At 44.4% G+C, this 115,343-nt stretch carries 102 protein-coding genes and 1 pseudogene; 46 read left to right on the top strand and 57 right to left on the bottom strand.

Annotation, left to right across the window (positions count from 1 at the left end; translation table 11 throughout):
- Positions 1-94 precede the first annotated feature (94 nt).
- Positions 95-997 (top strand): hypothetical protein, encoded by a 903-nt coding sequence (locus tag EQU50_RS02895; protein ID WP_130153651.1) that lies wholly within the window; start codon positions 95-97, stop codon positions 995-997.
- A 163-nt stretch (positions 998-1,160) separates the two neighbouring features.
- On the opposite strand, the gene EQU50_RS02890 is transcribed toward EQU50_RS02895, so the two are convergent.
- The gene (locus EQU50_RS02890) at positions 1,161-2,309 is read right to left on the bottom strand and encodes an ISAs1 family transposase (RefSeq protein ID WP_130153184.1); all 1,149 of its coding nucleotides are present in this window, start codon (positions 2,307-2,309) and stop codon (positions 1,161-1,163) included.
- A 123-nt stretch (positions 2,310-2,432) separates the two neighbouring features.
- Here EQU50_RS02890 and EQU50_RS02885 point away from each other — a divergent pair, with 123 nt between their 5' ends.
- A complete protein-coding gene (locus EQU50_RS02885; protein ID WP_130153650.1) occupies positions 2,433-2,858 on the top strand; it encodes a hypothetical protein in 426 nt (141 codons plus the stop codon).
- A gap of 94 nt (positions 2,859-2,952) precedes the next feature.
- On the opposite strand, the gene EQU50_RS02880 is transcribed toward EQU50_RS02885, so the two are convergent.
- Together EQU50_RS02880 and EQU50_RS02875 are read right to left on the bottom strand one after the other, a co-directional pair.
- The gene (locus EQU50_RS02880) at positions 2,953-4,125 is read right to left on the bottom strand and encodes a BaiN/RdsA family NAD(P)/FAD-dependent oxidoreductase (RefSeq protein WP_130153649.1); all 1,173 of its coding nucleotides are present in this window, start codon (positions 4,123-4,125) and stop codon (positions 2,953-2,955) included.
- Between the two features lie 284 nt (positions 4,126-4,409).
- Entirely contained in the window at positions 4,410-5,981 is a 1,572-nt protein-coding gene (locus EQU50_RS02875; RefSeq protein ID WP_130153648.1) for a hypothetical protein, read from the bottom strand.
- Positions 5,982-6,183: 202 nt separating this feature from the next.
- On the opposite strand from EQU50_RS02875, the gene hisS reads away from it, so the two are divergent.
- From hisS to EQU50_RS02855, 4 genes are all read left to right on the top strand, one after another.
- Positions 6,184-7,449 carry a histidine--tRNA ligase gene (gene hisS, locus EQU50_RS02870; protein ID WP_130153647.1) on the top strand — a complete coding sequence of 422 codons (1,266 nt, stop codon included), beginning with the start codon at positions 6,184-6,186 and terminating at the stop codon, positions 7,447-7,449.
- Between the two features lie 6 nt (positions 7,450-7,455).
- Positions 7,456-8,535, top strand: coding sequence for a peptide chain release factor 1 (prfA, locus tag EQU50_RS02865; RefSeq protein ID WP_130153646.1), 1,080 nt, complete (start codon positions 7,456-7,458; stop codon positions 8,533-8,535).
- Positions 8,536-8,538: 3 nt separating this feature from the next.
- Positions 8,539-9,537, top strand: a complete 999-nt coding sequence (locus EQU50_RS02860; RefSeq protein ID WP_130153645.1) for an SDR family NAD(P)-dependent oxidoreductase — start codon at positions 8,539-8,541, stop codon at positions 9,535-9,537.
- Positions 9,538-9,604: 67 nt separating this feature from the next.
- Positions 9,605-10,972, top strand: coding sequence for a hypothetical protein (locus EQU50_RS02855; RefSeq protein WP_130153644.1), 1,368 nt, complete (start codon positions 9,605-9,607; stop codon positions 10,970-10,972).
- 63 nt (positions 10,973-11,035) lie between these two features.
- On the opposite strand, the gene EQU50_RS02850 is transcribed toward EQU50_RS02855, so the two are convergent.
- From EQU50_RS02850 to atpH, 8 genes are all read right to left on the bottom strand, one after another.
- Positions 11,036-11,533 (bottom strand): Smr/MutS family protein, encoded by a 498-nt coding sequence (locus tag EQU50_RS02850; protein WP_130153643.1) that lies wholly within the window; start codon positions 11,531-11,533, stop codon positions 11,036-11,038.
- 8 nt (positions 11,534-11,541) lie between these two features.
- Positions 11,542-12,459, bottom strand: coding sequence for a murein transglycosylase A (gene mltA, locus EQU50_RS02845; protein ID WP_130153642.1), 918 nt, complete (start codon positions 12,457-12,459; stop codon positions 11,542-11,544).
- Complete coding sequence (locus EQU50_RS02840; protein ID WP_130153641.1) at positions 12,443-13,090, bottom strand: Tim44/TimA family putative adaptor protein; 648 nt, start codon at positions 13,088-13,090, stop codon at positions 12,443-12,445. The genes mltA and EQU50_RS02840 overlap by 17 nt, the downstream gene beginning before the upstream one ends.
- A gap of 274 nt (positions 13,091-13,364) precedes the next feature.
- Entirely contained in the window at positions 13,365-13,613 is a 249-nt protein-coding gene (locus EQU50_RS02835; RefSeq protein ID WP_130153640.1) for a FoF1 ATP synthase subunit delta/epsilon, read from the bottom strand.
- Positions 13,613-15,067, bottom strand: a complete 1,455-nt coding sequence (atpD, locus tag EQU50_RS02830; RefSeq protein WP_130153639.1) for a F0F1 ATP synthase subunit beta — start codon at positions 15,065-15,067, stop codon at positions 13,613-13,615. Before atpD ends, EQU50_RS02835 begins: the two co-directional genes overlap by 1 nt.
- A 22-nt stretch (positions 15,068-15,089) precedes the next feature.
- Positions 15,090-15,944 carry an ATP synthase F1 subunit gamma gene (gene atpG / locus EQU50_RS02825; protein ID WP_130153638.1) on the bottom strand — a complete coding sequence of 285 codons (855 nt, stop codon included), beginning with the start codon at positions 15,942-15,944 and terminating at the stop codon, positions 15,090-15,092.
- Positions 15,945-16,095: 151 nt separating this feature from the next.
- Entirely contained in the window at positions 16,096-17,646 is a 1,551-nt protein-coding gene (gene atpA / locus EQU50_RS02820; protein WP_130153637.1) for a F0F1 ATP synthase subunit alpha, read from the bottom strand.
- Positions 17,647-17,653: 7 nt separating this feature from the next.
- A complete protein-coding gene (atpH, locus tag EQU50_RS02815; protein ID WP_130153636.1) occupies positions 17,654-18,226 on the bottom strand; it encodes an ATP synthase F1 subunit delta in 573 nt (190 codons plus the stop codon).
- Between the two features lie 151 nt (positions 18,227-18,377).
- Between atpH and EQU50_RS02810 the strand changes: the two genes are divergently transcribed.
- Complete coding sequence (locus EQU50_RS02810; protein WP_130153635.1) at positions 18,378-18,575, top strand: cold-shock protein; 198 nt, start codon at positions 18,378-18,380, stop codon at positions 18,573-18,575.
- A gap of 78 nt (positions 18,576-18,653) precedes the next feature.
- Here the strand turns inward: EQU50_RS02810 and EQU50_RS02805 are convergent, their stop codons facing one another.
- From EQU50_RS02805 to EQU50_RS02780, 6 genes are all read right to left on the bottom strand, one after another.
- Positions 18,654-19,388 (bottom strand): competence/damage-inducible protein A, encoded by a 735-nt coding sequence (locus tag EQU50_RS02805; protein ID WP_130153634.1) that lies wholly within the window; start codon positions 19,386-19,388, stop codon positions 18,654-18,656.
- Between the two features lie 10 nt (positions 19,389-19,398).
- Positions 19,399-20,805 carry an anion permease gene (locus EQU50_RS02800; RefSeq protein ID WP_130153633.1) on the bottom strand — a complete coding sequence of 469 codons (1,407 nt, stop codon included), beginning with the start codon at positions 20,803-20,805 and terminating at the stop codon, positions 19,399-19,401.
- A gap of 99 nt (positions 20,806-20,904) precedes the next feature.
- A complete protein-coding gene (locus EQU50_RS02795) occupies positions 20,905-22,080 on the bottom strand; it encodes a hypothetical protein (protein ID WP_130153632.1) in 1,176 nt (391 codons plus the stop codon).
- A 51-nt stretch (positions 22,081-22,131) separates the two neighbouring features.
- A complete protein-coding gene (radA, locus tag EQU50_RS02790; RefSeq protein ID WP_130153631.1) occupies positions 22,132-23,496 on the bottom strand; it encodes a DNA repair protein RadA in 1,365 nt (454 codons plus the stop codon).
- Between the two features lie 70 nt (positions 23,497-23,566).
- Complete coding sequence (locus EQU50_RS02785) at positions 23,567-23,800, bottom strand: hypothetical protein (RefSeq protein ID WP_130153630.1); 234 nt, start codon at positions 23,798-23,800, stop codon at positions 23,567-23,569.
- A 108-nt stretch (positions 23,801-23,908) separates the two neighbouring features.
- On the bottom strand, positions 23,909-25,180 hold the full coding sequence (locus EQU50_RS02780) for an MFS transporter (protein WP_130153629.1): 1,272 nt from the start codon (positions 25,178-25,180) through the stop codon (positions 23,909-23,911).
- A gap of 228 nt (positions 25,181-25,408) precedes the next feature.
- Between EQU50_RS02780 and EQU50_RS02775 the strand changes: the two genes are divergently transcribed.
- The 4 genes from EQU50_RS02775 (at position 25,409) to EQU50_RS02760 (ending at position 30,349) form a co-directional block, all read left to right on the top strand.
- Positions 25,409-26,659, top strand: coding sequence for a hypothetical protein (locus EQU50_RS02775; protein ID WP_130153628.1), 1,251 nt, complete (start codon positions 25,409-25,411; stop codon positions 26,657-26,659).
- Between the two features lie 232 nt (positions 26,660-26,891).
- Complete coding sequence (locus EQU50_RS02770) at positions 26,892-27,986, top strand: O-antigen ligase family protein (protein ID WP_165380311.1); 1,095 nt, start codon at positions 26,892-26,894, stop codon at positions 27,984-27,986.
- An 82-nt stretch (positions 27,987-28,068) separates the two neighbouring features.
- Entirely contained in the window at positions 28,069-29,022 is a 954-nt protein-coding gene (locus EQU50_RS02765) for a hypothetical protein (RefSeq protein WP_130153626.1), read from the top strand.
- A 7-nt stretch (positions 29,023-29,029) separates the two neighbouring features.
- Entirely contained in the window at positions 29,030-30,349 is a 1,320-nt protein-coding gene (locus EQU50_RS02760; protein ID WP_130153625.1) for a heme biosynthesis HemY N-terminal domain-containing protein, read from the top strand.
- A 13-nt stretch (positions 30,350-30,362) separates the two neighbouring features.
- Here EQU50_RS02760 and dprA read toward each other — a convergent pair whose 3' ends face one another.
- Positions 30,363-31,439: a DNA-processing protein DprA gene (gene dprA, locus EQU50_RS02755; RefSeq protein WP_130153624.1), complete on the bottom strand. Its 1,077-nt coding sequence runs from the start codon at positions 31,437-31,439 to the stop codon at positions 30,363-30,365.
- A 156-nt stretch (positions 31,440-31,595) separates the two neighbouring features.
- Between dprA and ctrA the strand changes: the two genes are divergently transcribed.
- Complete coding sequence (ctrA, locus tag EQU50_RS02750; RefSeq protein ID WP_130153623.1) at positions 31,596-32,405, top strand: response regulator transcription factor CtrA; 810 nt, start codon at positions 31,596-31,598, stop codon at positions 32,403-32,405.
- Positions 32,406-32,467: 62 nt separating this feature from the next.
- On the opposite strand, the gene EQU50_RS02745 is transcribed toward ctrA, so the two are convergent.
- Positions 32,468-33,907 carry a hypothetical protein gene (locus EQU50_RS02745; RefSeq protein ID WP_130153622.1) on the bottom strand — a complete coding sequence of 480 codons (1,440 nt, stop codon included), beginning with the start codon at positions 33,905-33,907 and terminating at the stop codon, positions 32,468-32,470.
- A 164-nt stretch (positions 33,908-34,071) separates the two neighbouring features.
- Here EQU50_RS02745 and ligA point away from each other — a divergent pair, with 164 nt between their 5' ends.
- Together ligA and EQU50_RS02735 are read left to right on the top strand one after the other, a co-directional pair.
- Complete coding sequence (gene ligA / locus EQU50_RS02740; RefSeq protein ID WP_207216298.1) at positions 34,072-36,114, top strand: NAD-dependent DNA ligase LigA; 2,043 nt, start codon at positions 34,072-34,074, stop codon at positions 36,112-36,114.
- Between the two features lie 3 nt (positions 36,115-36,117).
- Complete coding sequence (locus tag EQU50_RS02735) at positions 36,118-36,768, top strand: LysE family translocator (protein ID WP_130153620.1); 651 nt, start codon at positions 36,118-36,120, stop codon at positions 36,766-36,768.
- A gap of 535 nt (positions 36,769-37,303) precedes the next feature.
- On the opposite strand, the gene EQU50_RS02730 is transcribed toward EQU50_RS02735, so the two are convergent.
- The 8 genes from EQU50_RS02730 to EQU50_RS02695 form a co-directional block, all read right to left on the bottom strand.
- Complete coding sequence (locus EQU50_RS02730) at positions 37,304-37,672, bottom strand: SEL1-like repeat protein (protein ID WP_130153619.1); 369 nt, start codon at positions 37,670-37,672, stop codon at positions 37,304-37,306.
- A gap of 26 nt (positions 37,673-37,698) precedes the next feature.
- Positions 37,699-38,496, bottom strand: a complete 798-nt coding sequence (locus tag EQU50_RS02725; protein WP_130153618.1) for a hypothetical protein — start codon at positions 38,494-38,496, stop codon at positions 37,699-37,701.
- A gap of 20 nt (positions 38,497-38,516) precedes the next feature.
- Positions 38,517-39,338 carry a hypothetical protein gene (locus EQU50_RS02720; RefSeq protein ID WP_130153617.1) on the bottom strand — a complete coding sequence of 274 codons (822 nt, stop codon included), beginning with the start codon at positions 39,336-39,338 and terminating at the stop codon, positions 38,517-38,519.
- A gap of 114 nt (positions 39,339-39,452) precedes the next feature.
- Positions 39,453-40,514, bottom strand: coding sequence for a hypothetical protein (locus EQU50_RS02715; protein WP_130153616.1), 1,062 nt, complete (start codon positions 40,512-40,514; stop codon positions 39,453-39,455).
- Between the two features lie 115 nt (positions 40,515-40,629).
- Complete coding sequence (locus EQU50_RS02710; protein ID WP_130153615.1) at positions 40,630-40,992, bottom strand: FtsB family cell division protein; 363 nt, start codon at positions 40,990-40,992, stop codon at positions 40,630-40,632.
- The gene (gene eno, locus EQU50_RS02705; protein ID WP_130153614.1) at positions 40,989-42,248 is read right to left on the bottom strand and encodes a phosphopyruvate hydratase; all 1,260 of its coding nucleotides are present in this window, start codon (positions 42,246-42,248) and stop codon (positions 40,989-40,991) included. Before eno ends, EQU50_RS02710 begins: the two co-directional genes overlap by 4 nt.
- Before the next feature lie 12 nt (positions 42,249-42,260).
- Positions 42,261-43,097, bottom strand: a complete 837-nt coding sequence (gene kdsA / locus EQU50_RS02700; protein ID WP_130153613.1) for a 3-deoxy-8-phosphooctulonate synthase — start codon at positions 43,095-43,097, stop codon at positions 42,261-42,263.
- Positions 43,098-43,216: 119 nt separating this feature from the next.
- Positions 43,217-45,631: a hypothetical protein gene (locus EQU50_RS02695; protein ID WP_130153612.1), complete on the bottom strand. Its 2,415-nt coding sequence runs from the start codon at positions 45,629-45,631 to the stop codon at positions 43,217-43,219.
- A gap of 7 nt (positions 45,632-45,638) precedes the next feature.
- Here EQU50_RS02695 and EQU50_RS02690 point away from each other — a divergent pair, with 7 nt between their 5' ends.
- Positions 45,639-45,923 (top strand): hypothetical protein, encoded by a 285-nt coding sequence (locus EQU50_RS02690; protein WP_130153611.1) that lies wholly within the window; start codon positions 45,639-45,641, stop codon positions 45,921-45,923.
- A gap of 581 nt (positions 45,924-46,504) precedes the next feature.
- Here EQU50_RS02690 and EQU50_RS02685 read toward each other — a convergent pair.
- Genes EQU50_RS02685 through EQU50_RS02675 form a run of 3 tightly spaced genes read right to left on the bottom strand, consistent with a single transcriptional unit; the run spans position 46,505 to position 49,212 of the window.
- Entirely contained in the window at positions 46,505-47,356 is an 852-nt protein-coding gene (locus tag EQU50_RS02685) for an IS3 family transposase (RefSeq protein ID WP_130153610.1), read from the bottom strand.
- Positions 47,353-47,631 (bottom strand): helix-turn-helix domain-containing protein, encoded by a 279-nt coding sequence (locus EQU50_RS02680; protein WP_130153492.1) that lies wholly within the window; start codon positions 47,629-47,631, stop codon positions 47,353-47,355. Before EQU50_RS02680 ends, EQU50_RS02685 begins: the two co-directional genes overlap by 4 nt.
- Before the next feature lie 57 nt (positions 47,632-47,688).
- On the bottom strand, positions 47,689-49,212 hold the full coding sequence (locus EQU50_RS02675; RefSeq protein WP_130153609.1) for an NUDIX hydrolase: 1,524 nt from the start codon (positions 49,210-49,212) through the stop codon (positions 47,689-47,691).
- Between the two features lie 343 nt (positions 49,213-49,555).
- Between EQU50_RS02675 and EQU50_RS02670 the strand changes: the two genes are divergently transcribed.
- Positions 49,556-49,801, top strand: coding sequence for a hypothetical protein (locus tag EQU50_RS02670; RefSeq protein ID WP_130153608.1), 246 nt, complete (start codon positions 49,556-49,558; stop codon positions 49,799-49,801).
- 16 nt (positions 49,802-49,817) lie between these two features.
- Here the strand turns inward: EQU50_RS02670 and der are convergent, their stop codons facing one another.
- The 3 genes from der to EQU50_RS02655 are packed head-to-tail and all read right to left on the bottom strand — an operon-like array spanning position 49,818 to position 53,222.
- A complete protein-coding gene (gene der / locus EQU50_RS02665; protein ID WP_130153607.1) occupies positions 49,818-51,209 on the bottom strand; it encodes a ribosome biogenesis GTPase Der in 1,392 nt (463 codons plus the stop codon).
- Complete coding sequence (locus EQU50_RS02660; RefSeq protein WP_130153606.1) at positions 51,196-52,509, bottom strand: outer membrane protein assembly factor BamB family protein; 1,314 nt, start codon at positions 52,507-52,509, stop codon at positions 51,196-51,198. Before EQU50_RS02660 ends, der begins: the two co-directional genes overlap by 14 nt.
- A gap of 11 nt (positions 52,510-52,520) precedes the next feature.
- On the bottom strand, positions 52,521-53,222 hold the full coding sequence (locus EQU50_RS02655; RefSeq protein WP_130153605.1) for a tetratricopeptide repeat protein: 702 nt from the start codon (positions 53,220-53,222) through the stop codon (positions 52,521-52,523).
- A gap of 119 nt (positions 53,223-53,341) precedes the next feature.
- Here EQU50_RS02655 and apaG point away from each other — a divergent pair, with 119 nt between their 5' ends.
- Positions 53,342-53,740 (top strand): Co2+/Mg2+ efflux protein ApaG, encoded by a 399-nt coding sequence (gene apaG, locus EQU50_RS02650; protein WP_130153604.1) that lies wholly within the window; start codon positions 53,342-53,344, stop codon positions 53,738-53,740.
- 29 nt (positions 53,741-53,769) lie between these two features.
- On the opposite strand, the gene EQU50_RS02645 is transcribed toward apaG, so the two are convergent.
- Positions 53,770-55,116, bottom strand: coding sequence for a carbohydrate-binding module family 20 domain-containing protein (locus tag EQU50_RS02645; RefSeq protein WP_207216297.1), 1,347 nt, complete (start codon positions 55,114-55,116; stop codon positions 53,770-53,772).
- A 442-nt stretch (positions 55,117-55,558) separates the two neighbouring features.
- The gene (locus EQU50_RS02640) at positions 55,559-56,956 is read right to left on the bottom strand and encodes an NAD(P)H-dependent flavin oxidoreductase (protein WP_130153602.1); all 1,398 of its coding nucleotides are present in this window, start codon (positions 56,954-56,956) and stop codon (positions 55,559-55,561) included.
- A 162-nt stretch (positions 56,957-57,118) separates the two neighbouring features.
- Between EQU50_RS02640 and EQU50_RS02635 the strand changes: the two genes are divergently transcribed.
- From EQU50_RS02635 to EQU50_RS02615, 5 genes and pseudogenes are all read left to right on the top strand, one after another.
- A complete protein-coding gene (locus EQU50_RS02635; protein ID WP_130153601.1) occupies positions 57,119-58,120 on the top strand; it encodes an NAD(P)H-dependent glycerol-3-phosphate dehydrogenase in 1,002 nt (333 codons plus the stop codon).
- A 79-nt stretch (positions 58,121-58,199) separates the two neighbouring features.
- Positions 58,200-59,435 (top strand): D-alanyl-D-alanine carboxypeptidase family protein, encoded by a 1,236-nt coding sequence (locus tag EQU50_RS02630; protein WP_130153600.1) that lies wholly within the window; start codon positions 58,200-58,202, stop codon positions 59,433-59,435.
- 144 nt (positions 59,436-59,579) lie between these two features.
- Entirely contained in the window at positions 59,580-60,152 is a 573-nt protein-coding gene (locus tag EQU50_RS02625; RefSeq protein ID WP_165380310.1) for a hypothetical protein, read from the top strand.
- A gap of 42 nt (positions 60,153-60,194) precedes the next feature.
- A pseudogene (locus tag EQU50_RS02620) lies at positions 60,195-60,959 on the top strand (IS5 family transposase).
- Between the two features lie 26 nt (positions 60,960-60,985).
- Positions 60,986-61,576: a glycosyltransferase gene (locus EQU50_RS02615; RefSeq protein ID WP_165380309.1), complete on the top strand. Its 591-nt coding sequence runs from the start codon at positions 60,986-60,988 to the stop codon at positions 61,574-61,576.
- Positions 61,577-61,605: 29 nt separating this feature from the next.
- Here EQU50_RS02615 and hemW read toward each other — a convergent pair whose 3' ends face one another.
- Genes hemW through EQU50_RS02600 form a run of 3 tightly spaced genes read right to left on the bottom strand, consistent with a single transcriptional unit; the run spans position 61,606 to position 65,362 of the window.
- Entirely contained in the window at positions 61,606-62,790 is a 1,185-nt protein-coding gene (gene hemW / locus EQU50_RS02610) for a radical SAM family heme chaperone HemW (protein ID WP_242508810.1), read from the bottom strand.
- Positions 62,775-63,953, bottom strand: coding sequence for a tRNA guanosine(34) transglycosylase Tgt (tgt, locus tag EQU50_RS02605; protein WP_130153597.1), 1,179 nt, complete (start codon positions 63,951-63,953; stop codon positions 62,775-62,777). The genes hemW and tgt overlap by 16 nt, the downstream gene beginning before the upstream one ends.
- Positions 63,954-63,970: 17 nt before the next feature.
- Positions 63,971-65,362 carry a TrkH family potassium uptake protein gene (locus tag EQU50_RS02600; protein WP_130153596.1) on the bottom strand — a complete coding sequence of 464 codons (1,392 nt, stop codon included), beginning with the start codon at positions 65,360-65,362 and terminating at the stop codon, positions 63,971-63,973.
- Between the two features lie 196 nt (positions 65,363-65,558).
- Between EQU50_RS02600 and EQU50_RS02595 the strand changes: the two genes are divergently transcribed.
- A complete protein-coding gene (locus EQU50_RS02595) occupies positions 65,559-67,268 on the top strand; it encodes an SEL1-like repeat protein (RefSeq protein ID WP_165380308.1) in 1,710 nt (569 codons plus the stop codon).
- A 7-nt stretch (positions 67,269-67,275) separates the two neighbouring features.
- On the opposite strand, the gene EQU50_RS02590 is transcribed toward EQU50_RS02595, so the two are convergent.
- Complete coding sequence (locus EQU50_RS02590; protein WP_130153594.1) at positions 67,276-68,250, bottom strand: GGDEF domain-containing protein; 975 nt, start codon at positions 68,248-68,250, stop codon at positions 67,276-67,278.
- Positions 68,251-68,316: 66 nt separating this feature from the next.
- Positions 68,317-68,466, bottom strand: a complete 150-nt coding sequence (locus EQU50_RS08340; RefSeq protein ID WP_165380307.1) for a hypothetical protein — start codon at positions 68,464-68,466, stop codon at positions 68,317-68,319.
- Between the two features lie 141 nt (positions 68,467-68,607).
- Here EQU50_RS08340 and EQU50_RS02585 point away from each other — a divergent pair, with 141 nt between their 5' ends.
- From EQU50_RS02585 to EQU50_RS02565, 5 genes are read left to right on the top strand one after another with little or no spacing between them, the layout of a single operon-like run.
- Complete coding sequence (locus EQU50_RS02585) at positions 68,608-69,819, top strand: type II secretion system F family protein (RefSeq protein ID WP_130153593.1); 1,212 nt, start codon at positions 68,608-68,610, stop codon at positions 69,817-69,819.
- 1 nt (position 69,820) lies between these two features.
- Entirely contained in the window at positions 69,821-71,218 is a 1,398-nt protein-coding gene (locus EQU50_RS02580) for a hypothetical protein (RefSeq protein ID WP_130153592.1), read from the top strand.
- A complete protein-coding gene (locus EQU50_RS02575) occupies positions 71,215-71,865 on the top strand; it encodes a hypothetical protein (RefSeq protein ID WP_130153591.1) in 651 nt (216 codons plus the stop codon). Before EQU50_RS02580 ends, EQU50_RS02575 begins: the two co-directional genes overlap by 4 nt.
- Positions 71,862-72,365 (top strand): hypothetical protein, encoded by a 504-nt coding sequence (locus EQU50_RS02570; protein WP_130153590.1) that lies wholly within the window; start codon positions 71,862-71,864, stop codon positions 72,363-72,365. Before EQU50_RS02575 ends, EQU50_RS02570 begins: the two co-directional genes overlap by 4 nt.
- Positions 72,358-73,077: an SIMPL domain-containing protein gene (locus tag EQU50_RS02565; protein WP_130153589.1), complete on the top strand. Its 720-nt coding sequence runs from the start codon at positions 72,358-72,360 to the stop codon at positions 73,075-73,077. Before EQU50_RS02570 ends, EQU50_RS02565 begins: the two co-directional genes overlap by 8 nt.
- Here the strand turns inward: EQU50_RS02565 and sfsA are convergent.
- The 3 genes from sfsA to EQU50_RS02550 form a co-directional block, all read right to left on the bottom strand.
- Positions 73,061-73,759 (bottom strand): DNA/RNA nuclease SfsA, encoded by a 699-nt coding sequence (sfsA, locus tag EQU50_RS02560; protein WP_130153588.1) that lies wholly within the window; start codon positions 73,757-73,759, stop codon positions 73,061-73,063. The two genes, EQU50_RS02565 and sfsA, sit on opposite strands and share 17 nt — an antisense overlap.
- Entirely contained in the window at positions 73,756-75,900 is a 2,145-nt protein-coding gene (gene rnr / locus EQU50_RS02555) for a ribonuclease R (protein ID WP_130153587.1), read from the bottom strand. The genes sfsA and rnr overlap by 4 nt, the downstream gene beginning before the upstream one ends.
- Before the next feature lie 77 nt (positions 75,901-75,977).
- A complete protein-coding gene (locus EQU50_RS02550) occupies positions 75,978-76,238 on the bottom strand; it encodes a hypothetical protein (RefSeq protein ID WP_130153586.1) in 261 nt (86 codons plus the stop codon).
- Between the two features lie 154 nt (positions 76,239-76,392).
- Here EQU50_RS02550 and EQU50_RS02545 point away from each other — a divergent pair, with 154 nt between their 5' ends.
- From EQU50_RS02545 to hrcA, 5 genes are all read left to right on the top strand, one after another.
- Entirely contained in the window at positions 76,393-77,586 is a 1,194-nt protein-coding gene (locus tag EQU50_RS02545; protein ID WP_130153585.1) for an opioid growth factor receptor-related protein, read from the top strand.
- Positions 77,587-77,691: 105 nt separating this feature from the next.
- Entirely contained in the window at positions 77,692-80,571 is a 2,880-nt protein-coding gene (uvrA, locus tag EQU50_RS02540) for an excinuclease ABC subunit UvrA (RefSeq protein ID WP_130153584.1), read from the top strand.
- Between the two features lie 42 nt (positions 80,572-80,613).
- On the top strand, positions 80,614-81,258 hold the full coding sequence (nth, locus tag EQU50_RS02535; protein ID WP_130153583.1) for an endonuclease III: 645 nt from the start codon (positions 80,614-80,616) through the stop codon (positions 81,256-81,258).
- Positions 81,255-81,542: a GIY-YIG nuclease family protein gene (locus EQU50_RS02530; RefSeq protein WP_130153582.1), complete on the top strand. Its 288-nt coding sequence runs from the start codon at positions 81,255-81,257 to the stop codon at positions 81,540-81,542. The genes nth and EQU50_RS02530 overlap by 4 nt, the downstream gene beginning before the upstream one ends.
- A gap of 113 nt (positions 81,543-81,655) precedes the next feature.
- Entirely contained in the window at positions 81,656-82,753 is a 1,098-nt protein-coding gene (hrcA, locus tag EQU50_RS02525) for a heat-inducible transcriptional repressor HrcA (protein WP_242508809.1), read from the top strand.
- Positions 82,754-82,904: 151 nt separating this feature from the next.
- Here hrcA and EQU50_RS02520 read toward each other — a convergent pair whose 3' ends face one another.
- A complete protein-coding gene (locus EQU50_RS02520; protein WP_130153581.1) occupies positions 82,905-83,162 on the bottom strand; it encodes a SemiSWEET family sugar transporter in 258 nt (85 codons plus the stop codon).
- Between the two features lie 252 nt (positions 83,163-83,414).
- Between EQU50_RS02520 and EQU50_RS02515 the strand changes: the two genes are divergently transcribed.
- On the top strand, positions 83,415-84,608 hold the full coding sequence (locus EQU50_RS02515) for a multidrug effflux MFS transporter (protein WP_130153580.1): 1,194 nt from the start codon (positions 83,415-83,417) through the stop codon (positions 84,606-84,608).
- Between the two features lie 88 nt (positions 84,609-84,696).
- Positions 84,697-85,227 carry a nucleotide exchange factor GrpE gene (grpE, locus tag EQU50_RS02510; RefSeq protein WP_165380306.1) on the top strand — a complete coding sequence of 177 codons (531 nt, stop codon included), beginning with the start codon at positions 84,697-84,699 and terminating at the stop codon, positions 85,225-85,227.
- Between the two features lie 274 nt (positions 85,228-85,501).
- Here grpE and EQU50_RS02505 read toward each other — a convergent pair whose 3' ends face one another.
- The 4 genes from EQU50_RS02505 to EQU50_RS02495 form a co-directional block, all read right to left on the bottom strand.
- Positions 85,502-86,401, bottom strand: coding sequence for a hypothetical protein (locus EQU50_RS02505; protein WP_130153578.1), 900 nt, complete (start codon positions 86,399-86,401; stop codon positions 85,502-85,504).
- A 58-nt stretch (positions 86,402-86,459) separates the two neighbouring features.
- Positions 86,460-86,609: a hypothetical protein gene (locus EQU50_RS08335; protein ID WP_165380305.1), complete on the bottom strand. Its 150-nt coding sequence runs from the start codon at positions 86,607-86,609 to the stop codon at positions 86,460-86,462.
- A gap of 13 nt (positions 86,610-86,622) precedes the next feature.
- The gene (locus EQU50_RS02500) at positions 86,623-87,180 is read right to left on the bottom strand and encodes a hypothetical protein (RefSeq protein WP_165380304.1); all 558 of its coding nucleotides are present in this window, start codon (positions 87,178-87,180) and stop codon (positions 86,623-86,625) included.
- Positions 87,181-87,500: 320 nt separating this feature from the next.
- Complete coding sequence (locus EQU50_RS02495; protein ID WP_130153576.1) at positions 87,501-89,030, bottom strand: hypothetical protein; 1,530 nt, start codon at positions 89,028-89,030, stop codon at positions 87,501-87,503.
- A gap of 147 nt (positions 89,031-89,177) precedes the next feature.
- On the opposite strand from EQU50_RS02495, the gene uvrC reads away from it, so the two are divergent.
- Positions 89,178-91,052: an excinuclease ABC subunit UvrC gene (uvrC, locus tag EQU50_RS02490; RefSeq protein WP_130153575.1), complete on the top strand. Its 1,875-nt coding sequence runs from the start codon at positions 89,178-89,180 to the stop codon at positions 91,050-91,052.
- A gap of 6 nt (positions 91,053-91,058) precedes the next feature.
- Here the strand turns inward: uvrC and EQU50_RS02485 are convergent, their stop codons facing one another.
- Complete coding sequence (locus EQU50_RS02485; protein WP_130153574.1) at positions 91,059-92,132, bottom strand: patatin-like phospholipase family protein; 1,074 nt, start codon at positions 92,130-92,132, stop codon at positions 91,059-91,061.
- Positions 92,133-92,338: 206 nt separating this feature from the next.
- On the opposite strand from EQU50_RS02485, the gene dnaN reads away from it, so the two are divergent.
- The 5 genes from dnaN to EQU50_RS02460 all read left to right on the top strand — a co-directional run bounded on the left by dnaN (position 92,339) and on the right by EQU50_RS02460 (position 100,682).
- Complete coding sequence (dnaN, locus tag EQU50_RS02480; RefSeq protein ID WP_130153573.1) at positions 92,339-93,472, top strand: DNA polymerase III subunit beta; 1,134 nt, start codon at positions 92,339-92,341, stop codon at positions 93,470-93,472.
- Between the two features lie 134 nt (positions 93,473-93,606).
- Positions 93,607-95,949, top strand: coding sequence for a hypothetical protein (locus EQU50_RS02475; protein ID WP_130153572.1), 2,343 nt, complete (start codon positions 93,607-93,609; stop codon positions 95,947-95,949).
- Positions 95,950-95,995: 46 nt separating this feature from the next.
- Positions 95,996-97,177, top strand: coding sequence for a DNA replication/repair protein RecF (gene recF, locus EQU50_RS02470; protein WP_130153571.1), 1,182 nt, complete (start codon positions 95,996-95,998; stop codon positions 97,175-97,177).
- 43 nt (positions 97,178-97,220) lie between these two features.
- Positions 97,221-99,641 carry a DNA topoisomerase (ATP-hydrolyzing) subunit B gene (gene gyrB / locus EQU50_RS02465; RefSeq protein WP_130153570.1) on the top strand — a complete coding sequence of 807 codons (2,421 nt, stop codon included), beginning with the start codon at positions 97,221-97,223 and terminating at the stop codon, positions 99,639-99,641.
- A gap of 21 nt (positions 99,642-99,662) precedes the next feature.
- A complete protein-coding gene (locus EQU50_RS02460) occupies positions 99,663-100,682 on the top strand; it encodes a hypothetical protein (RefSeq protein WP_130153569.1) in 1,020 nt (339 codons plus the stop codon).
- Positions 100,683-100,685: 3 nt separating this feature from the next.
- On the opposite strand, the gene EQU50_RS02455 is transcribed toward EQU50_RS02460, so the two are convergent.
- Positions 100,686-100,898, bottom strand: a complete 213-nt coding sequence (locus EQU50_RS02455; RefSeq protein WP_130153568.1) for a ribbon-helix-helix domain-containing protein — start codon at positions 100,896-100,898, stop codon at positions 100,686-100,688.
- A 24-nt stretch (positions 100,899-100,922) separates the two neighbouring features.
- Between EQU50_RS02455 and EQU50_RS02450 the strand changes: the two genes are divergently transcribed.
- The 4 genes from EQU50_RS02450 to EQU50_RS02435 all read left to right on the top strand — a co-directional run bounded on the left by EQU50_RS02450 (position 100,923) and on the right by EQU50_RS02435 (position 105,674).
- A complete protein-coding gene (locus tag EQU50_RS02450) occupies positions 100,923-101,666 on the top strand; it encodes a uracil-DNA glycosylase (protein WP_242508808.1) in 744 nt (247 codons plus the stop codon).
- A 100-nt stretch (positions 101,667-101,766) separates the two neighbouring features.
- Positions 101,767-103,068 (top strand): MFS transporter, encoded by a 1,302-nt coding sequence (locus EQU50_RS02445; protein ID WP_130153567.1) that lies wholly within the window; start codon positions 101,767-101,769, stop codon positions 103,066-103,068.
- Between the two features lie 59 nt (positions 103,069-103,127).
- Positions 103,128-104,474, top strand: coding sequence for an MFS transporter (locus EQU50_RS02440; RefSeq protein WP_130153566.1), 1,347 nt, complete (start codon positions 103,128-103,130; stop codon positions 104,472-104,474).
- A 57-nt stretch (positions 104,475-104,531) separates the two neighbouring features.
- Positions 104,532-105,674: an MFS transporter gene (locus EQU50_RS02435; RefSeq protein ID WP_130153565.1), complete on the top strand. Its 1,143-nt coding sequence runs from the start codon at positions 104,532-104,534 to the stop codon at positions 105,672-105,674.
- 203 nt (positions 105,675-105,877) lie between these two features.
- On the opposite strand, the gene EQU50_RS02430 is transcribed toward EQU50_RS02435, so the two are convergent.
- The 7 genes from EQU50_RS02430 to EQU50_RS02400 all read right to left on the bottom strand — a co-directional run bounded on the left by EQU50_RS02430 (position 105,878) and on the right by EQU50_RS02400 (position 114,349).
- Positions 105,878-106,810, bottom strand: a complete 933-nt coding sequence (locus EQU50_RS02430) for an alpha/beta fold hydrolase (protein ID WP_130153564.1) — start codon at positions 106,808-106,810, stop codon at positions 105,878-105,880.
- A 160-nt stretch (positions 106,811-106,970) separates the two neighbouring features.
- Complete coding sequence (locus EQU50_RS02425; RefSeq protein ID WP_130153563.1) at positions 106,971-108,539, bottom strand: Npt1/Npt2 family nucleotide transporter; 1,569 nt, start codon at positions 108,537-108,539, stop codon at positions 106,971-106,973.
- A gap of 196 nt (positions 108,540-108,735) precedes the next feature.
- A complete protein-coding gene (gene nuoG, locus EQU50_RS02420; RefSeq protein ID WP_130153562.1) occupies positions 108,736-110,784 on the bottom strand; it encodes an NADH-quinone oxidoreductase subunit NuoG in 2,049 nt (682 codons plus the stop codon).
- A complete protein-coding gene (gene nuoF / locus EQU50_RS02415; RefSeq protein ID WP_130153561.1) occupies positions 110,781-112,064 on the bottom strand; it encodes an NADH-quinone oxidoreductase subunit NuoF in 1,284 nt (427 codons plus the stop codon). Before nuoF ends, nuoG begins: the two co-directional genes overlap by 4 nt.
- Positions 112,058-112,594, bottom strand: a complete 537-nt coding sequence (gene nuoE, locus EQU50_RS02410) for an NADH-quinone oxidoreductase subunit NuoE (RefSeq protein ID WP_130153560.1) — start codon at positions 112,592-112,594, stop codon at positions 112,058-112,060. The genes nuoF and nuoE overlap by 7 nt, the downstream gene beginning before the upstream one ends.
- Complete coding sequence (locus EQU50_RS02405; RefSeq protein ID WP_130153559.1) at positions 112,591-113,757, bottom strand: NADH-quinone oxidoreductase subunit D; 1,167 nt, start codon at positions 113,755-113,757, stop codon at positions 112,591-112,593. The genes nuoE and EQU50_RS02405 overlap by 4 nt, the downstream gene beginning before the upstream one ends.
- Positions 113,750-114,349: an NADH-quinone oxidoreductase subunit C gene (locus EQU50_RS02400; RefSeq protein ID WP_207216296.1), complete on the bottom strand. Its 600-nt coding sequence runs from the start codon at positions 114,347-114,349 to the stop codon at positions 113,750-113,752. The genes EQU50_RS02405 and EQU50_RS02400 overlap by 8 nt, the downstream gene beginning before the upstream one ends.
- A 279-nt stretch (positions 114,350-114,628) precedes the next feature.
- On the opposite strand from EQU50_RS02400, the gene EQU50_RS02395 reads away from it, so the two are divergent.
- The gene (locus EQU50_RS02395) at positions 114,629-115,051 is read left to right on the top strand and encodes a hypothetical protein (protein WP_130153558.1); all 423 of its coding nucleotides are present in this window, start codon (positions 114,629-114,631) and stop codon (positions 115,049-115,051) included.
- The last annotated feature ends 292 nt before the right edge of the window (positions 115,052-115,343 follow it).

Below are 115,343 nucleotides of genomic sequence, written 5' to 3'. Positions count from 1 at the left end.
TAGGCCAAGCATTCTGCTGCTCAAAATCACCACTTAGAGGCTTGCAGCGCAGGTTCAATAATAAAATCACACTCAACTATTCTGAAAGTTTTGTATGCGTTATTTTCTAATATATTTTTTATTAATATTAGTTCCTAATTTAAACGCTGTTGAATATATCTTTGAAAAAGATCAAAGGCGTATTTTGGCATTCGGGTCTTCTGGCCAGAAAGTAACCCCAGTTATTGAAGGATTGACAAAGGACATCAGCGACAAGTTAGCAGACCCTGAGGCAATTGATTACAGTAGGGCTGCAAACACTAAAGAAAAAGAAATCATTTTTAAAGCCATCATAGGCAGTGTGGTTATTGACGATCCTCGAGACTTGCCGAAACTTTCAACAATTGACCATTCAAATAAGCATTTTCTTGCTCACTACCGTGCTCTAAAAGCTGTAGAAAGCATTGCATGGGCCTTGTGGTACAGAGCTTCTTGGAAATATGACTCTGATTGCCAATTGTTAGAGACTACATTAAAAAAAATAAACGATCAGGAGGGGATCAATTATAATTTTCTTCTAACCCCTCATTTCATGGGGTGGTTTTATGAAACGGTGTCGTCCTATCGACCCAGAGTGCTGCCTGTTGAGAAAGCTAAAACTTTATCTCAAAATAATCTACTTCACCAAAGAAATTCGAGCATTCGTCAAAATTCAACTAACCAAGCTAATGGTTTCCATTATGAAAAATTCTCTGATGACCTGTTTATGGTAGCCGAAAAGCTATCCACAAAAAATTTTAAGACTTGGGATGAATTTGAGAAGAAGCAAAAGCCTAAAAGAGAAGAGCAAAAGAAAGAAATAGATGAAGATTTTTTTAGAGACTTGGGGATGGGATTCCAGGCTTTTCGGAATACCCTTAAAATGTTCGATACGTTATTAGAAACAGATAAAACTTCATTAGAGGTATGGATTATGTACGCCTATATTCCGCGCCTTGGTGCATGGCGATTGCACTGACATCTCCTCAGCCTAGTTTTTAAAATTACGGTTTCTGCTATTTCCCAAACTTTTGTAGATTGATTTGATTTTGTAGGTTTTGAGAGATCTACTTCCTGTTTTTTTTATTTTTAGACACTATCCTCCCCTTTAAAAGACTTACCGTTTATATCAGTCAATCCGCTCAAACGCGCTTTAAATTGTGGTCAGCGGTTAGAATTTTCAATAAGTATTTGTTGTCCCAGCCTGCTACCTTCCGTCGACAGCTCACCCCTCGTTTATTCGTTTTTTCTTGCTTGAGTAGATTCAAAGCAATACGTCTCATGACAGCCAAATTCTTGGCCGCGTGGCCAACATGCACCTGGTTATGGTCTTCCCTAAAACCTACATCCAAAGACCAGTGCAGGTTAATTTCTATGTTCCAGTGTTTTCTGACAGCAACCATAAACTGATCAATATTTTCATAGGCTAAACTTGTTAGAAAGTAGCGGGTACTACGCTCAACCTGATTATTAGTTGTGCGTGTTGTTTCAAGCATGCCAACACCCTTTAACCCAGGCCAACGAAGTTGAAATACTGCCGGATCGCGTGCTGATACTAATGTATAGCGACGTGTTTCTATGCGACCATGATCATGGATCTTCTCTACTTTCCGTCGATTAAGCATCTTCTTGTACTGACGTGATTCTCCTATATGGAAAATTGCCTTGACCATTTCATGAAGCTTCGGTTGATTATCTTTTAGAGCTAATACGTAGTCTGCACCTTGAATTAAGATCTCTTCAGCAATTGACTGCTGACAACCCATGGCGTCAATGGTGACTGTACTACCAGTAACATCAATCATCTTGAGTAATTTTGGAATGGCTGTAATTTCATTGGATTTTTCATCCGTTTTAACTTGCCCTAAAAGAAGACTTTGATTGCTTGCCCAGGCACTTACAATGTGTAGGGCTTTTTTCTCTTTTCTTCTGTTGCCAGAACCCCGTAGCGTTTTTCCATCAATAGCAATAATCTCAGAATTAACATCGATAGAGAGTGACTTGATCCATGCATAAAAGCAGGATTCAAATTGCTCTGGGTCAAGTATGGAAAACACACGGCCAAAAGTATCATGAGATGGCACACCATTAGGCAGCTCGAGAAATGTTGATAACCAATCGTATTTGGCTTTGCCAAATTCACTAATATCAACCCAGTTATCAGCGCCACAAATTGTGGCCAATATTGTTATTACCAAGATATCGTGCAATTTGTGAAGCTTGTTGTGGTTATCAATACGAGGATCGGCAAGAGGTTCAAAATGTTTGAGGAAAGTATCTGATAACTGCATCCCTGTTTCCTTTTTCTTTATTGAGAAAAAAGAATAATAACAACGGATAGAACAGCAGAAAAGCCGAATAAAAAATTAGGAAATAATTTTTAGAATACTAAACTAATTTTCAGTGCAATCGCCATGCGCCTTGGTGAAACACCTACTCCCTTTGATTTAGGAAAGATAGATAACCTTGAAATGAGCATGACGGTTTTAACAAGTCCCGGTTGTAACATGAGTGTTCATATGGGTATTGAGCGAAATATTTTTCACATAGCCAACAAAAACACATTACCGACTCATGAAAAACTTGCCCTCAAATTGCATCGTTTTGCAGCTAAAACAACGCAAAATGTAAATCCAATCGTTCAGTACTTTACCACTAAACCAACTTTTATGATGAAGCGTATTTTGAAAAAACAGTTACCAAATGATTCTTATGTTTTAGGCGAGGAGGATTTTAAGAGGCTTCTAAAAGAGGAACCACAAAAATTTAAAAATTTATCGCACAATGAATTAATAAACCAACCTCTTCCAAGGATTACGGTTGATATAGGCAGGTTATAACCTTAAGAATGATTTTGCTTGGTAACAGGCGCCAATTCGTCACATATGGCCGGTCTGCCGCGTCCATATATGCCGTATTCAGTTGTCGCGGGTATCAGCAATGCTGCCCGGCACAGTACCCCGATGACCAGGCCCACTGAAAATTATAGCCGCCAAGCCATCCGGTAACGTCGACTACTTCGCCTATGAAAAATAATTGGGGGACCTTTGTGCTCATCAATGTTTTTGATGACAATTCATCTGTATCGATTCCGCCGACGGTAACTTCAGCCTTTTGATACCCTTCGCTGCCATCAATGGTCACTTTAAACTGGTGAAAAGAGTCTGCGATTTCGAATAAACGGTTGTTTTTAAGTTCGGTGATGCGGACCCCATAATCTGGGGTTGCCATTGTCTCGACAAGACGATTGGGGAAGTGATTTTTCAAGAAATTGCCAACAGTTTGTTTGCTGTTTCGATTGAGTTTAAATTCATCTTTCAAATCAATGTCTGGCAGCAAGTTCAAGGTTATTTCCTCTTTAGAAAATTTCTGCATATAGGACGAGATTTGCAAAATGGCGGGTCCACTTAAACCCCGATGAGTAAATAAAATATTTTCGCGAAAGTGTACGTCGTGATATGAGGCGATTGCATCAACAGAAATGCCACTTAAACTTGTGAACATATGAAGGGTCGAGGGTGGAACTTTTAGGGGCACCAGGGCAGGTTGTGTCGCCAAAACTTTAAGGCCAAATTGTCGGGCAATTTTATAGCCAAAATCTGTGGCACCTATTGGGGGAATTGATAGGCCGCCGGTGGCAATAATAACTGATTCGGCTGAAAGAATGCCATCAGAGGTGCTGATCTTAAAGTGGTCACCTTTGGCAATATTTGTGACGGCGCAGTTAAGACGAACGTCAACTTGACCCTTTTGGCATTCACTGAGCAACATGTTAATAATCTGCTTGGACGATCCATCACAAAACAATTGGCCCAAGGTCTTTTCGTGATAGGCAATATTATATGATTCAACAAGCTTTATAAAATCGTGCTGCGTATAGCTTGCCAAGGCCGATTTCGCGAAATGCGGATTGCGACTGATATAGTTTTTAGGACTTGCAAAAAGGTTGGTGAAGTTGCTTCGACCCCCACCAGAAATGCGGATTTTTTCGCCAATTTTGTTTGTGTGCTCAATCAATATAACGCGTCGCCCACGTTTTGCGGCGGTGGCGGCTGCCATAAGACCAGCGGCGCCTGCGCCAATAACGATGACGTCGCATATATTCATTTCAAATCATTTCCCTGGTGTTTCTGTTTGATCTTTTTCCCATAAACAGCGGCTTAAAAGCCTTAAATAGAATGACTATTCGGGACTTTCTCGTCTTGTTTCTGGAAAAAACCTCTGTCATAAAAATCCCGCAAAATGATTTGAATGGGGTATATCAATTGCAGTAAAAAAAGAAAGCTACGGTTGACTTTGTGTGGGCAGATAGCACAACAGTTGGATTGCATCGTCATGGATCAGGGGCTTTAAAAAAAGTTGGTAAAATCGCTTCTACCCCTAAAATCATTTCAAAGGAGTATATCAAGAGGGAACTTAGGAACATATGTCGTCGAGACCTCGATTGTGCTTCTATCCAATTTCAACTCTCCTACGAAATTAGTAATCCTTTTTTCTGTAATACCACCATTACGTGCCCATATCTTAAGTTTTTTGAGCCTTTTGAACAGTTGAGATTGTTCCAAAGCCTCTTCCTTATCTTCACTTAATTTTACTTGTGTATCAATTAAAACCAATTCCTTCAATTCCTGTAGGTTTGCTTTGCCCAACGCGATCAGAACATCATCATCACAACTAAACAGATACAAGCAAGTGACGCTGTCCAATAGGCTTTTCGAACCCCCATACCCCAGATGCTCAATCATAACATAAGAATAATACGGCTCTTCCAATATAAGAGTTTTGGCTTTCACACCGAGGTCACTTATTCGCCCTACCTCAGATAAGGCAATGCTAGCGCCAAGTGATAACACTTCTAAATCAAGGTTCTTCGTTAGAATATTCTGAAAATCATTGGCGGGGTTAGAATTCGTCATAAAATCTGAAAAACTGAGGCCGCTTAAGCTTATATCGCCCTTCATGATGGATTTATACAAAGGAGAATGTTTAAAATTAGTTCTCCTCTCGTAACCGCTTTTAGGCACTTTTAAACTTAAATTAACACTTGTGCCTAGTGGGCCCTTTTGGGCTACCGAATCGTCAGTCAGAAACGGATGCTGTTTTGAATCAAAGTATTGAATCCAACTTTCGTCAGGTGCTGTTTTTTGGGCAGTCTTAGGCCCGAAGGAAATTATGCCGCCATTTTTGTTCCATTCCCATGGGTTAACAGGTCCCTTTTTTTCATATGCGCTCCAAAGACTTGCTTGCGACGGGGTCAAAGCACCGATAAGTATTCCCTTGCCTGTTGCAAGGAGGTCTGCTGTGCGTGATTCTATTAACCATCCCTGAGTTACCAAGACAGTTACATGATCCCTGTGCGCCTGTTGATTGGGGTTGGGAAATTGTTCTATCTTTTGCTGAAGTCCTTTCGTAAAGGTGTTCACATCCTGTTCAACTTTATACGCAGAACGACCTAAGTTCTGCACCACATTCTGAATAGTTTCCATATCATTTCCGTAGCGGTCTTGGGTCGTTTTTTCGTCCAAAATACCCCAGCACCCGCCCAGTAACATCAAGGAAGCCTCTTGTGCCCCTTTTCTGATTTCTTGCATCTGATCTTTTTGAGTTGGTGACAAATCCATAGCCAGCTCAACTTCCTGTTGAATGCGATTCAGGGCGTATAAAACATTGACTCCGCTGGCTTGAATTCCCATCTTGCTTAGCAAATCGGACCAAACGGTATAGTCAGGTTTTTTGAATAAAGACTGGCTTTTTGTGCCTCGTTCAGCGTGATCAATGCTTAAGAAAAATGGAAGGATACCGTCTTTAATGGACGGTTGCTGAGCAAGGTTTGGCATAGCTTTGCTGAAAGCATTCACATCGATCGTTAACAAGCGCGTATCGGCTAAAGGGTTCTGGGATGCCATACTAAGCTCAAACAACCCCAATAAAAAAAAGAAAAAAGAAAATAAAATCTTACTCATTTTTGTGCTCCCTAAAAATGATTGTCACCTGATATATAGTACATAAAAATTGAAATGCAATGATTATGTTATCAGTAAGTTCAGGCAGGTATGAATAGGTTTGTACAAGATCAAGAAACCCTGAAGTGCGATCGCTACTGGTTGAATCCCAAAACATTATCCCCTAATATGCCAAGCATTACTTGTAAAACTTCGGTGATTTATGTCCACACAACCAGTTCGCGGAACACGCGATCTTTTAGGCGATGATTACGCCAAATGCAGTTATCTTAACCGTGTGGCATTCGATATTTTGGCAGCTTATGGCTATCAGGGAATCGAGACGCCGATTTTTGAACATACGTCGTTGTTCCAACGGGGTTTGGGCGAAACCTCTGACGTGGTGGGTAAAGAAATGTACACCTTTGCTGATCGTGGGGGCGATTCGCTGACCCTAAGGCCCGAGGGTACGGCCCCTGTTACGCGGGCTATTATCAGTGCAGGGTTGACCCAGACGTTGCCCCAAAAGTTGTTTTACAGCGGTCCTATGTTTCGGTACGAACGTCCCCAAAAGGGCCGGTACCGACAGTTTTACCAATTGGGCGTGGAATATATCGGTTCGGCCCATCCTTTGGCGGATGTGGAATGCATCGCTTTGGCTGACCATCTGTTAAAGGCCTGGGGCATTAGCGATTATCAGTTGCACCTGAATACTCTGGGTGATTTAGAAAGCCGCCAAAACTATCGCCAAGCCTTGGTTGATTATTTTGGCCGTTATAAAAATGACTTATCACCTGACAGTCAAATCCGGCTTGAGAAAAATCCGTTGCGGATTTTAGATTCCAAAGATGCTAACGATCAGGTGTTGTGCCAAGATGCCCCCTTGTTTGACGAATATCTAACCGAAGATTCTCGCCATTTTTTTGATCAGGTTCAAAATGGCCTTGTGACGTTAGGTATTGATTTCACCCGTAACCAGAAGCTTGTCAGGGGCCTTGACTATTATTGCCATACAGCTTTTGAATTCAAGACCAACTCGCTTGGGGCGCAAGATGCCATTCTGGCAGGCGGCCGCTATGATGGGTTGATGCAGCAATTGGGTGGGCCTGTCGTTCCAGCAGTCGGGTGGGCTTGTGGCCTGGATCGTCTGGCTTTGATGCTGACGGACTTTAAGACGCCTGACCATCTGAAAATTGCCTTGATTGCGGCTGAGGAAGGTTTAGAGCCGATCAGTTTAAAGTTTGCGCAACAACTTCGCCATGTCTGTGTTCCTTGTGAGGTATTCTTAAAAGGGGATTTATCGAAACGCCTGAAGGCCGCTGATAAAGCCGGCTGTCAGGTGGCCGTTTTGTTGCGACCGGAAGAATATCAATCAAACCAGGTAAAGATTCGTTATTTACAGCAAGATTTTTCCCCAGCTGGCGATAAAGAAACTATAGTGTCGATATCTGACCTTGTCCCCCACCTTTTGTCATTGAAAAAAGCTTAATTTAATATGTCATTTGATCAAAAACTAGACCGCCTAATCCAAAGGCACCAAGAACTGCGCGATGCGCTGGCTGTTCACACGCTCAGTGACCCCGCTGATTTTGCCAGATTGTCGAAAGAATATTCTGATTTGACGGAAGTGGCGGAGGCAGTTGGTGACCTTCGAAAGCAGCAACACGATTTAAAAGAGGCTGAGCTTTTAGCCAACGACAGCAGCCTGGACGCTGACATGCGCGAGCTGGCTTATTCCGAGTTTCACACCTTAAAAGAAATGCTTCCAGACCTGGAAAATCAAATCCGCCTGTTGCTGTTGCCAAAAGACGCCGATGATGATCGAAACGCCATTTTGGAAATTCGCGCGGGCACAGGCGGGGAGGAGGCTGGCCTGTTTGCCGCAGATCTTTTGCGCATGTACCAACGATATGCAGTGGTCAAAGGATGGAAGTTTGAGTTGTTGAACTCAGCCGACAGCGGCTTGGGCGCTATTCGAGAGGCCAGCGCGTCCATTTCTGGTAAGGGGGTTTTTGCGCGGTTGAAATTTGAATCGGGTGTTCATCGTGTGCAACGGGTTCCTCAGACAGAAGCAAGCGGACGTATCCACACGTCTGCCGCGACTGTGGCGGTTTTGCCAGAGGCTGAGGATGTTGACATTCAGATTGATGAAAAAGACTTGCAGATCGATGTCTATCGGGCGTCGGGGGCTGGTGGGCAGCATGTGAACACCACCGACAGTGCGGTGCGGATTACCCATATTCCAACGGGTGTCGTGGTCACGCAGCAGGATGAGCGATCACAGCATAAGAACAAGGCTAAGGCGATGAAGATTTTACGGGCCCGGTTGTATGAGGCTGAGCGGATGCGCCTTGATTCCGAACGTGCTGCCAGCCGGAAAACGCAGGTGGGGTCTGGCAATCGGTCAGAGCGTATTCGGACATATAACTTTCCGCAAGGTCGCGTCAGTGACCACCGGATCAACTTGACGCTTTATAAGATAGAGCAGATTTTGGCAGGGGAAGCGTTGGACGATATCATTGATCCCTTGATTTCCCATGACCAGGCTGAGAAGTTGGCCGAGGCGGTGGAGTAGGTCATGACCAGTGCTCTATCTAAAAAAATTCTGGTTACAGGGGCTGCGGGCTTTATCGGGTTCCACGTGGCAAAGCGCCTTTTGGAAGAGGGCCATACAGTTGTGGGTGTGGACAATCTGAACTCTTACTACAGTGTTCAGTTAAAAAAGGACCGTTTGAAACAGCTGGAATCCTTCGAATTTTTTCAGTTTTATTGCCTGGATGTGGCGGATCACCAAGCCATGGAAAAAATGTGGCAGCAAGAGAAACCCATCACCCATGTTGTGCACCTGGCAGCCCAGGCTGGCGTGCGGTATTCTTTGATTGATCCTTACCCTTATGTTCACAGCAATGTGACCGGATTCATGGTCATGTTAGAACAATGCCGTTATCAGGAAAATTTTGAGCATTTGGTGTATGCCAGTACATCCTCGGTCTATGGGTTGAACCCTTCGTTGCCTTTTAAGGAATCGGATCCGGTTGAGCACCCCATTTCTTTGTATGCAGCCACCAAACGGGCTAATGAGCTTATGGCTCAATCCTATTATCATCTATATCGATACCCCATCACGGGCCTGCGGCTTTTCACAGTTTATGGCCCCTGGGGGCGCCCCGATATGTCGTTGTTTAAGTTCACCAAAGCGATCTTGGCGGGTGAGACCATTGACGTTTATAACCATGGCCAGATGAGCCGGGATTACACTTACATTAGTGATATTGTGGATGGTATTTTGGCGGCCCTGTGGCGGCCAGCTTCTGTAGAACCCAGGGAACATCCCTTGTACAATTTGGGGAATGACCAAAAGCAGTCGTTGATGACGTTCATTGAGGCGTTAGAAGAAGCTTTGGGCAGAAAAGCCAACAAAAACTTCTTGCCCCTGCAGCCGGGTGATATTGTTGAAACGTCCAGCGATATCCAAAAAGCTAAGGTAGAGTTGGGGTATTGCCCCAAGGTGGATATTCACCAGGGGATCGCAGAATTTGTGGAATGGTACAAAACACACACAATTTATCTTAAATAATAAAACTTGAATTTTCCTTAATCAGGCATTACCTGTATTGCAGCTTCATTATTTGGGATTTGCACATATGTTTTTATTTCGTGGCTTCATTTTTTTGCTGGTGGGTGGGTTGTTGGCTTGCGCCAATGCCTCGTCGTCATCGTCTTCATCCTCATCGCCAGCGGCCTCGTCAGCGCCTGCTAATAGGTATCAAGCTATTCGGGATCATTTCCAGGGTGGGAATGATTATTCACAGGGAGAGGACTTTTGCTTAGCGTTGGATGTTATTCTTGATGTCGCTTGTGATGATAATCAAAAGACTCCAGAAGCGGAATATATTGCAGCTTGTTTGGATCCCACCTTTCCTTCAGTTTTATCCAATGTAATTAACGGCTACGATAGCAGAGCTGGAGAGTTTCTTGTTCGTTGGTTTGGGCAACAGGCTACTAACATACTGGTTAATCACAAACAAAGACTTAAAGCTGGTAATCGGTGGGAGCTAACCCACCATCACTTTGATGGCGTGTCCGATAAAGAATTTGATCAGTTCAAGTTGATAAGTTGTTATACTGAATTTTCTAGCCCTTCTCATCCTGTGCCTAATCCCAGCTTTATAATGATCCAAACCTTGTTTGAGTCGGGTTTTAAAGATCAGCTTGCCCGTTGGCGTAATAATCTTGGTCAAAACTTGGTCACTCAAGTTGTGGAAGTTCGTTCTGATCCTGCCGGGGAACCCTTATTGCAAAGTATTCTGAAACTTTTCCCAGAAGACGCGATTCTGGAGTCTGTTATAAATTCTACACATTGGAATAGGCATGAAAATGTGGGCATGCTTTTGGCTGCTAAACCTTCCATGTCTACCTACGTGAATGATGAAGGCCTGTCTGCCATCATGTTTGTAAGCAATTTACAAAGAGTGTCCGCTGATCATAAAGATAAGGTATGGGGAAATTTTATAACAAAAACTGAAAGAAGTCATACCTTGACACCGGACTTGGCGACTCCATTAAGAGCACTTAGAGCACTAAGTCATTTAAAGAAACCCCGAGAAGTTTCCCCCGCAATTTTGGCCAATATCGTTGCAACTGGAGGCGAGTGGGGAATTGATTTTGGACGGGCCCCTAAAAAGCAAGAATGGTCTGTAATTCGCGATACCCTCCATCGAGTGGGCGAAGAAGTTACCCTTGTTCGACAGAATGTTGGTTTCTCGGGGATCTTGACACATTTGCAAGAAATTTTGTTCAATGTTAGGCCTTCTTGGTCGGTAGATTCTAAAGATGAGGCGGCATATTTAAGTCATAGACAAAACGCCTTTATTGGGGCGGTTATTGCCGCGAAGCAAATGCTTCATATGAAACTTGACGATAATTGGTGGAAGGACATTGGATCACATGTAGGTCTTACGGGAACGCAGGCCAAGGTGCGCTATGAATGGCTTGAAAGCCAGTGGCAATAAAAGCAGAACTTCAATTTGAAACGTGATAAATTGTAGGAGCCCAGTTCTAAAATGAATTGCTGATTAATCATGGATGCGCAAACGGCGGACCTTCACATAAAAGGCGCCGGCACCCCCGTCCTGGGGCTTTGATTCGGCAAATCCCACCACCAAATGGGTGTTTTGACGGAACCATTCCTGCACAAAGGTTTTTAACGTAGCCCGTCCATCAGCGCTGTGAAGACCTTTGCCGCTGATTACCAAAACCCATCGCCGATTCATTTGCTGGCTGGCGTTCATAAATCGGCCTAAAGAAGCCTGGGCACGTTCCAGAGTATGCCCGTGCAGGTCCAATCGGCCATCTATGCTAATGGCTTTTAGATCACGGGCCTCTAAGGTGACTAACGGCTGGCTTGTGCCACGGGGTTTTCCAGGGATGACGATATCCCTTTTGGGAGCGGGGGATGAGAGGTGATGGGCTGGTCGCGGCGTTGCAAAATCTGTTTTTGTTTTTGTGAGACGTTTGATGCCCTCACTAAACAGTTTCCATAAGGCTATATCTTCAGGGGTTGGACCTTTCATCACAATTCCTAAATAGGTAACAAACGGTAACAATCACCTTTAACATTCATGACGCCAGCGGACTGTTCAGCGTTTTCCCCAAAACCCCAAAAGTAATCCCCCCGCGCGGGTCCCTTAATGGCGCCGCCCGTATCTTGGGCAATCATTAGGTGTTGGAGATTTACATCTTTCTGAAGAGGGTGAGGGATATCAACCCATACCAAAGTTCCCAAAGCCATATGTTTCTGATCCACGGCAAGACTTCGCCCTGGTGTTAGCGGCACACCTTGTGTTCCGATGGGACCGCCCTCAGCCAAGACCTTAAAAAACACATAAGATTTGTTCGTTGACATGACGTCTTCTGCCTGGACGGGGTTGTCCTTCAGCCATTGGCTAATCGTTTGCATTGTTACATTCTCAAGGTCTAACGATTTTTGCGTGATCAATGTTTTCCCTATGGGATGATAGGGATGACGGTTCGTCCCTGCATAACCTAACCTTAAAACAGTGCCGTCATCTAATTGAATGCGACCTGATCCTTGAATCTGTAAAAAGAAGGCGGCAATGGGATCATCAACCCAAACCAACTCAAGCCCCTGTCCCGCCAGCGCACCTTTCACAATGGCAGAACGGGGCAGGGTACAATCATTCGTCAAGGCGTATAGGGGCGTTTGATAAACGCCCCATTGTTGCAATGATCCGCGCAATAAAGGTTCATAATAACCTGTAAAATGCATGGGGGCTTCAAGACGATAAGCCCTTAAGTATTGCTGTATCAGATAACGCCAGTTTGCCCCATTATGCTGGACCACTGCCTGATAAAAAGGATGCCACTCTTTTAAAACAGGGTCGTCAAGAACGACCGGGGCTGAATATAACAAAGCCCGCCCAAGCGATAAAAAGGTATCCTGCCTCCACCCAGGCAGATCGTCAAATGGTATCAACACTGGTTCTAATCAATAACCAAGTTGGGGTTTTGGCTTTTATGGGCTTTTCAAACGTCCATAAATCCGTAACCGGGACGCGTATTCGAGCAGGGTTGTCAATGTTTTCACCAACCTGATTAAACGTCGCAATCATCTGGTCACTTTTAAAGCGCACAGTGATCTGGGCCTTTTTATCAACGACATCGATCGATACCAACTCTGCTTGAATCGAATCAACTTCAGTTTCTTGGCGCAGGCCTTTTTGTTGACGGTCTTGGATGGCTGTATAGAACTGGTCGTAAACTGTTTCTTCCAAAAGTTGCTTCAATAGATTTTCATTTCCCTCACTGTATGCCTTGATAATAAGACCAAAGGCATTTTCCGACCCGCGAATGAACGATCCAACATCGAAATCAGGCATCACCTTTTTCAACTGGCTGACCTGAACATCGACCTTGGAATCCGATTCCTCTGTCGAACTGGCTTTTCCAAATTGTTTGGGTATGACAATCACATTGTCTTTTTCACCCTCCTCGAAACGCGCTTGGCCCAAGGGGTTTAAGGGCTTTTCATTGCCAGTGCGCGTGCCCAAAACACTCCACAACCGGAAGAATAAATACCCAGCCAACACTGCAAAAACAATAATTTCCATCTTTGATACCTTACAAGCCTACTTACTGATCATACCTTTAATTCGCCATTTGATAAATAGATTGTGTGATATTTTGAAAAACCTGACTGGGCAAGTTAAATATTCCTTGGATAATATCTTCTGAGTAAGTTGCAATTAAGATCACACACTGGGAGTTTTGATGGGAAGTGGACCAAGATACTTCCCTCATGAGCACAAATACACAGAAATCGTCAAAAATCCCAAGATTTTTCTACGCCTGTTTGTGGGGTATATTAGAATACAGTGTGTCTTTTTAAAATACTGCCAAAATCATACAGACGTTGTCAGTCATCTTCACATATCCTGACTGAATAGCCAAAGTCTTATTGTCGGATTCAGATATTTGAATGTCAATCTCCCCCCTTATCAATGAGGCAATAATTGATGCATGATGGGGCAAAATTCCCATAGGCCCCTCGGTCGCTGGCACGATCACCTGCGTGACGTCCCCTTGATAAAAAACCCCACCTGGGGTTATGACTTTTAAGGTAAATAGTGACATCAACCCTCTGCCTTTGCGCCCATAAGCTCAGCCTTTTGTAAAACCTCTTGAATGGTTCCAACCATGTAAAAAGCTGATTCGGGCAAGTGATCATAATCGCCGCGCACAATCGCCTTGAATGCCTGAATGGTATCGTTCAAATCAACGAAAACGCCCGAGGTTCCTGTAAAGATTTCAGCAACGTGGAAGGGTTGCGATAGGAAACGTTGAATTTTTCTGGCTCTGGCTACCGTTAATTTGTCTTCCTCAGAAAGTTCTTCCAGACCCAAGATGGCGATGATATCTTGCAAAGCTTTGTAAGCCTGCAAGATTTTTTGCACGTCACGGGCCACCTGGTAATGTTCTTCTCCAACAACCTCTGGATCCAAAATACGCGAACTTGAATCCAAGGGGTCAACGGCAGGATAAATGCCCAACTCAGCAATCTGGCGGCTGAGGACTGTGGTGGCATCCAAATGCGCAAAGGAGGCAGCTGGCGCTGGATCGGTCAAGTCATCAGCGGGGACATAAATGGCCTGTACGCTGGTGATGGAGCCTGTCAGCGTTGTGGTGATTCGTTCCTGCAAGGCACCCATTTCAGAAGACAACGTCGGTTGGTAACCCACGGCAGAGGGAATACGCCCCAATAAAGCCGACACTTCGGCCCCTGCTTGGGTAAAGCGGAAAATGTTATCAATAAAGAACAAAACGTCTTTTTGTTCCACGTCGCGAAAATATTCAGCAACTGTTAGGCCTGTCAAGGCGACACGGGCCCGGGCACCGGGGGGCTCATTCATTTGTCCATATATCAGGGCGGCCTTAGACCCCGTTTCTTTTAGGTTATTCACACCGGATTCTATCATTTCATGGTAAAGGTCATTCCCTTCGCGGGTGCGTTCCCCAACGCCGGCAAAAACGGAGTAGCCCCCATGTTTTTTGGCGACGTTGTTAATCAGTTCCATAATTAAGACCGTTTTGCCGACACCGGCACCGCCAAACAACCCAATTTTCCCACCACGGGGATAGGGCATTAAAAGATCAATAACCTTAATGCCGGTGACCAATATTTCTGTTTCCGAAGATTGATGAGTAAAGTCTGGGGGATCGCGGTGAATGGGCATCATGGCCGTGGCTTTTATGGGACCCCGCTCGTCAACGGGGTCGCCGGTTACATTCATGATGCGCCCCAAGGTGCCCGAGCCCACCGGAACCGTAATTGGCTTGCCTGTGTCAGTGACAATTTGACCGCGACGCAAACCATTGGTGGCATCCATGGCAATGGTACGGACGGTGTTTTCGCCTAAATGTTGGGCAACTTCTAAAACCAATTTAAGGTTCTGGCCAGCGTAGTCAACCGATACCTCCAAAGCGTTCAAGATAGGGGGGAGGTTGTCTTCGAAATAAACATCTACAACAGCCCCGATAACTTGAGAGATAAGACCGTGATTATTTTGTGAGGGGGAAGATATTGTCATAATTTTCCTTAAACGGTGTTTCTTAAACAGCCTGGGCAGCAGAAATGATCTCTATTAACTGATTCGTAATTTGGGATTGGCGAGTTTTATTGTAGGTTGACCTTAGTCTGGCAAGAATGTCACGCGCATTCCGGGTAGCACTGTCCATCGCTGTCATCCTGGATGCCTGTTCACAAGCTACGCTTTCCAACAAAATCCTGTGAACCTGGGTATTCAAATGATCTTTTAATAATTGGGGCAACAGCAGGTTAGGGGTTGGTTCTGTTAAATAATCAGTGGGGGTTTCAGGAACTGATTCGCACAAAAAAGGGACCAGAGGGGTCAGTCGCAATTGCTGAGTCAGAACGTTTTTATAACTGTAATGGACGCATTGAATCGAGCCAATCAATTTTTGATCAAGCCATGCGCGGAGTTGTTGCACAAGCTGAACAGAGGTGTCGAAAGATACACCTTCGGTCAGAGATAGTGACAAAACTTTATCTTTCCACATAGGGTCCGCAAGGTTCTGACCTTTGCGACCGATGATGGCAAAACGAAAATCTGGAGCTTTATTCAGATGAACCCGCAGGGCTTTGATCAAATTGGTGTTGTACCCACCGCATAATCCCCGTTCGGTACTGACAACCAAAAACAGCGGGGGACCTTCGCCCCCTTTTAGTAATCGGATATCATCAGAAGACCAGTCCTCCAAACGCAAATCCTGAGCCATGGACTGATGCAAAAGATCAACTATTTCTTCAGCATATTCTTGGAAGATATGTGAAGCATCTTGGGCTCGACGTAGTTTTGACGCGGCCACCATTTTCATCGCAGCAGTGATTTTCTGGGTCGATTGAATGCTTTTGATGCGTTCACGAAGGTGTTTAAGGGTGGTCATGAGTCTATACCCCTTCCAAATGATTTTGCGGGATTTTTATGGCAGAGTTTTTGCACATAAACCTTCGGTTCAAAATCCTTACGTAGCTGGCTATGCGCGGATTTTTCACCTTGCTTCTGCACCAAAACTCTGCCATAAAAATCCCGCAAAATCATTTGGAAGGAGTCCATTCTTTAATGTAATTATCCAAAAATGATATTAATTTTTGCTGATGGGTTTCACCTAATGTATTTTTTTGTTCAATCTCTTCGAAAATCTCGGGATGGAAATGGTGCAGGTCTTTTAAATATTTTTTTTCGAAAGCGCCTAGTTGTTCAACGGGAAGTTTATCTAAAAATCCACGCACACCGGCAAACAAAAACAAAATAATTTCTGCCTGGCTTAATGGGTGATGTTGGGGTTGCTTTAACATTTCTGTCAAGCGATGGCCTCGTTCCAAAAGTTGGCGTGTTGAGACGTCAAGGTCGCTGGAAAACTGTGAGAAGGCAGCCATTTCACGATATTGCGCTAAATCCAACTTAATGCGCCCAGCCACTTGTTTCATAGCCTTGGTTTGGGCTGCGGATCCAACGCGACTAACCGATAAGCCCACATTAATGGCGGGGCGAATGCCCTGGTAAAATAAGTCTGATTCCAGGAAGATTTGTCCATCGGTAATGGAAATCACATTGGTTGGAATATAGGCAGACACGTCACCAGCTTGCGTTTCAATAATGGGCAAAGCTGTCAGCGAGCCGCCGCCACATTCATCACTCATCTTGGCGGATCTTTCCAAAAGTCTGGAATGGAGATAAAAGACATCGCCAGGGAAGGCTTCTCGTCCAGGGGGGCGCCTTAACAACAGCGACATCTGTCGGTAAGCAATGGCATGTTTTGTCAGGTCGTCATAAATGATGACCGCATGCATCCCACGGTCACGGAAATATTCGCCCATGGCACAGGCGCTGTAGGGGGCTAAATACTGGAGAGTCGCCGGATCAGAGGCTGTTGCCGAAACAACGATGGTGTAATCCATGGCGCCTTGATCTTGTAGTGTTTTAACAATTCTTGAAATGGAGGATTGCTTTTGACCGATGGCTACATAAATACAGAAAAGTTTACTTTTAAGATCGTCGGTCTGATTCTGTTTGTATTGGTTTAGAATGGTGTCAACAGCGATAGTCGTTTTGCCCGTTTGGCGGTCACCAATAATGAGTTCCCGTTGTCCACGCCCAATAGGGAACAAGGCGTCAATAGCTTTAATGCCTGTCTTCATAGGTTCATATACGGAACGACGTTGAATAATGCCAGGGGCCTTGACCTCAACGGGTGCATAATGGACATCATGCAAAGGGCCCTTGCCATCGATAGGGTGACCCAAAGCATCAACGACACGGCCCAACAAACCCATACCCACATTAACGTCAACAATCTTATGGCATCGTTTGACTAAGTTGCCTTCTTGGACAAGGCGGTCATTGCCAACGATAACGACACCCACATTATCTGTTTCCAAGTTCAGAGCCATACCCCGTATGACTTCGTTTTGGTCAGAAATGATGTCAACCCATTCACCAGCCTGAACATGATCAAGTCCATAAACACGGGCCACGCCGTCGCCGACGGTCAAGACCCTGCCTGTTTCTAGAATCTCGACATTGGGCTCAAAACTAGAAATTTTCTGTTTTAAAAGCTCGAAAATTTCATTGGCACGCGCTTGCATAGATGTCCTATTTAGTAGAGTTTATGGGTAAAGTTTTATGCAGTGCTGACAGCTGAGCATCTAAAGTCATGTCCAAACGTAGGTTGTTTGATTCAATCATCATCCCCATTTTCAAATGAGGAGATACAATATACGTTAAGACCAACTCGACCGGCCACAATTTTTTGAGATTACTTATTAGCTGCCTTTGGTCAGCGGCGGGGAGTTCTGTTGGCGTATAAACAACCACCTGAGACTTATCTTGATTTGTAGCAGTAAGAAACTGATAGCACTGCACAAAAGAAGGCCAGATGTCTAGTCGATTTGATTTGCCTAAAAGAAAAATAAAGTTCATTAAGATGTGATGCAAATTCAGGCGTTCACTGACTTGTTGCCAAAGAAGTGTTGTTTGATGAGGGGCTAGAACCTTGCTGGACAATTCCAACCAAAGTCGGCGGTTCTGTTTGTGGAACAAATTCAAAGCCTTAAGATCACTGGACAGTCTTTCAACAATGCCATTTTGTTGAGCGCAGGCAAATAAAGCGCGCGCGTACCTGCCAGAGACAGAAGTCATCAAGATTTTTAAGAGATTTTTATCCATACTTCATCCATATAGACACAATACAGAGGACTTTATAGCACACTTAGAAAAAAATCGAGGAGTTTTTAACGCAAAACTCCCCTTTGCTTTTTAGATGGTATCAGATTACTAAGAAGTTGTTTACCGCGTATTTGTAAAAAGGGAGGAAAATATGGTAACAGGTACAGTTAAGTGGTTTAACCAATCCAAAGGATATGGTTTTATCCAACCTGATAGAGGTGGTGAGGATGCTTTCGTTCATATTACGACTGTTCGAAAGTCAGGCTTTGATACATTACAGCAAGGGCAAAAGATTAACTATGAGTCGAAAGACAATCATGGAAGATCTGCGGCTATAAATCTGCAGTAACCTAAGCCGTTAAAAGGCAGTTAAATTTAAATCCAAGAAGGGCTCTCTTATAATTTAGGGGGCCTTTTTTGTGGCTTGCTAAGCCTCTTGGCTAATCGCACCGCCAAAGTCTTTAACCATTCCGATGATCGCATCAGTCGCATTAGAAATAGCTTTTTTGTCTTTACCTCGAACGACCAAATTAACACCCACGTTGGGCAATTGGTAAAAGGGGTAGCTGCCAATGTTCACGGTCGGGTATTCCGTTTGGATTTCTGTAAGTCGTTGGCCAATAACGCCTTCGGCCAAATTACAAGTTACAATATTTTGGTAAAAAGGTTCCGCTGTTTCTAATTGCGGAGTCAATGCCTCAAACATTCCCTGCATGACCGAGGGCATGCCTGCCAAACAGAAAACATTTTCCATTTGAAAGGCAGGGGCTTTACTGACCGGATTATCAACTAGACTAGCTCCCCTGGGCATTAATGCCATTCGGCGACGTATATTATTAAAGCGTTCTTGGTAATAGTCTTTAAGAATGGCCAGGGCCATGGGGTTTTCGATTAAGTCAACCTGAAAGGCTTTAGCGATGGTGGCTGCTGTGATGTCATCGTGCGTTGCCCCAATTCCGCCGGTTGTAAATACATATGTGTAAGAGGCGCGCAGGGCATTTACAGCCTCAATAATTTGATGTTCATCGTCTGGAACGATGCGAACTTCTAACAAGTCAATTCCTAGATCACTCAATCGCTGGGCGATGAAGTTAATGTTCGTATCTTTGGTGCGACCTGAAAGAATCTCGTTACCAATAACTAGAATTGCTGCTGTTATCATATAATTTACCTCACCAAATCCCCAAGAACTTCCACCACAGTCCACCACAACCCAACCAGATGATCAGGTTAACGATGCTGATGATGAATCCAACGCCCCACCAGGCCCCTATTGGAACATAACCGGTTGCATACAAAACAACGGCGGCCGACGTTCCATAATGCGTCATGCTGGAAAACAGGCTGCTAAAGAAGCCTAACACTAAGGCGGCTAGTAAAGGAGGAGCCCCCGTTCCGATGGCGACTACCAAAAATGCTGCGTACATGGAACTGACATGGGCTGTGTTGCCAGCAAAGAAATAGTGCGAATAAAAATATACAAGGCTTAAGGTCAAAAAGGCATACAACCAGTGCCAGCCGCTGACAGCGGCCCCAATAATCTGACTGAACCAATCAATAAATCCAAATTTCTCCAGATAGGCGGACATCATAACCAAAATCGCCATCCAGACTAACGTATGCCAGGCCTCGTGTTCGGCTAAAACATCTTTCCATTCCAAAATGCCTGTGACAAACAATAGGCACAGCCCAAAAAGGGCTGTTGTACAGGCACTGATATGCCAATGGTCACCATAAATCCACAGAAATAACATAAAAGAAAAAACACCTAGCATCGTCCATTCGGAATGATTCATCGGTCCCATGGCTTTCAATTTACCCTTTGCCATTTCAATAGCATTTGGCAATACTTTTACCTCTGGTGGATAGATAAAGTATAAAACCAGCGGGATTAACAGCACACTCAAAATCCCGGGGACACAGGCTGCAAGGGCCCAGTTGGCCCAGGTGATGGTGACACCCTGTTTGGCAGCCAAGGCCTGTGCCATTGGGTTGGCAGCCATTGCCGTCAAAAACATGGCACTGGTGATAAGGTTCCCTTGGAAACAGACTTGGGTCAGATAACTGCCCATCTTTCGTTCAGTTCCCATTTCCGGGCTGCTTCCCATGGATTCTGAGATTGATTTTAAAATGGGGAACATAACGCCCCCGGCCCGGGCGGCATTACTTGGGATAACGGGGGCAATGACCAACTCTGTTAACATCATGCCATAACCCAGGCCTAAGGTGCGACGGCCCAACAGTCGAACGAATAAATAGGCGATGCGATTCCCCAGACCCGTTTTAATGAATCCACGGGCTATAAAGAAAACAAAAACGATCAGCCAAATAACGGGTGAAGAAAAACCATCTAAAGCTTCTTTTCCCATATCAAGGGTGTTCGTTAATGTGGCGGCTGAAAGTCCCAACAGGGCTACGGGGCCCATAGGGAGTGGTTTCAAGACTAGCCCAAGGATGGTGGGGACAAAAATGCTGAACAAGTGCCAGCCTTTAATATCGACCCCTTGCGGAACAGGCAAAAAACTGAGGCCCCAGCCAATAATGACCAGAAGGGCTAATTTTAATAAACGGGTACTCATGAAAATTTCCCATAGGCGCCTAAAAATAGCGCATTAACAACAGTTATTTTTGATCAGACTGCCCGTTTCTTCATTTAAGATCAAGTACGAATTGAAGTTTTATTTTTCCAAGTGTTCTTTGATTTTGCGCACAATCGTCAAGGTTGCATCTGTGGGTACGCCCAGGTCTTTTACATCTGGCTTATTGCTGTTGGCTGCTGCTAAAAGGTGTTCCAGCGTTTGGGCTACCTCATTAGCGGTTTCTGCCTGTTGAACCCATCCTTGCTCAAGTGCAAAGTTGGGATAGGTACCTTTTTGGACCACATACAGAACCGACAAACCTTTATAAAGTGCCTGCATTCCCATGCCGGATTTATGGCAAACCAGAATTTTTGCTAACGTTGCAAGTTGGGTGGACGAAGGCCCGCCTTTGTCGACTACTTGAATATTGGTGGCTTTTTGTTCAGCTATAACCCCTTTTTCCAGACTGCCATCTGTTTTGGGATGATAGGTGACCAAAAATTTCAGGTCTTTATGTCCTGCAAGTTTTTGTGTCCCTTGGACAAAACGGCTAAAATATTCCCGGTAAGTATCGTCATAACCACCCACGAACAAAATGACTTGATCGCTAGGGGCAAGACCTATTTTTTTGCATAAATCTTCACGATTGGTTGTCTTGAAAATTTCGTCCCATTCTTCCAGCATCGGTTGCCCAACAACTTCTAAGTTTGAAGACTTTGTTTTTTCATGGGCCTGGAAACTTTTAAGGGTTGCCTGGGCTGGAATCAGGTAGGTGTCAATTTTACCAATTTCTTTGAGGAAGGGTTGTACATATTCCTTGGTGGTGATTGGGTCAAAGTTGTCATAAAAAGCAATTGTGCTGGCGCCCTGGGCTTTTTTAAAATGATTCAACAACTGGGCCTGACAAGCAGCAGCCATTCCTGCCACAACTACCTTCGGTTGATACTGTGTGCTGAGGTCCTTTAACGTTTGCTCAGATAAAAGTTTTTCTCTGGGCCAGGTTATCGTTTCATCAGGTTTCATATCTGTCAAAGACACAATTGAATCAGATCCTTTTAGCTTTTCAGCTGCCTTCCCAATCGCCACCACCTTGTAGGAAATTTTTTGTTGGCTCAATTGTGCGGAGACTCTCTCAAGTGGGCCTGTGTCCCCCATATCGTACACGCATACCAAAACATCAACGGCTTGTGCCTTTGTTGGTGATGTTTGCCAAATGCCAAAGGCTAATATGAATCCCGCCAACAAAAAAACGGCTGTCTTATGAAATTTACTCATGATTAAAAACCCCTTTCGAAAATAAGTCGCACACCAAGTTTAATACACCAATCAAACCATTTCAAGAATATATCGTAAAGGATTCACTTGTATGGCGGAATCTTCCATGAAAGTTTGGTTGGTTTTTTTGGATGTGCGGGGGACGGCAAAATAGGCATTGCTGAAGCCTAACTTTGCAGCCTCTTTCAAGCGAATTTCGGTATGGTTCACGCTGCGTACTTCTCCAGCCAAGCCAATCTCGCCAAAATAAACACTGCCCGTGGGTACGGGTCGATTTTTTAAGGCCGAGATGAGGGCTGCCGCAACAGCCAAGTCGGCAGCTGGTTCATTGATTTTCAACCCACCAGCCACATTCAAGTAAATATCACGATTGGCACTGCTGATGCCGCATCGACTTTCTAAAACAGCCAGGATCATGGCTAGGCGGTTGTTGTCCCAGCCCACAGCGGTGCGTCGGGGGGATGCTAAGTAAGAGGGGGCCACTAACGCTTGAATTTCCAGCAACAGAGGTCGCGTTCCCTCTACGCCTGCAAAAATAGCCGTGCCGCTGACGTCTTGATGATGATTTGCCAAAAATAAGGCCGATGGATTTTTAACTTCCGTAAGGCCTTGATTCTCCATAGAGAAAACGCCAATTTCATCAGTAGCCCCAAATCGATTCTTGATGGATCGTAAAATTCGGTAGTCGTAGTTTCGCTCGCCCTCAAAATAAAGAACGGTGTCAACCATGTGTTCCAAAACGCGGGGTCCTGCCAGAACACCCTCTTTTGTGACGTGACCAACCAAAATGACAACGTGTCCGCGTTTCTTCGCGGAGGTGATAAATTCCTGGGCGCTGGCCCGCACCTGGGAAACGGTTCCTGCGGCTGATTCCAGGGACTCAACAGCCATGGTTTGGATGGAATCCACAATAATAAGCGCTAGATTGGGAAGCTGCTCTAAGGCATTGATAATTTCACCGACATGAGTGGAGGCTGCCATGTGAACAGCGGCCTTGTTAACCTGCAAGCGATCGGCCCGCAATCGTAACTGGCTTAAGGCTTCTTCACCAGAGACATAGGCACAGTTGGCTGTGGCTGACAAGGCCGCCACAAGTTGAAGCAAAAGGGTTGATTTTCCGATACCTGGATCGCCCCCCACCAAAATGACAGAACCTGGAACCAATCCACCGCCACAAACGCGGTCAAATTCGTCGATGCCACTGACTAGGCGTGTCTGTTGTCGAGAGAGAGTTTCATCAATGGTGCTAAGCTGGCTGAAAAAAGTATCAGCCTGAAGTTTTTTTCCAACAGATTTTGCGCGGACAGTTTCCTCAACCAGCCGATTCCAGGAGCCACATTCGTCACAGCGACCGCTCCATTTTGAATGGGATGTTCCACAATCTTGACAAACGAATACATGATTAAGTTTGGCCATAGAGTATTTCAGATGTTTTAGACATAAAAAAAGGCGGACTAGAAGCCCGCCTTGACGTAAATAAGAAAGCTTATTTCTTAGCTGGAGCTTCGGTGGTTGTAGTAGTTGTTGTAGCTGGAGTCTCAGTTGCAGCTGGAGTCTCAGTTGCTGTAGCAGCCTTTTTGCTATCTTTAGCAGCTGGAGCTTTTACTTCAACAGTTGCAGTTGTAGCAGCTGGAGCTGCAGCTGGTGCAGCTGTTGTTGTAGCTGGAGCTGATGCATTTGCAGCAACAGTTAAAGCAAGAGCAGCGGCTAATGAGAACAATACTTTATTTGACATTTAAGGACTCCTAATTAAGGTAAAGACGGTTTTTAAATAGCTTGGCTTCTTACCAAGCTTGCCTCCTGAAAATAATCCAGCTTTGCGCAATAATCAATATGATTTACTGAAATTGGTTCTTTTCTTGTATCCCATGATCAAAATAAGTGCCAAAAGCGACATTAATGCCACAATGCCGCTGGCTATAAACACCCTGGCTTCGCCATAATGATGGGCGATGCTGCCAGCACAAGTATCACAAGCTAAGGCAGATATGGCGCTGATTATGTAGTAACAGCCAAAACCTGTTCCTCTTAGATCCTCCGGCACTGTCTCAGCAATCAAAGATATGAAAATATTTTGAGTGATGCCATACTGTATTCCCCAAAATGCAACACCGATAAACATGATTCCTAAGGATGTGGCGCTAGCAAGGATCAAGTCGGCCAGAACAATAAAAATTATCCCAATGGCCAAAAACCAATAGCGATTCATGCGATCAGCCACAACGCCAACTGGGTAAGAGGCCGCGCACCAACCTGCATTGAACAACATCATAATCACAGGGGCATACGTTATTTTGAGCTCGAAAGTCGTGTGTGCATGTAAAATAAGGAAAGTTTCGCCCATGCGTGACAGCATAAAAATGGCGTTTACAGCCATCAATAACCAAAATGATTGCCCCAATAGAGGAAATTGAGACAGTTTAATGCGTTGCCGGCGTTTTGGGGCAGGCATAGGGGCTTCAGCAGAGACGGCAGGGTGATCAAATTTTTTCGGTTCCTTGACCACAAAGAGTAAAATGGAAAAAGCAATGACGGCAGGGATAGAGGCGATCCAAAACACCATTTGATAGTTATCACCGGTTGCGATCATTGCCAAAATTCCACAGACGCCGCCGAAAAATGACCCTGCCGTTGCCAAGCTTCTTTTTAATCCATAAGATGCCCCAATTCTTTTAGGGGGGGCTACGTCGGCAACCATGGCATCCCGAGGGGTGGCTTGAATGCCATTACCCAGCCGTTCCATGATACGTGCCGTCAGGACAAGGGCGAAGGAGCTAGACATGGCTAAAATGGGGCGGCTAAAGACCGAAAGCATATAGCCAAAGACCATGACAGGTTTACGGCGACGCAAATAGTCGCTGAACATACCGGATAATAATTTCATGGCAAAGGAGGAGGCTTCGGCAAGACCTTCCAAGAGGCCAATTAAGCCCAGTGAGACGCCCAACAGGGTTTTTAAGTAAATTCCCGAAAAACTGTAGATCATTACATAAGACAGATTGATCAAAAACATCATCCACCCCAAGGTCCAAACCGTTTGAGGGATAGGCTGCAGTGTCTTAGCCGAAGTGTTGTTTGGGTCAACAGGTGGCTGTCGCATGCTAATGAGTCTCGGTATTAACGCAGATGATACCTAGTAAATAAGGCGTTCTGGTGATTAAATCCAGATAAAAAATGAACAAGTGCTTAAATAGTTTTTGGGGCAGCGGAATAAGTATGGTTTTGGGGGGAGGGAGTTGGTTGGTTTTTAGGAAAAAATAAAACTTGAATAACGGTTTTCACCCCCCTATATGTGCAGTGTAAACCAATCTTTTTTATAGGAATCTTTATGATTAATAAAATAATTTCTTCTTTAACGCTTTCGCTGATGCTGTTTGCTCCGGGGGCGTATGCTTCTGGTGATTCGCGTATGCCTTCTCTTTCTGATGCTGCAGCTAGTGGTTCTTCTGGGATGCCTAGTTTAAGTTCGGGTGCAGCTGCCGCTGGTGGCAGTCTTGATGAAGATGATGATCGCAGGCTGCACAATCTTAGCGTGTCCAACAACAATAACAATTCAAGCAGCAGTTCTTCTGATTTTTCTAATATTTTAAGTTCAAGTCAGTTGTCAATGCCTGCGCATGAACGTGGTTTGGATACGTTATATGTCCAATTGGGAAGATCATCTCTTGCTCTTAGTATTCACCCTAATGATATGCTTAAGGCTAATAGTTTTCTTTTCGCAAAATATCAGCCGTACCTTCAAGATAAGTTTGATTCCACTAGCCTTGCTCCACTTGATTGTCATTTTTCGGCATTTTTAACGAATAACGAGAGATTATTTCCAAATTTAATCGATCCAGATACGATGCGTATTTTCTTAGGGTTCTTAACGCCTTTAAATACTCAAGGTTTTGCCGCTCCAACTGCAATGTGGTCTGTTCGTTTTCAGTCTATTATTCCAGAAGGGGGACGGGTCTTATTGGCTGTGATGGCTCGAACACAAGGTGGCCAACTTCAGGTTAATTTGGATGGTGGTTTAAGGCTTCTAGGGGATGCTATTATTCAGCTGCCTTCCCATATGGTACCATCTGTTTCAGCTCCTGCAATGTCAGCCAGCGTCGTGTCTGTTCTAAATCCAGTCTATGCTCAACTTCAAAAAATTGTAACAGTTGATGGTCGTGCGTTGTACGATGTTAAGGAGAACAAAGAGGCTATTTCTCAACACCTTTCTGGCTGGTTTAATTTAGCTCGAGGGCTTTATCAACATGAAGTTAGTTTTTGGGAAACAGAAACTCCTCGCATAGAAAACCTTTTAGCAGATTACAATTCAGCAATGGCCAAATTAAAAGCGACTGATGGTAGAATGTATTCTGGTGTTGGTTTGGGTTCCACATCAATTCTTCTTATTCCAACAGAAAAGGAAGCTAAAGCCGAAGAACGTGGAGCTTTAATAAACCAGGTTGAAGGACATCTTCAGGCGCACCAATCAAAAATTGATGCTTATAAGGTCGCTAAACCAATCCTACCAACCCTTAAAAAGGGCTTAGAATGGTTGAATGAGGTTTTTGACTACGTAAAGAAAAATGGTAAAATAACCTAATCGTTTCGGTTATTGGTTACTCATTCATTTGTCACCCCCGCCTTCGCGGGGGTGACAAAAATAGGTACAGCTCTAGATTTTTTATTCATCAGTGTTTATGAACTTTCAAAATCCTTTCAAACTTTTCCTCTCATTCGAATTCATAAGCGTCCTATCGCTTTTTTCTTATCAATACAAAAACACCCATCCTTTTTTTACATCTTTTGATGTAACAGTTTTATTGAATCTGATTTTGATACCGTGGGCCGTTGTTCTTTATGTTCGGGAAAGGGATCGGTCAAATCGGTTTTGGTCCAAAGAGGTTTTGTTTTTTGTGGCGATGGCAGGTTGGTTTTTGCTGAGCACTTTATGGTCGTCTTCCCATAGTTATAAAATTCAAAAGGCCCTTTGTTTTTCATTTTATACAATCCCTGCATTTCTGATGGGATATCTTGTGATCTCGAATAATTGTGAGAGATTGGTGCGTCTTCTTCAGTCCTTGCTGATTTTTGCTCTTATCGTTTTTGCTGAAACGTTTCGTGTTTTTTACGTCAAGGGGATGGGGTCAATTCAAGATATCATGGGGACAAATTATTTGGTGACGGGGCAGACTCTTGGGGTTGGTCTTATTGTTTTGATTGTATATAGCCTTCACCGATTTGTTGACGCGAACCGCAAAACTTTAGGGCTGGAAATTGTTTTAGGCAGCCTGTTTTTTTATGGGCTGATCAATATTGGGGGAAGGGGGCCTTTTGCGGCCTGTGCCATTTCTACTCTTGTTTTATACGCGGTTTTTTGCAGGTATTCCAACGCTGTCAAAAATCCGCTTTTGCACCTTGTTTTGTTTTCCACTGTGACTTTTGTCCTTTGCGTGGGGTTAAATTATTTGTTCCATCAACAAGGGTCTCATTTTGCGAATCGGATGATGCCTTTGCTGAATTCGATAAAGGCTGACGGGTCTGCCATGGAACGGCTGGAGTTCTACCAATCGGCTATCAAGGCTTTTGTGGCCAACCCTGTGGTGGGTCTTGGTTTTGGTGGGTGGCCTGTGTACCATGGTTTGAGTGACATCAGTTATCATCCCCATAATATCTTTCTGGAGATCATGGCTGAGACGGGTATGGTTGGGCTTTTATTATTTGTGGCTTTTTTGACAGTTTGCGTTCAGGGCTTGTCATTGGGCCCAATTCTTTCCTCGCCTCTATTGGTTGCGGCTTGTTTGATCACCCTTTTTGCATTTATGAATGCGTGTAAAACAGGTGATCTTCACGATAATATGCTTTTCTTTTTTGCTCTTTCCCTGGTTGCGGGATTAAAAAGAAACAGCATTTCTATAAAAGTGGTTTGATAATTAACTTTGAAATTGCATCGACAACGTCTCGATTAATCGCTACCCTTAAACTATATATTCTTTAGTTTGGAATCGTGTTATGTCAAGTGAGATAGAAACGCCAAAAGAAGATTTGAATAAGGACCCGCTTCCTAAGAAGCCGGAAAAGTTTTGGCAAAAGCGCTGTTTTTTTTACCAACTGCTGATGCAGGGTACCGTCAGCCTTTTCCTGATTTTTTGTACAGTTGCGATCGTCTTCTGCACCAGCTTTTGGTGGGAGAATGCTTTGTTTCCAGGTCTTAGAAAAATTGATCCTTTGCAGCGCGATTTGACGATTGTTCAGGCCAAAGTTGATCAGGTGGATCAAACGATTCAGCGGATGAATGATCGCGGGGCGGAAATTGATATGCTGAAAAATCAGCTTATTACTTTGCAACAAGCTATTGCAGCCTTGGAGAAAGAGGGTGTCAAACCTTCAACGACCCAGGCCCAAGTGGCAGGCGAGAGGAGTCTTCCTGAGGTTTCTTATGAACTAAAAGGTATGTGGGATCAGTTTAAAAATCGATTGCAACAGGGTGAAGTTTGCATAGAGCTTTTTACAGAATTTAAAACGAAATTGCCCTCTAACGTTAGCATGCCAGAGCATATCCAAAAATTAGAAGGTTTTGCCCAAACGCCCGCAAAATCTATGGTTTTTTTGCGTGATCAACTTGAAAAAATTTACCAGACAATTAAGGCGTCTCCGCTTGCCAGTGAAAAGGTTACGATTCCTGAACACCATGGATGGCTAGCTGCTGTATGGAAATACTTGTCTAAATGGATTAAGGTTCAACCTTTGGATAATAAGGGCGAGCAGGTTTCAGTCACAGCCGCCTTAGAAAAGGCAGTGAAGGCCATGGAAAATAACCAATTGGCACGGACTATTGAATTTTTGAAAAGCTTGCCATCTGAGGAAAGTGTTGGTGAATGGTTAAATCAAGCCGAGCAGCGCCAACGTTGTGAGATTGTTATAAACGAGGTGGGTAAATTGGTCGGTCAAACCGTGAAGGGATAGGCTTTAGATGCTTTGGTTTCGGGGGGCACGTTTATTTTTAAAGCTTACGCTTGCAGCTGTTTTTGCTGTTTTCCTAGGCTTGAATCCAGGTTCCGTTTCTTTGAAATGGTTTGGTTATCAGTTGGAAATGCCTGTCGCCATTCTTTTAGTGTGTCTTTTTGCCTTTATAAGTATTTGCCTTGTGATTCACAGCATGTGGCGAAAGATTTGGCAAATACCTGAACAATATCTAAAATTCATGCAAAAACGCAAGACTGCTAGGGGTGAAAAATTATTAGTTGATGCTTTGACAGCGATTGCTGCACAACAACCAGATGAGGCTGTCCATTCTATTGAGTTAGCCAAGGTTTTGATTCCTAATCATCCCTTGATTTCAGTGGTAGCCGCCCAATCAGCACACATGGGCCATGATTCAGTGAAGGCGAAGTCATATTTTGAAACCATGTACAAAAGTCCCGCTTTACGTTTTCTGGGGTTACGGGGTCTTATCTTGCAAGCCAAAGAAGAAAAAGACTGGTTGCAAACCGAAACATTCTTAAAGGAAGCCTTGAAACTGAGGCCCGATTCACCGTGGGTACAAGAACAAATTCTGGAAAACCAAATTCAGTTGGTGGAAGTTGGTCAAGAACAATCGATTCAAACCCAAGGGATTCGACGGTTTTTAAAAAGTGACGTTTCGAACACGCATCAAGGAATAACATACTGGTTGAAAGCACAGCAGTCCCCTGATGATGTTGATGCTCAACTGACGTCGTTAAATAAAGCCCATGGTTTTATGCCCGACCACAGTTCCATTGCGTGCAGTTTAGCCCTGGTGTTGTATAATTCACAGAACCTGTCAAAAGCACAAAAAGTTTTAAGAAATACCTATAAGTTGAAACCTCATCGGGATTTGGCAACGTGTTGGTTGAAAATTCACCCGGATTTAAAGTCTTTGGATGCCTATCAAGATCTCGAAAAACTAACTCAACCCCACAGCAACCATCCTGAAACCCTATGGGTTATGGGGCAGGCGGCTTTTGAGGCCCAGCTTTGGGGGCAAGCCCATAAATATTTGCAAGATTTGCATGCACAATATGGAGACACTCAGGGTGTGTGCTATATGATGGGGCAGCTGGAGGAAGTTCAACATCCGCAAAATCAGGCTGTTGTCAGGTCATGGTGGAGGCGGGCGATGGCTGAGGCCTCTGAAGCGGTATGGATTTGCGAAAAATGCGACCACCATAGTTCCCAATGGCAACCGATTTGTGAAAACTGTGGAACGATTAATAAAAGCAATTGGCAGGGATTTCAAAAGGTTTTGGATAAGCCGTTATTGATTACTTAGCGACTCAACTTAGCTAAGACGCATTGGGCATACGGCTGAATTTATTCCCAGCATGGCGTTGAACAAAGCCCTCTAATTCCAATTCACACAAGGCGCCCAAAACAACAGAGGCTGTCTGAGGATAAAGCGGCAAAAGTAATTCAAAGTCGGTTGGCGTCAAACTGAGATCTGTCAAAAGGTGTTGCTTTAAATCGCCAGAGTTTTTCGTTATGTCGGGTGTATAAGTTTCTTTGGGTAAAGCAGATGGTTGTCCTTGGTTATCAAGGGAGGGAGGAGTCCCAATAACGGCCAGGACATCAGCTGCTGACTCCGTCACAATCGCCCCCTGTTTTAAAAGTTTGTTTGACCCGGCGCAACGGGGATCTAGGGGGGAACCTGGAACGGCAAAAATATCCGCCCCCTGTTCAAGGGCATAGTCGGCCGTAATAAGAGATCCTGATCGGTTCGCAGCTTCAATAACAATGACCCCCTCGCTTAAGCCAGCGATGAGGCGATTGCGTCTGGGGAATAGACCAGCCATCGGGGTCGTTCCCAAAGGCATTTCTGAAATGACAGCCCCTTTTTTAGCAATGTCATGATACAGATTCTGGTGCTCTGGGGGGTAAATGCAGTCAACGCCCCCTGCCAAAACGCCCAGTGTACCGGTTGCCAAAGCTCCATGATGGGCGCGTTCATCGATGCCGCGCGCTAGGCCTGATACGATTTGCCATCCGGCCTTTCCCAGTTCTTGTGCTATCGAAAAGCTTAGTTGGCGCCCGCCTAATGACGCATTGCGCGCCCCAACAATTGCTGCCATTGGTTGATTCAAACAATTGATGTTTCCATAAATGCTGATAAAGGGGGGGCAATCTGGTTGCCGTCTTAACGTTTGGGGAAATTCGGGTTCAAAAGCGGCAATCAAATGATACCCTTTTGTGTGATGCTGTTGTATTTCGGCCTCTGCCTTTTCAACGGGATACACTTTTGATAGGAATTTTAAGGCCTGTTCAGCCGAACCATATTGTTTTAGGAATTGCCAGAAACGAACGGGCCCGATTCCATTGGTTCGAATCAGTTGCAACCAATGAATTTTCTTAAAGTTAGTTTTCATAAACGTATTCAAAATGGGTATGATTTTCAGAGGATACTAAAAAATTGTAGGGTCAAAAAGTTAAATAAATACTAAAATTTTAAAAAATAAAATTGTAGGTAAGTTATTACTTTTTTGGTAACATTTGAATAGAGAAGACTGAACCGCAAGGGTGCCATGCGTATTTTGCTTATAGAAGATGATTCGGCGACAGCGAAAAATTTAGAATTGCTTTTAAAGTCAGAGGGATTCATATGCGATACCACTGATTTAGGCGAAGATGGCTTGGAAATTGGAAAACTTTATGAATATGACCTGATCATTCTGGATTTATTATTGCCTGATATGGATGGATTTGAGGTCGTTCGACGTTTAAGGGCGGCGCATATCAAAACGCCAATTTTGGTTTTGTCTGGTCTTAGCCAAACGGAAGATAAAGTTAAGGGTTTAGGGTCTGGGGCTGACGATTATCTTACGAAGCCTTTCAGTAAAAATGAATTGGTAGCCCGAGTTCATGCGATTATTCGTCGTTCCCATGGGCATTCTAATTCAATCATCAACACAGGGCGCCTGTCCATTAATTTGCAGAATAGAACGGCCACCGTTGATGGCATGACGTTAAACCTGACCGGAAAAGAATACGCAATTATAGAGTTGTTATCCCTTCGAAAGGGGACAACCCTTACAAAAGAAATGTTCTTAAATCATTTGTATGGGGGGATGGACGAGCCCGAGCTGAAGATTATTGATGTATTTATTTGCAAGCTGCGACGCAAAATTGCGGATGCGACCGCTGGAGATGGCTATATTGAAACTGTTTGGGGGCGTGGATATGTGTTGCGGGAACCGATCGAAGAGGGTCTAGCAGAATCCTTACCGCATGGACTGACTGAGCGTTTGGCGAATGGTGATATCTCGCTTCCGGCAACACCGGCACGCCCTCAATCGTCTGAACCCATCAGTTTTATAGCCAGCCCAGATTTCTAAAGCTTTTGGAATAAGGGGGCTGGATTGAGCCCCCTGTCATGGTTACTTACAAACACTTCGTCTTATAAGGTTGACGATGAAGATGCCGCTGCAGACTGGCCTGCGGATTCCGAAGATGACGCTGCTGATGCTTTTTGTTCCGTCGAACTTGATGTCGGTTGTATGGAAAAAGAAACTGCCCCTTCAGAGTCCACTGTTAGGTTTGTGGAAATTATAGGCCTTACTTTAAAGTCTCGAAGAATTAGAGGCATTACTTTAAAGTCTTGAAGAATTAGAGAACGCAGGTATGAGTCAGAAAGTCCAAGATTAAATTGCAGAGGTTTCCTCACAGTTATGGTGGTTATATTTAACCTATTACCAAATAGATCGAGTTGCAGGTCTTTATCCATAGTCAATTTAAGAACGTTCCAATGACGTTGTAAATGCTCTAAACCTTTGGTGAGGTCAGTAACTGGACGTCGTCCCGATAACGATAACTCGGTTAAATATGGCAAAGATCTGATAAAACTCAAATCTTCGCAATCATGGTCGTTGTAACTGAAAATTCCTATTGGACGACGTGGAACCCCTTTTAATTCTAAGGCCCTAAGTCCTGGGAATTTTGACAGCGGTGCAAGGTCTAAAGGATCTCGATTAGAAGACTCTATCCTCAATGTTTCTAAATGGGGATTAGAGGGAAAAAGCTCTAATAAATTATCAGGCAAATTCAACCTGCCGTGCAAGAACCTTAGGAACTCATCGTTGCCATCGTCTGGTGCAACACTTACACATCTAACATTCCCTAAAAGTGGGACGATTTGGTTAAAGGAATCGGTCTCACGTACTTTAAATATTACACCGAAATGTAGACCCTGATTTAAAACACGCTGGATTCCCTCGACAGAAGAAACCTTAAATGATCGTTTAACGTTTGCGAAAGTTTTGTAAAACAATGCATTTGCGCTTGTATCATCATCAGGTAAGAACTTTTTAATTTCTTTAACCAGGCTCGTTGGTAGAGAAGGGATACCTGCTTCCCCCACTTCCATCCGATTCCTTCTTGAAACAAACGTTGCTTCCACAGGAGGCGGAGCAGAAGGCAATATGATCATTCTTGGAGTGATATCCCTCAGGTTCGGAAGATAAGAAAATTTTTCTTTTGGTACATACTTTTGATCTGCATCCTTTAGGAAACCTAACTCTTGGAGACGCCATTTTTTTTGGGGAGAGGGAGGAGCTCCCGCTGCCATTACTGCAGGAGCGTCACGATAGCCTACATCAAATGTTAAGGCATGAGCTGCTCGTAAACGATATTGTTCAAATATACGTCTTGAATGATCTTCGACACTATAGCCTACATCAAATGTTAAGGGACGAGCTGCAGGATCGCCTAAGTCATCGCTGGAAGAAGACTCATCCGAGCCCAAAATACCATGGGAAGACCCCAAGAAAGCAATTGTTAATAAAAAAATAAGTTTAGTGTTGATCATTGTGAAAGAATCCAGTTTATTGATTAATACCATTTATATAGGTCCATTCGCCGATTATACAAGGAATATTTAAACGTGTCCAAATACGCTTCTTAAATAGATCTTAAGGCTTGCTATGAATGGCTTGAAAGCCAGTGGCAATAAAAGGCAATCGGCGGTATCATGCGGACTGATTATTGTTCTGAATTAGGTACATCGTGGCGTCAAAAAGCAATCTTACCCCCGAACAAGCAGCCGCCGAACTGAAAACTTTAGCCAAAGAAATTGCTGACCATGATTACAGGTACTATCGCCTAAATCAGCCGACTATCAGCGACCAGGCTTACGACGCCTTGCACCGGCGCAACCGGGAAATTGAGGTGCTGTTTCCAAACCTGATCCGCCCCGACAGCCCGTCGCATCGGGTGGGCTCGGCTCCATCGCCGGAATTTGAAAAGGTTAAACACCAGGCCCCTATGTTGTCGTTGGATAACGCCTTTTCCCTTGACGAGGTTGGCGACTTTATCGACCGCATTAAACGTTTTTTGAAATGGCCGGCCGACCAAGATATTCCCTTCATGGCAGAGCCCAAGATCGACGGGTTATCGGCGTCTTTAATCTATGAAGATGGGCAATTTGTGTTGGGGGCAACGCGCGGTGATGGGGTAGAGGGGGAGAATATCACCCCCAATTTGAGAACCATTCGCGATATTCCGTTGATTTTGCAGGGTGATTTTAAGCCTGCCCGGTTGGAGGTTCGGGGGGAGGTTTACATGACCAAATCCGACTTTGAAAGGTTGAACGAGAATCGCCAGCAAGAGGACGAATCGCCCTTCGCCAACCCCCGCAATGCAGCCGCAGGGTCGCTTCGCCAATTAGATTCATCGATCACGGCCAAAAGGCCCCTGTACTTTTTTGCGTATGCCTATTTTACGTCTGAGCCTAATGGGGATAAAACCCAAGAGGAAATTTTAAACACGTTAAAAACATGGGGTTTTCCGGTGAACCCACATGTTCAATTATGCCTTAACCAGGCGGAGCTTAAGGCCCATTACGAACGCCTAGAGGAGCTGCGCCCCACTCTGAACTATGAAATTGATGGGGTGGTTTATAAGGTGAACGACCTGGCGTTGCAAAATCGGTTGGGGGTGGTTGGGCGTGCGCCCCGGCATTCGATTGCTCATAAATTTGCCGCCGAACAGGCAGAAACAGTTGTGGAAGATATTCTGATTCAGGTGGGTAGAACCGGCGTTTTGACGCCGCTGGCTGTTTTGAAGCCTGTGTTTGTGGGGGGCGTGATGGTCCGCCGAGCCACCCTTCATAACCAGGACGAGATTCAGCGAAAAGACGTGCGCGTGGGCGATGCGGTGATTGTGCAACGGGCGGGCGACGTGATTCCCCAAGTGGTCAAGTCGCTTACGAATAAACGCCCTGCGACCAGTCAATCTTTTATTTTCCCAACCCATTGTCCGGTTTGTCAAACGCCGGTGGTCCAGACAGAGGGGCAGGTGGCCATACGGTGCCCCAACAGTTTCGGCTGTGCCGCCCAAGCTGTTGAACGCCTGAAGCACTTCGTCAGTCGCCATGCCTTTGATATAGAGGGCTTGGGCGAAAAGCATCTGGAGGCCTTTTGCCAGGAAGGGTTGATCAAAAATCCCGCCGATATTTTTACGCTTCGCCAGCACGGGAGAGTTTTGGAAAAAAGGGAAGGGTGGGGCGCGCAGTCGCTGCAAAACCTATGGGATGCCATCGATAAATGTCGCGTCATATCATTGGATCGATTTATTTATGGGCTGGGCATCTCGCAAATTGGCCAGGTTTCAGCAAAGTTATTGGCGAAGCATTATCAAACGATAGACGCCTTGTTGCAGGCGGGGGAGGAGGACCTTTTGAGCATAGAGGGTATTGGTCCTGGCATGTCGAAGGATCTGGTGGCTTTTTTGTCGGATCCTCAGCAACAAAAACTGATTCATGACCTGCGCAAACACGTCACCGTTGAACCCTATTTGGTGCAGGAGGCGCATAACAGCCCCTTAAAAGGGAAGACGGTTGTTTTCACAGGTGCGTTGAGTAGTTTAAGTCGTGGCGAGGCCAAAGCGCAGGCGGAACGATTAGGCGCCAAGGTCAGTGGATCGGTGTCGGCCAAGACGGATATGGTCGTCGCGGGTGCTGACGCTGGAAGCAAATTGAAAACGGCGCAGGCTTTGGGAGTTCAGGTTTTGACCGAGGATGAATGGCTTGCGTTGGTGGGTGGTTTGTAAATTATGGACGTATTATCGGTTTATTTTCTCCAATGGCTTGCCCTTATCTCGATTCTTTCTTTGGCTGTGATGTCGCCTGGTCCTGATTTTGTGGTGGTTATTCAAAATTCGATTGTCCATTCCCGCCGCACAGGCATTTGGGTATCCTTGGGTCTGGGCTTTGGCGTGCTGGTGCATGTTACCTACACCATTGCGGGTTTGGCTGCTGTCATCTCAGAGTCGATTTTTTTATTCAATACAATTAAATGGGCGGGGGCGGCGTATCTTATATACATCGGCTGCCGGGCGCTACAATCCAAGGGCGCGGGGGCTTCTGTCGATTGCGACATCACGACAGAAAAAACCACCAAGGGGATCAGTGACTTAAAGGCCCTGCGTTTAGGATTTTTCACAAATGTTTTAAATCCCAAGGCCAGCTTATTTTTCCTTGTTATTTTCAGTCAGCTTATTCAGCCGCAAACGCCTGTCGGGTGGAAGATCACTTATGGCCTAACCTGCTGTGCAATCACCATCGGTTGGTTTTCCATACTGGCCTATGCCCTGACTCAACGGCGTATCAGGAGTCTTTTCTTGGGTGCGACCAAATGGATCGACAGAGTCTGCGGCGGTTTGATGATTGCCTTGGGCATCAAAGTCGCCTTCATGGCGAAGTAACGCAGTGTGCTATTTTTTTCATGGTAACCATTTGTTAATCACTTGTGTGATAGTCTGAATATGGTGGTTAGTTACATCTGAAGTTGGTCAGATGCGCGAGGGGATTCATAAAGTCCTTCTCTTGCTTTTTACAGCAAGGGAATTGCCTGGGATAAAGTCTTGGAACCGGTTTCGAGACCTTAGCCGAATTTCTATGGGATTGGAACCCCATAGAAAGACATTGCTCAAAAATCGAAAGATTGTGAGTAACAGGGAGATTCGTGTTGTGCTTGTGCGGCGGGGCGGGCGCTGCAAAATTTTTGGGCGGGCCCCATCTTGTGTGTAGTGCGTCCGCGGTATGGGGAAAGTTTGGCTAATTAGACGCGTCGGTGGTTTTTTGGTGCTGAAGCTGGATGTAACCTGAAGGATATCCGACACGCCTCAGGGTCGGTGGCCGTCAGGGTCGGCCCCAAAAGTTTGCCAGAAAAATTATGCCCATAAGCCAACGCGCATCAGGAAACTCGCACATTGTGTGAAGTAAGAAAATTTATTTCTATTAATTCAAAGGAATGTCGGCGGCAATCACAAAGGGCGTTAAATATCTTCTAAGGCCTTCATCTTGTTCCATAGCTCGACGACGCATATCAGACCAAATTGCTGTAGAACGTGAATTGCCTAAACTTGCAGCCTCTCTTATTGTTTGGACAGCTTTCAAAAGATCTTTTTCCACGCCATCTGCTCCTTGGTAAAGCATCAGTGCATAGTTATGAAACAGCTCAGATGCCCTTTCGGTCAAACCTTGTTTGTTAGCTCCCGTTCCCACGTTCGCCGCCTCTTTTATCATTTTTAAAGCTTTTGGAATGTCCTTTTTTATGCCATCTGTTCCATTGAAAAGCATAGGGGCATAACGATCTAACGCTGCCATTAAATAGTTTCCAGCGCTTTCATTCCCTAACGCCAACGCTTCCCTGAAAAGCCCAATAATCTTAAGATATCTTTGTCATTAACATCGTTGTAAAGCCATTCTGCATAGTTAAAGACTAAAATTCCTAAATTTCGTGCAGTCCGCTTCACGCCTAAATTAGCTGCGTCTCGGCACAGTTCAATAGCTCTCGGCATGTTCCTTTCCAATTTCTCACCTTCGGCAAGTGTAGTCGCGCCATTCGTTAATATGGTTGGATTGCCACGTTTTTGACCGGCATCTATTTTATCAAGAGAAGGATTTCTGCAATAAGCTATACTGTTCTTGTGATTTTCTATTATCAATGACTCAGGAATAATTCCATGGAGGCGTCTCAATATATTTGCTAATTGCGTGTTTTTTATGGGGCGACTTAGATAAAAGTGCCTTGGGCCTTTTCCTTTCACATAAAATCGTTCCTTCAAACAGTCGTCATAGATATATTCTATGACCATATCTTCAGGTTTAAGACCCAATTTTCTGCGCAGCTGATCAGAGGCAGGCGTTGCCTTTTCAGAAGAAGAGGAAATGTCATTTATTTCAAAATATTTTGTGAACCCTTCAATGATCTGCTGCTTTATCTCTTGTTGCTTTCGGGGATTTTTTCGCATTTCTGACTCGGCCAAAGGGGCAATTTGGGTGGCGGCTTCTATATCGTGCGTCGTCCATCCTTTATAAGGTTTACCAGATACGATCAGCTTGTAATAGGCCTGTTTCAGGGTGATCTTGGGCGCAAAAACGCTAAAGACGTCATTGGCTAAAAGCATGATATCGGATTTTGTTCGCAAGAAAGTGTCTAAGGATTGGCTTAACTGTTCAAAGACTGTTTTTGGGGCAGGATTTGACTTAGTCTGGTGATGGAAGGCAGCAATGTTTGAATAACTTCCGGTTCACCCCATTTCTCCTCAAAATTATCATCGTTCAACGCATTCATAACGATTGTATCAATCGCCAATACGGCGGCCATACACGATTTAAATCTGCTATTTGTTTGTAGCAGCTTAGTTGTTTGTTCATGGTCATAGCTGAAATAACGGTCATGCAACATATGAAGTTGGCCCATAAACTTGTGGCGGGTACGGATGATGGAATAAATAACCCATAATTGTGATTCTGGACTATTTAACCATTCGAAACGTCCATACCTCCAACCGATGATGGCTGAAATTTCATCGGTTGCTTTTTTGAAAGCAGGAAAGTTGCCTTCGCTGTCTGCCTTGTCTCGCTGATTTTCTAAATCTTGAATCCAGGCCAAGAAAGTAGGGTGTGAGGGTTTCTTATACTTGGGCCCTCCATCTCCATCAGCTTTATCCGTGTCTGCCTGGTCGCCTAATTCTTGAATCGAGGCTTGGCTAGAAGATGAGGATTCTCGTTCTTTATAAGCTGGAGGCGCATCATACGACGGCGGTGCATCAGGCCCTGCATCACGGGTTTTGTCTGTGTATAGTTTGTCGAGTTTATCCCCTAATTCGTGAATCCAGACTATGAGGTTAGGAAGTGGTGAGGAGCTTTGTTCTTCATAGGACGGAGGTGCATCAGTGCACGCATCACTGGCCGTGGCCGTGGGCGTGAAGGGGGTAATAAGGTTTAATAAAAAGGCAACCAGGAAGATAAAATATTTAGAGCGCATTGAACTGCGTGTGACTAAATAATTCATAAGTAATCGTAACAATATGTTCAAAATATTTCAAGCCCCCCTCCGCCTTATGCAGGGGGATTGGGAAGAACCAGAAAGAAAAATTCCTTAATCAAAATCTGCTATTTGATTCGATTTGAACCCTTTACGTTGAGTTTTCTCTTTTAGAGGGTATCCCAAATTATTGAACAAACGTATTCCTGTATTCAACCCTAATCCCATTTTGCTAACGATGTGTCGTGCTTGACGACCGGCATCACTGGAGTCTTTTCCGCCAGCGCTTATCCAACCTAATTGATCGGCAATGTCAAAGCAGACTTCTGAATAATCTTGAACACATTCTTTAGACAAATTACTTGTTAATCTACCTGCTGCACATATGCGAACAAGCTCATCCCAACCGCCAGGGCGTGTAACCAAATTTATTGGAAAACGTTGTGTTGCATAAACTCTGTGACCATTAAGCAACGGCTTGTTATACGTTTGGTTGTATATGTCTGACAAAGCAGGGGCGTTTAGACTGCTCCAAGCACATGGTTGAACAACGGCTGGGGCTGCAGGTGCAATGTGCTGAGGAGGTTGTGAGGAGGATTGAGCGCCTGGCTGTTCTTCCTCCACCTGATATTGCACTCCAGCACACGCTCCTCCGGGAGGTTGAATTGCTGTCCCACCCGCTGATGCATTACTATTGTCTCTTGGCACTCGCAGAGAGTTAAGTAAATTATTCTGCACCAAATTTTGGCCTGCTTTCGCAGCCTCAATCAACCGGGCAACAACAGTTTGGTGTTTGCCGATATGATCGTCAAAGCCTTTCAACTCAAGATTAAACCCTGCTTCTTGAATGCCTTGCTCAACTGCAAAATTTATCCCCTCCAGTATCAGGGCACGTTCTTCAGGAGTGGCTTCGCGATCACTAATTCCGCCAACGCCCGCCCCTGAACCGATGATGAGGGCAATTTTTTTGGCAGCATTATCATAAATTTCGGCATTTTCTTGCAGATGGCGAATAAACTGAACGGCCGAGCAAGGTTGATTGACCCTGTTTTGCATTAAATTGATTCTGAAAGTTGAGTACTCATCCACTATCTCAGACTCAAGGGTTGTTGCTTGAGCATAAACACCGCCCAGAAAGCATACAAAAACAAAAAATTTCTTCAACATTTTATTCATTTGGATTCAAATCCTTATAAAGGTTTATGTTTACATAAACCTTAAATTGATCTTCTAACACTAAAAGTCAAGGTTTATTTCAGCATTATTAACTGTTGTTAAATCCCTTGTGCCCTTAAGATTTCCCCTGCGATGGCTCGCTAGCCTCCAGCCCCTCGTTATAGATGATCACCTCGTCCGGGCGGGCAAAGTTTAAAATCAGGCGGGCGCGTTCTTCCAACATGTCAGGATCAAGGTTGTCGGGCCTTAACAGGTGCACTTGCCGTTCCAAAATTTCCCGTTGTGATTGCAATGTAGATAATGTTATTTCATCCTCTGCGATTTTCTTTTGAAGGCGCATCCAGGCAAAAAAACCTCGCTCCCCTTGAAAAATATGATAGGCAAAGTAGATCAGCAGACAAAGCCCTAAAAGAGGTCCCAGCATGGAACCCAGGCGGCGAGGTTGGTTTGTGAAGGAACTGGTTTCTAGGGTGGTCATACCAGCGACCCTAAGGTGGCGGATTCACCAATTTCTTCAGCAATTCGTATCAAACGATTATATTTAGCAACTCGGTCCGATCGACATAGCGAACCCGTTTTGATTTGCCCAGCACCGGTGGCAACGGCCAAGTCAGCGATGGTGGTGTCTTCTGTTTCGCCCGATCGGTGGGAAATAATCGTTTTAAACCCGTGGTGTTGAGCGATTTGAATGGTGTTCAGTGTTTCCGTCAGCGTCCCAATTTGGTTGGGTTTAATTAAAATGGCATTGGCGGCCTTTTCCTTGATGCCCCGCAACAGGCGTTCTGGATTGGTGACGAACAAATCGTCCCCGACCAACTGCAGGCTGCCCCCCAGCACTTGATTCATGTGGGACCAGCCGTTCCAGTCCTCTTCAAACAAGCCATCTTCTATGGAAATAAGGGGATAATTTTTGGCTAACTGCGCATAGAAATCAACCAACTGTTCAGAGTTATAAACCCGTCCTTCCAAATGATAAGAACCGTCCTTATACAATTCATTGGCCGCTACATCCAACGCCAAATTTATATCAACGCCAGGGCGATAGCCTGCGGCTTCAATTGCCTTTAAAATAAAATCCAAGGCTTCGTTCGTGCTTTTTAGGGCTGGTGCCAGGCCGCCTTCATCGCCCACGTTCGTGCTGTGACCGGCTTTTTTCAATAACGATTTTAACTTATGAAAAACCTCGGCCCCCATGCGGATCGCAGTTCCTATGTCTTTGGCAGACGAGGGGATCATCATGAATTCTTGGATATCGATATCGTTATCGGCATGGGCGCCACCATTCAAGATATTCATCATGGGCATGGGCAGGCGGTTGGTGTGAATTCCCCCTAAATATCGATAAAGCGGCATGTTGAAGGAATCAGCAGAGGCTTTGGCCACAGCCAGACTGACGCCTAACAGCGCATTCGCCCCTAACCGGGACTTGTTGGGCGTACCATCCAGATCAATTAATATCTTATCAACCTCTGCCTGATCATCGCCCAGTTCACCCGCCAGGGCATCGAAAATCTCGCCTTCAATTGCATCTATGACTTGTAAAACGCCTTTCCCGTGATAACGGTTGGGATCTTGATCGCGTTTCTCTACCGCCTCAAAAGTGCCCGTTGAGGCACCGGATGGGACGGCTGCGCGTCCCAGGCTGCCGCATTCTAAAAGGACGTCGACTTCAACGGTGGGGTTCCCCCGGGAGTCTAAGATTTCACGGGCGGCGATGTTAATAATTTCTGGCATTTAGGATTCTTTCTATAAAAAACGGGGGTAAGCTTTGGCGACTTTGTCCAGGGCCATCAGTTCGGTTAACACCTGGGGCATATCGTGCAAATGGATCATGTTGGGGCCATCACTGGGGGCTTTGTCAGGGTTTTCGTGGGTTTCCAAAAATACACCAGCCACACCCACTGCTATGGCAGCTCGTGCCAAGATGGGGGCAAATTCGCGTTGGCCGCTTGACGATTGGCCCGCACCGCCTGGTTGTTGAACCGAATGGGTGGCATCAAAAATGACAGGGCATCCTGTTTTTGCCAAAATCGGTAAGGCACGCATGTCGGAGATAAGCGTGTTGTAACCAAAGCTGGCGCCACGTTCGCATAGCATCACCTGGGAATTACCAAAGGCGTGCATTTTGGCGACCACATTGGCCATATCCCATGGGGCCAAAAATTGGCCCTTTTTAATGTTAATGACTTTGCCAGTGGCGGCAGCGGCCTGTAACAGGTCAGTTTGGCGGCATAGGAAGGCCGGAATCTGTAAGACATCCACCACGTCGGCCACCTTTTGGCATTGGTCGGCATTATGCACATCGGTTATTACCGGGCATTGGAATTGCTCTCGAATTTGGTGGAAAACCTCTAGACTTGCCTCTAACCCTAAGCCCCGTTCGCCCTTAATGCTGGTGCGGTTGGCTTTATCGAAGGAGGTTTTATAGATAAGGCCAATGCCCAATTTTTGAGACATCTCTGTTAAACGTTCAGCCATCATTAAAGCATGATCTTTGCTTTCCATGACGCACGGGCCGGCGATCAGAATCAAGGGTAAATCGTTGCCAATTTTTAAAGGACCAACAGAAAGAGTGGTATGCATAAGTTTCGAATGATAAGGAAGTTTATCCCCTTTGTAGCAAAAGTTGCGCGCAGGTGGCTAATTCTTTCTTGTAATAGACGAGTTTTTCAAAGCCTTGGTGTTGTTGACAAGGAGGCAGTTCATTTTTTCACATAACGTTCTGCTGCCATAACTTTGGCAAATCCATCACCAGCTGCCTTAACAGCCTCTATCGCCTGTTCACGAGTCCTTTCGTCCTTTATACTGTCTATAGTTACCCAAGCCTTGGCGGTGTCTTGCTTTTCGAACGCGTCTGTTTCGTTCTTGCAATCTTTTATCGCCGCTTCGCGAATGTCTTTATTGCTTATTCTGGTTAAAGTCACCCATAATTTCGCTACTTCATTCTTTTTGTCTGCAGGATAATTTCCGACATCTTCTATCGCCATTTTACGAATGTTTTCATCTTTTATCGTGCTTAAGGTCACCCACGCTTGTGCTATATATTGTTTGTATAAGTCGTCGTATTCGTCTGTGGGCGCTGTCTTAATATTTTCTAGCGCCTGGGCCCGAAGATTTTTATCCGCTATTGGTTTTATAATTTCCCATATACTGACCCACTCTTTTGAGGCGGCCTCTTGAACACTTCCACCGGTTTTATTGAAAACGTCTTGGATCACGGCTTGACGAATGACGGCATCATCTATTCTCGCTATATTCACCCAAGTTCGTGCTACTGTCTGTCTCGTGTGTGTCTTGGTTTTTTTTATAGCTTCTAGCGCTTGAGCCTGAAGATGTGTATCCGTTATTGGTTTTATAATTTCCCATATACTGACCCACTCTTTTGCTTTATCTAGTTGTAAATACCAGTCGTTTTCTTTTAGGACCTCTTCTATCGCTGTTTGACGGACACGGTCATCATTTATTGTTTCTAGGGCCTTTGCTATATTTTCCCAATTCGTTGCTATATCTTCTTTATCATCCTTATCAGCTGCTAAAACCTTTCTTCTCGCTGTTTGACGTATATGGTCATCTTTTATCGTTCCTATGCTTATCCAGGCTTTTGCTACGACTTTTTTCTCATCTAGGTTAGCGGCTGTCTTAACATCTTCTATCGCTGTTTGACGGACACGGTCATCATTTATTGTATCTACGGCCTTTCCTATATCCCTCCAATCTATTGCTTTTCTCTTTTTCGAATATATATTCGATTCTTTGAATACATCCTCCTGCCCTTGAATGCGTATATATTCATCTCTTATTAACGACAAATATATGTATTCCAGTAATAAATTCACACATTTAAAGGCGTTGAATCTTTCTGCCATTTCTATGGACGTTGCAGGCCATGAGTCTGGGGTTACCAGTTCTTTGTCAATATCAAGGTTATGGTCTTTTATAATCGCCTTTAATTTTTCTACATCATCCGTTTTAAATGCTGACATAAGATCGGTTACTGAGAAACTTACTGCTGCGGGATAGGAATTTTCCCCATGATTTTTTTCATATACTTTTTTATAAATCTCTTGAAGGGGAAGTTTCTTTTGAAAAAATGTTCCCTTATCTACGTGCTTACGACTTTTAAGCCAATGACTTAAGTCACGTTGTATCTGGGCTTTTAAATCCCTTTTATAGGCCATCTGCTCATCATGGTTTAATGTATGCCTCCAATAAGTTTTAATCATGACTTTAGAAGGATCCCAAAAAATTTCAGGTTTAAGGTAAAGTCGCGATTGGAGGCTTTCTATTGTTATATTTTTTAGGCCGCCTATTGCTTGTAATTGGCTTAAGAACTTTGTGGAATTTTCCCTAAGTAGGGTTAAAAGAACAGATGGCTTAAATTCTGCTAGCTTTGCCCCAAGGTTTGACGCATCGGATTCAAAAGGCATTTTCCCATGCGTCAACGATAAGTAACACACATCGTCGATTACGGAACCATCAATAAAAATTTGTAAAAGCCTTCCATTATCATAGGGTTCTTTTTTATTAATATATTGATCGTATATTTTTCTATAGGCTGGAAAGGACTCTGGGCAACCAAATTTTACAGTAAAATTCTTAACCATCCATTCAACTTGAGCAGCGTTTACGGACTGTCCTTTATAAAATAAGAAATAAGTGGAGGAGGTAGCATGCCCAGGACTGCCCACTAATGATATGTTGGCTGATAACGCTTTGTCTTGGAATTTACCTCGGTAATTATCGATGCGTGCAAAGTCATCAATGCCTTGGATTTTACCCTCTTCCTGTAACATGGCTAAAACATTTTCTGCACTGAACAAGTCATCAAACGCTCTTAAAAGTCTGATGTCTTCCCCTGCTTCATGGAATAGTTGATCACGCAACTCTTGGACAAGATCAAAATAAAAGCCAACAAATGCCTCACAACCATGATAAAAAACAAATTTATTTTGATGGACCTGCTCTTCTTTATAGGCTCGCAAGATAGTTTGAATGAAGTCGTGATAGCCTAGACTTGTGGCCTCTATCCTGGTGGCTGCGTATGCTTTATGAGTAAAAAGTTCCCCCAATGAAGCTTCATTAACGTCTGTTTTTTTGCCTAATTCTAAGGAAAGCATAGCTTGTGTGACTGTGGGGGTATTGTGTTCTATTGATGAGCTTGAGCTTGAGCTTGAGCTTGCGGCTGGTGCTGGGGAGGTTAGAGTGGCGGCAGCCGCAGCTGAGCTTGCGCTCGAACTTGTTCTTGTAGTTGAACTTGAACTTGAGCTTGCTCTTATCGTTGAGCTTGCTCTTATCGTTGAGCTTGGACTTGCAGTTGGTTTTTCTTTTTCCTTATTCCTGTTCTTTATGTCAGCAAGAACCCTTCCTTGGACAACAACTTGGGTCGCCATTAGATCATCTATGGTATAGGGGTTTGTCGGCCAGTGTTCTATAAGACTTATATTGACCCCATTTGGATCCACTACGTCAATGTTCCTTGTGACTTGTAATGTTTCTGACAGCATGGAGCGTTGCGTTACAAAGATCTTTTCAGCTTTCTTATCAACGTTGTTTGATAAACGAATCGATCCGGCCGAGTGGAGCACCTGTATAGATTTTTCTTTAGCCAAAATAGCATTTAAATGGGTGATGACCGGTCCTTGACGCAGTATACAGTAAAGGGGCCAGTGCGGTGCACCCTTTGGACTGGACATAATTGAGGACTATTTAAGAGAGTTTCCGTCCCTGAGTTTTGATGATTGTTACCACGGGCATTTTTCTCCGTCCAGTACTTTTTTTCTTTTTTGACTCCCCTAATTTTCCCCTTCACTTTTCCAACAAATTCCCTTTATCAATCCACGGGACGATGCTATTTTTCTCCCACGGAACAGGCTGGAAAGCCGATGGCCGTGCATGGTTAAGGGAAGGGTTGCTTCGGTGACCCCCTTCCTTCAAGCTCACCTTTAAGCATGTTTTAAATATTCCGGGGTGTGGGGCAGAGCCCCGCCATATTAGGCAGCCTCTTTGATCTCCCCCACCAGATATAAATCAGCCGGACGTTTGTTCTTGATCCCCTGATGGCGGCGTTTCGTATTGTAAAAGATCAAATAGTGCTCCAAGCCCTTTTCGAGCTCCCACATGGTTTGATGGCAGTAAAGATGGATATGTTCATACTTAATGGACCACCACAACCGTTCAATCCGAATGTTATCAATGCAGCGCCCCACGCCATCATGACTCACCTTGATCCCATGGGCTTCTGCCGCTAGGATCCAAGCTTCCCCTGTGAATTGGCTGCCTTGATCCGAGTTCACAATCTCCGGCGATCCGTGACGTTTTATGGCCTCCTCTAAAACTTCAATCCCATGACTTGCTTCCATTGTGTTGGCCAACTTCCAGCCCACAACAAATCGTGTGTGCCAATCGATCAAGGCAAATAAATAGACCATGCCGCCGGGGAGCTTGATGTAGGTGATATCCGTGGCCCAGACTTGGTTTTTGTGATCAATCACAAGCTCCTTCAAAAGATACGGTCTGACAGCATTTTCACGATTTGCGATGGAGGTGTTTGTCCGGGGTTTGGGTAATATGGACCGCAATCCCATAAGTTTCATCAATCGCAGGGCGCACTTGTGGTTGATGCGTATTCCCCGATCCAAAAGCCAGCCGGTGATTCTCCTATAGCCAAAAAAGGGGTGTTCCCTCCATATGTCCATGATTTCGTTCATAATCTCAGTGTAAGATTCATCTTCCTTTTCGGCATAGTAATAGCTTGAACGGTGAAGCCCTAGAAGGTCGCATTGTCTTTGAATTGTCAGGCCTTGGTCCGGGGAAATAATGGAGCGCTTCTCTCTAACGCTCATTTCCCCAACGCTTTTTTTAGAAAATCTAAGTCCATGGTGAGCTGGCCAATCTTGCGTTGAAGATCGTCAACTGTGGGGCCATTTTCTTTAGGTTTTTTGCGACGGCTGAAAATCTCAGGCCCACCATCCAAAAGCTCATTCTTCCACCTCTGGAGAACGCTTTGATGAACGCCATATTTTTGTGAAAGTTCTGATACGGGGCTCTTGCCACTGATCATCGCAATCGCTGCTTCTAATTTCGTTTTGCCGCTGTGTTGTTGGCGGATCTTTCCCATTTTTTATTTCCTTCAGTTGCTGTCTTTTATACAACACTCAGGAGCTAAAAAACTCTCTTAACTTTGTGTCCAGTTTTTGGGGTGCAGGGCACAGTGAAGCTCAAATGTTTGGGTGCCCTTATCCAAAGTTTGAACATTTTTAAGGATTATAGAATTATTCTCAGGCCCTTTCGACAAGCCAGGTTGACACACGTTTCCCAGTAAGCTTTTCAGATTAACCCACATAAATTCTGTATATTCTCTTTTCTCCCTAACTGCTTCACTGCTCAGTTTTTCTTGAAGCGGCACGGATGCCACATAAGGACCAGGAACCATGTACAGGCGAAATAGAACAACCCTATTATCCCCAGAAAACTGGGGTCTTAAATCAGCCTCTTTTTGTTTGGAAACCATATCATGGGAAGGGAATCTACGAAGGTCCTGAACAGATATATTAAAAGTTCCTAAAGATTCTTCCAAAACCTCTCTGGCCGCTGTTTCTAAAAGAGTATGTTCTTTTGTTGGTTCGCTCCCTCCACCAAAATTACCCCAATAATCATGCCCTCGTCTTTTTCCTAAAAGAACATAAAATTCTCCATCTCTTTCCATATAATTAAGCATGCCAGCTGCTGTATATGGCGTTGCAATACCATCGGCATCACTAACCGTATAGCGCGGATTTTCATCAATACTTTTAGGAAAAAGGGTGCCAAGAGAATAAGCTGCAATCGACCCTAATCTTTGAATTAAAATGGATTTCAACTCTCGTTCATCTGGTTCTGGCCAGCTTATTTCTTTTTTTAAATCACTGAATTCTTGCCAAAGTTTATCTTTTTTAGACAAAATTTTACTAATTTGCAGGTGCACCTCTTGGTCAGTGATGAACTTGTAAAGTTCTGAGCCACTTCGATTACGTGTTGGGTCTCTTAGGTTTTCTATTTCGCCTACAGTCTGTAAATCCGCTAATCTTTTACGTTCACCCATAGCCCTGTACCGTAACGAACCCCCGTTATCAAAGCGGTAAACATGTCCATCTGGTGCTATGATCATGTTCTTAAAGCCAACCGTTATGTCCCAATTACCCAAAAAGCAATCAGCTACAAACCCCTTATTTATTTCTATTAAAATTTGTTGTTGAATGGGGGAAAGATCTTTCAAAGATGTCGCTGCCCTAAGCGTTTGAATGGGTAGAACCTCGGAAAGCTTGGGCCCCTCAATGAAGTCTGAGAGGGAAATTAATACTTTTTGGTCAGTATCTTTCAGATCCTGGAACTTTCTAGCAAGTTCATCATTTAAAGCCCCTGTACCATTTGGCAGCTGTTCCTGACTTATGCGAAAGGCCTGATTTTTAGGTACATCAACCCCCAGTGCCTTATAAAGCCGGCCTGCAAGAATTTCTTCTTTTAAACGGTTTGGTTCTAACAGCTTAAGAATAAATTTTTTATGGTTAGCATCCTCTAAAATGAAAACGGCCTTGTTCCCTCCATCTTGTGGCACGCCGATCACTCTATACTGTTTAAGGCCATCAGAAGGCGATGTCTTCGCTGATGATGACGCTGTCTGGCTACCCAAACCCCCTGTAAGGGATATAATTAAGGTCAAAAAACAACACATTACACATCGAAAAAAAGTTTGCAGATTTGACATAAGCCACCAATAAAATAATAAAGTAAAAAATTAAGCGCTGTGTTTAATAATGACGGGTACTTATTAAAATATAGTTAAATGTTGGAAACATGTGTTGATTCTTTGTTGAATAAAACACATCACTATCTCAGGAGACGTCTAAAATTTTCCAAAACCAAAAGCACTGCTAATTCTTTTTATTATTTCACTTGATCGAATTGAATGATTCATATTTACATGATAAGATACTAATCATGTTTTAATTATAAAAATTAAGAGTAAAACGTTGAGTAGAGTGTTATTTTTAATCAGTTTTTTCGTGATTCATCTTTTTTGTTTCCAGGCTTTTGCGGGTGAAACAGATGAATTGCTAATCAGGCCCAAACAAATTGCTTTGGTGGAGTGTTATTCAGCCTTAAAGACAGATCAGACAATCATTGAATTCGTCAAGACAGTCGGTCGATTTCCATCTCAGGTCTATAGCTGTGTTGTTAGCCTTTACTATCTATCGATTGGGTACCCTTTGGGGCCTAATCCAAACCTAAGCCAATTCAGATACAGGTAGTAAGAAAATGCAATCGTCAGCTTGCATACGGGTTGGCGCTGCTGCGGAAGGTCAGCCGAATGGGAACGCCCGGCATGTCAAACTCTTTTCGTAACGTGTTGACCAAATATCGTTGGTACGAATCAGGCACGTCGTCCGATTTGGTGCAAAAAACCACAAACGTGGGTGGGCGACTTTTTACCTGGGTCATATATTTTAGGCGAATCCTGCGCCCTGAAATGGCCGGCGGAGCATGCGTTTGGGTGGCTGATGTTAGCCATTTATTGAGCAAGGCGGTGCTAAGTCGCTGGTTCCACATCTTCTCAAGCTTTAAAACTTCATCCATCAAGGGCTCTAAATTCCGGCCCTTCAGCGCTGAAATAGGGACACAGGCGATTCCGCGTGCTTGCGCAAAATGCCTATCTAATTGATACCGTAAGTGCTCTAAAACCTTTTTAGGTTCCTTAACCTGATCCCACTTATTAATGGCAAAGATTAGACCTCGACCTTCTTCAATAACCTGGGCTGCAAGGGTTAGGTCTTGTTTTTCAATTAATTCCTCGCGGGGGATGGATCCATCTATAACCAAAACAACAATTTCAGCAAACCTGACTACCCGTTCAGCATCCATAACCGCCAGTTTTTCAACACTTTGATCAATGCGGCTTTTTTTTCGAATACCGGCTGTGTCAACCAACGTAATCGTGCGGTCTTTGTATTGCCACGAAAGATGAATGGAATCGCGCGTAACGCCCGGGAAGTCAGCGGTCAATTGACGTTCTTCACCCAAAAAACTGTTAACCAAAGTTGACTTACCTACATTTGGGCGTCCCCAAATGGCGACCTGCAAGGGTTTCAACGGTTTTGTGTCTTTCCATTCAGGCTCGACGGTTTTGTGAACATGGGGTATTAAAAGATCGCACAGGTCGCTTAGGCCCATGCCATGTTCGGCCGATATGGCGACAGGTTCGCCCAAACCCAAACTGACTGCGTCCGCAAACCCTTGATAGCCACCTTTGCCCTCGCATTTGTTAATGACAACAAAAACGGGTTTGTTCTGGCGCCGCAGCAAGTCCGCTAATTCGTAATCATAGGGCGTGCAACCTTGTCTGCCGTCAATAACGAACAATATGACAGAGGCTTCTTTAAGAGCCGCCAAGCTTTGCTGACGCATCCCCAAATCAAGTTCCACACTCAGCTCAGGTGTGTCTGCATCGCTTAGTCCCGGGGTGTCGGTTATACGAAAGTGCAACCCCATAAAGTCAACCACTGTATCGCGGCGGTCGCGGGTCATACCGGGTTTGTCATGGACTAAGGCAAGTTTCTTGCCCACAAAACGATTGAATAGCGTTGATTTGCCGACATTAGGCCGGCCGACGATGGCGACGGTTGCCAAAGGGCCCTGAACGGACCCATCACTGCCAGGCATAGAGCTCCGCTTGATCATTTAAGATGAATAAAGTTTTATTAACAATAACAGGAGACAAAAAGGTTTGGCCTGAAAAGGAAAGAGTTTTGGCAGGCTTACCATCCGCCACATTTACAAACTGAACTTGCCCGTTCGAGCCTGCGAATACCAGTTGATCGTTGGCAATGATAGGACCTGCCCAATAAATGGACTCTTTATCATCTGCGCTTGATTTTGGTAAAGCAGCGACCCAACGAATGGCCCCGGTATCTTTCTGTAAACAAAAGACATCCCCGTGGTTGCTTAATATAAAAAGCCAGGATCCAGCTACTGCAGGGGCATGCAACCCACCAATTTCACGTTGCCATTCCCGCACGCCAGTTTTTAAGTCAATCGCGATCATCTTGCCACCATGGCTGACAGCAAAGACTTTTCCACCCTCAACAACGGGGGCTGCGTGAATATGGGGAATGCTTGAAACCGTATCAATGCGTACTGCTGACGTCAGGGTGTCTGACCACAAAACTTGACCGTTTTCAGCCTGCAAGGCGTAGATTTCACCTGATGAATAGGCGACAATCACTACGTTATCACTAACCGCTGGGCTTGCACCCCCTAAAAGAGAAGCTTGTTCTGTAATACCAGCATGGGTCCATAATTGTTTGCCTGTGTTGGCATCATAGGCGATAGTTTCATTGCTGATCGTTGTTACAAAAACACGTCCGTCTTTACAGGTGGGGGCTGAGCGAATGGGCCCGCTGGCGGATGATCGCCACAAGATTTTTCCATCTTTACTATCCAGGGCCAATACTTCGGCAAAGCTTGAAGTGACAAATACTTTGCCACCTTCTGTTGCAACGCCGCCACCTAAAGCATCGCCTGTTATGTGCTCAGCCTCGGTTGACTGTTGCCATAAGATCTTGGGTTGCTTTTCATTAAGGCTTAATGCTGTAACCGTTCCCGCGGAATCGATGGCGTAAACGACGTTTTGCGCAATCACAATTCCCGACAGCAACCGTTGGTAGTCGGTTACGCCACGACCCATAGAGGTTTGCCACTGAAGGGTCGGGTTGAGGTCCAAGGTCAGGGGAGGTAAAGAATGCAAGGTGTTTCCGGCATTTTGTGGCCATTCGGTAAGGACAACAGCAGCTGGAACGCTCACCACTTGGTTCGCCAAGTTTGCATCTGGCTGAAGGCGCGTTGATAAGGTGATAAAAGATTCACGCTCCCCCGTTAAAGGAATTTTTTCTTTGTCACAGGCAGTTAGTGACAATAAGCATGTCCCAACGGTAATAAGTAATCGTGATCTAAAAGATATCATTATGCGAACATTCAGAAAGGGTAATTAGAACTTGAGGACAATCCTGTAAGGGTCTGCGTCATCAATTGAACGCGGCCACGCATGGACTCTGGCGTGTCGGAATCTTGGGCTAGTTTTAAAAAGATTTCCGTTGCCTTGGCAAAATCATTTTTCTTATAGGCCGAGACGCCCATCAGCTCTAGGGCCATATGACGCCAAGGTTGATCGGGTTGAGTCAAAGGCTCTAGGGTTTTTAACGTTTCGTCAAGAACGGCCTCTTGGGTTTCGGGCGTCAAATGATCAAGGGTCAAGCTGGCGCAAAAAATAAGTGCCAGCGTTTGCAAATGGGGTTCGACGCTACGATCACCACTGATGGCCTTATAAGTTTCTATAGCCGCCTTATAATCTTTTTGCCCTAAAATGTGGCTTTCGTAAAACCTGGCCAAAATAGCGTAATGTTTGTGTGACCCTTTTGCCAGATCTTGCATCACACCTAATGCCTGAGACGTACTGCCCTGGGCAATAAGATTTTGAGCACCCACAAACTTTTCTGACATTAGCTGGTTTTGTTTATGTTGGTGATTTTGCCAGACCATGTATCCTGCTGACAATGACAGGGCCCCCACAACTACGACGATTACGTGCTTGCCGTATTGTTTCCACAAATTCTCTAACTTTTCCTGGCGGATATCGCCTTCAACTTCTTCTAAAAACTCGTCAAATTTATCTGCCATTTTTCCCTGTGATAGAACGTAAAGGATACTTAAAACATAAAACTACTATAGCAACATGCAGGGAATTTCAGTATAAAAAACTTAACGGGCAAAATATTTTGTTCAAAAAGTTGGTTCCCATGCAAAGTTACTCACACACACGCCATTCAGTTCGTATTACGGTAAACCCCGTTTACCTGGAAAATCAATCGATCCCCGAGGATAATCAATTCTTGTGGGCTTATCATGTTCGGATCGAAAATTTAAGTGCAGAAAATCTTTTGCTTCGGAAAAGATATTGGAAGATTATCGATGCCCTTGGCCGCGTTCAAGAAGTATGGGGGGATGGTGTGGTCGGTGAACAACCAAACCTTCAGCCAGGTGAGAGTTTCGAATATACCAGTGGCACGCCGCTTCCTACCTCGTCAGGGATTATGGCCGGGTTTTACGTCATGGAAAAAAAAGATGGTGAGAGAGTCGAGATTGAGATCCCCGTTTTTTCTTTGGACAGTCCTCACGAAGTGATTTCTGTCCATTAACTTGATACTCTCTCACCCTGATATGGATGTTATTTCCAATGATGGGTGATAGCGCCTCCACCTGAAGAAGGGATGTGAGAGAGGTTCTGGCCATCTAACCAGACAGGTTTTTGTGTCAAGGTTTTATCAGCTTTAAAGAACTTGAACTCTGTTGACTGACCTGCCGATAGAAATGCGCTTCCTGTCCAATTGGGATACGTTTGGGCAGTACAAGTTAATTGCAGTGCCTTCTTAATATCCCAATTCCCCAGTTCTGGTGCATTGCCCGAAACATAAACAAACTGACCATGAGGGGTGTTGGCTGTTACAGAAAAGGTAACCGGGACTTTGGAGCTAACTTTGCCGACAAGCCAAAAATCAAAAGCTAAATCAGGAGTGATGTATGAGTAAGGCAAATAGTAGTCGCCTTTATTACCGGAAGTGCTGCCCCACGAATTTCTGACCGTGAACTGTTGTTTCGTTTCATTATATCCAGTTATCATTAACGCACGACTGCCCAATAGTTGTTCTGTTAAGGTGTTAGGCAAAGTTACAACGCCTGTTTTTGTTGTTTCTTCAGACTCAAAAGACGAGTACACGTTTATCCCCATAACAATAGGGCATTTTTCGTGCAATACCTTTTTGATATTACTCAGTATATTTCTATTTTGAGGAATATTGGCAACAACTGCGCCGTTGATACCCTTGCTGCCAGATGCAGCTTCATAGCAAGTTGCATTGGGTTTTACTGCAAATTTTTCACCCTCACTATCATAGCTATACAAACTTTCAGGGCATACCCCATAAGTTGTAAAGGCTGCTATGGCGCTTGAAATAGTGGCCCCTGTATCTTGCGTTACATCTCTGCCAGCCAAACTTCTTTGGTTATAGTAAATAAACAGACGTGATGGGGTTTCATTGCTTATTCCTTGCAAGATACTCCGATACTGTATAGCTCCCGCTAGTGCATTTGCCGCGCAAGCGCCAAGGTTTCCTTCATTGTAATAGGGAAAAACCGTTTGAGAACTCTCGATCCCTTTAAAAGGAATAACTTCGCGAATATCAAAATAATAAGAAGGAGCAATGGTTTTTGATGGCCTAGTAAGGGTTTCTAAAAACGCCCTGTCTTGTTGTATAGAAGAGCGACCTTCTAGGCTGGCAAGAACTTTAGGATTGCTGCTGTCACGGAGCAATTTATACTGGTGTTTTGGGGCGATAGGTTGTGTGTTTGCATTTAAGTCTGTTGTAGTGGTTAAAGTGCTTGCCGAAGGATTCGATACTAACAGTGTGGGTTTGGTTGAGGAACCCAAAGTGGCCTGAAGGGTGTTTGTTGTATCTGTTGTTGATGCGGAATTGACAGAAGAAGTGGTCGCCAATAGTGCTAGTGTTATACTCATTTTAGAAAATTTATCTATAAAAAACTTCACAATTAAGACTCCAATATTTATAAAACTATTCTAAAATTATAATAACATATAAATATTAATAAGTTCTTAACGCGGTGATTTTTATAGGGGTGGGGTTTTATGAAAAGGGGGTAAATTTGTTCTGATTTTGTAGGCGAAATGGTAAAATTTATTTTAATAAAATATTGATTTTTTAACTAACTCAGCGGACCAAGCCTCTCTATGGTGTATCCATTGCGGTTTAATTTAGGTGAGCGGACCAGAGCTTTTACTGGCATTGGCCCGCGAAAGAGCCATGGGACAGCTGCTCAATCTGGGTTTCATCAGGCGGATTCACAGTATTCCCGACCAATAATGATTATAACGATATTCCGTATTATCACAACGTCTTGCAACCACAGTCATAAAGCAAACGAAACCAACAAGACGGGTTTTACAAGCCCGTCTGTAACCGTTCCACCAACTGCTTTACAGTGGGCACGAACCCGTTGGCATAAAATGGATCCTGGCCAAATCGGTACGCTTGATGGCCCGCGAACATCAACTGGTTGTCGATATCATCGCCATGGCTGATGGCCTGCAAAGTTTTTTGAATACAAAAGGACCGGGGGTCAGCTTTGCGTCCCGTCGAGTGATGCTCGTTCTGTGCCCAATTACTGAACGCACAGGCTGACAAACATCCCATGCAATTAATTTGGTCAGATAAGATTTCATTCTCATTAGCAGGCGTTACAAAGATAAGGGTGGAATCAGGGGTGCGCATCGCCTCTGTAAAGCCTTGATTAACCCAGTTTTGCGCCCATTCCCGTTCGTGTTCTGTCAAGTAAACCAGCCGCCCGCGTGCACCCACGGCGAAGGGGGCGGTGTGTTCACCAACAGGGGTGATACTGTAAGCCACCTGTCGCTGGGATCTTCCTTCTAAATCCTTCAAAAAATCATTTTGAACGGCAGACGAATAAAAGCCTGTAGGGCTGAAACGATTCAGCTTAATATCGCCTTCCTTCAGATTGACTAACTTTGCCTTCCATTTGGCCGAGATAGGGCTTTCTTGGGTTAGAAGTGGTCGCGTTCCAAATTGAAATGCAATGGGCCCTAAATCAGGATTGTCTAACCAATCTTCCCATTCATTAAGGGCCCAAACACCACCCGCCATGAAAATCGGCACGTTGTCTAAGCCGCATTCGCGCATGGCTTGGCGAAGTTCGATCACACGGGGAAGGGGGGATTGAGGAACTAAGGGGTCTTCACTGTTTGAAAGGCCGTTATGTCCCCCTGCCAACCAAGGGTCTTCATAAACGACGCCGCCCAGAGATTCGGAAAATTTATGGTAAGCACGTCGCCAAAGAATACGAAAAGCCCGGGCTGATGACACGATGGGGTAATAGTGTACGCCATAATGCACACAAATTTCTGCCAGCTTATAAGGCATACCCGCCCCACAGGTCACTCCATGAACAAGGCCTTTAACTTGAGATAAAACACCATGCAGAATGGGTTCAACTGCGCCCATCTCCCACAACACATTCATGTGAATGCGCCCCATGCCATTCGATTGTTCATGGGCAATGCGAGCTTGTGTAATGCCCCCTTGAATCGCAAACTGAATCAATTCTTCGTGACGTTCCCGGCGGGTTTTTCCATGATAGACAATAGGAATAAGGCGGCCTTGTGCATCAAGAGCATCAGCATTAACAGCCGAAAAAGTTCCCACACCCCCTGCTGCTGCCCAGGCGCCAGAGCTTTCTCCGTTTGACACGGAAATTCCCTTGCCCCCTTCAACCAAAGGCAAAACTTCTAGGCCAGATATGGTAACCGGACGCAAAGATTTCATTAGCACATATCCTATTTCTCAACGACTATATTGCACCTTGTTGTAAACCGTATTACTCTTAAGATCAAGCATCCAAAGAAAAAATTGAAAAACACGCTTTTCATCGGAGGAATAAGGGTATATCAATGAATAATTATTTTCTGTTATTTCATTAGATTAAGTATGTCAAATAATAAGCATGTCGTGATCGTTGGTGCAGGTGCATGGGGAACAGCTTTGGCGATGGCCATGGCTCGGGGCAGGCATCACGTAACCTTGGTTCCGCAAAGTGAGGCTCACGCTCACGAGCTTATCAATCATCGCGTGAATAAAACTTATTTCCCGGATATTACCCTTGATCCTAAGATTCAAGTTGATGGCGATTATAATATTTTAAAAACGGCTGATGTTATTTTATGGGTTATTCCTACCCAATATACGCATTCTCTTTTATCGTCGATCAAGTCGATGATACAGGATCATGTCCCTTTCATTATTTGTTCAAAAGGTATTGATTGCACACAAACGCCGGTGACGCGCGATTCATTGTTAAGTTCGATTGTATCTAAGATTATAGAAAATCCTGTGGCGTTCTTATCGGGCCCTAACTTTGCCATTGAAGTGGCGCGGGGGTTGCCAGCGGCAGCAACGTTGGCTGCCCATTCCAAAGATTTGGCAGAATATCTGGCTGGATTGTTATCTACCCCGCTTTTCCCACTCTTTTTCCATGATGACATGATCGGGGTTCAAATTGCAGGGGCATTGAAAAATGTTATTGCAATTGCCAGTGGCATTATTTCTGGCCGCGAGTTAGGCAAAAACGCTGGCGCTGCTTTGTTAAGCTGGGGTCTGCAAGAAATGAAAACTTTGGGTGTGGCAATGGGAGCACGCTCCGATACCTTTTTCAGTTTGGCTGGAATGGGGGACTTGATTCTTACCTGCAGCAGTACTGAATCGCGCAATACAAGCTTGGGTGTCGCTTTGGGACAGGGCGTTCCTTTAAAAGAGATTTTGGCATCGCGGAACAGTGTTTGTGAAGGGATGCATACGGCGGGTGCTGTGCACAATTTGTCCAAGCAATACCAACTGGTTATGCCAATTTGTGAGACAGTTTATCAAGTGGTTCAAGAAAATATTTCTGTGGATGCAGCCGTTCATATTCTGATGGGGGCAGGTAATTCTTGATTTGAAAGGGTGTATACCTTTCTAGTTGCAAAAAACGTCTTAATTGTTTTTAATAAAAGGGAGGAAAAAGGGGGGGTTCATGTCTTGTTTTTTGAGGGTGTCTTGTTTATTGGTGGCTGTGGGCTTAAGCTGGGGTGAAGCCGCTGTTGCTGGCGACAAACGCTATGCGGCCATTGTTATCGATGATGCTACTGGCAAAATTCTTCATTCAGAAAATGCCCATGCTCGTCGGCATCCGGCGTCTCTTACAAAAAAGATGACCCTTTATCTTTTGTTTGAGGCATTAAAAGCAAAAAAAATTACTTTAAATACACGATTCTCAACGTCACATTTGGCGACAAGGCAAATACCTTGCAAACTGGGTTTGCAGGTTGGTCATACGATCAGTGTCGAAGAAATTATAAAAGGTATGGTTACCAAATCAGCTAATGATGCGGCTGTTGTGTTTGCAGAAGGATTGGCAGGAAGTCTTGCTAACTTCGTTGCTTTAATGAACAAAAAAGCAAAAAAATTAGGAATGAGCAGTACCCGTTTTTACAATGCATCGGGCGTTCCCGATGCAAGACAAATCACGACAGCTATGGACATGGCAATTCTAGCACGTGCTCTGCACCATGATTTTCCGGAATATTACCATTATTTTAGGACAAAGCATTTTCATTATAAGGGAACCTCGCATCGCAATCATAATCAGATGTTGGGTTCATTCCAAGGGTTAGACGGAATCAAAACCGGATTTGTTAATGCCTCTGGTTTTAATATCAGTACGTCAGCCTTGCGGTATGATCAACAAAGACGTCCTCGTCGTTTGTTTGCTGTTGTGATGGGTGGGCAGAGCTGGCGCAGTCGTGACAAAAGGACCGCGCAGCTGTTAGAAGAAGGCTTTTATAAGGTGGGTGCTTATGACGCTGAGGGCGGGAATTCTGTAGCCCCTGAACTTCCAGATTCGAACGAATTGCAAAATGTTTCCTATGATCATACGCAAAAACAGGAATTAGAAAAGTCTGTCAGTGAAGAACCCGAAGCCTTTCCCCAGTATGATTCGAATGATGCCAAACTATTGGAAACTTCCCTAAAGACTTCGACGGAAAAGAAATCTGCCCCCTCTAGCTTGCCAGACATCATCGTTCGCGAACCTGCGGCAGCGCCAAAAAAGGTCAGGAGAAAAGCCCGTGTGATGTCTGTTGCAGCGACGGTAGTTGATGGCCAACAGCGTGCTTTGCCTCCAGGATGGGTTGTGCCTAAAGCCCCTTCTTCCGACCAAAAGACATCACCACGCCCCCATTCCCCTTTTCGTTTGAAAAAAAACAGGTGATCGAGACTGCCTTTTATTTGAGAGCCGCACATGTGTTCTCAAAAGCATTAAATATTTTTTAACATCTTAAAGCCCATATTAAAGATATAAGCTATTTTTTCTATGGGAAACCACTTGATGGTGCTCTTTTACGCCTTCTATTTGATGTTTTTTTTATTCAATGGCAGTTCAGAAGCGGCCGATGTTTTTGGCAATGATGAAGTAGGACGTCAGCAAAGTTTCCTTCACCCCCAGTTTGGTTGGATCTTTGGCATGAAAATTTTTCCTGTTTCTAACTTTGTGGGGGACGCCGATTCTAAACAAGATTTGTGGCAACCTGGGCCCAAATATTATCGTCATACAGTTCTTCCCCAAGAAAATCTCAGCACTTTTGATTCGTATAAAGTTATGGACCACCTTTATCGAGAAAATCACCCTGACGTTGCATGCAGATACGAAACGCTTATGGCCAAAACGGTATCTAGAATTCCGTTGATGACGCATAGCATCTGGCTGACAAATTTGGATAACCCAGTGGAATTAACAGATGAATTCATCAGATGGTTTAAGGAATCATGCAGTCTTCATAAAATGGATAAAGGTTGGAAACACTATCTCTGGGTGCAAGATAGAAACAAATTACCAAAAACTGTGAGAGCATTAGAAAGCGCTGGTGTTGAAATAAAAGAGGTTTACAGAGAGTTATCTAGGGCGTGTCATCAATTGAATAAGTCATAGATTTCTGTTTTAATTGAGAAAAATTTTACGAGGTTTTTTTCGGTGAGACGCTACGCATTACGGGATGATCAATGGGATCGCATTAAGGGTATGCTACCTGGAAGGGAAGGATATGTTGGTGCAACAGCAAAAGACAATCGCCTATTTATAGAAGCCGTTCTATATCGATATCGAGCTGGAATTCCGTGGCGTGATTTACCGGAACGTTTTGGGGATTTTAGAGTTATTCATCTACGCCATTCGAGGTGGAGCCAATCAGGTGTGTGGAAGAAAATTTTTGAGCTATTAAGCCAAGATGCTGACAATGAATACGCTATGATTGATTCAAGTATAGTGCGTGCTCATCAGCACAGTGCTGGTGCTAAAAAAAAGAATTCTCAGCTGACCAAGCGATTGGACGAAGCAAAGGAGGATTAAGCACCAAAATTCATGCCACCTGTGATGCGTTGGGAAATCCAACAGGGTTTTATTTAACAGCCGGACTAAGATCACGATTTAGAAGGTGCCGATGCCTTAATAGATAACCTTACGCAAGCTGGTGCCGTCTTAGCTGACAAGGCTTATGACGCAGACGAACGTATGAGAAAAAAACTTGAAGAGAAAGGATGTGAGGCGGTCATTCCCCCAAAAAAGAATAGGATCAACCCTTGTTCGTATGATAAAGACCTCTACAAGGCCCGGCACCTCATCGAAAACTTCTTCGCCAAACTTAAACAATACAGAGCCATAGCCACTCGATATGATAAAACAGCTCGAAACTTCCTGGGAGCCATACATTTGGTTGCTGCGGCTATTTGGCTTAATTGATGACACGCCCTAGTGAAGCAGATTTTATGGGCTTAAAAAATTACTTTGATCACGAAGTTGCGCAATCAAAGTTTGGCCGAGCCTCTGATAGCCTTCGGTATGCTATCTTATATAAGTATGGCGGCATCTATAGAGATATTGATTTTCTTATGACGCGCCCTTTTACAGGGCTAGCCTTAGCCTACGATTTTTTTGCTGGGATTGAATACCCATATTGTTTCCCTTGTAATGCTATGTTTGGCTGTCGCGCTGCGCACCCTGTTTTAAAAAAAGCTTTGGAAATTGTGGCTCGTAACTATGATCCCAAAAGAGCGCCAGCCTATGTTCAGGATGCTTTCAAATATCCTGGAAAGCACGGAGGTGAACTTCTTCACACTCTTTCTTTGACGGGACCGATAGCTTTTGGAGTCGCTTTAAAAAAAGCATTTCTGGATATGGGGCCTACAGAGTTTGGATTACCCATAGATGAACAACTAGATGGCCGCAAGGATCGCAACATTCTTTTGCCACCAGAGGCTTTTTATTGGACTCAGGGAATGGGGAAAGAACCATCCTCATTTGGATGGCACGCTTTTTCAGGAACTTGGTTTAATCCCGCATTTGGTAGCAACGGGTAAATGGGGCTTCGTCATGACGAACCTTCCAATCAAGCTATGCACAAAAAATAATTTAACAGGCTTTGCAGTCGTTGCAGGCCGGCTGGGGTGGCTTTAAGGAACTGGTCTGTGACTTCCAGATACCCGCCATCTTTTAAATAATCCCATCGTTGTTTGTTAATCAGTCCGTTATCCAAGGCGCTCTGTAAAGGGATTACTAGGTCATCAACAGCAATACCTTGGGTTAAGCGAAGCCCCATTAATAATTGTTCGCTCAGCTGATCCTTCAGGCTTACTTCAACAACCTCAGCATCGCCATGCCCTTGTTCCTTGATGGACTTTATCCACCCCTCGGGTGATTTGATTTGTCTGGTGGCAAGCTTTCTCGTCACACCTTGGCTTAGTCGACCGTGGGCACCAGGGCCAATCCCAATGTAATCTTGATATCGCCAATAGGCTTTGTTGTGGCGGCATTCTGCGCCCACCTTTGCATGGTTTGAAACCTCATAGGCTGGGCGGCCATGGTCTGCCATGATCGATTGCGTTAATTCGTACAAATCCGCGCTGGTGTCATTGGTTGGCAGTACCAAGTCACCCCGGTCATGCAATGTGGCAAACGCCGTTCCAGCTTCGATGGTCAGTTGATACAGGGACAAATGTTCGGTGCCAAAGCTCAAGGCCTGTAGAAGCTCTGTTTGCCAATCGTCAACGGTCTGATCCGGCCTGGCGTAAATCAGATCAAATGATACGCGATTAAACGTCCGACAGGCCGTTTCAATTGCCGCAAGGCTTTCCGCTGCTGAATGTTGACGGCCCAGTTTTTTTAAGTCTTGATCATACAAGGCTTGGATACCAATCGAAATGCGATTGACGCCAGCATGGTTCAGGGCTTGAAAGGCCTTGACCTCAACTGAGTTGGGATTCGCCTCTAACGTGATTTCCAAATTGTCCGTAACGGGCCATAATTTCAGGGCTTGATTCAGAATCGTTTCAACGGTTTGGGGTTTCATCAGGGATGGGGTGCCGCCGCCAAAAAAGATGCTTTCTAACCGTCTTGGCTGTTGCCACGTCTGTAACAAATGGGCATAGCGCTTTAACTCGTGTAGTAACGCCTCTTGCCACGCCTGTTCATCGATGTGTTGGCGAACATGGCTGTTAAAATCACAATAGGGGCATTTTGATAAACAAAAGGGCCAGTGGATATAAAGAGCTAGTGATTTCAAAACAGCGCCCATTGTTTCTTCTCATCCGGGAAAGTATCGTCAGCTAACGATTGACGAATGGCTGCCATCAGTCGGTTCATAAACTGTACGTTATGAATCGATATTAACGTATGGGCGACCATTTCTTGAACCTTTAGCAAATGATGCAGATACGCCTTTGAGTATGTTGTGCAAGTGTGGCAGGGACAATCGGGTTCAATGGGGGTGTCATCAAAGAGGTATTGATTATTGCGCAGGTTGATATGTTCACGGTGGGGTTTTGGATTGTGGATTGGTCGTACTAGGGCACCCCCATGGCGGGCTATACGGGTCGGGTGCACACAGTCGAACGTATCAATCCCCTTTTCCACGCCTTTTAAAATATCTAGGACTCCACCAATGCCTAACAAGTGGATGGGACGATCGCGGTCAAGGTGCGGGGCTGCCATGTCGACAACCTCTTGCATTTGGTCTTTGCTACCGCCCAAACAACCCCCAATGGCGTGACCAAAAAAAGGTTGGCTGTTCACAAAGTCACAACTTTGTTGGCGCAAATCTGGGTAAACTCCCCCTTGGATAATACCGTACAGTTTTTGTTTATTATTATCTAGGCGGTCGAACTCGTCCAAACTGCGCACCGCCCACCGATGGCTTAGCTCCATAGATTTTGCCGTATAACTTTTATCCACGTGATAGGGGGTGCATTCATCCAGCACAAGAATCAAATCGGCGCCCAAGGAACGTTGAATTCGAATGGAATCCTCCGGCGTCAAAAGATGAAGCCGACCATCCCAGTAAGACCGAAAACGCGCACCTTCCTCAGTAATTTTAAGCAGCGTTTTGGAACGATTACCAAGGCGTTTCCCTTTGATTTCTGAGGCCACTGATCCATGGCCCAAACTGAAAATCTGGAATCCCCCCGAATCGGTCAGCATGGGCCCATTCCAACCCGTAAACTTTTGCAAGCCGCCCATTTTTTCAACCAATTCGGCACCCGGCTGTAGGGACAAATGATACGTGTTGGATAAAATAATCTGACTACCCGCTTGACGCATTTGATCAACCGTCAACCCTTTCATGGCGGCCTTTGTGGCGCAGAAAATAAACGCAGGGGTTTCGATAATGCCGTGTGGAGTTGTAAGAGTTCCCAGACGGGCTTTGTTCTGATGTGTTTCGTGATATGTAAAAGAAAACATTCGGGTACCTTTATTCTTTAGTCGCGCCAAAAAGAAGGCATAAACAACACCAAAAGTGTTAAAAGTTCTAGCCGGCCCAAAATCATGCCGAGCATCATAATCAATTTTGGACCATCGGCCAAATTTGCAAACGTTGTATGGGGGCCAATAAGTTTGCCCAACCCCAATCCTGTGTTGCTGAGACAGGATGCTGATCCTGATAGGCTTGTCACAAAATCTAGGCCCAACCCTGACAAGGCCAAGGCCAACATTACCAAACAAAAGCCATACAGTGTAATAAAGGTAAATACCGAAAAAGCAACCGCGTCACTGATCTTATAGTCCTGATAAACGGGCACAAAAACACCATGGGGACGGCGAAGTTGCAAAAGGTGGGCCTTTGTCAGTGCAAACAGAACCTGAAAGCGAAAAATCTTGATTCCTCCTGTTGTAGAACCTGTGCACCCACCAATCATTGCTAGAACAAAAAGAAACATTCCAAAAAAGGCACCCCACTGACCATAGTCACCTGTCGTAAAACCCGTAGTGGTAATAGTCGAAATAGTTATAAATGCACCACGGCGCAAGCTGGTAATAAAATCCATATAATTTGTAAGCCACAGCCAAAAAGTTACGGCTAGAGAGGCAACTAGCAAAACTCCCAAATAAGCTCTCAGTTGACTATCGCGGCGAAAAGTTTTGACGTCTCTGTTCCATAATTTGATATACAGGATAAGTGTGGTGCCGCCCAAAATCATAAATACCATGATAATAAGTTCGATTAATGGGTTATCATAAAACCCAATGGATGCATCTTTTGTGGAAAGGCCCCCTGTTGAAACCGCGGACATGGAATGGCATATAGCATCAAAAATAGACATGCCTGCCAACCATAATAAGCTGCAGCACACAACTGTAAACAGGACATAAATTGACAAAATGCCTGTAACGATTTGAGAAAGCCTTGGCAGTATTTTTTCTGAACGGTCAGAAAATTCGCTTCGGAATAATTGCATGCCCCCAATCCGCAATGTTGGGAAAATGGTCATCGCCATGACAACGATACCGGTACCGCCCATCCATTGCAAAAGAGCACGCCATAATAACAACCCCTTAGGGGAATCATCTAAATTTGCCAAAAGAGTTGCGCCTGTTGTTGTAAGGGAAGAAACAGATTCAAACCAAGAGCTTATAAAACTAAGTCTAGAGTCAATACAATAAAAAGGAAGCCCTGCGAATAAAGACAGCACAATCCAGCTAAATGCTGTCACTAAAAAAGCTTCCCGCATACCTAACACAATTTTTCCGTGCGGACGATTCGCAAGAGCCAAAGCTGATCCAAAAAAACCACAAATAAAAATTGATGTTACGAAACCGAAGACACTGGCAGACTGGTAACAGACAAGGTCGACCAACAAAGGAACAAACATTGTCAAAGCTAAGCCGCTGAGAAGAATGCCACTTAAAAAGAAAACACAACGAAAATCGATCACAGACAAGTTAGCATCGTTTTAGAGATGGAGGTACTTTACATCAGTTTCTTTTGTCTGAGGAATAAAAATGGCTTTAAAATGAATAAAAATCTCTATAAATTAACCCCACATCTTTTTTAGTATGATTTTGCGTATGCGTATCTTTTTTTGTTCTTTTATTATAAGCGTGGCAATTTGTTCCGGCGCTAATTCTTCTGGTTATTGGCGTTTATATGATCTGCTTTTACATTCCAGAAAATCTGTTCCGTTTTGTTCTGGGATTATTATTCAGCGAAAAGAGGGGGTTCAAGTTTTGGAAACCAGCTCTTTGAACGACGAAGATGGTCGGCCAAAAGGGCTAATTTTGAAGGAGGTAAGATATAGACCTCTAGTTTTTCTTTATGCCCAGCCTTCCCTTACTCATGAATTTGGATTGATTTGGCACCAGGCGGGAATGTTCGCCCTAAGATTCCAAATGAATAGAGAAGCGGCTTTGTATTTTTTAACCCAAGCTGCAGAATATAACAAACCAGAATCACAATTTATGAAAGCAATACTCCATAAAGAAGATCAAAAGTATGAGGAATCGTTTTTAAGCATGAAAAAAGCAGCAAACAACCGTCATGCTGAAGCTGCTTATCATTTAGGAGTGTATTATGAAAAAGGCATAGGGACTGCCAAAAACCTTGCCAGAGCGGAGAAATGTTATAGATTTTCTGGGCTGAATGGTAATTGTTCTGTTGTGTTGGCATCAGCGTCGGCTTTAGGTCATCTTTTATTTGACCAAGGGCGATATCAAGCGGCATTGGGATGTTTTGAGTCTATTTCTAGTTATGATAACGAACCCTCTTGGTATGCCCGTTTGCTTAGCGCCCTGTTAAATAATCCACCCACAAAAAAAGTGGTCAAGTTTTGCGAGGAAATAGAGGAAAAATTGCCAAAACCAAAGGTAACGGGCAATGGTATTTTGCAAAAAAAACCCAGACAAAAGGATATTGAAGCTTATTTTGGGGCCCTTGATGAAAAAGGTGATGCCAAAGCTCCTTTTTGCATAGCGCTTTTGCACAGAGATAAAAATGAAGTTGAAAAGGCCATATCGTGTTTTCTACGCTCAGCCCAGAGAGGATATGCCCCAGCGCAAATTCGATGTGGAAATCTTGCCATGGAAGCTAAAAAGTTTGAAAAGGCTTATCCGTTTTTTTTGGCTGCGGCAGAGAAGGGGTACCCAGAGGCTATGTTTAATTGTGCCGTTACATGTGAAAAGTGGTTGGAACACGCTGGAAAGGGGGCGCTATCCGAAGTTGATCAGATGCAAGTTCGAGAGAAGATAAAAATTTGGTATTCTAAAGCAGCCGACCTAAATTTTTTGCCAGCTATTCATGAACTTGGAATGGTTTTATACCACGAAGGTAAATTCGAGAAAACTTTCAGGTATTTATCTTTGGCAGCTGATAATGGTTTTGATGCATCCATTATAAATCTAGGCTTAATTCTTTACAGTCAGGGGTGTTATGAAAGGGCCCTTACCTATCTTGTTAAAATGGCTGACCAAAATAACTATGAGGCTCGATACTATGCTGGTTTGGTTTATGGTTTTCATATGCCCACTACCCCATTAAATTTTAAAAAGGCTGTATACTACCTAACCCTGGCGTCTGAGGGAGGAATAACAGAAGCTAACGGGGGACTGAAGCAACTCTTTGAAAGAAAAGCTCAAGCTCCAAACATTCCCGGGGAAGGTGAGGATTATGAGCTTTTTATCTATCCACCAATTGGGGACGTAGAAGGAAATACGAATACTAAATCCGAACACAACGAAGAATCAAAGAGTTCACAAATGAATGAAGACGACCAGACAGAATAAAAATCTTTTACTGACCCGCAAAAACAAATTGGCCTTTCCCATTTTTCTTGGCGGCATACATGGCTTGATCGGCCTTATGGACCAGGCACTCGTATGTTTGGCCATTCTGGGGGAACACTGCAATACCGATACTGACATGGATTTTCAGGGAATCGCCATTATAACTGTAAGGGGTACTTAGGCGATAGAGAATCCGGTGAGCAATTTTTTCAACAGTCTCCTGATTTTTTACTTGGTCAAGCAGAATGCCAAATTCATCCCCGCCTAAACGGGCAACCGTATCTTCTTTTTTCAAACAGTTTTTAAGCCTTATAGCAACTTGCCCTAAAAGCCAGTCTCCTGTTTTATGATTGTTTTCATCGTTAATAAGCTTAAAGCCATCTAAGTCTAAAAACAGAAGGGCAAAATCTAAGGGATTGTAAACATTCTGGCGGATTTTATCTTCAACCCGCTCTTGAAATAACAGGCGGTTGGGCAGGTTTGTCAACTTGTCATAATAGGCCATAAAGGCTAAATCAAACTGCTCTACAGGTTCGTCTTTTGGTTCTGTTTTCCGTAAGCAGTGCAATTCGATAAAATTTTTAAAGCGTAGCGCAAATAAACGATTTTTCAAACATCCGACGTAATAGTCTTGGATTCCCCCATCTGTAAAAACCTCTAAAGTAGTATCAGCATTTTGGGTGGTTAAAATCACAGGTATGGAAGCTAAAGATTTTTGGTAGGATCGTTTCCTTAAGAAGTCAAAAGTTTTGGTTCCCAAAGAATCATAATCTAAACAGATGGCGTCAATTTTTCTAAAGCGATTAATTTCTATCAGATTCTCAAAATCATGGAGGGTAATAATTTTGCAAAAAAGACCAACATCGTCGCACAATTCAATGTGAGAGTTATGGGAAATAAAAACCACATGCAGCTTAGCCAAATCTGAATTTAACTTGTCTTGCTGTGAAACAGAAAAATGAAACGCATCTGCAAACTGCATAACAATCGACTCTCAATAAACTAATAGCCAAGAAGGGGAGGCCCCCCTCTTGATTTCAATGATAATTTAATCTTCTTCTTCTGTCGGTCCTTCTGGATCTTCAGAGGAAGGAGCAACAATAGTCGTATCGGTATCTTCATCTTCGCCGGCAATAGCAAACGGAATGGTGGCCATAGCAACAAAGCCTAAAATGGCTAACAATCTTAAATGTAACATAACTAAATTTACCCTATTTTTTTGAATGTGAGCTCATAATAAGATGGGTTTTTAAACCTGTCCAGTCTGTATGGGATTAATTTATAACAAATTTGAAATTTTAGGTTGTGGCTGCAAATTGTTTGATGCTTAAATCAAGGTATGCCTCTATATCACTACCGCGCCTTAAATCTTTTGGGACAGCCTTGCAAAGGGGACTGGTTTGGCAATTCAAAACAGCATTTATACCAGCATTTATACCAGCATTTAAGACAGCAAAATTTGCATCTTTTATCCTGCCGAATTATTAAAGGGACTGGGCTTCGCAACGTTTATTTAAAAGGGATTGGTCCACAGGATTTGATTGAATTTTGTATTCATTGCCAAGAAATGGATAAGGCCAAAATTTCTTTAAGTGACTCTATTTTGCTGTTCGCTGAAAATTACAACCATCATGGGTTGAAATCTGTTTTGGTAGCCATCCATCACTCGTTGCAGCAGGGGCTTCATTTGTCGCAAGCGTGCCAATTGTTCCCTTGGGTTTTTAATGCGCATTTTGTTGATTGTTTGATGATCGCAGAAAAAACTGGTAATTTTTCTGCAGCTTTTGGGCAGTTAGAAACCTATCTTGTTAGGCAAACAACATATCATCAGCAATTAAAACAAGCCCTTCGTTATCCATTGGTTTTATTAGGTGGTTTGGTTTTACTTTTGGGTGTTATGGGCGGTGTTTTTCTTCCCCATTTGCAAACCCACCTGCAACACGGCGGGGGGGCTTCTGTTGTCAGTCTGATTGCAACCATCGATTTTTTCAAAGATTATGGTGCCTATATTATTTTTGGTTTTGTTACCGCTTTTGTTGCCTTTTGCCTGGCACATAATTTCTCTGGTACTTTTCGGCTTAAGTGGGGAAATATCTTCTTAAGATTTCCTATGCTCGGCACGTTTAAAAGAAATCTTTTCATCAATCAATTTGCGCAAACATTGGGTTTGCTTATAAACGCTGATATAAACCTTTTAGAAAGTTTGCAAAAATCAGCGAACTCAGTTTCAAACGATTTTTTGAAGGCTAAGTTTTTTAAAGTTTTCACGGATGTTGAATCAGGATTAAAGCTTTCAGCAAGTTTACAAAACAGAAGACTTGCATCATCCCTCATTTATCGTTACGTCCAATTAGGTGAAGAGACGGGCAATCTAGGCCCGCTTATCCAGCAAGCGGCAGAGGCCGATTTGAAAAATATCTGGCGCCGCCTGAATGCGTTGTTGGCTTGGATACAACCTGTTCTTATCATGTTTATTGGTGGTGTCCTTATTTGGATTGTGATGGCCACAATTGTGCCTCTTTATGACAACCTGTCATCTTTGGAGGGGTAGAATGTATAACCACCTTTTACGACAATTTAAAAACCTTTTTAAGGTCGTATTAAAGTACTTGGTTCAAAAGCAACCCGAACATTATTGGCAATTGGTTGTGCAAAACACCTTTGTAATCGTCACACGCATTCAAGACCGACATCCCTTTCACCAAGGGGAATTTTTAGTAAATGACGAACAATTCCAACCATTGAATTTGATATTAAATACTTTTCCATCTTTGCCCCTTCACATCGTTTTGAGGGACGAAGGGGTCCATTTTTTTACAAGTTCCTTAAAAGTCAGTAAATGGTGGCACAGACAAACTTTGTTGAAACAAATCAAACAAGGCGAATTTTCAAAAACAAGCTGGATTCAGACACAATTTATACCAGTGACGGATCGGTATTGTTTGGCCGGCGTTTCTCCCACACCTTTTTTGTTAGCCCTGGTCAGCAATCTTAGAAGTCTGTCGAATCCGGTGATAGGCATCGAACTATGGCCCGTTACATTCGTCAATCAGGTTTTTAAAAAGTTGCAGAATCAGGTCAATATTGACGACTGGTTGATGGTGTTGCATCGACAGAATTCTGGAAGTTGCAAGTTAGTTGTATGTAACCATCAGGCGATTATTTTCGACCGTATCATTCAATGCAACCAGAAGACAAAGGCTGATAATTTAAGCGAGGAAATTGAATCAACAATCCGATATCTAAATCGTTATCAGTATAAGTCGGATGATCCATTGACGATTGTGCAGATTGGGTTAAAGGAGATTCTAGAATTCAAAAAGCAACCTCAGATAAAAGTTTTGGAGTTGAAAGACGACTGCGACTCTTTACCAATAGTCTCTCCCTTTCAGGTACATGATTTGCGTTCTCATCATTGGGCGTTCTTGATACCAAGAAATTTTATGAAAATCTTTATTCCTTTAGGTCTTGGATTGTTATTAGCAAGTGGAGGGTTTTTTCTGAACACGCATTTTCATCAGACAAACCATCGCTTTATGCTGAAACAGCAACTGGTCCTTAAATTGCCCCCACAGGCTTTTGAAGATCTTCAATTGAGTCAGTTGTTTCAAATTTACCAGTCCATTCAAAGTCCAGATCCTATTCCTACTTTGCGGCAATTTGGCAAAATCTTGCCAGCTTTCGCTGTTGCCACTGACCTGGTTTGGATTGCCCAAGACCCAAAAACTTCTTTGGCAGAATTGACCTTAAATCTGGTTGTTGACTTGCAATCTTTGGCCAAAAAAAGTCTTGTTGATTCAATCACAGAAAGTTTTCGGCTAGCCCAAGAAAAGATAGAAAAATCCCTGCACAAATTTAATCCGCATTGTCAGTTAAGTTGGGAGAAACTTTCTGATGATGGCAAAGGTTCCCTTAAACTCACCTATCCCCAAAAAAAGGTAACTGAATGAGCCATTTTTCCTTATCTAATTTTATTGTTTATTTGACCCCTTGGCGCCATGTTTCCACAGGACTTCTTAGTTTTTCAGCTGTTGGTTTTTTTGTAATAACAGGCATCATTTTTCAAATTTGTTTAAATCAGAATTTGCAGGTGCAAGCAGAATTCCTGCAAACAACTTTGGAGGTTGAAAGCTTACAAAAACAAAAGCAGGTTTTGGATCAATTTGAAGAAATAAAAAAGCATATGCCACAGACATTTAAAGCATTTAAGAAAAGTCGATTCGAAGAGGAACTAACGCTTGATGTTATGAAAAGCCATTTTCAACGCTGGCAAAAACTTTCTAAAATTACATCCCTTAATCTAAAATTTGGAACGCAGATTTGCCATGATTCTTCTTTAAATTTATGGCGCATCCCGATGGTGATCACCTTAAAGGTTTTAAAAGATACCCAGTTTTATGACCTTTTGCATCGTGTCCAAAGCCAATTACCAGGCAAAGTTATTTTAAAACAATTTTCCTTAAAAAGGACCGCTGCTTTGACGCCACAAATGGTTGAACAAATCACCCGTGATGGGAAAGATATCAATTTGTTCGAAGGAAAAATTGAATTTGATTGGATCCATCACGAAACCTCAAAAACGAAAAGCGCTGTATGAAATTTCTTGTTATATGTCTTCTGTTTTTAAGTTGCCAATTGGCAAGGGCAGAAAATTTCTCTTTGATGTTAACCGATGATGAACAAAAAATCTTGGATCAAAAAAATGACGACGATTGGGATGAAAGTCCTGTTTTAAATCTCCCCTCTGGTGATAATCAAAACGTGCCTCAACCGATCATTTTCGTATCAGCCATTTTATATTTTGGTCCTGATAAATGGACGGTATGGATGAATAATCAGGTCATCCATCAACCCGGTCCATTTGAAGGAGTTATATTAAAAAGCGCATCGCCTGAACACGTTGTGTTGAGTTTGGCTGATAACTATAATGCAGAAATTTTGATCAAGCCAAATCAAAGTTTAATGATAAGGACAGGCAAAGTTCTGGAGGGGGACAGGCGTTCGCCTGCTGATCTTCACCCCCTTGACAAACCCTTTGGATCCAACGAACATAAGGCCGTTGAGACCACTTCATTTCAAGGATTAAAAAATGAATAATATCAAACCATTAATGGTACTTTTAGTCGCGACTGTTATCGCTTTGGGAACAGCCCTTAGTGGTTTTTTTATTGGCCGATCGATTGAAAAATTTAAGACCAGTGATCGTGCGATTGTCGTGAAGGGCTTTTCAGAGCGTGAGGTTAAATCTGATATAGGCGACCTGACTTTGACTGTTAAAAACCCTGGAAATGATTTAGCTGAAATGAAAAAGAAAAGCGACCAGGACACCAAAATTGTGATCGCTTTTTTGAAATCCAAAGGTATCAAAGAGGAAGAGATAACTCCTGGTGGGGCCGAACTAACGGACCGTAAGGTAGATAACTATTTCAGCGTGAATGATAAACTTGAGTATCGCTATGTTTTAACAACGCGCATAAAAGTTACAACACCTAAGGTTGAAGTGATTAGAGATATTGGAAATCAAACGGCGGAATTGATTAATCAGCAGGTGATTGTAGGGTCCAGTACTCGTTATTATTTTACGCGCTTCGCCGATTTGCGAACCGAAATGATTGCTGAGGCAACTCAAAGCGCAAGACAAGCCGCCTTGCAATTTGCCAAGGATTCTGGATCACGGGTAGGCGAAATTCGAAACGCTGTTCAAGGCGCCTTTAGCATCACCAGTCCTAATGAAGAATTCAATGAGGCTGGCAGCTTGGAAAAGAAAGTCCGCGTCGTCACAACGGTGACATTTAATCTGGTTGATTAAGACCTAAAGTTAACGCTCCGTTTTGCAATTTCAAAGAATAGGTCAAAACGATTGTTTCAACCCCCGCCTGTTTTGCCAGGACAGAGGCTTTTGCATAAGTGGGGTCCAAATCGGCAGCAACCTGAAACCCCTGACAATCATCACGTTGCACGACATAAATCATCACGCAGCGTTGACCCTGGTTCACCAAAGTTGTCAGTTCGGTTAAATGCTTGGTGCCCCTGGCCGTGACGCAATCAGGAAATTCGGCCATTTCGTGGCGTCTAAGATGAACGTTTTTCACCTCTACATAGCACGGTGATTTGTCGGCTGCTGTTAAAAGAAAATCGATGCGTGAATTAAACCCGTATTTAACCTCCCTTTTCAGATGGTCATATCCAGTTAATTCAGGGATTGTGTCGGCTTGCAAAGCCACCGCCACCAATTCATTGGGTAAGCTTGTATTCACCCCAACCCATGTTTGATCAACTTGAACAGCCTCTAGGGTATAAGGATATTTACGATTTGGATTTTCACTGAGGCTTAAGACGACGGCATTATTTTCTTGCAACAACCCCAACATAGCGCCTGAATTTGGACAATGCGCCGTGATGATTTCATGAGAGTCTTTTAACCGAATATCAGCAAGGAAACGCTTGTAACGTTTGATAAGGTGGCCTTCTGTTATGGGGGCGATAATCATGGCTTCTTTTTTCTGATGACTATCTTTTTAAAGCTTTTTTCAGGTTTTGCTTTCTCAACTTTTCTTTTCTCGGTTTTTCTTGGGCTTGTCTCGACATTAAAAGAAAAAGTGGTCGAACATGTGATGGAGTCAGCCTCCATCAATCGCACCGTGACGGCCTGGCCTAATTGGTAAACCTTTTTGGTTCTCTCTCCACGATATTGGTGACGGTCGGCATCATAAATGTAGAAATCCCCCCCCAAACGGCTTTTCGGAATGAACCCTTGGGCCCCTGTTTTGTTAAGGCTGATGAAAACACCAACGCCCGTAACCCCCACAATGGTGCCCTGGAAGACTTCGCCCAAGTGTGTCTCTAAAAATGCCGTCATCAAACGGTCGTTGACTTCTCTTTCAGCAACCGCAGCGGTTCGTTCCGTGGTTGAGATGTGCGTACCAATCGTCTCCAACATATCCAAGGCATAGTCATGGCCGCCTTCGCCCAAGGACAAAGTCGCAATCAATCCCCGATGAACAATCAGGTCAGCATAGCGCCGAATGGGCGATGTGAAATGGCAATAATGGGCCAGGCTTAAGCCGAAGTGTCCAATGTTTTGGGGTGAATAAGAGGCCTGGGCTTGCGATCGCAAAACCAGATCATTCACCAGTTGTTGATAAGGCGCGCCCTGAACCTGACTTAAAACAGCCTGGAAATTAGCAGGGGCAAAAACCTTTACTTTTGGCGCTGGAATTTTTAAAGATTTCAAAACGGTTCTTAGGTTTTCAACCCGGGTCGCCTCAGGTTTGTCGTGCACACGAAACAACGTTGGCATGTTTTTTGCCAACAACGTTTTGGCGGCGCAGACGTTCGCAGCAATCATCAATTCTTCGATCAACTGATGGCTATCAAAACGGTCACGGGGTTTGACATCAATCACATGGCCCTGATCATCAAAAATAACCCGGCGTTCAGTTACATTCAAATCAAGAGTTCCACGCTGTTGGCGTGCCTTTAATAACGATTGGTAAACACCGTAAAGGGGTTGCAAAACGTCAGTCCATAGTGGTCCCGTCACATCATCAAAATCACCCTTAATGGCGCTTTGCATTTGATTATAGGTTAGGCGTGCGGTCGATCGCATCAAGCCGCGTTTAAAATGGTGCGATTTGATCTTTCCATCGGCGCTAATAATCATTTCAACGGCCAGGCATGCCCGGTCCTGATCAGGCTTTAAAGAGCACATTTCGTTCGATAAAGCTTCGGGGAGCATTGGCACCACACGGTCGGCAAAATAAACCGAATTCCCGCGTTCGCGCGCATTAATGTCCAGAGCATCAGCCCCCTGCACATAGTAGGCCACATCGGCAATCGCCACAATCGCGCGCCATCCACCCGGGTTACGGGGGTCGGTATCGGGTGTGGACCAAACCGCGTCGTCAAAATCTTTGGCATCTTCCCCGTCAATGGTCACCAAAGGCAAGTCCCTAAAGTCGGCACGGTGGGCTAACGGGGGAATGGTTGCTTTCTTGGCAAGTTTTAAAGCGTCGTCTGTAAAGACATGTGGCAAATTGTGGGTATGAATAGCCATCAAGCTGTAGGTTTTTGGATCGTCAATAGCACCCAAAACCTTTTCGATGTGGACTTGATTGTCAGGCTTCAATCGGTAAACCACCACATGGTTATGGGGAATGTCGGGGAAATTTTGTAACTCGATCCGAACTGTTGACGACGTGTCTTTTCGATGGCAGGGGACCAAAACCCCGTGCCCTTGCCTGTTCAAAAACAATCCAATGCGGGTTGTGTCCGTTTTTTGAGGTGCGCCAGGTAATGGCCTTCGTGGGCGAGAAGTCTTTGCGAAAGAGGGCGATTCTGCGGGCAAGGCACGAAAAGGCGTCGCCCTTTCTTTTCCATTTTCATTGCCTTTGGTTTTTCCTTTTTCCTTTCCTTGGGCTTTTGCCTGGGCCAATTTCAGAAACGGGATAATTTCGCGATGAACAATACTTTTAGGGCGCCGGCTTCTCTTTAATTTTCTTAAAATATGTTTCATGGCAATTCTTCTGCCACCTTCTAAGGCCAAAATCTGGGCGATTTGTTCGTTGGTCAACATATTTGGGGTTTTATTTATAAGACCGGAAATTTCGATCTCTAAATCATTGTCAGGCATAGAAAGACTTGAGTTAAAGAAATTTGACTGACTCTAACACACCCCTTACCCCTTTAATACGTTGAAAACAGTTTTAGTTATCGCCTGTTTTGAACTTTGAAGAAACGTTGCCAATTAACGTGGTAATTTGAAAAATTTAAAAACTCATAATCGATTGGATTGCGGTTAAGTTTGGCTTTTTTGAAGCCAACGCAAACTTTTTCCTTGCTTTGGTCCATCTCAATTTTTCTCGCACGCGCTTGTTTGAATGAGAAGTCATCTTCCGTCGCGGTTAAGGACGACGCTAAGTTGGTCATTAATAAGGTGGAAAATGTTATCACGTAAAATATTCTCATCATTTGTCCCCTTTATGTGTATCTGGCATGTGTCTTTTCATCAAAAGAACTAGGGGGAATATGTTAAGAAACTGTTAAAAGTTCGTTTTTTAAATTGAAAAACATCTTTTTGCTGCCATATAGTTGGCATGGTAATTATTCTTTCTGGATTTATTTTATGAAAAAGTCTCTTTTTTGCTTCTTGTTTGTGCCTTTTCTGATTGCCACTGCGGCTTTGGCGTATGTGCCAAAATTTGATGAAAAGGATCGGAACCTGGATGGGCAAATAACAAGAAACTACCAGGGTTTTATGGCAGAGCTAACAAGTCACAAAGTTTTTCAACCCAGCCAAGCCATAACGAATCCATTGATGGATTATGTAATGTTTTTAACAAGCTACAGCGGCTATGGAGCAGTTGCTCATGCTTTGGATTACTTGCTGAAAACCGGCGGGCCTTTTGGGTTTTCCAATAAGCCTGCCAATGAGCAAGAAAAGGTTTTTCTGGCAGGGGCGGCGCAGGCTGTTGTATTGAGTCAACCTGGGCTTACCCCGGCAACGTATAAAACTTCCAACCCTGCTCATCAGGCTGAAATTATAAGGCTGCAGAGCTTGGCTGCCAGCGGCAATCTGGAACATCCCTATCACCCCACCATTACGATGCCGGAAAGAGCCCAGAATCCAAAAGCGACTCAGTCGCAACGGTGGCAATCGTTCTTGACGTTAATAGCTGATCAATGTGTATCCGAAAGGCAATTTAAAGCTACTGAAGTCACTGCGGGCGCTAAGGCTGATTGGTTGAATGATGTGCTTTTAAGTGGATACATGATGGGCGTTATGCCTGATGTTGAAGGCAGCAGGCCGGCTGTTCGTAATTATTTAGATGAATTATGGAAGAACACCAATGCATGGATGGAAACTCAACACAACTATGTGCAATGGTGGTTTCCCATTCACACGGTGGGGCTGGGCGATAGGATTGCGCCCCGCCCCCTGAAAACGACAGAGCAAACACTAACTGAGCATGGTCAGGTATTAACTGCGATACAAGAAATGTTGTTTGTTTCTCTTACCAGAAAGCTGACTTTTTGGGGACAAAGTCTTAACGGCTTCAAAATCACCTCTCTTTCTGCCGCAGAAGATAAGGCGCTAGGGCAGCCTGTAAAAGGAACAAACTGGCACGAAAACTGGATTATTAAAACGCACAATTATCAAAGGATGAGCAGATTCCTTACCTGCCTTCGTTTTTTTAAACTTCAGAATTATGTAGACAGTTTATACGCATATCTCCAAGAAGCAGCCGGTTCCGACCTAGCAACCAAACATAACATGAGCAACAGTGTAGGATTTTGGTCCAAAGCAGCTGGCAAATAACCAACAGCATCCTCCTCTCACCAAAACGGCCTCGTTTAAGAAACTGTTAAGCGGGGCCAAAGGCTGCTATAACAACATCAACCCTAAAATTTCGTGAAAAGCCTTATGAGCCTGCAATATATCAGCATTCGTGGAGCCCGCGAACACAACCTAAAAAATGTCAGCGTTGATATCCCTCGCGACCAGCTGGTGGTGATAACTGGCCTCAGCGGTTCCGGCAAGTCGTCGCTGGCTTTTGATACGTTGTATGCCGAAGGCCAACGCCGTTACGTAGAAAGTCTGTCGGCCTATGCGCGGCAATTTTTGCAATTGATGCAAAAACCTGATGTGGATTCCATCGAGGGATTAAGCCCGGCCATTTCAATTGAACAGAAAACCACATCGAAAAACCCCCGCTCAACAGTGGGGACCGTGACGGAGCTGTACGATTATTTGCGATTGCTGTATGCGCGAATTGGGGTCCCTCATTCGCCCGCCACAGGCTTACCGATTGATGCACAAACGGTCAGCCAGATGGTCGATCGCCTTTTAACATTTCCTGTAAAGACGAAACTGTTGCTTTTGTCGCCCGTGGTCAGGGGACGCAAAGGGGAATACAAAAAGGAGTTGATGGAATTTAAGAAAAAAGGATTCCAACGGGTTAAAATTGACGGCCAAGTTTATGACCTGGATGAGGCGCCGCCTTTAAACAAAAAAGTTAAACATGATATCGCCATTGTGGTGGACCGTTTGGTGGTGCCAGGCCCGGAACAGCATGACGAATGGCGCACACGACTGGCGGATTCCCTGGAAACAGCCCTTAAATTAAGCGATGATTTGGTGTGGATCGAAAACGTCGAAACAGGCGAGGTCACCACCTTTTCGGCAAAATTTGCCTGCCCTGTTTCGGGATTTACGTTGGACGAGATTGAGCCGCGATTATTTTCGTTTAACAGCCCTCAAGGGGCCTGTCAGGCATGCGATGGCTTAGGCATTGAAACTGTTTTCGACCCTGGCCTTGTCGTGCCTGACCCCCAAAAAAGTTTGCGTGATGGGGCTATTGCTCCTTGGAGTCAAGAATGGGTCAGTAACAAACGTCAAGCTGTAACGCGCGATTATTATCAAAGCATGATTGATTCGTTGGTTCGTTATTATGATGCGTCGTCAACGTTGCCATTTTCTGAACTGCAGCCAGAATTCCAACAGATTATTTTGTATGGGTCGGGTGACGAAATCATTCCTTTGTCGTTCCACGATGGGACGCGTCAATACACGACGAAAAAGCCTTTCGAGGGGGTAATCCCGAATCTTAAGCGTCGCTGGAATGAAACGGAAAGTGATTGGGCTCGTGATATTTTAAGCCGGTTTCAAAACGAACACCCTTGTGCCGTTTGTGTAGGGAAACGCCTGAAGCCAGAGGCCCTTTGTGTTAAAATTAATCAACACGACATTGCCGAGGTGTGCAGTTTATCGATTGCTGACAGTTTAGATTGGTTCAACAAAGTTATTTTGACGCCCAAGCAACAGGAAATCGCCGCCCGGATTTTAAAAGAAGTTCGAAGCCGGTTGCAGTTTTTGGTGAATGTGGGGCTTGATTACCTCAGTCTGTCACGATCAGCCGGGACGTTGTCAGGCGGCGAGAGTCAGCGGATTCGACTGGCATCCCAAGTAGGATCAGGATTGACGGGGGTTTTGTATGTTTTAGACGAGCCGTCGATTGGGTTGCATCAACGCGATAACGACCGACTGTTAGAAACGCTGAAACATTTGCGCGACTTGGGCAATACAGTGGTGGTGGTTGAACATGACGAAGATGCCATCCGTATGGCCGATTATGTGATTGATATGGGGCCAGCAGCAGGGGCCCATGGGGGGGAAATCATTGCCCAAGGGACGGCGGCTGAGGTTATTCTAAACCCCAAAAGCTTGACGGGCCAATATTTAAAGGGGGAAAAGTTTATTCCTATTCCCTGCAAACGTCGCCCTGTTCAAAAAGACAGGATCTTGGAAATCACCGGTGCTAAAGCCAATAATTTGCAAGATGTGTCGGTCAAGATTCCCTTAGGAACATTTACATGCGTGACGGGTGTATCGGGTGGGGGCAAATCGTCCTTGATAATCGAGACGCTTTACAAGGCGCTGGCTCGTTTCTTTGGGGCTGGACGCGAACAACCGGGGGCCCATAAAAAGCTTTTGGGGGTCGAATTTATTGATAAAGTCATTGATATTGATCAATCGCCCATTGGCCGCACGCCGCGATCAAACCCCGCCACCTATATCGGTTGTTTCACGCCGATTCGTGAATGGTTCGCGGGCCTGCCTGAATCAAAAGTCCGTGGTTATTTGCCCGGGCGTTTCTCCTTTAACGTGAAAGGGGGGCGCTGCGAGTCATGTCAGGGCGATGGCATGATCAAAATTGAAATGCACTTTTTGCCGGATGTTTACGTGCAATGTGATCAGTGTCATGGCAAACGTTACAATCGCGAAACGTTGGATATTACCTATAGGACGAAAACAATTGCGGATGTTTTGGATATGACCGTGGACGAAGCGGTTGAGTTTTTTGACGCCAACAGCCAAGTGCGTGACAAACTGAAAAGCCTGCAGGAAGTTGGCCTTGGATACATTCACGTGGGACAACAGGCGACGACGTTATCAGGTGGCGAAGCCCAACGGGTGAAGTTGGCCAAGGAATTGTCACGCCGTGCGACCGGACGCACCCTTTATATACTGGACGAGCCCACAACCGGCCTTCATTTCGAAGATGTACGTAAATTGTTGGAGGTGTTGCACACCCTTGTTGATCAAGGGAATACAGTAGTGGTTATTGAGCACAACCTAGAGGTTATCAAAACCGCTGATTGGATTATTGACATGGGCCCAGAAGGGGGTGCCAAAGGCGGTAAGGTGGTGGCTATCGGAACCCCAGAGGATGTGGCAAAAGTTAAGGGCAGCTATACTGGTTTTTACCTGAAGCCGTATTTAGAGAAGCAGCAGTGTGCGTGATGGACGCGGGAATATGAGCATACAGATAATTCAGAGCGAATTTTGAAAAAGCAAACCATCAAAGAAATTTTTACAAGGTTTCAGGAGAAAAACCCTCATCCTGAAACAGAATTAGTTTACATAAACCCCTATACATTGTTGGTGGCTGTGGTTTTGTCAGCCCAGGCAACCGATAAGGGGGTTAATAAGGCTACGGCCGATCTTTTTGCTTACGTCCAAACCCCTGGGCAAATGCTTGATCTGGGGTTGGAGGGTTTGAAAAACCACATCAAAACGATTAACTTTTTTAACACAAAAGCCAAGAATATATTGGCGTTGTCAGAAATTCTGGTTCGTGATTATAAAGGCGAGGTGCCAAGTGATCGTAAGGCGTTAGAATCTTTGCCGGGAGTAGGGCGAAAGACAGCCAATGTGGTTTTGAATGTTGTTTTTGGCCAAGAGACAATGGCGGTGGACACCCATATTTTTCGGGTGTGCAATCGAACTGGCTTGGCGGTTGGAAAGACACCGCTTGCAGTGGAACTGGCTTTGGATGCCGTTACCCCAAAACCTTATCGTCAGCATGCGCACCATTGGTTGGTCTTGCATGGTCGTTATGTATGTGTGGCCCGTAAACCTTTGTGCGCCGGTTGTCTAATCAACGATCTTTGCGAGTATGAAGGAAAAGAGTCTTTGCATACTGTATGAGTGTATGTTGGGTCTATATTCTCTGTTCTAAACGCAATGGTTGCCTTTATGTTGGGGTAACAAGCGATTTAGCGCGACGTATTTATGAACATAAGCAAAAATTAATTGAAGGATTTAGTAAGAAATATGGTACTGACAAACTTGTATATGCTGAACAATTTAATGATGTTCGTGAAGCTATTTGCCGAGAAAAGCGCATCAAAAAATGGAATCGCATTTGGAAGTTGAAATTGATAGAAGAGCAAAACCCCGAATGGAAAGATTTATATGAGATTATATTATAAGGTAGGACTCAAGCCCAGTTGCCCCCCTTTGTCACCCCCAGTACTCCCCTTGTCACCCCCGCGAAGGCGGGGGTCCAGTTGTATTGATTGTCTGGATTCCCGCCTGCGCGGGAATGACAGGGAAAAGCGCGGGAATGGCGTGCGGAGATGATCAACCTATGTCACTAAGTATTGCCGAATTAAGCCGACGATCGCTGGAAATCTTTCGCGAATTGGTTGACACCTATGTGGAGACGGGGGAGCCTGTCGGGTCGCGCACACTCTCTAGGCGTCTACAGACCCCTTTGTCGCCAGCAACCATTCGCAACATTATGGCGGATTTGGAGGAGGCTGGGCTTTTGTATGCACCCCACACCTCGGCCGGACGTTTACCAACAGACGAGGGGTTGCGTTTGTTTGTTCATGGTTTGTTAGAGGTGGGTGACCTAAGTGAGGAAGATCGCCTTTATCTCAATCAGCTTTCTGAAAACTCGGGTCAAAGTGTGGATAGGGTTCTGGAGAAAGCCACTTCCTTGTTGTCAGGGCTGTCCCAATGCGCAGGCCTGGTCATGGCGCCTAAGACGGATGCGCCTTTGAAACACATAGAGTTCGTCCACTTAACGCCAGGCCGCGCTCTGGTCGTTCTTATTTCTGAAGATGGCGTGGTTGAGAATCGGTTGATTGATGTTCCTAAGGGGATTACGCCCTCCATTCTTACCGAAGCCACAAATTATTTGAGCACACGATTGACGGGGCGGACGTTGTCCCAGGCCAAAAATACCATTCACGAAGAACTGAACCATTTCCAGGCGCATTTGAATGACCTGGCAGCCAAAGTGGTAGAGGCTGGTTTGGCAGTTTGGGCGGGGGGTGACCAGGCAAGTTCTCTAATCATAAAAGGCCAGTCCCATTTGTTACAGGGCGTCACGGAAATGGCTGATTTAGAACAAATCCGTCAGCTGTTTCAGGTATTGGACACAAAGGAGGCGCTTCACCAATTGTTGGACGCCTCTATCAAAGGGGATGGGGTTCAAATTTTTATTGGTTCTGATAATAATTTATTTAAATTGTCTGGGTGTTCCATGGTGGTATCACCTTATCATAACTCGCGCCATGAAATTGTTGGGGCGATTGGTGTGATTGGACCTGCCAGAATGAATTATGGCAAGATTATCCCCTTGGTCGATTACACGGCCAAGATGGTGGGGCGACTTATGGGCGCGGGAATTTAATAGACATCTATCCAAACTCTACTCCACTGGACAATTGCTGTGTCACTCCGCTACTCGAATGCTCATGTACCGTCATGTAAACTGCGCTTCTGCGTTGCGTATGATCCTTGCACTTGCCTCACCGGAGCGAGTTTCGAAAGATGTCTAGTTTTTATCGATAAATCAATATGGCGATAACTGTTAAAACAGCCCCGATGGTTGCAACCACATTTGCCACGATAAGGGGCTTGTCGCGAATCATGATTCCATAAAGCATCCAGCTGCTGACCGATAACAACCCACACATAAAGCCGAACAAAGAGACATCTTTGGCGCTTTGATTGGTGATAATCGCGTAAAACTGGGAATAAAAGACAAACTGTCCGAATATTCCGATAAAAAACATATATTTTTTGTACCAGGCTAACATGATGTACCTCTTTCGCTTAAATAGACACGCGTCATTATATCACATAATAATTCAATATCCTTAAAGATAAAAAATGATTATAATTAACGCAGTGCCTAAGGGTGCTTCGTTATTAATGAAAGAATCACGGTGAAGTTCATGAAAACAATTGTCATCGTTTAATTGCAAGGTTTAAGTGCCCCCTTTTGCTGGTTAGCATTAAGGGAACCCTTTTTGTTGCTTAAATTTTGTTATTGATGACGAGGATCTTTTATGAAAATAAATTCTTTGCCAGCCCTCTGGCTTCTTGTACTTATTGTCGGTTTACCACAGCTTACGGAAACCGTTTACACGCCTTCTCTTCCAACTATTGCTCATGCTTTGCATGTGGCAGAGTTTGGGGTTGAATACACCTTAACCATTTATTTGTTTGCTTTCGCCTTAGGAACCCTTTTTTGGGGAAAGGTTTCTGATGTCTATGGTCGAAAACCCTGTTTACTAATTGGTTTGGTCATATATGGCATTGGATGTGTGGGTTGTTATTGTTCCGATTCAATTGCCGTCCTTATGGCCAGCCGATTCGTTCAAGCCTTTGGAGGCAGCGTGGGCAGCGTCCTGGGTCAGGCAATCTGTCGTGATGCTTTCCAAGGAGCCGCCTTGGGGAAAGCCTATTCAACCATAGGCAGCGGGTTGGCTTTGTTCCCGGCCATTGGTCCCGTTATTGGTGGGATCATTGATCAAATGTTTGGTTGGTCAACTATCTTTCTTGCCTTAATCGGAGCCGGCAGCTTTGTCGCCATTTGTTCTTTCATATCATTGCCCGAGACCCATTTTCCCAAAGGTAAGCCGCTCCACTCCTTCTTTCAGGTGGGGAGCAAACTTTTAAGGGACACCAAGGTTTTGGGTTTTGGGCTGATCGTGGCTGGTTGTAATGGCATAACCTTTAGTTATTACGCCGAAGGTCCCTTTTTCTTGATTGAGATTTTGGGGCTAACTCCGGCCATTTATGGTACAACTTATTTGGCTATTTCCGGTGCTATGGTTATAGGGGGATTGATTTCCCGCCATTTACATCAGCAGCATTCGAACACAAAGATCTTGTCTTATGGCCTTAAGGCTATTTTTTTAGGTTCCGCCCTATTGGCTGCCTTCATTCTTTTGCTGCAGGTTTTGCCCATGCCGAATAACCTGGTTATTATTACAACGATCGGTTGCATGATGATTGTTGCAGCCGGTGTTTGTATTTCTTCATCAAATGCCTTGGCTATGGCCTTGAAAGATTATAGTCATGCCATAGGTACAGCTTCGTCTGTGTTTGGGTTTTTCTATTATCTGTTAATATCCTTGTTTACCCTGGGTATGGGCTGGCTTCACAACAGCACACTGTTGCCAATGCCATTGTATTTTTTAGGTATTGCCTTATTTATGATGGTCAGTTTCAAGGCGTTGGTAGAAGAAAAGGTTTAGAAGTCTTTTCAATTACTAAATCTTGTGTAAAAAATCATACCAATTATAATGTGACTCAACGTAAAGAGATATCTTAGGAGTCCTATCAGTGGATAATGAAAAACTTGGGCAAACAGGTGATGAACCTCAAACGGAAGAGCTGGTCGATCAAATAGAAGACGATTTGACTATTCAGTTAGAGGAGATGAAGAATAATTGGCTGCGGGCGATGGCTGATTTAGAGAATTTGCGTCGCCGCGCAACCCGTGAGAAAGAAGATGCGCTTAAGTACGGTGCGGTGGCCTTTGCCAGAGATATCGTTGGGACTGTTGATAACGTGCAGCGGGCCTTGGAGAGTTGTCCGTTGACCGATGATTTGCCAGCGCACATTCAAGCCTTGATTAAGGGTGTTGAAATGATTGGCAAAGAAATTAGCAGTGTTTTTGAACGCCACGGGGTGAAAAAAGTAGCATCAATGGGCGAGACTTTTGACCCGAATCTGCATCAGGCTATCTTTGAAGCGGAATCAACCGACCAACAACCTGGAACTGTGACGCAGGTGTTGCAGGATGGTTATGTAATGTATGACCGGCTTTTAAGGCCCGCCATGGTAGGGGTAGCGAAAGCCCCAAGTAGCTAGTTTGTACTTATCACTGCGGCTTCTACCCGTTATGGCAAGGGACGCTAAGCGACGTGGCCATTGTCCATGTATTTTCATAGATCCTGGAAACTCTTTTGGTCCCTCAACCCGTCCGATTGTCACCCAGCACTCCCCCCTTTGTCACCCCCGCGCAAGGCGGGGTCCAGTTCTATTGTTGGCTAGATTCCCGTCTGCACGGGAATGACAGACATAACACGAGAATTGTGACACCAATGGCGTTAAATGACGACGCTTCCCTTCTTAGTATACCTTACTAGCGATTCACTATCGCCCCGCTATTATGCCCTTCGTTCGGGGTGATTTGGTAAGTTATGTTGAGGTTCCCTGCACCCATGTCTGTCGCAGTCAAAAGGCCCTGAGCGAGCCAGCCATGATTAGTATTATCCGTTTGATATCCATCACTCCTCCACAGCTGCCATGCGTAAGCCTGACCAGTGGATAATGTGGGAAAAGCTGCGGACCCTGTCCATAATAACGGGGTAACTGATGTGCCAGAGCTGAGAGTGTTTTCCGTGCTGAGGGTTGTCTTATAACGATTGTCTAGGGTGATATCGGTCGTTGCTCCGCTAAAAAACGGATGCGAACCCGTTGGGCCAGTCCATGCAGAATTATAGAGGCCATACCTTACCAAAAGTCCCTCTCCGTTCCGTGTAATGGGCCGGCCGCTGTAAAATCCTGGCGCCTCGAACGTGACCATAACAGTTTTCTTCAGCAGCAAGCTGTAAGGGGAAGGGGATTCTTGAAGAACCAAGCTGTACGCACTGAGTTGATGGTTCAAAGCCCCCAAACCACTTGCAACAGAAAGCGTATAACCCCTCGCAACCGTATAACCAGCATCTGGGAACGGGGTTGCCACAACCCCATCAACTTCAATATTGGTGGGCAGAGTCAGCGCACCAGTCATATTCAAAACGCCACAAGGTGGGGTGGTGCCCGTTGGGTCAATACCGATAAGCCAAGTAACCGTGGGCCCACCCCCTGTACTAGGGGAAAAGGTAACATCCTGCGCATAAACCGTTCCATACCCCCCAAAGGTGGCCGTTCCTGAGGTGATGGGAGTCACACCAGCATCTGTACCCCACATGGATGCTGCCGGGTGCTGTGATGCCCAACGCAGCAGTAATAACAGCGGGCGATGCTCCCCAAACAGCACCAGGATAGTCCCTATCCCCAATAGTCAGCCCGCCGGCAGTGACGGTCGTACCAACCACTTAATTGGCGTTAACGGTATTCAACGTCAACGTCCCCACGCCACCTTTTGTGAACATGGAAGTGTTATCTCTACAACTAATGTCGTTATGGCCATGTATGCTATCAGCTGTGGCTGCCGCAGGCGTTGGATATTGAGGATTCAACGTCACTGCCTTTGTTACGTTATAGATAAAACTGCCACCAACATAGATAGGTGTGTACAGCCCCCCCACTATACCTTGTTGCGGTGTTGTTGATAAACTGCGTATCGGTAAGGGTCACATCACGACTAGTGTAAATGGCCCCTCCTTGACCATTTGAGCTATTCCCCGTAAAGGTCACTGGGTTGGTGCCTGTACTGTTGAGGGTCAGGGCGCCACTAGTACTTAAAACACTTCCACTATAAATATACGAAAACCCAGTGAAGGTCAGGCTGGACAGATTCAGGGTCAGGGCATTGTTGCTTGAAGTGGAAAAAAGGGAACCGGAGAGTGTTGGTGCCGGGATGATCGTCGTCCCCCCTGATGCGCCCGCGATGGTGACGCTCTTGCCAAATCCGGCGAAAGAATCTAAAGAAACGCTTTGCGTCTCCACCGTATCCGCCGCCGCCGTGAAGGTTAAGATGGGGGTTGTTGTAGTGTGGGCGCCTAGCCCAGTCGTAAGGGCCTCATGAATGCTGCCATATGCATAGTTGGTTCCGCCAGGCGTAGTTTGCAAATCAACCACCCCCCATACGCACACGACAACGCCGACAGGCTGACGCCTAATAAAAATAAAGAAGATTTTATGGTAATTCTCCATAGTAAATAAATTTTGTTTATTGTGATTATGGAGAATTTTTTTAATTTATAGTTAATGGTTGGGGGTTTTGATAAAAAAATACATGGATTGCCGGGACAGGTTTCAGGGATAATAACCATTGTCATTCCCGTGTAGACGGGAATCCAGAACAATACAACTGGACCCCCGCCTGCGCGGGGGTGACAAATGGGGCGCGGAGGTTACACAAGAGGGCGGAGTGCGTGGGTGACAAAGGGGGGCTGGCCGCCGCCTACGCAGGACTATCCATCACTGTCTTCCGAACTAGGATCGCTTTTGTGCTCGGCGCCCACACTGCGTTTAGATCCGGAACTAAGTAAGGCAATTATATGATCTAATTTGCTGTCCAACTTATTGACGCGGCGCGTCATAAGGACCATCATATCTTTTGTTTCTGTCATTTCCCTGGCCATTGCATCATGTTTTTTATTAAGGGCCAGGAGGCCTGTGGAAAGAGCAGTCCACTGTGCATTACTCCCTCCCTTGCTAAGGCTGCTTATAATTGTTTCTAGGCTGCTGGCGACTGTCTGATCAGAATCCCTAAATTCGCCGATGATATCAGCTAATCCGTCAGTTCCAATCGCTGCCTGGGGTGATGACGATCCGGCTTTATCTTCCAATGCTTCAATTGCTGCATTGATTCTATTTTGATTCTCCTCAGCTACTTTTCGGAACCCTCTTAACTCCTTTTCAGTTTTAATGCTGCTGCGTGCTAGAAGTGCCAGTTGTTGCGTGATGGGGGTTATAGTATCACCATCGGCTGGCTGCCCCAACAATTGTATAATCTGTTGTAATCCCTCTGCTGTAGAGTCAGCCTTGTCGGTATTTGAAGAAAGATGGTCCAGCACTTCTTGCATGCGGGTATCAATTGAAGCAAGGGTTTGGGGAATGTATCCCCCAGATCCATTTTTTTGGCACAGATGACTCACCAATCGGTTTAATCCTTGAGCCAGCGCATCTAGTTTTGTTTCGTTGGCTTTTAAGCATCTCAAGAAACCTTTAGGTGTGCTTGTGGTATTGATATCTTGAGTTTCCTGAAGAATAGCCTTAAGCATGCCAAAAATTGTTTTAGAGGTTGCAGCGCTGTTAACAGGATCACCAAGGACAGAACCTAAGTTTGATGGGTAACCACTGCTGCTGATCTGACCAATTGTTCTTGTTAACCCATACAAAAGCCTAAATAAACTGTCTGGGGAACTGTCTGACAAATTCGTTGGTGCGCCCATATAGGTGATAAGTTGGGTGATGTTTGGGGCAAACCTGGCGATGGCTGCTAATATTGCCGCGTCTCCATCGGTGACGGTTTTATAAAGGCCTGTAGCAGGTGACGCCGTTCCAATTCGATTCAATATTTCAGTGAGATTTGTACTTGGATTAGGTAAAGCATTTATCACGCGGACAATGTTGGCAATTTCCGTGAAAAGATTCGATCCGTTTGGTATAGGAGTACCCATATTGTCAAAAAGTCGATTGATAATACCAAATACTGTATATGGAGTAGAGGACGGATTTCTAGGAACTGTCATTAAGTCGGTGGGTGTACCGATTCCAGCAACATAGTTTCTAACTGTGCCGCTGCTGCTGCTTGTAAGTTGCGTTTGGACATCGGTTAGATACTGTGGATAGGGCGCTACGAAACCACCACTAACAGTAACATCAACGTTTGAATTAGTCGTGCCGGGGGTTTCGCCCGCATAAACTTCGCTGGCAAGGCCAAGTGATAATATCATCTTCAGGGCAATAAGGGTCTTGTGTTTAAAAACAGATTTCATGAATTATTAACCTTAAAACAGGAGGATTTTATATAATTTTATATAAAATTTTACATAAGTAAATTAAAATTTATTTTGATTTGTTAATGATTTGTTAACGATTGTTCAGCCCTTGATTTTTTAGGATGGTAATGGTGATATCAAGTCATGACAGATGACACACCAATCCTTGATGAAAATTCCCCCAAACTTCCCGAGCGTTTAGCCTTAGGGTTCAACACCATCTTGGCCGTTGTGAAGACTTTGTCCTCTTCCCCAGGCGTGTATCGTATGCTTGGGGAGAGGGACGCGGTCTTGTACGTTGGCAAAGCCAAAAACCTAAAGAAGAGGGTCGTTTCTTACACAGTTGTGGACAAATTACCCCACCGGCTGCAGCGTATGGTATCTGAGACAGTCCGTATGGAGGTTGTCACGACCCATACGGAGACAGAGGCGTTGCTTTTAGAAAGCAACCTGATCAAAAAGTTACAACCGCGCTATAACATTTTGTTAAAGGACGACAAGTCCTTTCCCTACATTTTATTGACCGGGGATCACCCGTTTCCGCGTATTTTTAAACATCGGGGTTCTAAAACAATCAAAGGGGATTATTACGGTCCATTTGCATCCGTTATGGCAGTTGATGAGGCTGTTTTGACCTTGCAAAAAGTTTTTCAAATTCGCAATTGCCAAGATACTTATTTTGCCAACAGGACCAGGCCTTGTTTGCAATATGATATTAAACGATGTACAGCTCCCTGCGTTGACAAGATAACGCGTGATGATTATGCAGAATCAATTCGTCAGGCTAAGAATTTCCTTTTGGGGAAAACGGATCAGGTCCAACAATATTTGGCTGGGCAAATGAATGCGGCCAGTCACGTTATGAATTATGAAAAGGCTTCTGGTTATCGCGATCGACTGCGGTTATTAACGTATATTCAGGGTCGTCAGCGAATTAATATTAGTGGGTTGCGCGAGGCGGATGTGATTGGGTTGGTTCAGGCCGGTGGGCAAACGTGTGTGCAGATCTTTTTTTTCCGGCATGGACGTAATTTTGGGACAGAATCATTTTTCTTAAAACATGCGGCGGAAGAAAGCCCAGAAGATAGCTTAGCTGCTTTTCTTGGTCAATTTTATCAGGAACGGCCCCCGGCTCCTTTGGTTTTGTTAAGCCACAGGGCCAGTGAGTTGGAGCTTACTCAGGCGGCATTGAAAGAACAGCACGATCAAGCGACTGAATGGCAAATACCCAAGAGAGGCGTGAAGAGGGAAGTTGTGGAGCATGCCCTTGCTAATGCCCGCGACAGTCTTGAACGACGACAGATTGAATCCGCATCCATGATGCGTATATTTTCGGAAATGGTCGAGGTTTTTGATTTGCCAGCTTTGCCTCAACGCATTGAAATTTACGATAATAGTCATATTCAGGGCCGGCACGCTTATGGCGTGATGGTGGTCGCGAACACCCAGGGGTTTGACAAAAAATCCTATCGTAAGTTCACAATTAAGGAAACGATCGATACGCGTGATGACTATGGCATGATGAGGGAGGTTTTACGGCGTCGATTGATGCATCATACCGAGGATACTTGGCAGAAACCGGATTTATTATTGATTGATGGCGGACAAGGGCAACTGACGGCGGTTGTGCAAGTGATGTCAGAATTAAATATGGATATTCCTGTGGTGGCGATTGCAAAAGGTCCTGATCGAAATGCCGGTAAAGAACGTTTTTTTATGCCGGGTCGCGATCCCTTTACGTTGGGTGAAAACAGCCCTTTGCTTCATTTTTTACAACGTCTGAGGGATGAAGCGCATCGGTTTGCCATCGGAACCCATCGGGCCAAACGCACCAAAGTTTTGGGGCAATCAAAACTTGATGAAATAGTGGGTATCGGTGCGGCGCGTAAAAAGCTTTTATTGCAACATTTTGGTTCAGCCCAAGGGGTGGCCACGGCCGGCCTTTCAGACTTGGAAGTCGTGAAAGGCATCAGCCGGTCCGTTGCCTTAAAAATTTACCAACACTTTCATGAAGGTTAGAGTCTGTTAAATGTGCTTACCCTTGCTTTTCCAATTCGGTCCAACAAAATGTTCTTTCATGGGGGCTGTGGTCTTCACGCCAATGGAATCGTAATTTTCCTTTAACCAAGCATCAGCTGCTGCGCGTCCTTTTTCAAACAAATGAGTGAAGAATTCCCATTCAGTATTCAATTTGCTTGACCAGCCCAACTCTTGGAAAACCGATTCATCCTCGATAAGGTGCATGTGAACATGTTTGACTTTGCCCTTTTCAATGATGCCTTTGTTGATAAGGTCGGTGATATATGAAATGGCACGCATTTCGCGGACAACCGATGCATTGTTGGTGATCTCATTAAGGCGGTCAGCAATTTCACGTGATGTTGTCGGTAATTTATTTCTGATACTGGGATTCACCTGAACCAAAATGATATCAGGGGTTTCACAATCATAAATAAGTGGGAAAAACACGGGGTTACCAATAAAACCACCATCCCAATAATATTCGCCATCAACCAAAACGGCATTGTGAATGGTTGGCAGGCAAGCTGTTGCTTGAAGTGTCTCTAATTTTAGTTCTTCAGTGCAAAATACCTTTAATCGACCGGTGAAGACATGAGTCGCACACAGATAAACTTTACATTTGGAAGACGTACGCAATAGTTCAAAGTCAAAACTTTTTTTGATAACATCCCTTAAAGGGTCGTGACCCATGGGGTTTAGTTCATAAGGTGAAAACATACGGCTTAGATAATCAAACATGATAAACCCAGGTGAGTTGTACATGGTAAATTTGTTCATCATTTTGTCGACGGGACCTCGGTTATTCAAAGAGCTTTTTTTGCCAACCTCGTGAATAGCCGTCCAAAAGTTTTTCAATTCTGTTCGGGCTGCTTGTGAGCCGCCACGTGTTAAACCCTGGGCTAAAGCCACGGCGTTCATGCCACCAGCGCTGGTTCCTGTTACGCCCTCAATTTCCAATCGGTCATCTTCCAATAAGCGGTCAAGAACGCCCCAGGTAAAGGCACCATGTGATCCTCCACCCTGCAATGCCAGGGCTACCTTTTTTTTGTTTGAAACTTTTCCTTCTGAATTTGCCATTTTTCCCTCAGATTTAACAATTTATAATCTTCCTATATTTTAAGCGATAAAGTATTAATATTTTACTAATGTTGTAAGTGTAAATTATTGAAAGGTCACTTCGACCTTTAGCAAAAATAAATGCGCTTACAGTAACAGGTGTGTCGTTTTTTTGCCTTAAATATGGTATGACACTGCTTATTAACCAACCAAGGAATGCTTGTTTTATGAAGTTGTCATTAGAAAAAGGTTTATTTTTAAAAGCTTTGTCGCACGGTCAAAGCGTCGTTGAGAAACGGACGACTGTTCCCATTCTAAGTCATGTTCTTTTAACGGCTTCTAATCACGGCTTGTCGATTACAGCGACAGATATGGATATGGCGTTGATTGAAACGATTCCGGCACAAACCATAACCTCAGGATCTATTTGCGTATCAGCCCACCTGATTCATGACATTGTTCGAAAACTCAGCGACCGGTCTTTAATTGATTTGGAGGTTTATGCGGAAAGTGGCCAGCTTGTGGTGACCTCTGGTCGTTCCAGGTTTGAATTGCCTTGTTTGTCCAGTGAAGATTTCCCTCAGTTAACCCAAGGTCAGCTGTCGCATCGGTTTAGTTTGCCGGCACCAGTTATTAAGCACCTTATTGATACGACCCGCTTTGCCATGTCAACGGAAGAGACGCGTTATCACTTGAACGGTATTTATTTTCACACCCTTGAGAACGAAGGTCTAAAGGTTCTGCGCGCGGTGGCAACGGACATGCATCGTTTGGCCTGTGCCGAATGTGAAAGCCCCACTGAAGCCTTTGGGATGCCAGAGGTTATTGTTAGCCGTAAAACAATTCACGAGATTTCTAAGCTATTAGACGATGCTGAAAAGCCAGTCCACATTGGTCTTTCTGAAAACCGTATTGAATTCGCCATTGATGGTAATTCCATGCAGGCCGTCTTAAGTGCCCGATTGATTGATGGGGGTTTCCCCGATTATTCATCGGCTTTAACCATTAGTAATGACAAGACGTTGGTTGTGCCCACCAAAGCGTTTGCCGAGGCGGTTGATCGGGTGGGGACCGTTGTCAATGATAAGGTGCGGGCCATTAAGGTGCGCCTGGCCAACAACACAGCAACCTTGTCAGCCATAAGTAACGAATTAGGCAAGGCCGAAGAAGAGCTGGATGTCGATTACCCCTATGATCAACCCTTGGAAGTTTGTTTCAATGTTCGCTATTTAATGGATATCGCCGCCCAGGTTCCAACGGAAGAGATGGAGTTATTGTTGGTTGATACCGAATCGTCGGTCTTGATTCGACCCACCGGCAATCCTCATGTGACTTTTATTTTAATGCCGATGAGGGTTTAAAAGGATTCTTCCCTGAGTAAAATAAAATCAACAGGTCTATTAACTTTTTGTTTGCAAAGCAGGGTATACTATTTTATAAAGCAGGGTATACTATTTTATATGGTGTATTCATTGGAAATTTTAAGGTTGGACTTATGATAAATTTTGCCAAATATTGTCTTTTAACTGTCGGAATGGTTTCAGTCAGCATGGGGGTAGCGCAGGCTGAATTTAAACAAGACATCCTTGATAGTGCAATGAAAATGGCAGAGGCTGACTATAAAATTGACGCCAATCCTGTTAACAAAGCGGTTCAAGCGGCCAATTTCCTGGCCCATGATCTCAAAAGGGAGTCAGACCCAACAAGGGCCAAAAATATAGCGGATACTTTGCTTGGATTAGTTAGTAAAGGGGAAGGTAAAGGTGTGGGGGGAATCAGCGAAACACCAGCTAATGAGGGCGAGCGGGGTTTGATGATTAATGCTTTGCAGGAAGCGACAAGGTTTTTGAAAGAACAAGATGGTTTAACAGAGGCAGCTTTAGGGGCGAACTTAAAAACATTTGATAAGGCAGATAAAGAACACGAAAAGCAGCATGTTGCGCATGTTAGTGCGATTATTTTTGGAGCCTTTAAAAAACATGCCGGTGTGTTAGATTCTGCAGCTATAAAATCTGATCTTCAAGGTATCTTAGCTGGTACAGCTTGGTTAAAAGATTATATGACCAAGGATGAGTATTGGAAATATGTCGATGCTTATTTAAGTAAAGCCCTTGAGCGGCGGGTTTATAATGTGAAGATTCAACAAGAGATTGATGATCTGCGTGCAAAGGAAAAAAAAGATGATGGTGAAGCGGATTATAACCATAACGACTTTGTTAAGAGTTACGTTGCCAGCTTGGTCCAGGGGGATAATCCTTTAAAAGATTTAGAAACTTTGACAGAGAAGTTGCAGGAAACGGTTATTCCCGAAAAGGCCTTTCAGATTGCCCGCTCCATGATTGAGAAGTTAAAAACCAAAGATTTCAATTTTGAAAGGCTTCTTGCTGATTCTGAAGGCATGCCCACTGTTATCGATGCCTTGATTGCCATTGAAAAGTATCGCATGCTTGAGACTAGACAAAGTTATTTAGAAAAAATTGATCCCCCTATTTTTACGTACCAAAACACCAAGCAATCCCCGGAAAGCGAAGCCGTTTTGTTGGCGATGGTCAGTGCGATTCAAAGTATCCTTCGTAATCCTGATTTAACAGACGATGAGGTGGTGGATCAATTTAAGTATAAAATTCCAAAGAGCCCTTATAAGGCTGTCGCTAAGGGTGGAATCACTTGGTCGATAGAGCTGGAAGAGCGTAGAGGAGAAGACTTTAAACGGCCATCTTATGAAAAAGCATTAGAAATGATTAGGGGCGGGGCAATAAAAAATCTTATCAGCAAATTGAATCTTCCACAGAAAGTCAAAGACTTATCTCGGCCCCTGAACATTTCAAAAGTTCAAAAACTAGAAATCGATAAAGAGGCGATGAAACAAAAGCTGTTTTACGTTCATAGGCCTGTTTTTGACTTTAAAAAAGCTGTTTTTGTAAGGGAACCTAGAATTATGTATTGGGTGCAATCAAGGGGGAATGGTGAGTGTGGTTACTTTAGCCTTAGACATGCCCAAGGTTACGCCGAATATGTGCAACAAATCCTTGATAATTTGGATGATCCTGAAATCTATAATCGGGCGATTACGCTGACCAATCTTAACGAAGTTGTGTTACTTGAGGCACAAAAGTTGGAAAAAAGCTCTGCTGAAAAAAGGTCCCTTCAAGAAAATGAACAGTTAGAAAAGCTTGGTCCTTATTTGAAAGCCCTGGAGGAACTTCAAGTAAAATATGAGGCTGAAAGTTCGAAAATTGAACGCGTTCCAAACCCTACAAAAGCTGAGTTTGACGTAATGATCGCAACTGCCAGAGATGAATTAGAGACGAAAATAAAACGCTTACAGGCTGAGAAGGAAGCTCTGAAAAAGAAATATAATGACCTTAAGCATCCCCATCTTGTGGAGATTGTAAAAATAGTTGATCCCAACCACTTAAGATTAATTAAACAATTGATTCATGATATTGATTTTATAACAACGCAAGATGGTGGTAACAGAGGGTGGTATACTAACACCGCAACAGATTACTGGACCCTTCAACCCTTGCAGCCAGACCTTATTAGTGTCATTTTAAATGGTTATGACGTTTATTCTTGGGTACCCATATCGGCCAAAAGGGGACGGCCATCAATTGTGGAAGATGGACAGACAGCTTTGATTGGTTTTACCAGTCCAAGGAAAGAGTTTCCAGCTTTGCACCCTCGTCGCATTCACCTTTATAACCAAACTGGAGGTACGCATTATGACAAATGGGTGGAGGCCGGTGATTACGCCGACATGGCCGCTGCCCTGCGCCATAAACATAAGCACAGCTTAGGTGACACTAATGTGCGTCTTAAAAAATCCGCAAAATGATCTGAATGGAGTATAAACAACCAAAGACACTTCTAAAGAATGCCCCTTGACCAAACACCCCTTACCTTATGACTATGCGCTTTCGTCTGCGAATCAGGGTATTCGTCATGTGTCATTGCATCAATTCAGGAATTATCAAGGCTTGAATTTACAGGTGGGGCAGGGGCCTATTGTTTTGACGGGGCCGAACGGAGCGGGCAAGACCAATATATTAGAGGCGATTTCTTTGTTCTGCCCTGGTCGCGGCCTCAGGGGTGCCAAATTGGGTGAAATCACCCAGCAGGGGCATTCGCCCCAAGCGGGCCTTCTGTGGGCGGCCAGTCTGCAGTTAGACGATGAAACACAATTGGCAACTGGCTTGGAAAAGACCCCTCAGGGTACAGAAAAACGCCTTTACAAATTGCATTATCAACCGATCAGAAGTCAGGCCCCCTTTGCTGAATGGCTGAATATCGTTTGGCTGACACCCGAAACCGATCGCATCTTTTTGGAATCACCCTCTATTCGGCGGAAATTCATTGACCGTCTGATTTATGCCCAGGATCCTTTGCATGCTGAACGCCTTAACCGTTATGACCAGGCCCTAAGGGAACGTCTGATGGTTTTAAGAAATCAGGGCGATGCGTCTTGGTTAAGCGCCCTTGAAGACCAGTTGGCAAGCCATGGGGTGGCGATCGCCGTTGCGCGCCAGCAATTAATGAACAAGCTGAATGAAGCGGGGCACCGCCCGAACCTTTTCCCTGCGTTCATAACCCGCATGGTGGGGGATGTGGACGATGGGGTGTTGGCAAAATCAGCGACCGAGGTTGAGGCTCTAGCAAAGCAAATTCTTTATCAGAATCGTCGCTTGGATCAGGAAAGTGGCACGACCAAGTACGGCCCCCATCGCAGTGATTGGCAAGTTATTCATCAAGAAAAAAACATAACCGCGGACCAAGCCTCTACCGGGGAACAGAAAATTCTGCTGATCGCTGTTATTATGGCCTTTATTCACCATAAAATCTGTTTCGACCCGCGTTTAACAATTCTTTTACTGGATGATATAATTGCTCATTTAGATTTTCATCACCGTATGGTATTGTTTGAGCAACTGGCTGTGCTGCAATCTGAAATCTCAAAAGGCCGTCTTCAAACGTGGCTGACGGGGACGGATCCTTTGTTGTTTGAAGCTTTAATGGGAAAGGCGCAGTTTTTTATGGTCGAACAGGCAACGGTTAATCCGGGTTGAAAATATCCAGGAAAATTACCAAGGAAAATTACCAAGGAATATTATGAGTCCCCAACGTTCAGAAAATTATAACGCCGATTCTATTAAAGTTCTTAAAGGTCTAGACGCGGTTCGAAAGCGTCCAGGTATGTACATCGGTGACACTGATGATGGCACCGGTTTACATCATCTTGTTTATGAAGTTGTCGATAACGCCATTGACGAGACATTGGCTGGTCATTGCGACAAGGTGACCGTGGTGATAGAGGTCGATGGCTATGTATCAGTAAGCGATAATGGTCGCGGTATACCGACGGATATTCACGAGGAGATGGGCGTTTCAGCGGCCGAGGTTATCATGACGCAGCTGCATGCGGGTGGTAAGTTCGATCAAAATTCTTATAAGGTTTCGGGTGGGTTGCACGGTGTAGGTGTTTCGGTTGTGAATGCCTTGTCAGAGGTGTTGGAGTTGGATATCTGGCGCAGTGGTCAACATTGTCATATGACATTTGCCCATGGTGTGCCCTTGGCGCCGCTGGCGGTGGTAGGGCCTTCTGGCGACAAAAAGGGAACCCGGGTTCGATTCTTACCATCAAAAGAAACCTTTAAAATTACCACTTTTGACCGCGCCACCATTGAACATCGTTTGCGTGAATTGGCCTTTTTGAATTCGGGTGTTCATATCGTTCTAAGGGACGAGCGGCCAGACTCTGAATACGAAGTCTCGCTTCATTATGAAGGGGGGTTGGTTGAGTTTGTAAAATACTTAAACAAAGCCAAGAACGTTTTGCACCCCCAGCCTGTGACCCTTAAGGCGACTGTGGACGACATTGTCGTTGAAGTAGCCATGGAATGGACGGACAGCTATCACGAGACCATGTTGTGTTTTACCAATAACATTCCGCAACGGGATGGGGGAACCCACTTGGCGGGCTTCCGGGGTGCATTGACTCGAACAGTTGGGGCGTACGTGGCTGAATCGGCGCAAGGCAAAAAAGATGCCAAGTTGGGCTTAACGGGGGAAGATGCTCGCGAAGGGTTAACTTGCGTGTTGTCGGTTAAAGTTCCTGACCCCAAGTTTTCATCGCAAACGAAAGATAAACTTGTATCGTCTGAAGTTCGCCCTGCGGTTGAGGCGGCTGTCAGCCAAGCCCTGCAAACATGGTTTGAAGAAAACCCCGCCCATGCAAAGGCGATTATTTCAAAAGTTTTAGAAGCAGCTGCGGCCCGTGATGCAGCGCGCCGAGCCCGTGAGTTAACACGACGCAAGGGGGCACTGGACTTGGCCTCGCTTCCTGGTAAATTGGCTGATTGCCAAGAACGTGACCCCAGTTTAAGTGAAATTTTCATCGTTGAGGGGGATTCGGCAGGCGGTTCAGCCAAGCAAGCGCGCGATCGAAAATTTCAGGCAATTTTGCCTATTAAAGGAAAAATCCTGAACGTCGAACGAGCCCGTTTCGATAAGATGTTGGCATCCGCGGAAATTGGCACCCTGATTACAGCCCTTGGCACCGGCATTGGTCCGGAAGAATTTTCTGCCGATAAAATTCGGTATCACAAAGTTATTATCATGACCGACGCGGACGTGGACGGAAGCCACATTCGAACTTTGTTGCTGACTTTCTTTTATCGGCAAATGCGCGCCTTGATTGAACGTGGTTACCTTTATATTGCACAGCCCCCCTTGTATCGCCTGAAGCGTGGCCAGTCAGAGGTTTATCTAAAAGATGACAAGGCTTTAGAGACGCATCTGCTGGATTCAGCCTGTTCCGATGGCAGTTTAAGATTGGCGAATGGCACCGTTATGGCAGGTCAAGATTTAAGGCAATTTGCTGACGTTATTATGCGCGCGCGAACAGCCTTCAACAGCTTAAGTCGTCGTTTTAGCAATGTGTACCTTTTGGAGCAGTTGTTATTCAGTGGTTACTTTGATCAGCCTTTTGTGGCGGAACAAGCAGTCGACTATTGCCAGACTTTACAGTCGCATTTGCAAACTGCTGAGAGGACAAGGGCTAAGTGGATTGTCAAACCACAAGCTGATGGATTGCTGATTGAGCGGACACTGTCTAGCGTTCAAGAAAGTTGGGTTGTTGATTCAGTGTTGCCAGCATTGCCAGAGATCAAAAATCTATTGAGTATAAAAGCTCGATTAAAAGAAGTTTTTGAACAGGCATGTATGTTTGAGCCCCGTTCGAAAGACAGTTTGGGCATAACAATTATGGGCCCCCTTCAATTTGGCGAAGCCCTTTTGGAACAAGGTCGAAAAGGCGTCACCATTAACCGCTATAAAGGTTTGGGTGAAATGAACCCCAGCCAGCTTTGGGAAACAACCCTTGATCCGCAAGTGCGGACACTTTTACAGGTTAAGTTAAATCACCTGGAAGAGGCGGAAGAAATTTTTTCGACTTTGATGGGTGATGTTGTAGAGCCACGACGGGAATTCATCCAAACGAATGCCCTGAAGGTTGTTAATTTGGACGCTTAATACAGGCTGAGTGATTATTGAATGAGTAGAATAGTAAGTTTGTTATTGTTTGCTTTCTTCGTTATGCAGGCAAATTCAGCAATGGCTGGGGCTTTACAAAAAGCGAATGTGTTAACGTCAAAAGTCCTTAAAGAAAAACAGCAAAAAGAAGAAAAGCCGCACGAAAAAGAAGAAACTGCTGAGAGCACACTAGAACTTCTAGACTCAATAGCCGGGAACGCACAGGCAAATGCCAAAATTATTCGAATGTTGGCTAGAGGTTTCCTTTCAAAAAAAACAAGATTCGTCAAAGCATTCTTTAAAGATTACGGGTCGATCCAGAACCTGAGAACAGCAGAACAAGATTTTGTGATTAGTATTCTTGACCTGCTAGAGGGGCATCTTTCTGAGATTTTAAGAAACAGCGGCGAGGAGTTTGGTTTCTGGGTGCCAGACGAGGGTAAAGGTTTTAACCAGGTATTCCATGATTGTACGTTCGTCATAAGAAAACCGGATGCAGATTGGGATGAATCATGGCAGGGGTCGGTTGCTAGATCTGAGGGGTTTTCCCCTGATGTCAACAAAAGTTGGATCGATATCACCTGCAAAACTGATGCGGACCAGCAACCGGCTGTTGTTTCAAAATTGGGTTGGTCTTTTTTAAATGATTTGAAATCACAGAATAGTAGCCTGTCAAAGGACGTGGATAATCCTAGTTTTGGTTTTCGTATTGGAGACAACGCAAACAAAGCGTGGTCAACATCTTCTGTAATTACCATTTGTCATAAAACTTCCGAACCTCTTAGTGAGGGGGTAAGACGGATTTTCGAGGATATGATCCGTAAATGTCCATTTGCAGACAGAATTAGGTCCGCTGGTGAAGATCAGTTTGATCGGCACAAGGACCATGTTAATGCGGTTCTTAAAAATAAAGGTGTAACTGCAGACCAATTCAAGGAGTTTTTATTCCCTCAAGATTGTGGGCATCTGGCTATAAAATCGCCCTCACACTCCCCTCGAGAGCACGAACTTAATTATCCCAGCAATGCGAAGGTTCATTAAAATTCACAGGTTTCGGTAGCTATTCAACACGAAAACGCGCAATTGGCTTGCTAAATTACGTCCCATGGCCGCTTCTTTCTGACGGTCTATGGTGGCAATTAAGGCTGACAAAGAAGTTTTTTGGAGTCTTGCAATATCCTCCAAGGCCTGCCAAAATTCAGGTTCCAAAGCCACACTGGTAGCATGGCCAGCTATTTTTAACGATCGTTTTTGCATCAATATTACTGTATGGTTGCTGACATGGAAACGAAGACACTTTTGCATTTGTTAGATTGGTACCAGAGCAACGGTATCAATTCCGTGTTGCATGATCAACCCCGTAACCGGCTTAAAGAAGAACCTGTGCAAGAAAATCAGATTCCTCAACCCATTTTAAGGGCCCCAGTTTCCCATGAACACCCAGCTTTGGCGTGCCAGACGCTACAACAATTGAAGCATGCGATGCTGGATTTTGAAGGCTGCGATTTAAAACAATCGGCCATGAATTTGGTGTTTTCTGATGGCAACCCCAAGGCCCCCATTATGTTGGTGGGTGAGGCTCCGGGCGCGGACGAGGATCGGCAAGGGTTACCGTTTGTCGGGCAAAGTGGTCAATTGTTAGACAAGGTTTTGAAGTCCGTTGGCCTTGATCGAACCAACACCTATATCAGCAATATCATTCCCTGGCGCCCCCCCGGCAACCGCCCCCCAACGACCCAAGAAATTGCCCTGTGCCAACCATTCATCCAAAAACATATTGAATTGGTGCAACCAAAAATTCTTGTTTTTCTGGGCGGTGTGGCGGCAAAAACCCTTTTAAACAGCAACGATGGTATCATGCGTCTTCGGGGTATTTGGCGTGATTATGCGACACATGACGGCCTGGCGATAAAAGCTTTGGCTACTTTTCATCCCGCTTACCTGTTAAGATCACCCGGTCAAAAAGCTTTGGTATGGCAGGATTTCTTGAAGGTTGAAGAAATGCTAAAATCAAACATGAAGTAAGAAAATGTCAAGGTGAAAATTTCTCAACTTTTCTGATAGATATAAACAACACCAACGGAGTATGTGAGTTTATGGGTTCCTGCTAATAAAGTGAAATGTTATGGCCAGTTTGACTCGACAGCAGAAAGAAGCTATTGGCTTACTGCAGATTGGAACATTCTTAGAATATTTCGACCTTATGCTGTATGTGCATATGGCGGTCTTGCTGAATGAATTATTTTTCCCCGCAGCAGACCCCCATACTGCCTCCTTAGTTGCCGCTTTTGCTTTTTGTTCAACCTATGTTCTGAGGCCATTTGGTGCCCTTTTATTTGGATACATCGGAGACAATATTGGCCGCCGAACGACCGTTATAATAACGACGATGATGATGTCTACATCATGTATAGTGATGGCCACCGTTCCTACCTATGCACAAATTGGAATATTCGCAACATGGATAGTGACGGCTTGCCGAATTATTCAGGGAATGTCATCAATGGGGGAAATTATGGGGGCTATCGTCTATATCACCGAATCAACGACTCCTCCTGCTCAATATACTGGTGTTGCGAGTATTATCTTAGCCTCTTCTGTTGGCGGGGCTGTTGCTCTTGCTATTGCTAATCTTGTAACTCACTGTGGAATGAATTGGAGAATTGCTTTTTGGATTGGTGCCGTAATAGCTGTTGTCGGTTCCCTTGCAAGAACACGCCTTCGAGAAACGCCAGAATTTATATCGCATTTACAAAAAAAACGTGAACGCAAGAAATTGCAGAAAAGTTCGGTTCCAGTTTCTCATACCAACAGACGAGACATGTTGGCCTACTTTTGTACGGAATGTTCATACCCTTTTGTTTTTTATGTAGCGTTTATTTATTTCAATCCAACTTTGAAAAGTTTGGGGTATTCGTCAGAAGACATTATTTTTCATAATTTCTTATTGTCTCTTTTTCAAATAGCTGTTTACGCTATCCTTGTGTACATCGTCAGATATATTCATCCTATTCCCATATTAAAATTTAAATCAATTTTTTGTTTTTTCATTTTTTGTGCTCTACCTTTCCTTTTGCATTATTCTTCTTCAGCCTGGCACATATTCGTTGTTCAATGTTTGCTTTTGATTGGTAGGGGAGGCACAAATCCTGCAGATCCAATATGCATAAGCAGGTTTCCAATTGGAAAACGTTTTACGCTCACCAATGTTAACTATGCCTCTTCGAGAGCCTTAATGCATATTATTTCATCTTTTGGACTTGTATATTTGTCTGGTATTTTTGGCCATTATGCCCTTGCAATCTTGGGAATTCCTATTTTTCTGGCATACATTTGGGGAGCTCGCCATTTTGAAAGTTTAGAAAAGTTGCAGTCTAAGGCCATCTTTAAGGCTTTAGAGGTCGCACCCCATGTCCATGCGGCATAAAACTATGTTCCCCTTTCTGCCTGGAGAGTAATTGAAAATCTTTTTATAAGGAGACATTTATGACCCGGTTAACCCGTCAACAAAAAGAAGCCATTGGGTTACTGCAGATTGGAACATTTTTAGAATATTTCGACCTTATGCTTTATGTGCATATGGCGGTCTTGTTGAATGAGTTGTTCTTTCCAAAAACAGACGTTCATACTGCCTCTTTGTTAACGGCTTTCGCCTTTTGTTCCACCTATGTTCTCAGACCTTTTGGTGCGCTATTTTTTGGCTACATTGGTGACAATATTGGCCGTAAAACTACTGTTATCCTTACGACAACGATGATGGCTATATCATGCATGATTATGGCCAACTTGCCCACCTATGCACAAATTGGTGTCACCGCTGCTTGGGTCGTGACAGCTTGTCGTATGGTTCAGGGGTTATCTTCTTTAGGTGAGATCATGGGCGCTGAAATTTACGTTACAGAAATAACAAAACCTCCCCATCAATATCCGGCTGTTTCTTTTATCAGCATAGCTTCTAACTTTGGTTCGTTGGCGGCCTTGTGTGTGGCGGCTTTGGCAACGCACTATGGATTTAATTGGCGTATGGCTTTTTGGATAGGTGCTTGCATAGCACTGGTGGGGTCAGTTGCCAGAACACGCCTTAGAGAAACACCGGAGTTCCTTGCGTTAAAAGAAAAAATTAAAAGAGCGCGTTCGGAACAAGTTAACAACATCTCTGGAACAAAAAAGCTTCCTAAAATGCGCCACCAAGAAGATTGGAAAGAGAAAATTCCTTATTCAACTTCTTTTTATTATTTTCTTGTTTACTGTGGGTGGCCCCTTACCTTTTACCTTGCTTATATGTACTTTATCCCTGTCTTAAAAACAAAATTTGGTTATTCACCGGAAGATATCATTAGTCATAATTTATGGGTTGCTTTTGTTACAATTTTTGTTGCGATTGGGTGGTCATGGATGAGTTATTATATCTATCCTCTTAAAATATTAAAAGTAAGGGGATTCATGGCATTGATTTTAATGGCGTTACTTCCGTTTCTATTAGAAGTCAGCAGCAGCCCCATCCATATATTCATATTGCAGACACTAATTCTTAGTTTGCATCTTGGGGGAGTTCCTGCTGATTCTATCTTCATAAAACGGTTCCCGGTATACAGACGTTTTACAGCAACAACATTCTTGTATGCCCTAACGCGAGCTGTGATGTATATCATCACGTCGTTTGGTGTTATTTACCTAACTGAATGGTTTGGCTTTTATGGAATATTAATTATTACTATTCCCATTTGTATCGGTTTCTTGGCCGGTGTTTATCATTTTGAAAAATTGGAAAAGTCATCACCCCAGTCCGTCTTTACTCCTGCGGAGCTAACACATGACCAAGCAGCAGCATAAAATTAAGCTCCCTTCTGCTTTGAGAGTGATTAGGAATCTTTTTATTAGGAGACATTTATGGCCAGTTTAACCCGTCAACAAAAAGAAGCCGTTGGATTACTGCAGATTGGAACCTTCTTAGAGTATTTCGACCTTATGCTGTATGTGCATATGGCGGTCTTGTTGAACGAGTTATTCTTTCCGAAAACAGACTCTTACACAGAATCTTTGATTGCTTCCGCTACACTTTGTTCTACGTATGTATTTAGACCCTTTGGTGCACTGTTATTTGGATATATTGGCGATACCATAGGCCGAAAAAAGGCGATAATTATTACCACTTCAATGATGTCACTCTCTTGTCTTGTCATAGCTAACCTACCAACTTATGCCCAAATTGGAATCACAGCAACCTTAGTAGTCACAATATGTAGAACTGCGCAGGGGTTATCTTCCATGGGTGAAGTCATCGGTGCAGAGGTCTATGTTTCAGAAATTACGAAGCCCTCTGCTGGTTATTCAGCTGTCGCGTTCATAAGCGTTTCATGTGCAGCAGGGGCTATGGCGGCCGTTGGTATCGCGGCCTTGGTAACCTCCTATGGATTTAATTGGCGTATGGCATTTTGGATTGGGGCTTGTATCGCTGTTATCGCGTCTGTGGCACGAACACGCTTAAGGGAAACCCCTGAATTTGTGGATATGAAGCGAAAGGAAAAAAGATTGATGGAGGAGAGGGCAGCGCGCAATCCTGAACAATCGACAAAACAACTGAACCGTGCTGCAAAGACCGAGCAACCCAAGGCTCCTATAACAACCCTTGTAAACTGTTTTTTTATTAACTGTGGTTGGCCGTTATCATTCTATGTGATCTACATTTACTTTAACCCCATTTTAAAGAAGACTTTTGGTTATTCACCTGAAGATATTATTTTTCATAATTTTATTCTGACAATTATTCAGGTTCTGACTTTTGTTATGTGGTCTGTCCTGACACGTCATGTTTATCCTTTAAAGCTTTTAAAAATAAAAGGGTTTGTATCGCTGGCTTTGATGGCAGCCATACCTCTGTTCCTGGTAGTGTGCAAAAGCGGCATGCAGCTTATTTTATTCCAGGCCTTAATTTTAACGTTCACCCTTCATAACTTTCCTGCAGAATATATTTTTCTTAAGCGATTACCTGTTTATACTCGTTTCACCTCTGCCGGTCTTATTTATGCTTGAGCGCGTGGCTTGACCTACGTTGTTTCATCGTTTGGAATTGTTTATTTAACAGAGTGGTTTGGGTATTGGGGCACATTACTTCTTACCATTCCTTTTTGCTTAAGCTATTTGAAAGGTGTGTATTATTTTGAAGAATTAGAAAAGTCATCACCGCAGACTGTCTTTACGCCTACGGAGCTAGCACATAGCCATGCAGCATAAATTTAGGATGTTTTTATGCTGACGTCAGCGTTCACCCCAATATGCAAAGTGATTTGATGAATGATTTCATCAAAAAAGGTTGGGTTTAATGTGTGCCCCATGTCGTCAATCACAACCAGCCTGGCGTTTGGAATGGTTTTTCCCAGCATTTCTGCATGCGCGGGTGGAAATATTGGGTCTTCTTTACCATGAATGACAAGGGTTGGGACATTAACCAACTTCAAAACCTCAAGGTTTGGTTCGTCAGTTGCAATTTGGGCTTTTGAATGATTGCCATGGTTGGCAATTTTAAGATCTTTCGCCGATGGATTGGTCTCTTGACGGTCTAATGCTGCTTCGATGAGTTGCTGCCATTCTTCAAAATCAAAATCTACTTTATCGCCATTAGCCAGTTTCCAATTTTCAACGATTAGCCTAATCTTATCTTGCTTGGTTTTAGGGGACACATCATTCAGTTTTAACACCTTTTTTAACCAGTCCTTATCGGGAGGGGGCAAGATGGAATTCGGTGTCTCTTTACCAGCCATGGCATCATTTTTTATGGACAAATCAGGGGATGACATCATGGACGTTATGCTTATTACACGGCCTGCGTGATGCAACGCTAAAAGCTGTGCGATTGATGCGCCCATGGATAAACCAACAATATGTGCATTTTTAATATCTAATTCATCCAAAAGTCCAAGTGCATCAGAGGCTAGATCAAATAAATTGTAGGGATTATCATCAAAATTAACGCAAGTTGACTTTCCGGTATCTCTTTGGTCATAACGAATAACAAATAGGGAGTTTTTTGCAAGCTTTTTGCAAAACGCCTCGGGCCACATTATTCCTTGTGCGCTGTTTCCCATGATCAACAGAACGGCTGGATCTGTGTTTGTGCCAAACGTTTCAAAACAAATTCTTAAGTTATTAATATGCGCAAATTGTTCCATTTTGAAATCTTTTGAAATTAGTTATTAAAAGGTCAGTCGGTGATCAAAATACAATACAACCCATATGTTTATACTAACTGAGTAATGGTCAGCATAAAACAAAAAAGGTGGCTCTGGAAAGAGCCACCTTGAAAGCGGAAAAACATAGATGTAAAGTTTTTTATCCCGCTTCGGAGGAACTTTTTCCTTCGGTTAACGCCAAGAACTTTTTGTTCAAACCAAAAACCGACATAACCCATATCAGGCATATAACGATAACGATAGGGCCCAAGATGTAAGATAAACTGGCCAATGAAACGCTGCCACCAATAACGGCTAACATCGTTGACTGGATAAACGCACCACCAGATTTTCCTGCACGGCCACCGATAACTTCTACGGCTGCTTGTCCTTTTACCTTTGCTTCTGGATCCAATGGAATGTAAGCCATCTGTTTAGTGGAATCAAACAGTGAGTATTTAGTACCTTTGGACAAGACGTTTTGGATTTGACCAACGATCACCGCGACCATTACAACAGTTGTTCCTAACAAAGGCGACATTGGACTGGATTTTGTACCATCCCAAACAACGTAAAAGAAAATAACCGACGTTACCAAAACCATGATTGGTGTGATAACCGCTGCACTTTTCCAGCTTAAACGACGCAAAATGTTGTTGCCTACGACCATCAAAAGAATGGTTATGAGCCCTGTCCAAGCCGTAAACTGTCCCATAAAGGCGTTGTAATCATTTTTGTCTGGGAATGCGATTTTGATTTGCCCTTTCCAAACACCTTCGACCAAGTTGATCGCAACGCCATAAGCCAAGACCAAAACAGCGATCAAACCAAGATAACGGTTGCTCAAGATGTATTTAAAGCTTTCACCGATGGACATTTTTGGTTTTTTCTTTTTACCTGCGCCTTCACCTGGCTGATACAGACGTGGGTCTGTCAAAACGTTCTTATTCATCCAGCGGTATGTAATGGCGATAATAGCACCTGCAACGATCACGGAACCCATTAGGCATTTTAGGTTAAAACCAAAAATGATGTTTTCCATAACTTGCTTATCCAAGGCGCCGTCCATTGATTCTTGAAGAGATTTGGCATACTTTGCGCAAAGTATAATGGTTGGGCCAGCAATAAGAAGACCAACGTTACCAATCATACCAAACAAACCATAAAAACGTTTCGCTTCATGGATTTTGGTAATTTCGTTGGCAAACTGCCAAAACAACATCGACAAAATAACGCTTCCCCAAAGTTCTGACAGGATGTAGAAAACACCAAAGCTCCAATTTCCAATCACAGGGATCATCCAGTGAAACGTAGGATATGCGACCTGCAAGCGTTGAATCGTTTCCAAACTCATATGCAGAACATCTGTGTATGGGTAAATCAAAAAGGCAAATGCGCCAAAGAAAATCAAGAAAGGTGTCAGAATAGTATAAAATAACCTTTCCCGTTCCATGATGTTCGCAAGTTTAACGAACAGAACCATAAACAAAATGGCCGACGGGGTGACACCGTATAGTTTTAAAAAGCTTAAGCATTCAGCGCCGCCGCCTGGTGCATTAACGACTAACGTATCTTTCGTGTCGCGAACAATATTGTAAACGAACAAAATGCACATCATCATGATGCCCATTGGCAGAAATTTTTTGATTTCGTAATTATAAATTGGGAAGAATATACCCCGTAAGCCGGTGAATTCCTTAGCCGGCTTTGTGGTTTCAGACGCACTCATTGTCGATCCTTTAAGTTAAAATATTCACTTAAACTATTTTAATGGACTAGTTAAAGCCTATCGCCATAATGTTAAGTGGAGTTGAAAATTTAATACACTACTACAATGTATATTAACATTTCGTTAAAAATTCAAGAAAGATTTCTGGGTTTTATCGTGTAACAGGATGGAACGTTTTGTAAAAGAGTAGTTTTTGTCAAAACGTCTTATCCGGTTTTCGCCCTTGAATAATTTCTTGAACACATGCAGCCATGGTTGGTGAATGGCGGGTGATGATGTTGGTCATATAAAAATTGTTGATCAAGGGTTGAAGGGGGGTGGGGTCAAAAGAAGCCTTACTAGTTTGGGGTAAGGGGTGCCATATATTTTTGACAAGTGTGCCCAGGTATTGAAAAGTCGGATGACAATTTTGAAGCTCTTGTACGACATCGGCATGCGTTATGTAGGGTAAAGGCTTACCTAGGGCATGAGACAAAGAGGTGATGATCTTCCAATCCTCCTTAGCCTGGCCAGGAGGAGGGACCGCCTGATGGCTTCGTTGAGCGCGTCCCTCGGTATTCACGTAAGTGGCTGTTTTTTCTGTATACGCGCAACCCGGCAAAATCACATCGGCCCGCGCCGCAGCGGCATCACCATGGTGGCCTTGATACACGACAAAGGCTTGTCCTAGCTGCGTTGGTGCAATGTCATCCGCTCCCAGCAAGTAAAGAAACTTGATTTCTCCCGATTGGCAGGCCGCCAATATTTCACGGCTGTTCAAGCCATTGCGTTGTGGTACAAAGCCAACGTCCACGCCGCCCACCCTAGAGGCCGCAGTATGGAGAACGTTGTACTCCAGCAAAGGGTAAAGCTCGAAGAGTTTTTGAATAGTATTCAAAAGGGCGGGGGCGTCAGGCCTGGTAAAAACCGCCTGGCCCAAAATGACCACGGGCTTTTTAGCGGTGGCTAATCTTTGGGTAAAAGGATGGCTGGCATCTAAAAGAGCTGTCAACGATTCAGGCTGATTGCCCATGAATTCATAAGGGTAAGTCAAATCAACGGCCTGCCCAACCAGGCCAAATGTCGTCTGATGATTCCGATAAGCTTTACGCAATCGTGCATTCAAAAGGGGAGCTTCATGTCTTGGATTTGTCCCAATCAACAGAACGCAATCGGCCTTTTCAAAATCCGCAATAGGCGTATTCAAGATATAATGACTGCGATGTTCATGGGGAAGAAAGGTTGCATCTTGACGACAATCCAGGTGTGGGCTTTCCAACTGCTGCCACAATATTTTTAGCGCCAGCATTGATTCGCAATCAGCCAGATCTCCAGCCAAGGCGGCAATCTCTTTCCCTTTCAAAGTCTCCAAGCGATCGGCGATTGGCTGGAAAGCGGATTCCCAGCTGCAGGCTTGTAACTGGCCATCCACGCGAATATACGGCGTGTCTAGGCGCTGATACTTTAACCCGTCATAGGCGAAACGACTGCGATCACTAAGCCATTCTTCATTAATATCCTCACAAACACGGGGAAGAATGCGCATGACTTCCCGATCGCGACTGTGAACCTGAATATGACTGCCCAGCGCGTCCATGACGTCGATGACATCCGTTTTTGTCCATTCCCAGGAACGCCCCTTAAAAGCAAACGGCTTGTCTGTTAAGGCGCCCACTGGGCAAATATCAATCATATTACCGGACAATTCCGACTGAATCGCCGTATCAAGCGAATTGACAATTTCCATGGTCTCGCCACGGCCTATGGCAATCAGCTCAGGCACGCCGGCGATTTCGTCAGCAAACCGAATGCACCGTGTGCATTGAATGCATCGGGTCATCACAGTCTTAATCAAGGGCCCCATGTATTTGTCTGTGACAATGCGCTTTTCAAACTCAAAACGGCTGTGTGACCGACCGTAATTCATGGTTAAATCTTGCAGGTCGCATTCGCCGCCCTGATCACAAACGGGACAGTCTAACGGGTGGTTGATCAGCAAAAGCTCTAAGACACCCTGGCGAGATTTTTCAACCATGGGGGTGTCGGTGTGAATAACCATGCCTTCGCTGACGGGCATGGTGCAACTGGCAACAGGTTTGGGGCTGCCGGCCACCTCGACCAAGCACATACGACAATTCCCAGCGACTGACAGTTTGGGATGGTAGCAAAAATGGGGAACCTCTAGCCCTTGTTGTTGACAGGCTTGGAAAATGGTGGTTCCGGCTTCAACCTCCAACGGTTCATTATTAAGAGTGATTTTAGTCATGAACCAATCCTTATCTTCGCATTTTTTAAAATTCTGTCTTCCATTTCAGGTCGAAAATGTCGAATCACTCCTTGGACTGGCCAGGCTGCAGCATCGCCTAATCCACAAATGGTGTGCCCTTCAATTTGACGCGTGACGGCTTCTAGGCGGTCAATATCTTCGATTTCCCCTTCGCCTCTGCTTAGCCGTTCCATCATGCGCCACAGCCATCCCGTTCCTTCACGACACGGGCTACACTGGCCACAACTTTCATGCATGTAGAATTTGCTGAGGCGCGCGATAGCTTTGATAATATCAGTGGATTCGTCCATCACAATGACGGCACCCGTACCCAGGCCGCTATTCACAGCTTTTAGACTGTCAAAGTCCATCAACACATCATCGCAAATCGATTTAGGGATCAAAGGAACAGACGACCCACCAGGAATGACGGCCTTTAAACGATCCCACCCCCCTCTGACGCCGCCGCCATAATTTTCAATTAATTCGCGCATGGGAATGCCCAAGGCTTCCTCTACATTGCGGGGTTTATTGACGTGCCCTGAGATTGAAAAAATTTTAGTGCCGGCATTATTGGGGCGACCCAGGCCAGAAAACCAACTGGCACCTCGCCTTAGGATGGTTGGGACAACGGCAATCGTTTCAACGTTATTTACGGTGGTTGGACAACCATACAAACCATATTGAGCAGGGAAGGGGGGTTTTAACCGCGGAAGCCCTTTTTTCCCCTCTAAACTTTCCAATAATGCCGACTCTTCACCGCATATATAAGCCCCTGCACCTCGATGAATATAAACATCAAAGTCCCAACCTGATTTGGCCGCATTTTTCCCCAAAAGGCCTGCTTCATAGGCCTCCGCGACCGCCTGCTGCAGGCATTCCGCCTCAAAATAATACTCCCCCCGCACATAAATGTAACAGGTGTGTGCCCCGATCGCAAAACCGGCAAGCAGGGCGCCTTCGATTAATTTATGGGGTTCAAAGAAAAGGATATCGCGGTCTTTACAGGTTCCTGGTTCGCTTTCATCGGCATTAATCACCAAATAAGACGGCCTGCCGTCACCGACTTTGGGCATAAAGTCCCATTTCGTTCCCGTCGCAAAACCCGCTCCACCGCGGCCCCGCAATCCCGATACTTTGATCGTATCGATAATGCCTTGGCGGCCCACTTCCATCAGACGTTTTGTATCATCCCAATCGCCGCGCCTTTGGGCTGCTTCCAGGTTGAAAGGTTCAGCCCCGCTTAGGTTGGTAAAGATGCGATCTTTCGGACTTAACATTCTTTGGAACCCGCGTTGGTGTTCTCAGTTTCTAATTTCTTAAGAATCTCAATCAGTCTATAAGGGGTTATGTTTTCGTAGCGCACCTCATTAATTTGAACCACGGGTGCATTGACGCACGCGCCCAAACATTCAATCTCGCTTAATGTGAATTTCCCGTCAGGCGTTATTTCTCCATTATCGATGCCTAGGTGTTTTTTGCATATTTGATGAAGGTCATCACTGCCGCTAAGCCAACACGGCGTCGTGCCGCAAATTTGCACATGATAATTGCCTATTGGTTTTAAATGAAACATCGAATAAAAACTAGCCACTTCCAGGGCCTTTAAAAACGGGATGCCGACCAAGGCCCCCACGGCTTCAATCGCTGGCTGAGGCAGCCACCCGCCGCACTGGTTTTGGGCCAAATCCAACAACGGGACCAGGGCGCTTTGTTTGTGGGCAGCGGGGTATTGGGAAAGGCAAACGTCAGCTTTTTCTTGATTCTCAACGTTAAAACAAAAAGGGGCATCAACTTTCAAAGTCGTCATCGGTCGATTTCTCCAAACACAATGTCTAGGGAGCCTAAAATGGCAACCACATCGGCCAACAGGTGTCCATGACTCATGCTGTTTAAGGCTTGCAGGTGTGCAAATCCTGGGGCGCGAATCTTGCAACGATAGGGGCGATTGGTCCCATCTGCCACCAGATACACGCCAAATTCACCTTTGGGGGCTTCAACCGCTGTGTAAACTTCGCCGGCTGGAATGTGGAATCCTTCACTATACAACTTGAAATGTTGGATCATAGCCTCCATAGATTGTTTTATATCGGCGCGTTTTGGGGGTACAATTTTGGGGTTGTCTGCCAGAATAGGCCCTTGTGGCATTTGAATCAGACACTGCTTGATAAGGTTTACGCTTTGGCGCATCTCTTCCATACGAACCAAATATCGATCGTAACAATCTCCATGTTTTCCAACCGGAATGTCAAACTCTAACTGTTCGTAAATTTCATAAGGTTGACTTTTTCTTAAATCCCAGGCGACGTTGCTGGCGCGCAGCATAGGGCCTGAAAAACCCCATTCAATGGCTTGTTCTGCCGTCACCACACCAATATCAACGCTGCGCTGTTTGAAAATGCGGTTCTCGGTCAATAAGTCGTCTAAATCGTCCACAACCTTTAAAAACCGATCACAGAAGGCTTGGATATCCTCCACCAATCCGTCGGGCAAGTCTTGATGGACGCCCCCTGGCCGAATGTAGGAGGCGTGCATGCGCGCACCGCTTACCCGTTCATAAAAGCCCATCAAAATTTCGCGTTCCTCAAACAACCATAAAAAGGGGGTAATTGCACCGACATCCATGGCATAGGTTGCAATATTTAGCAGGTGATTCAGAATGCGCGTGATTTCACAAAACAAAACCCTTATGTATTGGGCCCGCAACGGGGGCTTTATGTCCAACAACTTTTCGATGGCTAAGACAAACGCATGTTCCTGGTTGATGGGCGAGACGTAATCTAATCGATCAAAATAGGGTAGGGCCTGCAGGTACGTTTTCTGCTCAATAAGTTTTTCTGTTCCCCGATGTAAAAAACCAATATGGGGATCAGCCCGGTGAACGATTTCACCCTCCAGTTCCATAACCAGGCGTAAAACGCCGTGGGCTGCGGGATGTTGGGGGCCGAAGTTAAGGGTATATTTTTCACGCATCGGGTGTGTCTGCCTTTAAATATTCCCTGGATCGAGGATCCATCCCTTCCCACGGGCTCAGGAAATCAAAACTGCGATACGGTTGTTTTAAATCCACGGGCTCATAAGATACTCGCTCCAAAGATGGATCATAACGCACTTGACCATAACCACTTAGGGGAAAATCTTTGCGTAAAGGATGCCCGCCAAAGGTGTAGTCCGTTAAAATGCGTCGCAGATCAGGGTGGTCATGAAAACCGATGCCAAACAAGTCCCACAATTCTCTCTCTAACCAATTCGCACACTCAAAAACTGATGTGATGCTGTGGAGGGGCGTTCCCTCATCAATATAGGTCGTCAGGATCAAGCGCTGATTGTGATGGTGGCTCAACATGTTGTAAATAACCTTAAAGCGTGCCTGCTGGTTGGGGTAATCAATGGCTGTGATATCGATCAATTGACGAAAGGAACAATCGTGGTGATCCCGCAAAATGGTTAATGCCCGAACAATCGCTGCGGGGTAAATCTGTGCAACTGTCATGCCGTGTGTATGATCCAACCTTATTAAATCGGGCCCCAACAGGTCTGACAACAATTCTAAGCCCAATTTCATAAAGGCAGATTCGCAAATATAACTATGTCTTAAAACCTACATCTTACAAGGCAAGGGGGTCAAGACGGCGATTGTGGAACTGGCGCCTTCTTCACCAAAAAGTTTTAACATGGGCGAAACGAAAAGATCGAAAAATAATAAAAAAGAAAATCGTATTTTTAAATATTGATTGGAGAAGTTTCTGTAACTATAAATGAAAATGTTTAAATTAAAAGTCTTTGACTGGATCAGTATGTAAAAACCTTGAATGGAAAGGAGCTAAACTATATTTTTAATGAAATGTTTGTTGATTTTTATATAGGAGAATTTGTGTTCAAAAAGATGCGTTTAAGTCTGTTTTTATTGTCAACTATGGCCTTTAGCCTGTATGCCTCAGAGAATCTTGAGGTGACGGAAAGGCCTAAAAGAAGAGGGGTTCCCTACTCTCGTCCCCAATCTAACTTGAAATTCCAAGCATCAGCATTATTCAGTGATGATCCAAAAAATCCTAGAATTCGACGTTCTCAGGCTGAAATCGAAGAAGCGACACAGAAAATAAAAAAATATATTGATGAAAATCCTGCAACTCCAAAAAATGCAATAACTGCAGCGTGTGCCGTGACAGAGACAAACCTAAAGATATTTTTTAGGCAAAATCCAGGCTATAGAAGCTCAGCATTACAACAGGTAAAAATTCGACGAATAACAATCAAATTGGTATAAAGGTTTCTGGAACGTTTGCATATTCTAACAGTAACTCCAGTGTCCACAGGGCAATACTTCCTTCTCTCTCATTAGTGTTTCCAGACGATTTATTGGACATATTGCCGCTCCTGCCTCCTTTGAGAGAGAAGTCGAATCTGGATAAGAAAAAAAATATTTTTTCCATTGACGGTTGAAGAGTTGGGGTGTAAGTTCACTCTTACACCGAGAGATACGGTGGTGATCTTTAAGAAGTAAACGAGAGTTGTTAGTAGGTAGCGCTGGGAGGCTTTGGCATCTTAGAGTTATTTAC

It is taken from the genome of Candidatus Finniella inopinata, assembly GCF_004210305.1.
Taxonomy (GTDB): Bacteria; Pseudomonadota; Alphaproteobacteria; order Paracaedibacterales; family CAIULA01; genus Finniella; species Finniella inopinata_A.
The sequence above is the reverse complement of the archived record's forward strand: the minus strand, read 5'-3'. Positions and strand labels throughout refer to the sequence as shown.

What these genes read in the sequence shown, in the direction of transcription:
- atpG (WP_130153638.1), bottom strand. Translation starts at nt 15,944, where the DNA reads ATGACCACCCTTAAACACCTTCGTGAACGCATCAAAAGCATTCAATCG.
- EQU50_RS02800 (WP_130153633.1), bottom strand. Translation starts at nt 20,805, where the DNA reads ATGAGTACCCGTTTATTAAAATTAGCCCTTCTGGTCATTATTGGCTGG.
- EQU50_RS02810 (WP_130153635.1), top strand. Translation starts at nt 18,378, where the DNA reads ATGGTAACAGGTACAGTTAAGTGGTTTAACCAATCCAAAGGATATGGT.
- EQU50_RS02570 (WP_130153590.1), top strand. Translation starts at nt 71,862, where the DNA reads ATGAAATTTCTTGTTATATGTCTTCTGTTTTTAAGTTGCCAATTGGCA.
- EQU50_RS02395 (WP_130153558.1), top strand. Translation starts at nt 114,629, where the DNA reads ATGTTTGTTGATTTTTATATAGGAGAATTTGTGTTCAAAAAGATGCGT.
- EQU50_RS02720 (WP_130153617.1), bottom strand. Translation starts at nt 39,338, where the DNA reads ATGCGCTCTAAATATTTTATCTTCCTGGTTGCCTTTTTATTAAACCTT.
- EQU50_RS02745 (WP_130153622.1), bottom strand. Translation starts at nt 33,907, where the DNA reads ATGGTATTAATCAATAAACTGGATTCTTTCACAATGATCAACACTAAA.
- EQU50_RS02885 (WP_130153650.1), top strand. Translation starts at nt 2,433, where the DNA reads ATGCGCCTTGGTGAAACACCTACTCCCTTTGATTTAGGAAAGATAGAT.
- EQU50_RS02575 (WP_130153591.1), top strand. Translation starts at nt 71,215, where the DNA reads ATGAGCCATTTTTCCTTATCTAATTTTATTGTTTATTTGACCCCTTGG.
- EQU50_RS02895 (WP_130153651.1), top strand. Translation starts at nt 95, where the DNA reads ATGCGTTATTTTCTAATATATTTTTTATTAATATTAGTTCCTAATTTA.
- EQU50_RS02680 (WP_130153492.1), bottom strand. Translation starts at nt 47,631, where the DNA reads ATGGGAAAGATCCGCCAACAACACAGCGGCAAAACGAAATTAGAAGCA.
- EQU50_RS02645 (WP_207216297.1), bottom strand. Translation starts at nt 55,116, where the DNA reads ATGAGTATAACACTAGCACTATTGGCGACCACTTCTTCTGTCAATTCC.
- EQU50_RS02780 (WP_130153629.1), bottom strand. Translation starts at nt 25,180, where the DNA reads ATGCGACAGCCACCTGTTGACCCAAACAACACTTCGGCTAAGACACTG.
- EQU50_RS02640 (WP_130153602.1), bottom strand. Translation starts at nt 56,956, where the DNA reads ATGAAATCTTTGCGTCCGGTTACCATATCTGGCCTAGAAGTTTTGCCT.
- rnr (WP_130153587.1), bottom strand. Translation starts at nt 75,900, where the DNA reads ATGCCTGACAATGATTTAGAGATCGAAATTTCCGGTCTTATAAATAAA.
- EQU50_RS02875 (WP_130153648.1), bottom strand. Translation starts at nt 5,981, where the DNA reads ATGAGTAAGATTTTATTTTCTTTTTTCTTTTTTTTATTGGGGTTGTTT.
- EQU50_RS02685 (WP_130153610.1), bottom strand. Translation starts at nt 47,356, where the DNA reads ATGAGCGTTAGAGAGAAGCGCTCCATTATTTCCCCGGACCAAGGCCTG.
- EQU50_RS02515 (WP_130153580.1), top strand. Translation starts at nt 83,415, where the DNA reads ATGAAAATAAATTCTTTGCCAGCCCTCTGGCTTCTTGTACTTATTGTC.
- EQU50_RS02625 (WP_165380310.1), top strand. Translation starts at nt 59,580, where the DNA reads ATGTTTTTTTTATTCAATGGCAGTTCAGAAGCGGCCGATGTTTTTGGC.
- atpD (WP_130153639.1), bottom strand. Translation starts at nt 15,067, where the DNA reads ATGACAATATCTTCCCCCTCACAAAATAATCACGGTCTTATCTCTCAA.
- apaG (WP_130153604.1), top strand. Translation starts at nt 53,342, where the DNA reads ATGCAAAGTTACTCACACACACGCCATTCAGTTCGTATTACGGTAAAC.
- EQU50_RS02765 (WP_130153626.1), top strand. Translation starts at nt 28,069, where the DNA reads ATGTCAAGTGAGATAGAAACGCCAAAAGAAGATTTGAATAAGGACCCG.
- EQU50_RS02595 (WP_165380308.1), top strand. Translation starts at nt 65,559, where the DNA reads ATGCGTATCTTTTTTTGTTCTTTTATTATAAGCGTGGCAATTTGTTCC.
- EQU50_RS02580 (WP_130153592.1), top strand. Translation starts at nt 69,821, where the DNA reads ATGTATAACCACCTTTTACGACAATTTAAAAACCTTTTTAAGGTCGTA.
- EQU50_RS02455 (WP_130153568.1), bottom strand. Translation starts at nt 100,898, where the DNA reads ATGCAAAAACGATCGTTAAAAATAGCTGGCCATGCTACCAGTGTGGCT.
- EQU50_RS02715 (WP_130153616.1), bottom strand. Translation starts at nt 40,514, where the DNA reads ATGAATAAAATGTTGAAGAAATTTTTTGTTTTTGTATGCTTTCTGGGC.
- radA (WP_130153631.1), bottom strand. Translation starts at nt 23,496, where the DNA reads ATGGCCAAACTTAATCATGTATTCGTTTGTCAAGATTGTGGAACATCC.
- EQU50_RS02425 (WP_130153563.1), bottom strand. Translation starts at nt 108,539, where the DNA reads ATGAGTGCGTCTGAAACCACAAAGCCGGCTAAGGAATTCACCGGCTTA.
- EQU50_RS02710 (WP_130153615.1), bottom strand. Translation starts at nt 40,992, where the DNA reads ATGACCACCCTAGAAACCAGTTCCTTCACAAACCAACCTCGCCGCCTG.
- hemW (WP_242508810.1), bottom strand. Translation starts at nt 62,790, where the DNA reads ATGGGCGCTGTTTTGAAATCACTAGCTCTTTATATCCACTGGCCCTTT.
- EQU50_RS02430 (WP_130153564.1), bottom strand. Translation starts at nt 106,810, where the DNA reads ATGGAACAATTTGCGCATATTAATAACTTAAGAATTTGTTTTGAAACG.
- EQU50_RS02545 (WP_130153585.1), top strand. Translation starts at nt 76,393, where the DNA reads ATGAAAAAGTCTCTTTTTTGCTTCTTGTTTGTGCCTTTTCTGATTGCC.
- EQU50_RS02460 (WP_130153569.1), top strand. Translation starts at nt 99,663, where the DNA reads ATGAGTAGAATAGTAAGTTTGTTATTGTTTGCTTTCTTCGTTATGCAG.
- EQU50_RS02615 (WP_165380309.1), top strand. Translation starts at nt 60,986, where the DNA reads ATGGGCTTAAAAAATTACTTTGATCACGAAGTTGCGCAATCAAAGTTT.
- atpA (WP_130153637.1), bottom strand. Translation starts at nt 17,646, where the DNA reads ATGCAAGCGCGTGCCAATGAAATTTTCGAGCTTTTAAAACAGAAAATT.
- EQU50_RS02840 (WP_130153641.1), bottom strand. Translation starts at nt 13,090, where the DNA reads ATGGAAATTATTGTTTTTGCAGTGTTGGCTGGGTATTTATTCTTCCGG.
- prfA (WP_130153646.1), top strand. Translation starts at nt 7,456, where the DNA reads ATGTCATTTGATCAAAAACTAGACCGCCTAATCCAAAGGCACCAAGAA.
- EQU50_RS02795 (WP_130153632.1), bottom strand. Translation starts at nt 22,080, where the DNA reads ATGAGTAAATTTCATAAGACAGCCGTTTTTTTGTTGGCGGGATTCATA.
- nuoE (WP_130153560.1), bottom strand. Translation starts at nt 112,594, where the DNA reads ATGACGACTTTGAAAGTTGATGCCCCTTTTTGTTTTAACGTTGAGAAT.
- EQU50_RS02495 (WP_130153576.1), bottom strand. Translation starts at nt 89,030, where the DNA reads ATGAAATCTGTTTTTAAACACAAGACCCTTATTGCCCTGAAGATGATA.
- EQU50_RS02660 (WP_130153606.1), bottom strand. Translation starts at nt 52,509, where the DNA reads ATGATATCTTTTAGATCACGATTACTTATTACCGTTGGGACATGCTTA.
- EQU50_RS02695 (WP_130153612.1), bottom strand. Translation starts at nt 45,631, where the DNA reads ATGCTTTCCTTAGAATTAGGCAAAAAAACAGACGTTAATGAAGCTTCA.
- eno (WP_130153614.1), bottom strand. Translation starts at nt 42,248, where the DNA reads ATGCCAGAAATTATTAACATCGCCGCCCGTGAAATCTTAGACTCCCGG.
- EQU50_RS02880 (WP_130153649.1), bottom strand. Translation starts at nt 4,125, where the DNA reads ATGAATATATGCGACGTCATCGTTATTGGCGCAGGCGCCGCTGGTCTT.
- EQU50_RS02655 (WP_130153605.1), bottom strand. Translation starts at nt 53,222, where the DNA reads ATGGCAGATAAATTTGACGAGTTTTTAGAAGAAGTTGAAGGCGATATC.
- gyrB (WP_130153570.1), top strand. Translation starts at nt 97,221, where the DNA reads ATGAGTCCCCAACGTTCAGAAAATTATAACGCCGATTCTATTAAAGTT.
- EQU50_RS02630 (WP_130153600.1), top strand. Translation starts at nt 58,200, where the DNA reads ATGTCTTGTTTTTTGAGGGTGTCTTGTTTATTGGTGGCTGTGGGCTTA.
- EQU50_RS02590 (WP_130153594.1), bottom strand. Translation starts at nt 68,250, where the DNA reads ATGCAGTTTGCAGATGCGTTTCATTTTTCTGTTTCACAGCAAGACAAG.
- EQU50_RS02485 (WP_130153574.1), bottom strand. Translation starts at nt 92,132, where the DNA reads ATGGCAAATTCAGAAGGAAAAGTTTCAAACAAAAAAAAGGTAGCCCTG.
- der (WP_130153607.1), bottom strand. Translation starts at nt 51,209, where the DNA reads ATGCCTGGCAGTGATGGGTCCGTTCAGGGCCCTTTGGCAACCGTCGCC.
- EQU50_RS02855 (WP_130153644.1), top strand. Translation starts at nt 9,605, where the DNA reads ATGTTTTTATTTCGTGGCTTCATTTTTTTGCTGGTGGGTGGGTTGTTG.
- EQU50_RS02730 (WP_130153619.1), bottom strand. Translation starts at nt 37,672, where the DNA reads ATGGCAGCGTTAGATCGTTATGCCCCTATGCTTTTCAATGGAACAGAT.
- EQU50_RS02760 (WP_130153625.1), top strand. Translation starts at nt 29,030, where the DNA reads ATGCTTTGGTTTCGGGGGGCACGTTTATTTTTAAAGCTTACGCTTGCA.
- ctrA (WP_130153623.1), top strand. Translation starts at nt 31,596, where the DNA reads ATGCGTATTTTGCTTATAGAAGATGATTCGGCGACAGCGAAAAATTTA.
- EQU50_RS02520 (WP_130153581.1), bottom strand. Translation starts at nt 83,162, where the DNA reads ATGTTAGCCTGGTACAAAAAATATATGTTTTTTATCGGAATATTCGGA.
- EQU50_RS02735 (WP_130153620.1), top strand. Translation starts at nt 36,118, where the DNA reads ATGGACGTATTATCGGTTTATTTTCTCCAATGGCTTGCCCTTATCTCG.
- EQU50_RS02445 (WP_130153567.1), top strand. Translation starts at nt 101,767, where the DNA reads ATGGCCAGTTTGACTCGACAGCAGAAAGAAGCTATTGGCTTACTGCAG.
- EQU50_RS02890 (WP_130153184.1), bottom strand. Translation starts at nt 2,309, where the DNA reads ATGCAGTTATCAGATACTTTCCTCAAACATTTTGAACCTCTTGCCGAT.
- sfsA (WP_130153588.1), bottom strand. Translation starts at nt 73,759, where the DNA reads ATGATTATCGCCCCCATAACAGAAGGCCACCTTATCAAACGTTACAAG.
- nuoF (WP_130153561.1), bottom strand. Translation starts at nt 112,064, where the DNA reads ATGTTAAGTCCGAAAGATCGCATCTTTACCAACCTAAGCGGGGCTGAA.
- EQU50_RS02450 (WP_242508808.1), top strand. Translation starts at nt 100,923, where the DNA reads ATGGAAACGAAGACACTTTTGCATTTGTTAGATTGGTACCAGAGCAAC.
- EQU50_RS02405 (WP_130153559.1), bottom strand. Translation starts at nt 113,757, where the DNA reads ATGCGTGAAAAATATACCCTTAACTTCGGCCCCCAACATCCCGCAGCC.
- EQU50_RS02440 (WP_130153566.1), top strand. Translation starts at nt 103,128, where the DNA reads ATGACCCGGTTAACCCGTCAACAAAAAGAAGCCATTGGGTTACTGCAG.
- EQU50_RS02635 (WP_130153601.1), top strand. Translation starts at nt 57,119, where the DNA reads ATGTCAAATAATAAGCATGTCGTGATCGTTGGTGCAGGTGCATGGGGA.
- uvrA (WP_130153584.1), top strand. Translation starts at nt 77,692, where the DNA reads ATGAGCCTGCAATATATCAGCATTCGTGGAGCCCGCGAACACAACCTA.
- EQU50_RS02475 (WP_130153572.1), top strand. Translation starts at nt 93,607, where the DNA reads ATGATAAATTTTGCCAAATATTGTCTTTTAACTGTCGGAATGGTTTCA.
- nuoG (WP_130153562.1), bottom strand. Translation starts at nt 110,784, where the DNA reads ATGACTAAAATCACTCTTAATAATGAACCGTTGGAGGTTGAAGCCGGA.
- EQU50_RS02850 (WP_130153643.1), bottom strand. Translation starts at nt 11,533, where the DNA reads ATGAAAGGTCCAACCCCTGAAGATATAGCCTTATGGAAACTGTTTAGT.
- uvrC (WP_130153575.1), top strand. Translation starts at nt 89,178, where the DNA reads ATGACAGATGACACACCAATCCTTGATGAAAATTCCCCCAAACTTCCC.
- kdsA (WP_130153613.1), bottom strand. Translation starts at nt 43,097, where the DNA reads ATGCATACCACTCTTTCTGTTGGTCCTTTAAAAATTGGCAACGATTTA.
- EQU50_RS02805 (WP_130153634.1), bottom strand. Translation starts at nt 19,388, where the DNA reads ATGATAACAGCAGCAATTCTAGTTATTGGTAACGAGATTCTTTCAGGT.
- EQU50_RS08340 (WP_165380307.1), bottom strand. Translation starts at nt 68,466, where the DNA reads ATGTTACATTTAAGATTGTTAGCCATTTTAGGCTTTGTTGCTATGGCC.
- EQU50_RS02585 (WP_130153593.1), top strand. Translation starts at nt 68,608, where the DNA reads ATGCCTCTATATCACTACCGCGCCTTAAATCTTTTGGGACAGCCTTGC.
- EQU50_RS02565 (WP_130153589.1), top strand. Translation starts at nt 72,358, where the DNA reads ATGAATAATATCAAACCATTAATGGTACTTTTAGTCGCGACTGTTATC.
- hrcA (WP_242508809.1), top strand. Translation starts at nt 81,656, where the DNA reads ATGACAGGGAAAAGCGCGGGAATGGCGTGCGGAGATGATCAACCTATG.
- tgt (WP_130153597.1), bottom strand. Translation starts at nt 63,953, where the DNA reads ATGTTTTCTTTTACATATCACGAAACACATCAGAACAAAGCCCGTCTG.
- EQU50_RS02435 (WP_130153565.1), top strand. Translation starts at nt 104,532, where the DNA reads ATGGCCAGTTTAACCCGTCAACAAAAAGAAGCCGTTGGATTACTGCAG.
- EQU50_RS02530 (WP_130153582.1), top strand. Translation starts at nt 81,255, where the DNA reads ATGAGTGTATGTTGGGTCTATATTCTCTGTTCTAAACGCAATGGTTGC.
- EQU50_RS02400 (WP_207216296.1), bottom strand. Translation starts at nt 114,349, where the DNA reads ATGAAATTGGGCTTAGAATTGTTGTCAGACCTGTTGGGGCCCGATTTA.
- EQU50_RS02860 (WP_130153645.1), top strand. Translation starts at nt 8,539, where the DNA reads ATGACCAGTGCTCTATCTAAAAAAATTCTGGTTACAGGGGCTGCGGGC.
- EQU50_RS02835 (WP_130153640.1), bottom strand. Translation starts at nt 13,613, where the DNA reads ATGTCACTATTTACCTTAAAAGTCATAACCCCAGGTGGGGTTTTTTAT.
- dnaN (WP_130153573.1), top strand. Translation starts at nt 92,339, where the DNA reads ATGAAGTTGTCATTAGAAAAAGGTTTATTTTTAAAAGCTTTGTCGCAC.
- dprA (WP_130153624.1), bottom strand. Translation starts at nt 31,439, where the DNA reads ATGAAAACTAACTTTAAGAAAATTCATTGGTTGCAACTGATTCGAACC.
- atpH (WP_130153636.1), bottom strand. Translation starts at nt 18,226, where the DNA reads ATGGATAAAAATCTCTTAAAAATCTTGATGACTTCTGTCTCTGGCAGG.
- hisS (WP_130153647.1), top strand. Translation starts at nt 6,184, where the DNA reads ATGTCCACACAACCAGTTCGCGGAACACGCGATCTTTTAGGCGATGAT.
- EQU50_RS02550 (WP_130153586.1), bottom strand. Translation starts at nt 76,238, where the DNA reads ATGATGAGAATATTTTACGTGATAACATTTTCCACCTTATTAATGACC.
- EQU50_RS02775 (WP_130153628.1), top strand. Translation starts at nt 25,409, where the DNA reads ATGATTAATAAAATAATTTCTTCTTTAACGCTTTCGCTGATGCTGTTT.
- EQU50_RS02600 (WP_130153596.1), bottom strand. Translation starts at nt 65,362, where the DNA reads ATGTTTGTTCCTTTGTTGGTCGACCTTGTCTGTTACCAGTCTGCCAGT.